This is a genomic window from Gordonia sp. IEGM753, from assembly GCF_050321825.1.
In the GTDB taxonomy this organism is placed as follows: Bacteria; Pseudomonadota; Gammaproteobacteria; order Pseudomonadales; family Pseudomonadaceae; genus Aquipseudomonas.
Genome location: NZ_JBNQGB010000006.1, coordinates 115,344 through 230,686 on the forward strand (window position 1 = coordinate 115,344; position 115,343 = coordinate 230,686).

The following is a 115,343-nucleotide window of genomic DNA, read 5'->3' on the forward strand; positions in this document are numbered from 1 at the left end:
TTCGGTCAAAGGCGCAACTTGGTTCAGGTAAGCGTAGGGCGTCTGCAGGGTGAAATCCTGCTTGAGGTATTCGGGAGCTACCAGCGCATTGACGAAGCGGTCTTCGATTTGCACGGGAATATCGTTTTCGAAATGCACGATCAGCGAATGAAAAACCTTCTGCCCTTCGCGCATGTCCAGCGCCAAGGCGCGCTCAGACCCGGCGGCCTCCTCCTCAAGCGTGATGACCTTGCACGTATGGCGGTGGCCACGAGAGGCGATTTCGTCGGCGATGTTGTGCACTTCAAACAGCGCGGACTGGCTTTTCGGTTCGGCGACGAACGTTCCGACACCCTGCATGCGCACCAACAAACCGTCCGCAGTCATCTCGCGCAGGGCACGGTTGATGGTCATGCGGCTGAAACCCAGTTGCGTGACCAACTCGCTTTCCGACGGAACGCGGTAGTGCGGCGGCCAGTTTCCACTGTCGATTTGCTGGGTGATCATCTGTTTGACGCGGGCGTACAAGGGCGCCGGACTGTCGCCCATGTGTGCGGCCAACGGAGAGACTGCAGGCGGAGTCGGCACGGTTAATCCTTGTTCTGCTGGAGAAGGTTGCTAGCTTGCCGGAGTTTACCGAGCAGGCAAACGTCTGTATATGTATATACAAATAACACACGGTGGGGTTTTGAACCATGTCTGCCTTCTTTGCCGAGCGCGCGCTGCTGCCTGATGGATGGGCTAACAATGTACGTCTTGAGGTCAGCGCCGACGGCGTATTGACCCGTATCCAGGCCGATTCCAATGCAGATAACGCCGAACGGCTCAGCGGTCCGCTGCTGCCAGGCATGCCCAATTTGCACTCCCACGCGTTCCAGCGAGCGATGGCCGGGCTGGCGGAAGTGGCGGGTAATCCGAACGACAGTTTCTGGACTTGGCGCGACTTGATGTATCGCCTCGTCGGAAAAATCAGCCCCGAGCAACTCGGCGTCATCGCCCGACAGCTGTACATCGAAATGCTCAAGGCCGGTTACACCTCGGTCGCAGAATTTCACTATGTACACCACGATACCGATGGCCAGCCTTACGCCGATCCAGCCGAGCTGGCATTGCGCATCAGCCAGGCCGCGAGTTCCGCCGGTATCGGTTTAACCCTGCTGCCTGTGCTTTACAGCCATTCCGGTTTTGGTGGCCAGACCCCGAACGACGGCCAGCGCCGGTTTATCAACAGCACCGACAATTACCTCAAGCTGCAGTCGCGCCTGCAGCCGATGCTGGCGCAGCAACCGGCGCAATCGCTGGGCCTGTGCTTTCACTCGTTGCGTGCAGTCACCCCACAGCAAATCAGTGAAGTGCTGGCCGCCAGCGACAAGCAATGCCCGGTGCACATTCACATCGCCGAGCAGCAAAAAGAAGTCGACGACTGCCTGAGTTGGAGTGGTCGACGCCCGTTGCAATGGCTGTATGAGAACACCGAAGTCGATCAGCGTTGGTGCCTGGTTCACGCCACCCATGCCAACCCGGAAGAAGTCACGTTGATGGCCAAGAGCCGCGCCATCGCCGGGTTATGCCTGACCACCGAGGCCAACCTTGGTGACGGAATTTTCCCGGCGGTGGACTTTCTCACTCAGGGCGGCCGCATGGGCATTGGCTCCGACAGCCATGTGTCGTTGAGCGTGGTCGAGGAATTGCGCTGGCTGGAGTACGGCCAGCGTCTGCGCGATCAACGTCGCAACCGCTTGTACGGCGCGAATCAGCCGATGGTGGGTCGCACGTTGTACGACGCGGCGCTGGACGGTGGCGCCCAGGCACTCGGCCAGCCAATCGGCGCACTGCAGGTCGGCAAGCGTGCGGACTGGTTGGTGCTGGACGGCAGCGATCCCTACCTGGCGACGGCCAGTGGCGACGGCATTTTGAATCGATGGTTATTTGCCGGCGGCGATCGCCAGGTGCGCGATGTGCTGGTCAACGGCCAGTGGGTGGTGCGCGACGGGCATCATGCGGGTGAAGAAGAAAGCAACCGGGCATTCACCCAGGTCCTGCGCGAACTCTTGGGCTAAAACCGGAACGCTCGCGAAGGCGGTTTAACAGTCAACGAAGAGGCTGAATGTTATGCCTTCTTCGCGAGCAGGCTCGCTCCCACAAAAATCTGCAGTGAACGCCAGCGATGTGTTCGACACCGATCCCACAAAAATCTGCACTGAACGCCAGCGATGTGTTCGACACCGCTCCCACAAAAATCTGCAGTGAACGTCAGCGATGTGTTCGACACCGATCCCATAAAAATCTGCAGTGAACGCCGGCGATGTGTTCGACACCGATCCACTGTGGGAGCGAGCCTGCTCGCGATGACAATGTGCCTGCCAACACTGATGTTGAATGTGCTGGCCACATTGCAAGCAAGCCCGCAGTTTTGAGTCTTCGTAACCGTCAGTTCGAGGTCTTGGCCATTTGTGTGTCCGACGCACGCCAGATCAGCCGCGTGGTGTCGTAACCCTGCTGACGCGCCTTGCTCAGCAGTTCTTCACGCACGACTCCGTTAACCGTTGGCGTACGGGACAGCAGCCACAGGTACTTGCGGCTCGGGTCGCCGACGATGGCGGTCTTGTAGTCGTCGCTGACGTACAACACCCAGTACTGCCCCTTCGCCACGCCCGGTATCAACCTCGAAAACCAGTTATCGAACTCGACCCACAGTTTGTCGGTTTTGCCCGACACCTGCGGATAAGCCGTGCCCTTGGCTTCCTCCCATTGCCAGTCCGGCGTCAGGCAGCGATTCAGCACCGCGACGTTGCCATCAGGCTTGAGCGTGTAGTGCGCTTCGGATTGTGCGCAGTTGCGCTGGAAATACATCGGCAGACGAGCCAATTCGTACCAGGTCCCTTGGTACTTCTTGAGATTGGCGCTGCTGACGGTTTTCGGCGCCAACGGATCTACGCCAGAAGAGGCGCAGCCAGCCAATACCAGGCCGGCAAAAAGCACTATCAATAACCGCATCATTATTCTTCTCCCGTGGGCTTTCTGCCCCGGTTTATTTCAGGCCTTGGCCAGAAAACATCAGCACTTTGTCACCGGCGTACTGCACGCTGATAAAGCTGTTCTTGTCGCCCCAGGTACAACTGGACATGCCGAGCGCGCCCGAGCAGTCGGCTGGTTTACCGAGCAAGGTTTCAACCTCGGCCTTGGGCATGCCCGCCGATAACTTGGAATAGTTTTCCTGATTGACCTTGCTGCATGCGGCCAACAGCACGCAGAACGAAAGCAGGGCGATAGATCGCAGCGACATGGGTGTAACTCCTGGTGCAAAGGGGGATTGGCATGTCTGCCAAGCAGAACCTTAGAAGAGAAAACCCCTATCTGGTTCCCTGGCAGACCCGCTATTTATAGGGCCACTCGTCTACCTTTTGCCGATAAATCAGCCACTTTCAAGTGCTAAAGGGCATTTCGTCGGTTTTCATGAAAATCGCCTAATCTTTGGCGCCTGCAAGTCGACATTGTAAGATCGAGCTTGCTCGCGAAAGTCTTCACCGACTTCCCCTTCGTGAGCACGCTCAGTCCTACACCAGCCCTCCCGCGGTAGCTCATTTAATGACCAGAAACATGAAATTCAGCCACAAGATCTTGTTGGCTGCCGCCCTCGTGGTGGCCGTTGCATTCGCTTGTTTCATCCTGTTCAACGACTATCGCCAGCGTCAAACCTTGCGCAGCAGCACCGAATCCTCGATGCAGGAGCTCGGCAGCCTGACTACCAGCAACATTCAAACGTGGCTGGAAAGTCGCATTCAGCTGTTGCAATCGCTGTCTCAGCAGATTGCCGTCGACGGCAGCACCCAGGCCAACCTCAAACGCGCCATCGACCTGCCGGCCTATACCAACAACTTTCAACTCAGTTACTTCGGCGGTATCGACGGCGTGATGTTCTCGGTGCCAGCGGGAAATCGCGCGGCCGATTACGACCCACGCACGCGTGGCTGGTACAAGGCGGCCGACAGTGCGCGGCAAACCGTCGTTACCGAACCTTACATCGCGGCATCGTCCGGCAAATTGGTGATCACCGTTGCAACACCCGTGCAGCATCAGAACCAGATGATCGGCGTTGCCGGCGCCGACATCGACCTGTCCAGCGTCAGTGCGATCATCAACTCATTGAGCTTCGGCGGTCATGGCCATGCGTTTATCGTCAGCGCTGACGGCAAGATCCTGATCCACCCAGACAGCAAACTGGTGCTCAAGAACCTGACTGATGCCTACCCAAACGATGCGCCGAAAATCAGCCCCGGCATGAAAGAAGTCGAGGTCGACGGTAAAAGCCAGTTCATCTCCTTCACCCACGTCAACGGCGTGCCATCGGCGGACTGGTATGTGGCGCTGGTGCTCGATCAGGCCACCGCGTTTTCGATGCTCAGTGAATTTCGCACCTCGGCAATCATCGCCATGGTGATTGCCGTAGTGATCATCATCGCGCTGCTGGGCATGCTGATCAGCTTCCTGATGCAGCCATTGCTGACCATGGGCCGCGCCATGCATGACATCGCAGAAGGCGAAGGCGACTTGACCAAACGCCTGACCATTCACGGCCAAGACGAATTCGGCGCCTTGGGCACTTCGTTCAACCGCTTTGTGGAACGCATTCACACCTCGATTCGTGAAGTGGCCTCGGCCACCGGCCAGGTCAACGAAGTCGCCCTGCGGGTTGTCTCAGCTTCAAACTCATCGATGTTCAATTCAGACCAGCAAGCCTCGCGCACCAGCAGCGTTGCGGCAGCCATCAACGAATTGGGCGCAGCGGCACAGGAAATTGCCCAGAACGCCGCCCTCGCCTCGCAGCATTCAAGTGATGCTCGCAGCCTGGCTGAAGAAGGCCAGCAGGTGGTGGATAAGACCATTGCCGCGATGCAACAGCTCTCGGCGAAGATCAGTGATTCGTGCGGCAATATCGAAACGCTTAACAGCAACACCGTGAACATCGGGCAAATTCTGGAGGTGATCACCAGCATCTCGCAGCAAACCAACCTGCTGGCGCTGAACGCTGCCATCGAAGCTGCACGTGCCGGTGAAGCCGGGCGCGGGTTTGCCGTGGTCGCCGACGAAGTGCGCAACCTCGCGCACCGGACTCAGGATTCGGCGCAGCAAGTGCAGAAGATGATCGAGGAATTGCAGGTCGGTGCCCGCGAAGCCGTCAGCACCATGACCGACAGCCAACGCCAGAGCGAAACCAGTGTCGGCATCGCCAACCAGGCCGGGGAAAGATTGGGCAGCGTGACGCAGCGCATCGGCGAAATCGACGGGATGAACCAATCGGTTGCTACCGCTACCGAGGAGCAGACCGCCGTGGTGGAGTCGATCAACGTCGACATCACCGAGATCAACACGCTGAACCAGGAAGGCGTAGAAAACCTGCAATCGACCCTGCGTGCCTGTGCGGATCTTGAGCAACAAGCGGCGCGATTGAAGCAGTTGGTCGGTAGTTTCAGGATCTAAGCTGCTTTCACCGGCCCCATCGCCAGCAGGCTGGCTCCCACCTGTGGTTTGTATCGTTCACAAACCCCTGTGGGAGCCAGCCTGCTGGCGAAGACGGCATCAGCCGCGATAAAAATCCAGAACCGGACGACAAGAAACGGCAGGCGCCACTACCTGGCTCGAGACTGAATCAGGACCCTGTACAGTATCTATTCCGGAAGAACTCAAGAGGCTCAACCTCAGCCAATTTCGTCAAATACTCTCGGGGGTCAACTGCGTCAGGTATGAAGTCCGAGAGCAAATGGTCTACAGACACATCATTGCTGATACGCGAAAAGTCCTGCGGACGTTGCTGATCAAGCGGCGACTGCAAAGCAATACCTAAGCTTGGGGTGTACTAGAAGCGCGATCGTGGCCCGCTCAAGAATTCGATTTCTTCAGCTGTAGACTCCCGCCCCAACAGCGCATTGCGATGCGGAAACCGTCCAAACCGCGCGATCACTTTCTGATGCCGCTCGGCATAGTCCAGGTTATCGGCAAACACCGCTCGGTCCGTTTCCGGCTGCGCTGCCAGCAAATCCATAAACCGCGAAACCGCCTCGTTCTGCACCGCCAGATTTTCGCAGTGTTCAAATACCAGATAAATAAACGTGCGCTGAATCGGCTGCAGTTGCCGATCAAAATCAGCAGCAATGCCTTGCGCCACCAAAGCCTGAGCCCGCAGATCGCCTGAAAAGGATTGGGGAGTGTTGCGATAGATCATTCGCGGCAGTTGATCGAGCAACAGCACCAGAGCCAGCCAACCTTCAGGACGTTGCGCCCAGTCAGTCAATCCGCCGGCCAGTGCCTGCTCGACCCAGTCCCCGAAACGCTCACGCGCTTCGAGGTCCTGGCTGTCACGCTTGCCGAACCATAACTTGCCCTTGTCAGCCGCTACTTCGTCGGGTGTGTCGGCCTTACCGAACCACCACTCGAGCAACGGCTGCCAAGGCGCGGTCATGTTTATTCCTTGTGGTAAGCCGTAATGCGTTCGACTTCTTCTTTCGAGCCGAGGTACACCGCTACGCGCTGGTGCAGGCCTTCTGGCTGAATGTCGAGGATGCGCTGGTGGCCATCGGTGGATGCGCCGCCGGCCTGCTCAACCAGGAACGACATCGGATTGGCTTCGTACATCAAACGCAGTTTGCCCGGCTTGGACGGCTCGCGGCTGTCGCGCGGGTACATGAACAAGCCACCACGGGTCAGGATACGGTGCACATCGGCAACCATCGCAGCAACCCAACGCATGTTGTAGTTCTTTTTCAGCGGGCCTTCTTCGCCTGCCAACAATTCGTCAACGTAGCGCTGTACCGGCGCTTCCCAGTGACGCTGGTTGGAGGCGTTGATCGCGAATTCCTGGGTAGCCTCAGGAATCTGGATATCTTCATGGGTCAGCACGAAGCTGCCCATTTCACGGTCCAGGGTAAAACCTTTGACGCCATTGCCGAGGGTCAGCACCAGCATGGTCTGTGGACCGTAGATAGCGTAACCCGCAGCAACCTGCTGAGTGCCCGGCTGCAGGAAGGCCTTTTCGTTCAAAGGCTCGTTCTGGGTCAGGTATTCGTTCGGGCAACGCAGCACCGAGAAGATGGTACCGACCGGGGCGTTGATGTCGATGTTCGATGAGCCGTCCAGTGGGTCGAATACCAGCAGGTACGCGCCTTTCGGGTATTTGCCCGGGATCTGGTAGGCATTGTCCATTTCTTCGGACGCCATGCCGGCCAGGTGACCGCCCCATTCGTTGGCTTCGAGCAAGATGTCGTTGGACATTACGTCGAGTTTTTTCTGCACTTCGCCTTGGACGTTTTCGGTGCCCATGCTGCCCAGAACACCACCCAAGGCGCCTTTGGAAACGGCGTGGCTGATTTCTTTACAGGCGCGCGCCACCACTTCGATCAGGAAACGCAGATCGGCAGGTGTGTTGTTGCTACGGGTCTGCTCAATCAAATAGCGACTCAGGGTAACGCGGGACATGGAAGGCTCCGGTGGAATGGGGGACTAAAAACCCGCGCAGTTTAGCGCGAGTCGGGGCGCATTTCCTCCTATCAGACGTGATAGGCCTAATAGAGTTCATGCCCGGGGTTTAGCGTAGTTCGAAACAGTTGAGATATGGTCCAGGAATTAAAGACAGTTTGAAGGATTCCTTCGCCTGGCAGTTCGTAATCGCGAGCAAGCCCGCGCCCACATTCGACCGGGTTATTTCAGAAGAATCAGATCAACTGTGGAACCAGGCCCGCCTCCACATCAGACCGGTTCTTTCAGAAGAATCAGATCAACTGTGAGACCAGCCCCGTCTCCACATCAGACCGGTTCTTTCAGAAGAATCAGGTCAACTCTGGAACCAGGCCCGCCTCCACATCAGACCGGTTCTTTCAGGAGAATCAGATCAACTGTGGGAGCGAGCCTGCTCGCGATTGGGTGCGCAGCACCCACCGTCAGGATTTGACCGGCGGTTTGCGCAGCAAGCTGAACGCCATCACGGCCAGAAACAGCACACTCAGCAACAGCACCGCCCACAACCCGAACTTCTTCCAGTCAGTTTCCACTTTGGCCGCCGTGGTCACGGTCGGCGACGACGCGACCGCGGCGCCACTTTCAACCGTGGCCTTGCCCAGCGCCGCCAGTTTGGCCGCGCTGTAATCGGGAATCAGCGTCGACAACGGCAGGTTCGCCGCTTTCACCGTCGCACTCCCGAGCGCCAGCGTATAAGGCCCGGCACCGCGCGCGAGAAACACCAACTGCGTGGAACGCACCGCAAACCGGATCGTCGGCGCGGCAACACCCAAACCACCGCCGCGTTCATCCACTGTCAGTTTCAACTGCTGCACAGTGTGTCCCGGTAACGGCAGTTCATTTTGCACCACGTCTTGGCCGTTCTGCGTCAGGCGATACAGCAAACCGCTGGCCAGCGGTTGCCATGGCACGTTGCTTTCGCGGCGACCGGACAGTGTCACCGGCGCCAAGCTGTTGGGCTGACTCAACTCGACCTGCAAACGCTCAACGTTAAGGCCCATGGGCAATTGCCAAGTGTATTCACCCGCCTTGACACTACTGCCGGCCAACGGCCTGGACCAGACGAGTGGCAATGGCAGGCTTTGGCTGCTGACGCTTTCGAGTTGCGCCGACGTCAGGATCGGTGCCGATTGCGGCGTGTTCCACAACAACCGCAAATAACGCGCTGTCTGGCCTGGCAAGCCGACTTCATGTTGCTCAACGCGCTCATCGGCAAACGTCAGCCGTGCCACCTGGCCTTCCCCCCACGACTGCCAATGCTGCAAATCGTCGCTGGCCTCAATGCTGAAACGCTGAAAACCATCGCGCTCGCTGGTCCAGTCGATGATCAATTGCTGCAACGGCGCCTTGATACTACTGGCATCCAGCAACCAGCCGCGCAGCACTTCCTCGCCCACCTCCAACTGACTGGATGGCTGAACTTCGACCAACGTGCCATTGGCACTTGATTGCACGCGCACACTCGGCGCCCGCTCGGTGGCGTCAGCCGAGGCGTACAGCGGGAACCACTTCACGTCGGTCAGGCGCAGGTTTTCTGCCGTTTGCGCAGGTTCACGGGCGATGGCATAAGCCTGGGGTTCTCCCGCCGCGTTGAAAATGCGCACATCGCTCAAATCGGTTTGCCGCGCATTCAATTGCACGTCCAGGGGCAATTCGAGGCGATACCACGGGCCGTCACCGCTGACGGCCAGCGGCACTTGCGTGGCGAAGTCCGCCGGTTTTTCTTGCGCATGAGCGGACATCGCCACCACCAGCGCGGCCACGCCCAACCAACCCGGATTCCACTTCAGACTCAAGACGACACTCCTTCGGTTTGCGGCGCCGGTTTTTCAGGATCGACATCGCCTTGGCGCATACCCTCGGCACGTTTGGGCGGCAGCGGGGCAAAATAGCCCACCACCAGCAACAACACACCCACGCCGATAAACGACACGATCCGCGCGAGCCCGCCGCGGTTACTCAATTCTACAAAGAACAGTTTCGCCACCACCACGCCGATCAGCGCTGCGCCGATCAACCACACTTCGCGTCGATGACGCAGGTGCCCGCCGATCATCAGGCTCAGCGCCATCAAGGTCCACACGATAGACAAACCAGCCTGGACCAACATCGACTCCAGCAGCGCATCCCACTCATACGGCACGCCGCCCCAATGGTGGGCCGTGCGCATCACCAGTGCGGTAAAGAACACAAACAACGAAACGCCCGCGATCAGTTGCGTCGCGTGAGCGGTGTTATTCGTGCGGATCGACAACTGCGTCACCGCGCTACGGGACCAGACGTAAACGCCGAATAAGGCAAACAGCAGGCCCAACTCCAACGGGTTGATCAGCGGCACGTAAGGCAACGGTTCGGCAGTACCGTCGCTGACGATGTTCGCCAGCCAAAACCAGCCCAGCATCAGCAACGCCAAGGGCGCCGCGGCGTACAGGCGGTACTCACGCGCATAGGCCGACACCGGCCACGGCCAGGCGCGAGGTGCAGCCGTCAACACCAGATAGAGGCTCGGCAGAATTGCCCAGCCTAACCAGCGCCACGCGTTGTACTGCTCGGACAACAGCAGCAAGCCGTAACGCAACTCCAGCGCCAGCACGCCGATCAACAACCAACACCCAAGCACATGCGCAGCGCTCAGGGCACGCGTCGGCAACACGGGTGCCAGACGCTTCAGCGAGACGAAATGCACGGCAAATATCGCCACCCACGCCAGCCAGCCAACGTTGGCTGCCGGGTGATAACGCGCGTACATCGCATCAAGCAACACCAAACCGGCCGCGGGTATCAACGAGAGACAGAGCAAACCCAACGCCGGCCATTTCAGGCGTTGTGCGAGCAACGCCCACAAGGCAACAGTCACCGCCGTGGCGGCCAGCAACAACGTGGCGTGCAGCGCCACCGGTGCAAAACGCAGGACTTCGAGGCCCCACGCCAGCGCCCACCAACCGGCACCCCACACCAGCAACACTTGAGATAAGCGCTGCAAGCTCAGCGCATCAAACGCTGTGGCATGGTTGCCGAGTTGCAAGCGCCATGCGCCGACCAACGCGGTCAGGCTCAGCACCAACGGCGTCCAGAAACCACTGTGCGCCAGAGGTCGTAAACCTTCGCTGGCCAGCGATCCGAACAGCGCCGGACCGGACAACACAAACGCAGCGCCGCCAATCACCTGCAATACCAGACCGAAAATAAAACTCACGCGCTGCGTCAGGTACAGGCTCAACCAGATAATCAACAGACCACTGGCCGCCCACACCGCGCTCGCGGTTTGCCAGGGCAGTACGAACAGCACCGCGAGGTTGATCAGCACCAGTCCGGCCAGCAGCACCACCGACAAACCGCGCAATAACCGCACGTCGCTGCGCACCATGTCATCGCGGGCGGCCAGCAACATACCGGCGATCAACGCCAGCCCCATCAACGAAGCACTGAGCAAACCGCTCCAGCCTGCGCTGAATACCGCCGACGAATCAGCGCTCGAACCTTGCAGCTTCAGCAGGAACAACCCGCCACCAAGCAGTTGCACGGCAAACGCGGTGAACAGGAACGTTCGCGATTGCAGGCGTAACCCGACAAACAACGTGGCCAAACCAGCGAGTGCCCAACTGATCGCCGTGCCGTTAATAAAGAAGAACAGTGGCGCCAACAGATACAAAAAGGTCAGGCCGAGGGAGGCCAGCACGGGCAGCCCTTTACGCTCCCATGCCGATGCCTGCTCGGGTAATGCTTTGCGCAACTGATAGAAACTGAACAACAATGCTGCGCCGAGCATCAATGCGCCCAGCGGCGCACCGTCCAACAGGCTGCTTTCGCCAACACGCAGTCCACTGACAAACGCCAGCGCCGAGCCCAACTGCAACAGCAAGGCAAACGCACGAGCCAACGGTCGTTGCTGGCGCAGGCCGAGCCAGAAAATCCCCGCGCCCTCAACCGCCCAGGCCGCACTGGTCCAGCGAGCATCAAGGCCGAACGGAATCGCCAGACTGGCAAAGATCACGCCCAGTGCCAGGCAGGTTTCCGCCAACAGCAACGCGCGGCCGCCCATCAGCACGCGAGCCAGACCCATATAGATCATGCCCAGCGCCAAAGCGCTGAACGCGGCAGCGAACTCCAGGTGCTGGACCAGCGCAAACTGCAGACCGAAACCCACCAGCGGTGGCCCGAACAACATCGTGCCGTCGACGTAATCGCCCTTGCGCGCCGACCAGCGCAACAGAGCCTGGCGGCTGTCGTCCTCGGGCGCGTCGCTCATCTCCAACAACTTGCGCCGGGCGAACAGTAGACCGATGGCCAGGTACATCAGGAAAAACAGGATCAGAAACGGCTCGGTGCTCCACAGCAATTCAGGTGCATAGGAACGCAACCCCCAGGCGAAGCCGATACCGAAGGTGCCCACAAATCCAATGAGGTTGAGCAAACGCCAGGCCTTGAACCAGGCGATGGCCAGGATGCCGGCATTGAGCAAGGCAAAATAGCTGAACAACGCCACGTGATTGCTGGCGCCGGTGGACGTCAGGATCGGCGCCGCGAAACCGCCCAACGCGGCCACACACGCCAGCGCCAGCGAATCTTGCGTGATCGCCAGAATGGCCGAGAACACCGTCACCGCCACCAGCAACCCCAGCGCAGCAGTCGGATCAAGCAGCGGATGCAAACGCATCGCCGCGAACACCGTCAGGTACAACACGGCAATGCCGGTGCCCTGCAACATCAACGCATAGCTATTGTTGCGATGCCGCAGCCACCAGCCCAAACCGAGCAACCCCAGGGCTGCCGCAGCGACCCCGGCATAGCGTAATTCGATGGGCACGACCATGCCTTCGGTGGCGTAACGCAGCAGAAATGCCAGGCCGAGGAATAGCAACACCACGCCCACACGCAGTACGGTATTGCCGCCGAACAACCAGGCGCGGGCACCGCTGATGGCGCGCTCGATGAAGTGGGGGCCACGTGGCGCAACGGGTGGTTGCGGCTCGCGAGCGACTGGCTCGGGTTTCCAGGCATCGACAGGCAGCGGTCGACTGGTTTCAGTCGCAGCAGCAGTGATCGGTTCCAGTTCGGGAGGCAGTTCCCAGATCAGCTCGGGGCTGTCGATCGGGATTTCGTCGAGTGTGAACTCAGGCGTCGGGGCGGGCTCACTGGCAAGCGGCTCAGGGGTGTCCGGTACTTGCACGCCGGGCACCTCCAGTAAAGCCAGGCGTTGCTGGACCGAATTCAACGCTACCTGGGTTTGCTCCAGCAGGTGACGCTGCTCGGTGGCTTGCGAAGCCAAACGGGCAATACGAAAGGCTTGGCCTATACCCAGCCCGAGCAACGCGCCCAGTAGCGCGTCGCTGATGGACTCGTCGAGTACCCAGCCCAGCACCAAGCCAATCAGCATGAAAATCCATTGCATGGTCGATATCCCTAAGCAGCCCCGCGCTGGGGCGAATCCGGGCGATACAGCGTCTGGCCGAGTTTAGTGTGAATCCACACAAACCTGTGGGAGCGAGGCTGCTCGCGAAGAGGACCAACGTTCAACATTGAGGTTGAATGTCAAACCGCTTTCGCGAGCAGGCTCGCTCCCACAATGAATTGCCATGCTTACCGCTCGGTGTAACCGGTGCTTAGTATATCGATCCGGCCCAACAGGCGTTGGGCCTTGCTCGCAATTATTGCTAAAAGTTACTCCAGGGCCTTCCAGATCTCCGTCGCGTACTCACGAATGGTCCGGTCGGACGAGAACCAACCCATGCGCGCCGTGTTCAGCACCGCAGAGCGCCACCATTCCTGAGAATCGTGCCAATGCGCTTCAACACGCATTTGCGCATCCCAATAAGAATCGAAGTCGGCACACACCAGAAAGCGGTCGTAGTCCACCAACGAGTCGATCAAACCGGCGTAGCGAGATGGATCATCGGGTGAGAACACTCCGCCGCGTATCGCTTGCAGCACATCATTCAAACGATGCGAGGCAGCGATGTCCGGCGCGGCACTGAACTCATGGTTCTGCTTGCGCGCTTCAACCTGCTGCGCGCTGAGACCAAAGATAAACATGTGCTCGGCACCAATGCGCTCGCACATTTCCACGTTGGCGCCATCAAGGGTACCGATGGTCAGCGCGCCGTTGAGGCCGAACTTCATGTTGCTGGTACCGGAAGCCTCGAAGCCTGCGGTGGAAATCTGCTCGGACAAATCCGCCGCCGGAATAATGCTCTCCGCCAGGCTGACGTTGTAGTTGGGCAGGAACACCACTTTCAGCAACCCGCGCACTGTCGGGTCGTTATTGACCACCCGAGCGATATCGTTGGTCAACTTGATGATCAGTTTGGCCTGGTGATAACTCGCCGCAGCCTTGCCGGCGAAGATTTTCACTCGCGGTACCCAGTCAACTTCCGGCTCGGCCCGGATCGCCTGGTACAGCGCCACGGTGTGCATCAGGTTAAGCAACTGACGCTTGTATTCGTGGATCCGTTTGACTTGTACGTCGAACATCGCCGCCGGGTTGACCGCCACCCCAAGCCGCTCGTGAATGATGTACGCCAAGGCCTTTTTACTGTGCAGACGCTGTTCGGCAAACTGCTTGCGGAAGGATTGCTTCTCGGCAAACGGTTCCAGTTCCAGCAGACGCTGCTCGGCGTTATCCAGCAGATCGGGCCCGAGGGCATCGACCATCATTGATGTCAGTTCGGGGTTGGCCTGATACAGCCAGCGGCGGAACGTAATGCCGTTGGTTTTGTTGTTGATCCGCTCCGGGTACAACTTGTGCAACTCGGAGAACACCGTTTTGCGCATCAGTTGCGTGTGCAGCCCGGACACGCCGTTGACACTGTGCGAGCCCAGGAATGCCAGGTTGCCCATGCGTACGCGACGGCCGTTGTCTTCCTCGATCAGCGACACCGCGCGCAGGACGTCGAAGTCATGCACACCTTTGGCGCGCAGCGAATCGATGTGCTGGGCGTTGATCAGGTAAATAATCTGCATGTGTCGCGGCAGCATCCGCTCCATCAAACCGACCGGCCAGGTTTCCAGCGCTTCGGGCAACAGTGTGTGGTTGGTGTATGACAGCGTATCGACCGTCACCTGCCATGCCGCATCCCACGCCACGTCATAGATGTCGACCAACTGGCGCATCAGTTCGGCCACGGCAATGGATGGGTGTGTGTCATTCAGCTGGATCGCCGCGTGATCGCCCAGTGTCAGCACCGAGGTGTGCATGTTGCGATGCCGACGCAGCAAATCCTGCAGCGAGGCCGCAACAAAGAAGTATTCCTGACGCAGGCGCAATTCCTGGCCGGCCTCGGTGCTATCAGCCGGGTACAGCACGCGCGAAATGCTTTCAGCCCGGGCGACTTCGGCAACGGCGCCCAAGTGGTCACCGGCATTGAAGCGCTCCAGGTGCAGATCTTCCATGGCACGGGCGCGCCACAGCCTTAACGTGTTGACGCTAGCACCGCGCCAGCCAACCACCGGTGTGTCGTAGGCAATCGCGCGAACGGTTTCTACCGGCGTCCAGACCTGTTTGGTCTTGCCGGTTTCGTCGGTCACCGTTTCTACACTGCCGCCGAAGCCGATCGGGTAAACGACCTCCGGCCGCTCGAACTCCCACGGGTTACCGAAATCCAGCCAGTGTTCGGTTTGCTCCTGTTGCCAGCCATCGACAATCGCCTGACGGAACAACCCGTGCTCGTAACGAATCCCATAGCCATGGCCGGCAATGCCGAGCGTCGACATGCTTTCCATGAAGCACGCCGCCAGGCGACCAAGGCCACCATTGCCCAGCGCCGCATCGGGCTCCAGCAGGCGGATACGCTCCAGGTCTACACCCAGTTCTGTCAGGGCTTCACGGGCGACATCGAGTAAGCCGAGGTTGCTAAGGCTGTCATACAGCAGCCGGCCGATCAGAAATTCGAGAGACAGGTAGTAAACCCGTTTTTGACCTTTGCGGTAGATCTGCCGCGTGTGATCCATCCAGTGTTCAACCATGTGATCGCGCGCTGCCAAGGCAATGGCTTCGAACCAGTCGTGGTCGAAGGCGTGATCCGGGTCTTTACCCACCGCGTAAGTGAGTTTGGTCAAGACGGCGTCGCGGAATGCGGCCACCTCTGCTTCGCGAACAAGTGGTTCTTGAGTCATCGATAGGACCTCGAGCGAGCTTTGAGTTGTCTGAGCCTAGTCGGTCTGACAGGTGGTAGAGGCTCTGGTTCGGCAGTTTTTCGTGTTAATCCGAGTTAGCCCGGCATTGCATTGTCATGTGCCTGAATGAATGCAGGGGCCGTGCCGGATTTCATGACTTATCCGGTCCCTTACAAAAAAATCTGGCGAAAGGTTGTTCAAAAATCCACCAGTCCCGGTATGATCGCGCGCCCTGATGCACACGCTGGTAACAACCGATGATGAAACCCAACCTGATCGCTGCTGCAGAGATAGATCGCCTCGATACTTGGGCCAAGTACTCTGCGCCTATGTGCGGCTCGTGCGTGTCCAGCTGTTGCACCCTACCGGTCGAGGTCAAGATCAAGGATCTGATCCGGATCGGCATCGTCGACGAATTCGAACGCGGTGAGCCGCCGAAGAACATCGCCAAGCGTCTGCAGAAGGAAGGCATCGTCGAGCGCTACAGCCAGAAGACCGAAATATTCACCCTTCAGCGCATGAGCAACAACGATTGCCTGTACCTGGATCGTAAGAGCCGTTTGTGCACTATTTATGATAAGCGCCCAGATACTTGCCGCAACCACCCAAAAATCGGGCCACGCCCAGGGTATTGCGCTTACAAGCCAAAAGAAGTGGCGCGCGAGACCAGCGAAAGCCGTCGCACGCTCGAGAAATTCTGATCCGAAATCTAGCTGCCTGACAGGCACTCATCGCGAGCAGGCTCGCTCCCACCTTTGATTTGTGTAACGTACAAATCCCTGTGGGAGGCTGCTCGCGATGAGGCCGGCACAAACACCGCACAAACCCCAGACAAACAAAAACGCCCCCGACCTTGCGGTCGGGGGCGTTTTTTTGCCAGCTAACTAAATATCTTAGTTACCGGACTTCTTGGCAGCGCGGGTACGCTCGCTTTCGCCCAGGATCTTCTTGCGAAGACGGATGGACTTAGGAGTGACTTCGCACAATTCGTCTTCTTGAACGAATTCCAGAGCCTGCTCCAGGGTGAAACGGATAGGCGGAACCAAAGCGATGGTTTCGTCTTTACCCGAGGCACGCATGTTGTCGAGCTTCTTGCCCTTGGTTGGGTTAACGCCCAGGTCGTTGTCGCGGCTGTTGATGCCGACGATTTGACCTTCGTACACGTCTTCACCGTGACCCAGGAACAGTTTGCCGCGAGCTTGCAGGGTTTCCAGCGAGTAAGTCAGCGCCTTACCGGTAGCAACCGAAACCAGCACGCCGTTCTGACGGCCGGACATGTCGCCGGACTTCATCACGTCGTAACGGTCGAAGATCGAGGTCAGGATGCCTGCACCGGAGGTCAGGGTCAGGAACTCGTTACGGAAACCGATCAGGCCACGTGCCGGGATGTTGTACTCAAGGCGCACACGGCCCTTGCCATCCGGAACCATGTTGGTCAGGTCGCCTTTACGGATACCGATCTGTTCCATGATCGAACCTTGCGATTCTTCTGGCAGGTCGATGGTCACGTTTTCGTACGGTTCGTGCTTCACGCCGTCAACCATGCGGATGATCACTTCCGGACGACCAACACCCATTTCGAAGCCTTCGCGACGCATGGTTTCGATCAGTACCGAGAGGTGCAGCTCACCTCGGCCGGAGACTTTGAACTTGTCGGCGGTGTCGCCTTCTTCAACGCGCAGGGCAACGTTGTAGAGCAGTTCCTTGTCCAGACGCTCTTTGATGTTACGGCTGGTGACGAACTTGCCTTCACGGCCGCAGAACGGCGAGTCGTTAACCTGGAAGGTCATCGAAACGGTTGGTTCGTCAACGGTCAGCGGCTTCATCGCTTCAACATTCAGTGGGTCGCACAGAGTGTCGGAGATGAACAGCGAATCGAAGCCGCTGATGCAGACGATGTCGCCGGCAGCTGCTTCTTCAACGTCGATGCGGTGCAGACCGTGGTGACCCATCAGCTTCAGGATACGGCCATTGCGGCGCTTGCCGTCGGCATCGATTGCCACAACCTGGGTGTTCGGCTTGACGCGACCACGAGCGATACGGCCAACGCCGATAATGCCCAGGAAGCTGTTGTAGTCCAGTGCCGAGATTTGCATCTGGAACGGGCCGTCACGGTCAACTTTAGGTGCTGGTACGTTGTCGACGATCGACTGGTACAGCGGGGTCATGTCTTCAGCCATGTCGGTGTGTTCCAGACCGGCAATGCCGTTCAGGGCCGAGGCGTAGACGACTTTGAAGTCCAGCTGTTCTTCGGTAGCGCCCAGGTTGTCGAACAGGTCGAAGATCTGGTCCAGAACCCAATCCGGACGTGCGCCCGGACGGTCAACCTTGTTGATCACCACGATTGGACGCAGGCCGGCTTCGAAAGCCTTCTTGGTCACGAAACGGGTTTGCGGCATAGGGCCGTCTTGAGCGTCAACCAGCAGCAGAACGGAGTCAACCATCGACATTACGCGTTCAACTTCGCCGCCGAAGTCGGCGTGGCCCGGGGTGTCCACGATGTTGATGTGGTAGCCGTTCCAGTTGATGGCGGTGTTTTTCGCCAGAATGGTAATACCGCGTTCTTTCTCCTGGTCGTTGGAGTCCATCACGCGCTCGTCGTTGAGCTCGTTGCGCTCCAGGGTGCCGGATTGACGCAAGAGCTTGTCTACCAGGGTGGTCTTACCATGGTCAACGTGAGCAATGATGGCGATGTTGCGTAGATTTTCGATCACTTGTGTATCTCGATCAGAGGATTCGGTGTGCTGACAAGTCCTGGCAGCGATTAACGTGTCGTCCGGCAAAGCCGTTACAGCTTGACGGCGGCGTCGGGGGGCCGGTGACGCAGGCCACAGGCAAACAGCCCCGGGCACTTAGCTCGGTCGATAAACGCGCACATTGGCATGCCCCTCACTGAGCAAATGGTGGGCATGCAGGCGACTCATCACGCCTTTGTCGCAATACAGCAGGTACTGGCGAGTAGGGTCCAGTTCCTTGAAACGAGCGTTCAATGCATAGAAAGGCATCGCGTGTACCTCGATACCAGCCAGGGCCAGCGGATCATCTTCAGCGGCATCCGGATGACGGATGTCGATGACGATTTGCCCCGCCAGCGCTTCGCTGACTTCTTCAATCTGCAAATCCTGGCCCAATTCGTCGATTACGCGATCGATTGGCACCAGTTTGGCGTTCTCGAGCGCACGCTCAAGCACCGCCATGTCGAATTCTTTCTCTTCATGCTCCACGCGAGGACGCTTGGCGTGGGTCTTTGGGTTCACCGAGATGACCCCGCAGTATTCCGGCATGTGCTTGGCGAAATCGGCAGTACCGATTTCGTTGGCCAGATCGATGATGTCCTGCTTGTGACTGGCGATCAGCGGGCGCAATACCAACTTGTCGGTCACGCAGTCGATCACGGACAGGTTCGGCAGTGTCTGGCTCGAAACCTGAGAAATCGCCTCGCCGGTTACCAGCGCGTCGATTTCCAGCCGATCGGCAATACGGGAAGCAGCGCGCAACATCATACGCTTCAAAACTACACCCATATGACTGTTATCGACTTTCCCGAGAATTTCTCCCAATACTTCTTCGAACGGCACACTGACAAATAACACGCGTTGGGAGCTGCCGTACTTCTTCCAGATGAAGTGCGCGACTTCCATAACGCCCAGTTCATGGGCCCGTCCGCCCAGATTGAAGAAGCAGAAGTGGCTCATCAGGCCGCGACGCATGATCTGGTAGGCAGCCACCGTGGAATCGAAGCCGCCAGACATCAATACAAGCGTCTGCTCCAACGCGCCCAGCGGATAACCGCCGATGCTGTTGTGCTGGCTGTGAATCACAAACAACCGTTTGTCGCGAATTTCGATTCGAACTTCGATTTGCGGGTCTTTCAGCGAAATACCCGCGGCACCGCACTGACGACGCAGTTGGCTGCCGACGTATTTTTCAACGTCCATCGAGCTGAATTCATGCTTGCCGGCACGCTTGCAACGCACCGAAAAAATCTTCCCGGCCAGTGCTTCACCGAAGTGCTGCTTGCACTTGGCAACGATGTCGTCAAAGTCGCCCAGCGGGTATTCATCGACCTGCAGAAAATGCGCGATGCCCGGCATGCAACTCAGGCGATCGGTCATCTCCTTCAGTACTTTGGGCTCGCCCACGCGGGTTTCAAGCTCGAGATTGTCCCACACACCGTTCACCACCACGGCCGGGTCCAGATCGCGGAGCACGGTGCGGATGTTTTTAGCCAACTGACGGATGAAACGCATCCGTACCGGGCGGCTTTTAATGGTGATCTCGGGGAAGACTTTTACGATTAGTTTCATGAAAACAGCGCGCGCTGGGCCAGCCGAAAAAGGGGGGCGCGGATTATAGCGGAAATTGTTCAAGGTTTAACCAGTTAATGTGCAGAAGGTTTTGCTCGCACCAAAACAGGTCATTTTAAGAATCCAACGCCACATTAGAGGGCGTAATTTTCCACTTAAAGGCGCTTTGTACGTTTATGAGCGTGAATTTGGGGCAAAAAACCCATGGTGGGGCACTGGCATGCAATTTGCTCCCTTGTGAGGCAGGTTGCCATGGCAGAGTATTCGCGCCGGCATCACCCACATTCTAAGGGCATCCACTACTTAAGCCCGAAGCCACCCGGAGGACACTATGTCGAAGTCGGTTCAACTCATCAAAGATCATGACGTCAAGTGGATTGATCTGCGCTTCACGGACACCAAAGGCACTCAGCACCACGTGACCATGCCGGCTCGCGACGCGCTGGATGACGCTTTCTTTGAAGAAGGCAAAATGTTCGACGGTTCCTCCATTGCTGGCTGGAAAGGCATCGAAGCCTCCGACATGATCCTGATGCCGGACGACAGCACTGCCGTTCTTGACCCGTTCACCGAAGAGCCAACCCTGATCCTGGTTTGCGACGTGATCGAGCCTTCGACCATGCAAGGCTACGACCGCGACCCACGCGCCATCGCCAAACGTGCCGAGGAATACCTGAAGTCGACCGGTATCGGCGACACCGTATTCGTAGGTCCAGAGCCTGAATTCTTCATCTTCGACGAAGTGAAATTCAAGTCCGACATCTCCGGTTCCATGTTCAAGATCTACTCCGAACAAGGTTCGTGGATGTCCGACCAGGACGTTGAAGGCGGTAACCGTGGCCACCGTCCAGGTGTCAAGGGCGGCTACTTCCCGGTTCCTCCGTTCGACCACGACCACGAAATCCGTACCTCCATGTGCAACGCCATGGAAGAAATGGGCCTGGTCATCGAAGTTCACCACCACGAAGTGGCAACGGCTGGCCAAAACGAAATCGGCGTGAAGTTCAACACCCTGGTTGCCAAGGCTGATGAAGTTCAAACCCTGAAATACTGCGTACACAACGTAGCTGATGCATACGGCCGCACCGCGACCTTCATGCCTAAGCCTCTGTACGGCGATAACGGTTCGGGTATGCACGTTCACCTGTCCATCGCTAAAGATGGCAAGAACACCTTCGCTGGCGAAGGCTATGCCGGCCTGTCCGATACCGCCCTGTACTTCATTGGCGGCATCATCAAGCACGGTAAGGCTCTGAACGGCTTCACCAACCCGTCGACCAACTCCTACAAGCGTCTGGTCCCAGGTTTTGAAGCACCGGTAATGCTGGCCTACTCGGCTCGCAACCGTTCCGCTTCGATCCGTATTCCTTACGTGTCCAGCCCTCGCGCTCGCCGTATCGAAGCTCGCTTCCCGGATCCAGCAGCTAACCCGTACCTGGCCTTCGCTGCCCTGGTAATGGCTGGCCTGGACGGCATCCAGAACAAGATCCACCCAGGCGACGCTGCTGACAAAAACCTGTATGACCTGCCGCCTGAAGAGGCGAAAGAGATCCCACAAGTTTGCGGCAGCCTGAAAGAAGCCCTGGAAGAGTTGGACAAGGGCCGCGCGTTCCTGACCAAGGGCGGCGTTTTCAGCGACGATTTCATCGACGCTTACATCGCCCTGAAAAGCGAAGAAGAAATCAAGGTTCGCACCTTCGTACACCCACTGGAATACGAGCTGTACTACAGCTGCTGATCCAGTAGCGCCTGCGCAAGCGGCGTGACAGAGGCCTCCTTCGGGAGGCCTTTTTTGTGCCTGCGATTCGTCGGCTACCGATGAATCCATGTGGGTTTTTGTGCTGTCTGATAGAGCGAGGCAAATCATGCCCAAATGTTAACGACTTGGGCCAACCGTCGCCCCTGGCCTATGCTGCAACCCAACGCCTTCGCTTGCGGTCAATTTTATGGGTCGTGGTTTCCTACTGATATTGCTGTTGATCGCCCTGCCCGTAGCAGCGCAGATCTACAAGTACACCGACGCTGCCGGCAACACTGCCTACAGCAACCAGCCGCCTGATGGCGTGCAGGCGCAACCGGTCGAGTTACCACCGCTCAACAGCGTCACGCCTCAGCCACCGGTCGAATCCGCCACGCCCACCCACAACCAAACAGCCCAATCACCCGCCAGCGCCTATGAAGTGCTAGAGCTTAGCGGTTTGCCGAGCGAGGAAGCCTTGCGCGCCAACAACGGCACATTCACAGTCAGCGTGATGATCAAACCGCGCCTGCAAGGCACACATTTATTGAGGTTGCTGCTGGACGATCAACCTTATGGCCAGCCAAGTAACGTGCCGATCCTGCAACTGGTGAACGTCGACCGGGGCGAACACCGTCTCGCGGTACAGGTCATCAGTGGCGAAAACGTTATCCAGCAAAGTCCGACCGTGACGTTGACCGTGCAACGGGTGCACACACCGTGAGGTGGTGGCTGCTGATGACCTGCCTGATGGCTTTGCCGGTGTCGGCCGAGGTTTTTACCTACCTCGACGCCCAAGGCAATCGGGTCTTCACCGACCAACCGGGCTCGGGCAACGCCAAGCGTGTGCCGCTGGCACCCAGCAATCGCATGTCCGCCAACCCGACCGGTGCCACCCCGCTGACATCGACGAAGAAAACCGACCCCAAACCGCTGTTCCACTACGACATGCTCCGGGTGCTGGTTCCCGACCCTGACGCCACCGTGCGCAGCAGTGCCGGCGAACTGATCGTCAGCGTCACCAGCGAGCCCGGCCTGCAGCATGGCCATCGCTATCGTTTGCTGCTTGATGGCAAACCCACCGCAGAACCTGGCCCCAGCCCGGTATTCGCCTTGAACAACATCGACCGCGGCACGCACAACCTGTCAGTGGAAATTCTTGACGAACACGGTCGTACGGTTGAGCGCACGGCCAATCAGCCGTTTCATATGCTGCGCATTTCCCTGGCGCAAAAGCGCCAGGTCAAGCCGTGCACCCTGGACGATTACGGCCAGCGGCCAGAATGCGCGCTCAAAAACAAACCTGCCGAAGAGAAAAACCCGTTCTTGAGGTTCTTCTAATCTCGTTCAGGTATACGCACCATGTTGGTGCGATAGAGTGCACCGTACCCATAGGTCATCCCATTTTGGTTCGAAAATACCCGCGATAACTGGCAGAACGCCACGCAAGCGAGCGTAAAACGCCTGTTTCAGGCCTCAAACGCTTCTTTTCGGAGCCTTGGTTTGTTTTTTGCATTTTCCTCGCATCAGCGCTTTATTCATGCGCGCGCCCTGCTCCAAAAGAGGTCCTAATGACCATCAGTGACGCACTGCATCGCTTGCTACTAGACAACCTGACCACCGCCACCATTCTGCTCGATGCCGAATTGCGCCTGGAGTACATGAACCCGGCGGCAGAGATGCTGCTGGCAATCAGTGGTCAACGCAGTCATGGGCAATTCATCAGCGAGCTGTTCACCGAGTCCACCGAAGCGCTGAATTCCCTGCGCCAAGCGGTCGAGCAGGCGCACCCGTTTACCAAGCGTGAAGCGATGCTGACCGCCCTCACCGGCCAGACACTGACCGTCGATTATGCGGTCACGCCGATTCTGGCCAACGGCGCAACCATGCTGCTGCTGGAAGTCCACCCGCGTGACCGCTTGCTGCGGATCACCAAGGAAGAAGCTCAGTTGTCGAAGCAGGAAACCAGCAAGATGCTGGTGCGCGGCCTCGCTCATGAGATCAAGAACCCACTGGGCGGGATTCGTGGCGCGGCGCAACTGCTGGCGCGTGAACTGCCGGAAGCAAGCCTGCGCGACTACACCAATGTGATCATCGAGGAAGCCGACCGCCTGCGAAATCTGGTGGATCGCATGCTTGGCTCCAACAAGCTGCCGTCGCTGGCGATGTGCAATGTCCATGAAGTGCTGGAGCGCGTTTGTCATCTGGTGGAGGCCGAAAGCCAGGGATGCATCACGTTGGTGCGCGATTACGACCCCAGCATTCCCGACGTATTGATCGACCGCGAACAGATGATTCAGGCCGTACTGAATATCGTGCGTAACGCGATGCAGGCCATCAGCAGCCAAAACGAGCTGCGCCTTGGCCGCATCAGCCTTCGCACCCGCGCCATGCGCCAGTTCACCATCGGCCATGTGCGCCATCGCCTGGTGACCAAAATCGAAATCATCGACAACGGTCCCGGCATCCCTGCGGAACTTCAGGAAACCATCTTCTTTCCCATGGTCAGCGGCCGTCCGGACGGTACCGGGCTGGGCCTGGCCATTACCCAGAACATCATCAGCCAGCACCAGGGCCTGATCGAATGTGAGAGCCATCCAGGCCACACCACTTTCTCGATCTTTCTGCCACTGGAACAAGGAGCCACATCGACATGAGCCGTAGTGAAACCGTGTGGATCGTCGATGACGACCGTTCTATCCGTTGGGTCCTGGAAAAAGCCTTGCAGCAGGAAGGAATGACCACGCAAAGCTTCGACAGCGCCGATGGCGTAATGAGCCGCCTGGCGCGTCAGCAGCCGGACGTGATCATCTCCGACATCCGTATGCCGGGTGCGAGCGGCCTGGACCTTCTGGCGCGGATTCGCGAGCAACACCCACGGTTGCCAGTGATCATCATGACCGCTCACTCGGATCTGGACAGCGCTGTCGCGTCCTATCAGGGTGGCGCTTTTGAATACCTGCCCAAGCCCTTCGACGTGGATGAAGCGGTTTCCCTGGTCAAGCGCGCCAACCAGCACGCCCAGGAACAGCAAGGTTTGGAGGTGCCGGTCGCCTTGACTCGCACGCCAGAAATCATCGGCGAAGCGCCGGCGATGCAGGAAGTGTTTCGCGCCATCGGACGCTTGAGTCACTCCAACATCACCGTGCTGATCAACGGCGAATCGGGTACTGGTAAAGAGCTGGTCGCTCATGCCCTGCATCGCCACAGCCCACGAGCGGCCTCGCCGTTCATTGCGCTGAACATGGCGGCAATCCCGAAAGACTTGATGGAATCCGAGCTGTTCGGCCATGAGAAAGGCGCGTTCACCGGCGCAGCAAATTTGCGTCGCGGACGTTTCGAGCAAGCGGACGGCGGCACGTTGTTCCTCGATGAAATCGGCGACATGCCGGCCGACACGCAGACTCGCTTGCTGCGGGTATTGGCGGACGGCGAGTTCTACCGCGTCGGCGGTCATACGCCGGTGAAAGTTGATGTGCGAATCATCGCCGCCACCCACCAGAATCTCGAAACCCTGGTGCATGCCGGGAAATTCCGCGAAGACTTATTCCACCGCCTCAACGTGATCCGCATTCATATCCCACGGCTGTCGGACCGTCGCGAAGACATCCCGACGCTCGCCAGGCACTTCCTCAGCCGCGCCGCGCAAGAACTGGCGGTCGAGCCCAAGTTGCTGAAAAGCGAAACCGAGGAATACCTGAAGAACCTGCCATGGGGCGGCAACGTCCGCCAGTTGGAGAACACCTGCCGCTGGATCACCGTAATGGCGTCGGGCCGCGAGGTGCACATCAGTGACCTGCCACCAGAACTGCTGAGCCTGCCGCAGGACTCCGCGCCAGTCACCAACTGGGAGCAAGCCCTGCGTCAATGGGCTGACCAGGCACTGGCTCGCGGTCAATCGAGCCTGCTCGACAGCGCTGTGCCGGCGTTCGAACGGATCATGATTGAAACCGCCCTCAAGCACACCGCCGGCCGCCGTCGCGACGCCGCAGTTTTGCTGGGCTGGGGGCGTAATACCCTGACTCGCAAGATCAAGGAATTGGGAATGAAAGTTGATGGCGGGGACGATGATGAGGCGGATGAGGGCTAACAGCCTTTAGCACTTCACTAACCGTTAAATTCAATCGTCGGAACGCCGCCCGCAGGCTCGCTCCCACAGGGTTCTTTGTTGTTCACTCAAGGGTGAAAACACTGAATATCCCCTGTGAGAGCGAGCCTGTTCGCGATGGGGCTTTTACTTTGGACATTGATACTGACTGAGCCACCGCTTTCGCCGGACGCCTCCCAGAGCAAGCCCACAATTCGAGTTCCGTGCACCGACTGAATGCACCGTGAACCGCAATCGCGCACAAACACTGCTCCAAAACCCTTTCTGCTTTCGCAATCGAACCCTGATCGAAAAAACACGAAAGCCCCGTAAAACGGGGCTTTCGGCGCTTTTAAGCCATTTTTTGTATCAACACATGAAAAGCTGGCACGCCCCCTGCAATAGTCCAATCAGTGATTCAGTTCACTACCCAGTTTCGGGGACCTTGGTACAGGCAGGCCGGGGATTCCCCTCTTTACACCGGGCTCACACCGCACAGGCGACGAGCCCACCCAGTTTTGGGGCCCCTGATACAGGCAGGTCAGGGGTTCCTTCTTTACACCGGGCTTGCGACGCAATGCGTAAGCCCTGCCGTTTTGGGAACCTTGGTACAGGCAGGCCGGGGATTCCCTCTTTTATTGCTCCTGGAGATGGACCTCCAATCGCCATCGGTCATCGACCTCGCTACCGGCCCACTGGCCTTGCAGAGGTCGGGCCGCCACCAACGTCAGCAACAATCCCCCATCAGTCAAACGCACCCGCCAGTTCACGCTTTTGTCGTTGAGCTTGAGTTGACCCTGCTGCGCCTTGCCCTCGGCTGCGAACAGCAACGCAATGCTGCCATCCACGATTTCACCGTGAGTCTTGGGTTCATTGTTGAACCACACCACCAAACCATCGCCGGTCAGCTCAACTTGCTGCAGCGCACTGGGCTCAGGCGTGGTCAAGCGACCAATCATCAGCCCCACCATTACCCCGACAATCACCAGAGAACCGATCACTCGTGGGAATAGTTTCGAACGCGGGTCAGCTTGCGGCGTAGAATGCCGGTCATCTTTATCTTCGGAGCCGTGCATGTTTCACGTCATCCTTTTCCAACCAGAAATTCCGCCGAACACCGGCAACGTTATCAGGCTGTGCGCCAACAGTGGCTGCCACCTGCATTTGATCGAACCGCTGGGCTTCGAGATGGACGACAAACGTCTGCGCCGCGCCGGTCTCGATTACCACGAGTACGCCACGCTGCAACGTCATGCTGATCTCGCCACCTGCCTTGAGAGCCTCGGCCATCCTCGCCTGTTCGCCTTCACCACCAAAGGCTCGCGTCCGTTTCACGACGCCAGTTTCGCTGAAGGTGATGCGTTTCTGTTCGGCCCGGAAAGCCGTGGGTTGCCGGCCGAAGTGCTCGATGCACTGCCCGGTGAACAGCGCCTGCGCCTGCCAATGCGCGAAGGTTGCCGCAGCCTGAACCTGTCGAACACCGTGGCCGTGGCCGTTTATGAAGGCTGGCGTCAACTCGGCTTCAAGTAATACCCAATAACAAATGTGGGAGTGAGACTGCTCGCGATAGCGGTATCGCGAGCAGGCTCACTCCCACAGGGATGTCGGTGCGCCGCTTACTGAACGGTCGGAGTCTCGCCTGCTTCCTGCATGCGTTGCAGCTCTTGTGCGTACAGGGCGTCGAAATTCACCGGGGCCAGCATCAGCGCCGGGAACGAACCACGGGTAACCAGGCTGTCCAGGGTTTCACGAGCGTACGGGAACAGGATGTTCGGGCAGAACGCGCCGAGGGTGTGGCTCATCGAAGCGTCGTCCAGGTTCTTGATCAGGAAGATCCCGGCCTGTTGCACTTCAGCGATGAACGCCACTTCTCCGTTTTCACCGTTCTTAACGGTTACCGACAAGGTCAGCACGACTTCGTGGAAGTCACCTTCCAAAGCCTTCTGACGGGTATTCAGATCCAGACCGACGCTCGGCTCCCACTGCTGGCGAAAAATCGCCGGGCTTTTCGGAGCTTCAAAGGACAAGTCACGTACATAGATGCGCTGCAAGGAGAATTGCGGTGCGGTATCTTCTTCGCTAGCTGCAGTGTTCTGTTGGTCAGTCATCTCAGATCCTTTCTGATCTTGGGTCTTATAGGGAAAGTATTCAGGCCTTGAGCAAGGCGTCGAGCTTGCCGGCGCGCTCAAGGGCAAACAAATCGTCACAGCCGCCGACGTGGGTGCTGCCGATCCAGATCTGCGGCACGGACGTACGTCCAGCCTTCTGGGCCATGGCGGCACGCACCTGCGGCTTGCCATCGACCTTGATCTCTTCGAAGGCCACGCCTTTGTTCTCGAGCAGGTACTTGGCTCGCGAGCAATAAGGGCAGTAATCGCTGGAGTAGACGACGACGTGGCTCATATCACTTCACCAGCGGCAGGTTATCGCCTTTCCAGCTGGAGATACCGCCGGACAGCTTGGCAGCGGTGAAGCCGGCCTTCATCAGCTCGCGAGCATGCGTACCGGCAGTCTGGCCCACAGCGTCGACCAGGATAATGGTCTTGGCCTTGTGCTTTTCCAGTTCGCCGATGCGAGCAGTGAGCTTATCGTGAGGAATGTTCAACGCGCCGACGATATGACCGGCAGCAAAATCCTTGGCGGGACGAATGTCGACCACGACGCCTGCATCCTTGTTGACCAGCCCGGTCAGCTCGCCGGTGCTCAGGCTGCGACCGCCGCCCTTCATTTCATGGGCGATCAGCAAGGCCAGCAGAACAACGAAAATACCGGCCAGCAGATAGTGGGTGGTGGCAAATGCAATCAGGTGATCAAGCATTTAAGGTGGTTCCAGGGCGTTAAAAGTGGGCCAGTATACACAGCCCATATGGTGCGCCAAACCCCGTCCGGCGGTGACGCGGTCGGAACTTCGCTTTAAACTGCCACTCCCTTTTCCATTGCCCTCTTTTAACTCAGCCACGAGTGGAATCCATGACTACCACGCCTAAACCTTTGGTCCTGATTATTCTCGACGGCTTCGGTCACAGTGAGAGCCACGAAGCCAACGCCGTGTACTCAGCCAGGAAGCCCGTACTGGACCGTCTGACCGCCACCGTGCCGAACGGTTTGATCTCGGGCAGCGGCATGGACGTTGGCCTGCCGGACGGCCAGATGGGCAACTCGGAAGTCGGTCACATGAACCTCGGCGCCGGGCGCGTGGTTTATCAAGACTTCACGCGCGTCACCAAATCGATCCGTGACGGCGAGTTTTTCGAAAACCCGACTATTTGCGCCGCCGTCGACAAGGCAGTCGCTGCCGGTAAAGCCGTGCACTTCATGGGCCTGTTGTCAGAAGGCGGCGTTCACAGCCACCAGGATCATCTGGTCGCCATGGCCGAACTGGCCTTCAAACGCGGCGCCGAAAAAATCTACCTGCACGCCTTCCTCGATGGCCGCGACACGCCACCGAAAAGTGCGCAGTCGTCCATCGAACTGCTCGACGCAACTTTCCAGGCGCTGGGCAAAGGCCGGATCGCAAGCATCGTTGGCCGATATTTCGCCATGGACCGCGATAACCGTTGGGACCGTGTGGAGCAGGCGTACAACCTGATTGTCGATGGCAAAGGCGAATTCAACGCCGCCACCGCACAAGAAGGTCTGGAAGCTGCCTACGCTCGAGGCGAAAGCGATGAATTCGTCAAAGCCACCTCCATCGGCGAGCCGGTAAAGGTCGAGGATGGCGACGCCGTGGTGTTCATGAACTTCCGTGCCGACCGCGCCCGCGAGCTGACGCGCGTGTTCGTTGAAGACGGTTTCAAGGACTTCGAACGTGCCCGCCAGCCGAAACTGGCCGGTTTCGTGATGCTGACCCAATACGCAGCCAGCATTCCAGCACCCTCGGCTTTTGCCGCTGGCAGCCTGGAAAACGTGCTGGGCGACTATTTGGCGAAAAACGGCAAAACCCAGCTGCGCATCGCCGAAACCGAGAAATACGCCCACGTGACGTTCTTTTTCTCTGGCGGCCGTGAAGAACCGTTTCCGGGCGAAGAACGCATCCTGATCCCGTCGCCGAAAGTGGCCACCTACGACTTGCAGCCCGAGATGAGCGCGCCTGAAGTGACCGATCGCATCGTCGACGCCATCGAACACCAGCGTTTCGATGTGATCGTGGTCAACTACGCCAATGGCGACATGGTGGGCCATAGCGGCAACCTTGAAGCAGCCGTCAAAGCCGTGGAATGCCTGGACCTGTGCGTCGGCCGCATCGTCGATGCGCTGGAAAAGGTTGGCGGTGAAGCGCTGATTACCGCCGATCACGGCAACTGCGAGAAAATGTCCGACGAAGAAACACACCAGGCTCACACCGCTCACACGACCGAGCCGGTGCCGTTCATTTATGTCGGCAAACGCGACTTCAAGGTTCGCCACGGCGGCGTGCTGGCGGATGTAGCGCCAACGATGCTGATGCTGATGGGCCTTGAAAAACCGAAAGAAATGACCGGGACGTCGATTCTGGTGTAACCCAAACTGCCAAACACCACCAAACCCTGTGGGAGCTAGCCTGCTAACGACCGCGCAGTGTCAGCCAACATCAACGTTGCCTGGCCCACTGCTTTCGCTAGCAGCAAGCTCCCACATTGGTTTGAGGTGTTTTTTGGGCCAGTTATCACACAGCCCGAAATGGGCGTTTTTTTTGCGGCGCTTGGCGGGCATACTAGGCCGTCCCTTTCCTTGGTGTCGCCCGCCTCTATGCTTCGCGTCCTGATTGCCCTTGCTCTGACTTGCCTGCTCCAACCGGCCTTTGCTGACGAGCGCGCGCAAACCCAACAACAGTTGGACGCCACGCGTCAGGACATTGCCGAGCTGAAGAAGCTGCTGGGCAAACTGCAGGAAGAAAAATCCGGTGTGCAAAAAGACCTCAAGGGCACCGAAACCGAGATGGGCAAACTCGAGAAGCAGGTCGACGCCCTGCAAAAAGAGTTGAAGAAGAGTGAATCCGAGCTGCAGCGACTTGATGGAGAGAAAAAAAAACTCCAGAGCGCGCGCACTGAACAGCAACGATTGATCGCCATTCAGGCCCGAGCGGCCTATCAGAACGGCCGTCAGGAGTACTTGAAACTGTTGCTGAACCAGCAGAACCCGGAAAAATTCGCCCGAACCCTCACCTATTACGACTATCTGAGCCAGGCGCGCCTGGAGCAGTTGAAGAACTTCAACGAAACCCTGCGCCAGTTGGCCAATGTCGAAAAAGACATCGCTATGCAGCAAGCGCAGCTGCTGGTGCAAAAAAGCAGCCTCGACAGTCAGCGCGACGAACTCGATAAAGTCCGCAAAGAGCGCCAGCAAGTCCTGGCCAAGCTCAACGACGACGTAAAGGCGCGCGATCAGAAGCTTGCAGCCCGCGAGCAGGATCAGGCAGACCTGTCTAAAGTCCTAAAAACCATTGAAGAAACCTTGGCCCGCCAGGCCCGAGAGGCAGAAGAAGCGCGACAAAAAGCGCTGATCGCCCAGCAGGAAGCCGAAAAAAAGCGTTTACGTGAGGCTCAGGCTGAAAACAGCGACGCCCCACGCAAACCCGTCAAATCAACACCCGGCGCTCTGGTTTCAAGTTCAGGCGAGACATTCGGTGGACCTTTTGCTGCTACCCGGGGAAAACTTCCATGGCCTGTTGATGGTCGACTGCTGGCACGCTTTGGTGAAACCCGTGGCGACGATGCCCGTACCAAGTGGGACGGCGTGATGATCAGCGCCTCCGCGGGCAGCCAGGTGCACGCCGTACACGGTGGTCGCGTGGTGTTTGCCGACTGGTTGCGAGGCGCCGGTTTGCTGGTGATTCTCGACCACGGCAACGGTTATTTGAGTCTTTACGGTCACAACCAGACGCTCCTCAAGTCTGCGGGTGACGTGGTAAAAGCCGGTGAGTCCATTTCCACTGTCGGTAACAGTGGCGGCCAAGACACACCCGCGCTGTATTTTGCTATTCGTCAGCAGGGTCACCCGAGTGATCCAGCGCAATGGTGTCACGCGCAAGGATAGGCGTTGAGTCACCTACATTAGGAGTTCGTTCGACATGCTGCATTTGTCCCGTCTTACCTCGCTGGCCCTGACGATCGCACTGGTGATTGGCGCGCCTCTGGCGTTCGCTGCTCAACCTGCTCCGGCAGTCGCACCTGCGGGCACTGCTGCAACAACCAAGGCACCCTTGCCGCTGGATGAGTTGCGCACCTTTGCCGAGGTCATGGACCGGATCAAAGCCGCCTATGTCGAACCTGTGGATGACAAGACCCTGCTGGAAAATGCAATCAAAGGCATGCTCAGCAACCTCGACCCGCACTCTGCCTATCTGGGCCCGGAAGACTTCGCTGAGTTGCAGGAAAGCACCAGCGGCGAATTCGGCGGCCTGGGCATAGAAGTCGGCGCCGAAGACGGTTTTATCAAAGTGGTTTCGCCAATCGATGACACGCCGGCCTCCAAGGCTGGCATTCAGGCTGGCGACTTCATCGTCAAAATCAACGGTCAGCCGACTCGCGGCCAGACCATGACCGAAGCCGTGGACAAGATGCGCGGCAAGATCGGCCAGAAAATCACCCTGACCCTGGTGCGCGATGGCGGGACGCCGTTCGACGTGACCCTGGCGCGCGCCGTCATTCAAGTGAAGAGCGTGAAGGCGCAGTTGCTGGAATCGGGCTACGGCTACATTCGTATTACCCAGTTCCAGGTCAAGACTGGCGAAGAGGTCTCCAAAGCCCTGGCAAAACTGCGCAAGGACAACGGCAAGAAGCTCAACGGTATCGTCCTCGACCTGCGTAACAACCCGGGCGGCGTACTGCAAGCGGCAGTGGAAGTGGTCGACCACTTCATTACCAAAGGCCTGATCGTTTACACCAAGGGCCGTATCGCCAACTCCGAATTGCGCTTCTCGGCGACCGGCAAGGACGAAAGCGAAGCTGTGCCAATGGTCGTGCTGATCAACGGCGGCAGTGCTTCGGCCTCGGAAATCGTTGCCGGCGCCTTGCAAGATCAGAAACGCGCCGTGCTGATGGGCACTACCAGTTTCGGCAAAGGCTCGGTGCAAACCGTTCTGCCATTGAACAACGACCGCGCCCTGAAGATCACCACTGCGCTGTACTACACGCCAAACGGGCGCTCTATCCAGGCTCAAGGCATCGTTCCGGACATCGAAGTACGCAAGGCCAAGATCACCAGCGAGCAGGACGGCGAATACTTCAAGGAAGCCGATTTGCAGGGTCACCTGGGTAATGGCAACGGCGGTGCCGACAAACCGAGCGGCTCCAGCGCCAAAGCCAAGCCGATGCCGCAAGATGATGACTACCAATTGGCCCAGGCGCTGAGCCTGCTCAAAGGGCTGAGCATCACCTCCGGCCGTTGAGGATGAACTTGCGGTTTTTAGTCATCCTGCTGTGCTGTCTGGCGGGTGTTGCCCACGCAACGCCCGCCGCATCAGACTCCCCGCGCAAAGCCTACTTGAGCTTGATCATCGATGACCTGGGCCAGAACCTGCCCCGGGATCGGCGTGTGCTGGCCCTGCCCGGTCCAGTGACGACGGCGATCATGCCCGACACGCCGCACGCCACCGAATTCGCTCGCGAAGCTCATCGTGCCGGCAAAATTGTCATCCTGCACATGCCCATGGACCCTGCTACCGGTCCGTTCGCCTGGCACCCCGACCTGCCCATCGACGAACTTGAAAAACGCCTGATCGCGGCGTTCAAAGTCGTGCCTTATACCGCTGGTATCAATAACCACATGGGCAGCCGCATGACCGCCCAGCCAGCCGCCATGGCGTGGTTGATGGCTGACCTGCAGCGGCGCAACAAATTCTTCGTCGACAGCCGCACCAGCGCGCAAACCGTTGCAGCAGCCGAGGCGCAGAAGATTGGGCTGGCCAGTGTCTCGCGCGATGTTTTCCTGGATGACGAGCGCACTGAAGCCGCTATTTTCAAGCAGCTCCAGAGCGCAATTGATCTGGCCCGCAAACAGGGATCGGCCGTGATGATCGGACACCCTTATCCACAAACGCTCGCGGTGCTTGAGCGCGAACTGCCCAAGCTAAAGGCCCAAGGTATCGAGTGGATTGATATCAGACAGATGATCAGTGTGCGCAGTAATCGCGCCACCGCGGCTCATGGTAAAGACGGCGTTTACCGTTAGTCATCGCTAACAACCGATAGCGATAGATAGTTACCACCATCGTCCTCGCCACACTCCCGATAGTAAGACGTGAAACAGGTCGCAGCTCTGCGATCTGCCATACAACTATCAGGATTTGACTATGAACACCGATGACACTGTCACATTGGCCTCGACGCTAACGGAATCGATAAAATTCGATAACCTGCTGATTAATTTTACGACGGAGTTTCGCCGTATCTGGGACAGCAGCGGCTCAGAATCTAAGCTTGCAGCGTTTTGGCGCCCCTCCCCAGCGGCTGATTTACTACCCGGATTTTTCCCTCTGGGCGACGTTGCTGTAAACGGACACGACAACATCAACGAGAAAAGAGCGGTGATGGTTGTTTGCGAGGGCGAACAACCGGCAGGCGAGGACAGTAAAGGGCCGGCACTCAGGGCGCCCATGGACTTCGAGAATGTCTGGAAAGATACAGGCTCCGGCGCGAAGGCGGACTGCTCGATATGGCAACCGATCCCTCCCGAAGGTTACGTGGCACTGGGGCAGGTGTGCTCCAACGGCCGTGACAAACCTTTGCTCAACTCTATTCGATGCGTGCGAGCAGACCTGGTTGTTTCTTCGCCCATCAGCGACTTGATCTGGAACGACAAGGGCAGCGGAGCCAAACAGAGCTTCAGTGCCTGGGGCATCTATCCGCCAGATGCATCGGCTGGAGAAATCTACTTCGCACCCGGCACTTTCGTCGGCGTCAGCACTTACAACAAACCTGTGACACACAGCACCGCGTATGCGCTACGCATGAACATTCCTCTACACATCAGCCCTGCGCCGCCGGTTCCAGTGCTGTCGAGGAGCATTCAACCCTCACCGTGTGAACCTTCCAAGCTCACTCAAATTGCCAGCCTTCCATGGTTTACCGTGGCAGACCCAGACCTTAAGCCCCTCGAGCAATTACGCACATCGCCTTTCTATCGCCTGGAAAGAACCGACCAATATGTACTTGTCGGATACGCCAACAACGAAAGCGAGGCGAGCCAGACCCACAGATGGTCAGCACGCAGACCACAGAACAATGGGAATCTGGGAATATTTTTGCGCCTAACTTCTATCGCGATCGACGGCCAATGGCCCGTGCGAAATCCCGGCATGTTCTCGGCAAGACTGAACGAAAGTTTTGCTTTTACCGGCCCCTCCGGAGGATGGAGTGGTCCGGTTGCAGTAGAGGTCATTACCGTTGTTGCGAAAAAACGCGCCGTTGCAGCGTATGAGCTGCAGAGTACCTACAGACTGCTGCGAGCAGACAATACTGAGGTGCCAGCCGAAGTCAGCTACATCGATGGCAACAGCCTGTACATGGCTGAGCGTGCGTCTGATCCGCAGATACCGCCGGATGACTCAACCGCCGCTACAGATACCGCCCCATGATTTCGTCGACAACGCCTTCCTTACGCATCTGATCCAGCGCAGCCTGTAGCTTGTCGACAGTTGTTTGCGGCACCTCTTTGTTCAGTGCCAGGTACAACTCGGCGCTGTTGAAACGCAACACTGTCTTGAGCCCGTTTACCCCGTCCTGGCGTGCAAGATAGCGCCCGGCCGGGTCACCGGTGGCCCACAAGTCAATTTGGCCATTGACCAGTTTTTTCGCGTTGTCCTGATCACGCAATACGACAATCGGTTTTAGCCCTTGCTTGGCCAACGTCTCGGCAATCGCATCGCCCTTGTAGGCACCGATCTTGTATTTGCGCGCCTGGTCCAGTGTTTCGATGCTGATCTTGCTGTCAGCCTTCGCCAACATGATCCAGTCATCCGGACCAATAGGGCCAACCCACTTGAAGAGGTTCTCACGGTCCGGCAAGCGGGCCATTACAAATACGCCATAGCCGGGTTTTTCCAGGGCGAGTTTGTAGATTCGCTCCCAAGGGAAACGCAGCGTCAGGCTGTAGGTGACATTGGCGCGCTTGAACATTTCGCGGACGATATCCACGGCGATGCCATTGATGTTCTCGTCTTGAGCGAAGTTTTTGCCATTCCTCGCCATGTTGTATGGCGGGAAGTTTTCCGTCAGTAATACCAGGTCGGTATCAGGATTTTCAGCAGCATGTACCCCATTGAGAAGCAACACTGAGGCGCTGGCAAGGACAAGCAGAAGGCGTTTAAACATGTCTGGCTACCGAGATCCATGGCGTACCCAAGAGTGCCTTGAGCCCGCCATGATGTCCACTGGCCTGTATCGTTTGTTTAACGCATCACGATTCCGCGATGGGCCATGTAAGCCTTGGCTTCCTGCACCGTGTACTCCCCAAAGTGGAAAATACTCGCAGCCAATACCGCACTGGCATGGCCCTCCAGGATACCGTCAGCCAGATGCTGCAGGTTGCCGACGCCACCGGAAGCAATCACCGGAATACCCAGCGCATCGCTGATGGCTCGGGTGACACCCAGGTCGAAGCCGTTTTTCATGCCGTCCTGATCCATGCTGGTCAGCAGAATCTCGCCCGCACCGAGGCCTTCCATTTTCTTTGCCCACTCCACGGCATCGAGCCCCGTTGGTTTGCGGCCACCGTGGGTGAAGATTTCCCAGCGCGGTGTCTCACCCGGCAGTGAAACCTTCTTCGCATCGATGGCAACGACGATGCATTGCGAGCCGAAATGCTGCGCCGCTTCGCCCACAAACTCAGGGTTGAACACCGCTGCCGTGTTGATCGATACCTTGTCCGCACCGGCATTCAGCAAGTTGCGGATGTCTTGCACGGTACGTACGCCACCGCCCACTGTCAGCGGGATGAACACCTGGCTGGCCATGCGCTCAACGGTATGCAACGTGGTGTCTCGGCCATCGACACTGGCGGTGATGTCGAGAAAGGTAATCTCGTCGGCACCTTGCTCATCGTAGCGACGGGCGATTTCCACCGGGTCGCCGGCATCACGAATATTCTCGAACTTGACGCCCTTGACCACGCGGCCGTTATCCACGTCCAGGCAAGGGATGATGCGTTTGGCCAGCGCCATGGTCAGTCCTCAGCCTTTGTACGAATCGCAGAAAGCTTGCGCTTCAGCGACGTCGAGGGTGCCTTCGTAGATCGCCCGGCCGGTGATCGCGCCGATGATGCCCGGCGCCTTCGCGTCGAGCAGCGACTTGATGTCGCCCAGGTTATGAATACCGCCGGAGGCGATGACCGGAATGCGTGTGGCGGCAGCCAGCGCTGCTGTATAGGACACGTTGCAGCCCTGCATCATGCCGTCTTTGGCAATGTCGGTATAAACGATCGCAGACACACCATCGGCTTCAAATTGCTTCGCCAGATCGATCACCTGAATGGTGCTGATTTCAGCCCAGCCGTCGGTGGCGACAAAACCATCCTTGGCATCCAGACCGACAATCACCTTGCCCGGAAAGGCGCGACAGGCTTCAGCCACAAACGCCGGATCTTTCACGGCTTTGGTGCCGATGATCACGTAGCTCACGCCGGCTTTGACGTAGTGCTCAATGGTTTCGAGCGAGCGGATACCGCCGCCGATCTGAATCGGCAGGTTCGGGTAGCGCTTGGCGATGGCGGTGACGACTTCACCATTGACCGGCTGGCCTTCGAAAGCACCGTTCAGGTCGACCAGATGCAGACGGCGGCAGCCGCCGTCCACCCACTTGGCAGCCATGCTCACCGGGTCATCGGAGAACACTGTGGAATCTTCCATGCGGCCCTGGCGCAGACGAACACAGGCACCGTCCTTGAGATCGATAGCGGGAATAATCAGCATCTGGCAAACCTTCAAATTCGAGTATTCAGCTTCGCTCGGAAATCAGTTTTTCTCGAGCGCCCACAAGTCGCTTTCGATGCTTTCGAACCTCTCTTTGAGGTGCGTCTGCACATCGAAAATCGCCCTGTTGTAATAATGCGGGGCAATTTCACGGGTAAACAGCTCAAGAATTTCAGCCGCTTCGAACGAACCCAGTTCCAGTTCGAAGCGATCTTCCATGAAGCGCTTGATCTTGTGATTTGCCTCGTTCTCCTGCTCGGGAGTGAGGGTCAGGATCGGCGGCTTTTTCTTGATAGCCATTTACCAGCGACCGTCCCACGCAGCGAAGTTCTGCAGCAACTGCAGGCCATGGTTATGGCTTTTCTCCGGGTGGAACTGCACGGCGAAACGCGATCCATCGGCCAGCGCCGCGGCGAAATCAACACCGTAATGACCACCACCGACCACTTGCCGCGCGTTGGCGGCAGCGATGTAGTAGCTGTGCACGAAATAGAAACGCGCCAAGTCTGGAATGTTGTGCCACAGCGGATGACTCACCGTCTGCTTCACTTCGTTCCAGCCCATGTGCGGGACTTTCAAGTGCTCACCGTCTTCATGCAGGTCCTTGCCGAAGAATTTCACTTCGCCAGGGAACAGACCGATGCAGTCGACGCCGGCGTTTTCTTCGCTGCTGTCGAGCAGGGCTTGCATGCCCACACAAATGCCGAGGAATGGACGGTCTTGGCTGACTTCACGCACCAGCAAGTCGAAGCCCAGGCGACGGATCTCCGCCATGCAATCGCGAATCGCGCCGACACCGGGGAAAACCACCCGGTCAGCTTCGCGAATCACGTCGGCATCGCTGGTGATCAAGACCTTGCCGGCACCGACGTGCTCTAGCGCCTTGGCCACCGAGTGCAGGTTGCCCATGCCGTAATCGATAACCGCAACCGTCTGCATTACAGAACGCCCTTGGTCGATGGCATCTGCCCGGCCATGCGGTCATCGAGTTCCACCGCCATGCGCAACGCGCGACCGAAAGCCTTGAACACGGTTTCGATCTGGTGGTGAGTGTTGGTGCCACGCAGGTTGTCGATGTGCAGGCTGACGAGCGCGTGGTTGACGAAGCCCTGGAAGAACTCCTGGAACAAGTCCACATCGAAGCCGCCGACGGTGGCACGAGTGTAAGGAACGTGCATCTGCAGGCCAGGACGGCCAGAGAAGTCGATCACTACCCGCGACAGCGCTTCATCGAGCGGCACATAAGCATGGCCGTAACGACGGATGCCCTTTTTGTCGCCGATCGCTTTGGCAAAAGCCTGACCCAAAGTGATACCAACGTCTTCCACTGTGTGGTGGTCGTCGATATGCAGGTCGCCCTTGCTGACAATATCCAGGTCGATCAGCCCGTGACGGGCGATCTGGTCCAGCATGTGCTCAAGAAAAGGAACACCGATATCAAATCGGGCCTTTCCGGTGCCATCCAGGTTGATCGAGGCTTTGATCTGGGTTTCCAGAGTGTCGCGCTCGACTGACGCCTTACGTTCGGCCATCACCAGCTCCGCAAAATCATTGGGCGAAAAAGGCAGCCATTATAGGGGCGCGGGCGGCAAACAGAAACACGAGAGGTGATATGACTGACGGATAGAACTCCCGGCTATCGCGGGTAGACATGTCCGTACAACCAAATTTGATGACGCCTCAAACTAATGTGGGAGCGAGCCTGCTCGCGAAGAGGCCTTCACATTCAACATATCTGTCGACTGTCAGGCCGCATTCGCGAGCAGGCTCGCTCCCACGGGGTGATGCGTTTACTTAACTTAGTGGAACAATACTGCGGTCTTCTGCAGGGTTACCCAAACACCCCACGCCAACGGAATACCAACCGCCAGCCATGCCGCAATCACCAGCGGCTTGCTGCCGGGTGTTGCTTTCCACTCCAGCACAGTGCTGCTGTCAGAGCCCTTGTCGTGGCCAAAAGCTTGTTCGACGGCCAGTTCAGCGTCGGTCATGAAGTACTTGTCGGCCACCGGACGAACCATGAGGTTGCACAGGAAACCCAGCACCAGCAGGCCCGCGAGGATGTACAACGTGATGTCGTAAGCGGCGGCGCGTTCGACGCCGATGCTCAATTGATACTCACGCAAGTAGTTCACCAACACCGGACCCAACACGCCCGCAGCAGCCCAAGCCGTCAACAGACGACCATGGATGGCACCGACCATTTGCGTACCGAACAGGTCAGCGAGGTACGCCGGCACGGTCGCAAAACCACCGCCGTACATCGACAGGATGATGCAGAACGCCGCCACGAACAGCGCCACGTTGCCCAAATGACCGAGGTTAGGGATAAGCGCGTACAACGCAAAACCCAAGGCAAAGAACACGAAGTAAGTGTTTTTACGACCCAGGTAATCGGAGAACGATGCCCAGAAGAACCGGCCACCGATGTTGAACAGGCTCAGCAAACCGGTGAAACCAGCCGCAATTGCAGCAATAGACGCCAGTTGCCCGGCGTTCAATTGACCGAAAGGCAGGTCAACACCGATCAATTTGCCACCGAATACTTCCTGCAGCAGCGGCGACGCCATGCCGAGGATGCCGATACCGGCTGATACGTTCAGGCACAACACCAGCCACACCAGACGGAATTGCGGGGTTTTCCACGCCACATTCACGTGCACGTGGCGATGGGTGATCATCGCGTTCGAGGCTTTTTTCGCCGGAGCAGTCCAGCCCTCAGGCTTCCAGCCAGTCGGCGGAACGCGGTACGACAACGCGCCGCCAATCATGAACACAAAATAAATCGCGGCCATGACCAGGAACGCTTGCCAAACACCTACGCCGGTCGACGAGGCAAAGTGGCCCATCAGCGCCGCAGCCAGCGGTGCGCCAACCATCGCGCCACCGCCAAAACCCATGATCGCCATACCGGTAGCCATGCCGCGCTTGTCCGGGAACCACTTGATCAAGGTCGACACTGGCGAGATATAACCCAAGCCCAGGCCGATACCGCCAATGACCCCGGAACCGACCCACATCAGCCAGATCTGGTGGGTATAAATGCCCAGCGCCGAGATCAGCAAACCGCCACACCAGCACAATGCCGATACCACGCCAGCCTTGCGCGGGCCTGCGTGTTCAAGCCAGCCGCCCCAGATAGCTGCCGAACAGCCCAGGAAGATGAAGAACAGGGTGTAGATCCAGCCAAGCATCGAGATCGGCCAATCACATTGCGACGAGAACACTTGTGAGATGAAGCTCATGTCCGGCGCGCAAGCTACCGGAGCAGTTACACCGAGCGCTTTGGACAGTGGCAGCCAAAACACCGAAAAGCCGTAAGCCATGCCGATGCACAGGTGAATGGCCAATGCGGCCGGCGGTACCAGCCAACGGTTGAAACCGGGCTTGGCGATGATGCGCTCCTTGGACAGGAACGCTGGCTGGTCGGCAGTAAAGCCGTCCGCCGTTGTGCTAGTGCTCATTGTGTATCCCCCAATTATTAGTATGGTTCGCCAGCAACTCCCCACCCCAGCCTTTATGCACGCCGGCATGACTGTTTTTTGAGTGAAGCTCATTTTGATGCGACAACAAGTCGCAGAAGGACGGGCGAACTGGCAAAGGTTAACATCTGCAGGTGACAGAAAATCAAAATGACATCACCTTCTGTCCGTCATCTGATCTTGCCCCTTGAAGGAGCCGCCATGCCGATCGTTGTCGAGCCGCTGACCGAAGCCACTTACCAGGATCATCAGGACCTGCAAAAGATTTACCGCGACGCGCCAGACTGGCTGTTTGCACCCTTCGCCGGGGAAGTACAGCTGATTGAAGGCTGCTTGCGGGACGGCTCGCTGATCGCGGGACGCTTCAATGATCGCTTGCTGGGTGCAGCGCGCCTGCAAAGGCAGCCACAGGTGTGGCACCTGTCTCAATTGTGCGTGCGAAAAATCACCCGCCGCCGTGGTGTTGCCGAACGATTGGTGAACGAAGCGCGAAAATTGGCGTCGCAATCGGGTGCGACATTGCATTTGCTGGCACCTGCCGGACACCTTGAAGCACAAGCGTTGGCGGCCAAGCTGAAAGTGCCGCTGGATGTGCTCGCGACATGATCGCTGACCGGTCGTCCGCTTCGGAGCGCTATACTCCCCCGCTAAATTTCGAATTCGACTAACTACAAGGACTCGCCCATGAAAGCGTTCGGCAAAATCCTGGGTCTGGTGCTTCTCGGGCTATTGCTGATCATTGTGGCGCTGGGCTTTGCCCTGACCCACCTCTTTGATCCCAATGACTATAAAGACGAGATTCGCCAGATTGCCCGCGACAAGGCCCACATCGAGCTGACGCTCAATGGCGACATCGGGTGGAGTCTGTTCCCGTGGCTGGGCCTGGAATTGCACGAAGCCAGCGTCGCGACCCTGGTAAAGCCCACAGAGCCGTTCGCAGATTTGCAGATGCTGGGCCTGTCGGTGCGTGTTCTGCCGCTGCTGCGCCGTGAGGTGCAAATGAGCGATGTACGCGTTGAGGGCCTGAACTTGCGCCTTAACCGCGACAAGGACGGCCATGGCAACTGGGAAGACATCGGCAAGGTCCCCGCGCCGGCCATTCCGGCGACGCCAGCCACCACCGGCGAACCGGCGCCCGCCCCTGAAGCTACCGTGAAGGCTGAGAAGCCGCCTCAGCCTATTCGTCTCGATATCGACAGCCTGACCGTCAACAATGCACGGGTTGAATACAACGACGAGAAGACCGGCAAGCAATTCAGCGCCGAGAGCATCCAGCTCAGCACCGGCGCGGTGCATGACTCGACCAATATTCCGGTCAAGCTCACCGCATTTTTGGGCACCAACCAGCCAGTGCTGCGAGTGCGCACCGAACTCAACGGTGAGCTGCGCATCGAACGCGCATTGCAGCGCTACAAGTTCGAAGACATGAAGCTTTCCGGTGAAGTCGCGGGCGACCCGCTGCAGGGCAAAACCGTGACGTTCTCCGCACAAGGCCAATTGCTGCTGGATAAGGCGGCGAACGTCGCCGAATGGACCGGCATCAAGCTTTCTGTCAACCAACTGCGCGCATTGGGCGAACTGAAGGCCAACGACCTCGACAAAACCCCGCAAATCAGTGGTGGACTGTCGATTGCCCAGTTTGATCTGGCGAAGTTCGTCGACAGCATTGGCCAGACGCTTCCGGCCATGGCCGAGGGCAGCCTGAGCAAAGTTGAACTGGTAAGCCGCGTGGCTGCCACGCCGTCCAGCGTTTCGTTCGACAATATCAACCTGAAAGTCGATGACAGCAGCTTCAGCGGCCGCATTGCCGTCGAAGACTTTGCCAAGCAATCGCTGCGGGCAGTGCTCAAGGCTGACACCTTTAACGTTGACCGTTACCTGCCGCCAAAATCCGCCGAGGCCAACAGTGCAACGCAAGTGCGCCAGGCCGAAGTGGCCAGCACCGAAGCCGATGCCATGGCCGGCGCCGGCAGTACACCGCTGCCAGATAAACCGACCAAGGGCGCGTGGAGCACCGAACGTCTGTTGCCGGTTGAGCGCTTGGCCAAACTCGATGTGGACGCCGACCTGACCTTTGGCCAGCTGACCCTCGAGAAACTGCCGATCCAGAACGCTGCGCTCAAGGCCAGCGGCCAGGGAGGATTGCTGAACCTGGAGAATCTGCGTGGCGACCTGTATGGCGGCAACTTCGCAGCCAAAGGCACCCTTGATGTGCGCCAACAGGTGCCAGCTCTGAACATGCAGACCAGCATCAGCAAAGTGCCGGTTGAAAAAATCCTCGAAAGCCAGGGTAAAAATCCACCGGTCAAAGGTCTGGTCACACTCAACAGCAACCTGACCGGCAGCGGCAACAGCCAGAAAGCGCTGATCGACAGCCTTAACGGCAACGCCAGTTTTGTGATCAACAATGGCGTGCTGCTGAATGCCAACCTCGAACAGCAATTGTGCAAAGGCATCGCCACCCTCAACCGCAAAACCCTCAGCGGTGAACCACGCGGCAAAGACACGCCGTTCCAGGAGCTCAAGGGCAACCTGACCTTCCGTAACGGCGTCGCCAGCAACCCGGACCTGAAAGTGCGCATCCCCGGCATGACCGTCAATGGCGATGGCGACGTCGACTTGCGCGTGTTGGGTATGGATTATCGCGTGGGCATCATCGTCGAAGGCGACAAGAGCGACATGCCAGACCCGGCCTGTCAGGTCGGCGAGAAGTTCGTGGGCATTGAGTGGCCGTTGCGCTGCCGTGGTCCGCTGGAGCTCGGCGCCAAGGCCTGCCGTATCGATAACGAACGCTTGGGCCAGGTTGCCACCAAACTGGCAGGCGACAAGCTCAGTGAAAAAATCAATGAGAAACTTGGCGACAAAGTCAGCCCAGAACTGAAAAACGCACTGAAGGGGCTGTTCAAGCGATGAGAGCCGAGCAGTTTTCATCGGCGGTACTGGATTGGTATGACCGCCACGGCCGCCACGATTTGCCCTGGCAGCAGGGCATTACGCCTTATCGGGTGTGGGTCTCGGAAATAATGCTGCAGCAAACCCAGGTCAGCACCGTGCTGAACTACTTCGACCGATTCATGGCGTCGTTGCCGACGGTAGAAGCGCTGGCGGCTGCGCCAGAAGACGAAGTGCTGCACCTGTGGACCGGCCTCGGCTACTACACCCGCGCGCGCAATTTGCAGAAAACCGCGAAAATCATCGTCGCTGAATACGGCGGCGAATTTCCCGCCGACGTTGAAAAACTGGTTGAATTGCCGGGCATCGGCCTATCGACTGCTGGCGCTATCGCCAGCCTGAGCATGGGCCTGCGGGCTCCGATTCTGGATGGCAACGTTAAACGGGTGCTGGCGCGCTTTACGGCGCAAGAGGGTTACCCAGGCGAGCCGAAGGTCGCCAAGCAGCTGTGGGCGAACGCTGAGCGCTTTACCCCGCATGACCGGGTCAACGCCTACACCCAGGCGATGATGGATCTGGGCGCCACGTTGTGTACCCGCAGCAAACCGAGCTGCCTGCTCTGTCCGCTGGAAAAAGGCTGCGAAGCGCACATGCTAGGCCTGGAAACCCGCTACCCGATCCCCAAACCGCGTAAAGCCGTGCCACAGAAGCGCACGCTGATGCCGATGCTGGCCAACAGCGACGGCGCGATTCTGCTCTACCGTCGCCCTTCCACGGGCCTGTGGGGTGGTTTGTGGAGCTTGCCGGAGCTTGATGACCTCGACGACCTGCAACATCTGGCGTCGCAGCACTCTCTGGAGCTGGGAACGCAACAGGCCTTGCCAAGCCTGGTACACACCTTCAGCCACTTTCAGTTATCCATCGAACCCTGGCTGGTTCAGGTCCAGGAGTCCGCCCATCACATGGCCGAGGCCGACTGGCTCTGGTATAACCTCGCCACCCCGCCGCGCCTGGGCCTTGCCGCCCCGGTCAAAACCTTGCTCGAACGCGCGGCCGCCGTATTGAACGCAGGAGAGTTGTCATGACCCGCACCATCATGTGCCGCAAGTACAAAGAACAATTGCCCGCCTTAGAGCGCGCGCCATTCCCGGGCGCAAAAGGCCAGGACATTTTTGACAACGTCTCGGCCAAGGCGTGGGCTGACTGGCAGAAACATCAGACGCTGCTGATCAATGAAAAACGCCTGAACATGATGAACGCCGAAGACCGCAAATATCTTCAGGGCGAGATGGACAAGTACTTCTCCGGCGAGGAATACGCCAAGGCTGACGGCTACGTTCCGCCAGCGGAGTAATCCCGCTTTTTCAGGGGGCGGATCGTAAGCGACGGTAATAATTAAATATTTTTTGAAAACTTGCTTGACGACCCCCTGAAAAACCAGTTTAATGCGCCCCGTTGCCCAGATAGCTCAGTCGGTAGAGCAGGGGATTGAAAATCCCCGTGTCGGCGGTTCGATTCCGTCTCTGGGCACCAAATACCGAAAACCCTGAATCGCAAGATTCAGGGTTTTTTTATGCCTGGGATTTGGCAAATTCAGGCTGCGACGAAATATCCCACGCCTTCCACGTCTTCTTCCTCTCGGTAGCGTCCCGGTCTTCACACGTCACTCTAGGATTCGTCTTATTGAAGCCCGCCTCCTTACAACGTGAAACTTGTGCCGCAGCGATCTGCCTGCATTCAACGCTTCAATGTAAGGATACATTTCTTGAATACGCTTCTGAAAATGCTCACCCTGTCGACCCTCATTGCGACAGCCAGCGGCTGCGTCAGCTACAACCAGAGCCAACCGACGTCGGCGATCGACAGCACCGTAAAAGCAGACCTGAAAGCGGACATCACTGTTGGTGAGGCCATCTCCGGCCAGTCATCCGTCAATATCCTGTTCGGCGTCCTCAAGTTCGGTGGCGATTCTCAATTTGCCGATGGCGTGAGCTATGGCGGTCAGAGCGGTGGCTTGGGCGGTCTGGGCCTGGATCCAGTCACTGCAGTTAAATCGGCTGCCGCTTACAAAGCGGTAAAGTCCTCCGGAGCCGACCTGATCGTCGCCCCGCGCTACGAAGTGAGTGAAGAAAACTACTTCATCTTCAAGAAAGTCTCCGTCACGGTGAAAGGCAACAAAGGCAACATCGTCAGCATCCGCTAACGTCCTACCCCTAGTGATTGTGCAGTAAACCAACCTGTGCGCAGTGGCAAACCCCCGACACCGCGCGCGGCATTGCGCAAACAGCCGATAAAAACGGCTGTTTGCGGTTTTGAGTGTTGGGAGCCATTTCGTGCTTTCAGTCGGCGTCTTTACAATGATCAACGGCGCAACGCCGATCATTTCTGGCTTTAAATTCTCACACTAAAAAACCCGCATAACGCTGTAAATTTTCAACGCACTAAAAGGTCTGCGCTCACATCAGCGGTATTTATTCGTCGGCATTCCAATGAAAAACCAGATTGCGTGCAGTGCTGGTGCCGACATCCGTGGTGTTGTGCTGCACCTTGCCGTTGCGGGTCGCGGCAACCGTATATTTACCGGGCGGTAGTTGCACATAAACCAGCGGGCCGGCCTGATTCAGCTTCAATACGGTTTCACCTTTAGCCTTCTGCACCACCACATCCACATCCGGAACGTATTTACCCTCCGGCCCGATTGAAAACGTCATGTGCAGGTTGTAACCCGTCGCCTGCTGAATGGCTTTGGCCTCATCTTCGCCAATCCCCCCGGACAGGTACGCAATGCCATTTTGATCCTGACGCTGGATCTGCACGCCGGAACTGTCGATCGGCTCGCCAGTGGCGGCGTATGAATGGGCCGGCAGCAGCAAATAGCTGACCGCAACAAGCGGCAGAAAGAATGCAGTCAGGTGTTTCATGAGGGTTGCTCCCGGGCTCTGAATAACTGATTGCTATGCCTTTTTGATTGGCGACCGGGTGCCCAAGTTTTAGATTGATTGGTACTTGCACTCACTGCGAATCGGACTACACGCTGTATTGCTCAAGCGCTGACAGATTGTCCATCCGGTACCTGAAGGCTATTGTTGGCAGCTATCTGCCAAGGTCAAAAATCGATGAATGTGCAGGATACGCCCGAGCGGGCCGCAACGCTGACCGACCCGCCGCCAACCCCACAGCCCGGCGCGCCCTTCAAGGAGCACGCCGCAGACGGTTTCCTGCTGGGCGGCTTCACTTGGCGAAATGCCACTTGCGACAGCGCTCGCCCGGTCGCAATCATCAACGCCGCCACCTCTGTCCGCTGCCGACATTATTCGCGGTTCGCCGATTACCTGTTTGCCAATGGCTATGACGTCATCACGTTCGACTATCGCGGCATCGGCGAATCCCGGCCCGCGTCGCTTAAACACCTCGATGCTTCGTGGTCCGACTGGGGCACGCTGGACTTCGAGGCGATGCTAAAACGCGCTCAGCGTGAATTCCCAGGCCAGCCCATCGATGTCATCGGCCACAGCTTTGGCGGCTGTGCAGCGGGCCTTGGCGCCTCCGGGCATTTGATCAGACGCCTGGTTACCGTCGGCGCGCAATTCGCTTACTGGCGCGACTATGCGCCGGCTCACCGTTGGCGGATGTTCGGCAAATGGCATCTGGTGATGCCGCTGGTCACGCTGTTCTACGGCTACTTTCCGGGAAAACGCCTCGGCTGGCTTGAGGACACTCCCGCCGGCGTGGTTCGCGACTGGTGCACGCCCACTTCAACCTATGAGAAGCGCCCAAGCGGTCGTGCCATTCAGCAAAAGACCGGCGCCCTGCCCTTCGCCAACGTCACGGCGAAAACCCTGGCGATCAGCATCAGCGATGATCCTTACGGCACCATTCCAGCCATCGAACGCCTGCTCGGTTACTTCACGCGCGGCACGAATAGCCACTGGCGCATCACGCCCGAGGACATCGGCGAAAAAGAAGTCGGACATTTCGCCTTTTTTCGCAGCGCATACCAAGCCACACTATGGCCCATTGCATTGGCCTGGCTGCAGACCGGCGAACTGGCCCCCGATACCCCAGGGCGGCCAGTACCACGCAGCTGACCGATGCACTCATTCAACGAAATACGGAACGATGCCCATGGCCTCCGCCAACAAGCAGCAAAAACGCGCCACTCGCGCCAAAGCCAAGGCCAAGCAGAACCGCACCCAGCGAGCCGCCGCGCCGGTGGAGCTGGACCCGAACGATGATCGTATCGACTTCGAGTCGGTGGACTTGACCGAGCTGTTCAAGACCATGATCGATGCCGAAAAAATCAGCCAGCAAGCGATGTGCGCAGCCTTTCTCGAAGACCCATTGCTGACGCTGGTGTATGAGCAGGAAGGCGAAGAAGGCGCGATGGACTTCATCCTCGCGGCGCTGATCGAGTATCGCCAATGGTCGACCGAAGCAGACGAAGCCGGCGCATTGGCGTGGATCGAATCCCCGGCCTTCCAGGCTGACTACGTGGCGGCGTCCGACGCCATCGCGGCCCAAACCCAACAGAAAACCAACTGAGCTCCCATGGCCTCCCTGAACAAGCAACAGAAACGCGCCAAGCGCGCAAAAATCAAAGCCAAGCAGATCAACATCCACGGCAGAAAACCTGCCGATCTGGACGATGACCTGGGTGATATCGGCGAGCCGATTCCGGAGTACACCCTGGCAATGTTCAGCAAAATGCGCGACGCGGAGGTCATCAGCCGCAAAGAAATGTTGCTGGTCTTGTTGATCAACCTCGCCGCCATCATCAAAGACCATCCAGAATTGCTGGACATGGAAAATGCCGACAACGAAGCCATGGCCGCCACTCACCTGGCAGCCGACATGCTGATTGATTACCGCATGTGGGCGGACGGCATGGACCGCGACACCGCTCAAGCCTGGCTGACCGACCCGCAGTTCATTACCGACTTCACCGACACACTGGACGTTTATCGCCAGACGCTCGACGCGCCGGATGAAAAAACCGAGTAACGGCTGCCATTCGCAAATAAAAACGGCCGCTTGTCATCACTGACAGCGGCCGTTTTGCGTTACGCGGCGTGAATCAGTTCAGTGCCACCGCGCCACGTTTTTCCAGTTTGCGACGACGAGCCACGAACAGACCGGCAGCCACCACCAGCACGCTCAGCAAACCGGTCGCGAGGATTTCCACGCGGCGGGCTTCCTGGAACAGCATGATCGTCAGCACGCCGACGATGAACACAATTACCGCATACGTCAGGCCTGGGAACAGCCACATACGGAACTCGATTTTCTCGCCAGCAGCGTTGCGCTTCTGCCGCATGCGCAGTTGTGACACCGCGATGACGAGGTACACCAGCAGCGCGATTGCGCCAGAACTGGCCAGCAGGAATTCGAACACGGCGGCCGGGGCCACGTAGTTGGCGAACACGGCGAGGAAGGCTGCAGCGGTGGACAGAATCACTGCCCAGTAAGGCGTGCCGCTTTTGTTGGTGCGCTGGGACACGGCCGGTGCATCACCGCGTTTGCCCAGGGAAAACATCATCCGCGAGGCGGTGTAGAGCGCCGAGTTCAAGCAACTGGTGACGGCCACCAACACCACGAGGTCGACGATCAGCTTGGCGTTCGGGATGCCCATACGCTCCAGGACGGTTTGATAGGAGCCGACGCTGGTCAGGGCCGGATCGTTCCAGGGCACCAGTGCAACAACGATGAAAATCGACACCAGATAGAACAAACCGATCCGCCAGATCACCGAGTTAGTGGCTTTGGAAATCTGCTGGCCCGGGTTCTTCGATTCAGCGGCAGCAATGGTGACGATTTCGGTGCCCATGAACGAGAACATGGTAGTCAGCATGGCCGCCAACACGGCGCCCATGCCATTTGGCAGGAAACCTTGCGTGTCGAACAGATGCGAAACACCGCTGACCTGACTGGTCGGCAGGAAACCAAAGATTGCCAGAATGCCAAGGCCGACGAAGCCGATGATCGCCACCACTTTAATCAACGCAAACCAGAACTCGAACTCGCCGTAGTTCTTCACACTGAACAGATTGGTGACGGTCAGCAGCAGCGTGATGATGAGCGTGAATGCCCAGATCGCGACGTTCGGGAACCACGCATGCAGGATAGTGGCGGCGGCGTTTGCCTCCAGCGGAATGACCAACACCCAGAACCACCAGTACAACCAGCCGATAGTGAAACCTGCCCAGTGGCCAATCGCGCGGTCGGCGTAGGTCGAAAAAGAGCCAGTGTCCGGCGAAGACACGGCCATTTCACCGAGCATGCGCATGACCAGTACCACCAAGGTGCCAGCAGCGGCGTAAGCCAACAACACGGCGGGCCCTGCGGCAGCGATAGCATGGCCAGAACCCACAAAAAGACCAGCGCCGATAACCCCGGCGATCGACAACATGGTCACATGACGCGGTTTAAGCCCCTGTTCGAGGCCGTTAGAGCTTTGGGTACTGCTCATTGAAACTACCTTTGTAAGGAAAAGCGAATACGTGCATCCCGCTCGGGACTCCTTCTCGTAAAAAGAATCCAACGGGGCGTTCATTATTCTGCACGCAATAATTGCGCCAAAATGTTACAAACTCCCCAGGCACCGGGGCTGTAGCGAAACCGGCCAGTCATCGCAAGTCATTGAGATTAATGGCAATTTGCCAGAGCGTTACCCTGCGACCCACTCTAAGGACGAACCAGCGCACCAGAAACACACTTAAAAAATGCTGAACGCCCGATAAAAGTGCACATGAATGACGTTTGTCCGGTTAGCGCTTCCAACACCCCGCCAAAGCTGGCACCATCGCGCCCTTTTTTACCGGTCTGCCGCGATCAACCCCGAGCAAGTGCCCATTCGGTTGATAGCAGTGCGACAGTCTGCTGCGTCGATGCGACAACCTGCCACACGACAGCCGTTTACCGCCCGAAGCGCAGTTGGCTGCCATTCAGACGCTATGCTAGCTTGGCCGCCACGCCAGGAAGGCCGGCCACAGCAGGAGCAAAACACTATGAGGAACGCACATGGCTCAGGCCGCGCCCGCGCTTGAAATCCGCAACTTGCACAAACGCTACGGTTCGCTTGAGGTGCTTAAAGGCATCTCGCTGACCGCCCGTGACGGCGATGTGATCTCGATCCTGGGTTCCTCCGGTTCCGGCAAGTCCACGTTCCTGCGTTGCATCAACTTGTTGGAAAACCCGCACCAAGGCCAAATCCTGGTGGCCGGCGAGGAGCTCAAACTCAAAGCCGCGAAGAACGGCGAACTGGTTGCAGCCGATGGCAAGCAGATCAATCGCCTGCGCAGCGAGATCGGTTTTGTGTTTCAAAACTTTAATCTCTGGCCACACATGAGCGTGCTCGACAACATCATCGAAGCGCCGCGCCGTGTACTCGGCCAAAGCAAGCGCGAAGCGATCGAAGTCGCCGAAGCCTTGCTGGCCAAGGTCGGTATCGCCGACAAGCGCCATGCTTATCCCTCAGAACTGTCCGGTGGCCAGCAACAACGGGCCGCGATTGCTCGCACCTTGGCGATGCAACCCAAAGTCATCCTGTTCGATGAGCCGACTTCGGCCCTTGACCCCGAAATGGTCCAGGAAGTACTTAGTGTCATCCGCGCATTGGCCGAAGAAGGTCGCACCATGTTGCTGGTCACTCACGAGATGGGCTTCGCCCGCCAGGTGTCCAGCGAAGTGGTGTTCCTCCATCAGGGCTTGGTAGAAGAGCAAGGATCGCCACAGCAGGTGTTCGAAAACCCGCTTTCGGCGCGCTGCAAACAATTCATGTCCAGCAACCGCTAACGGAGCTACCCGCATGCAGAACTTCAAAAAAATCTTCCTGGCCGCCGCCGTCACCTTGGCGTTCAGCGCCGGTGCCGCCGCCGAGACCTTGAAGATGGGTATCGAAGCGGCTTACCCGCCGTTCAACAACAAAGATGCCAGTGGCCAAGTCGTCGGCTTCGACAAAGAAATCGGCGATGCCCTGTGCGCCAAGATGAAAGTCGAGTGCACCGTGGTCACCTCGGACTGGGACGGCATTATCCCGGCCCTGAACGCCAAGAAATTCGACTTCCTGATTTCGTCGCTGTCGATCACCGAAGAGCGCAAAGGCGCGGTGGACTTCACCGACCCGTACTACTCGAACAAGCTGCAGTTCATTGCACCGAAAAATGTCGACTTCAAAACCGACAAGGATTCGCTCAAAGGCAAAACCATCGGTACGCAGCGTGCGACGCTGGCCGGCACCTGGCTGGAAGACACCTACGGTGATGACATCAAGGTCAGCCTCTATGACACCCAGGAGAACGCCTACCTGGACCTGACCTCCGGTCGTGTCGACGCCATCCTCGCCGACAAATACGCCAACTATGACTGGCTGAAAAGCGACGCTGGCAAAAACTACGAGTTCAAAGGCGACCCTGTCGTGGAAAGCGACAAGATCGGCATCGCCGTGCGCAAGGGCGACCCTCTGCGCGAGAAGCTGAATGCCGCGCTGAAAGAAATCGTCGCTGATGGCACCTACAAAAAGATCAACGACAAGTACTTCCCGTTCAGCATCTATTGATTCTGACTTGCCTGGCTGGCGCCGTTCGCTGACGGCGCCAGCCCTTGGCATTGCCTGCCGCGATTTGAAAAGAAATCCATGACTATCGATCTCTACGGATTTGGCCCGGCGCTCGCCGCCGGCGCGTTGGTGACTGTGAAACTGGCACTCTCGGCCCTGTGCCTGGGGCTGGTGCTCGGGTTACTCGGCGCCTTGGCCAAAACCTCCCCGTACAAGCCGCTGCAATGGCTTGGCGGCACTTATTCAACACTGGTGCGCGGCATCCCGGAATTGCTCTGGGTGCTGTTGATCTACTTCGGTACGGTCAACCTGATGCGCGCACTGGGCGAGTTCTTCGGCAATCCCGACCTGGAACTCAATGCGTTCGCCGCTGGCGTTATTGCCCTGGGGTTGTGTTTTGGCGCCTACGCCACGGAAGTGTTTCGTGGCGCGATTCTCGCCATCCCCAAGGGCCATCGTGAAGCGGGCGTGGCGTTGGGCCTGTCGAAATTTCGCATCTTCACTCGCCTGATCATGCCGCAGATGTGGCGCATCGCCCTGCCCGGCCTGGGCAACCTGTTCATGATCCTGATGAAAGACACCGCGTTGGTATCGGTGATCGGACTGGAAGAAATCATGCGCCACGCGCAAATCGGCGTGACCGTGACCAAACAGCCATTCACCTTCTATATGGTCGCAGCGTTCATGTACCTGGGCCTGACGATTCTGGCCATGACCGGCATGCACTTCATGGAAAAACGCGCCGCGCGCGGCTTCACCAGGAGCACCCAATGAACTGGGAAGTCATCATCAAGTGGCTGCCGAAACTGGCGCAAGGTGCAACGCTGACCCTGGAACTGGTGGCCATCGCCGTGATTGCCGGGTTGCTGCTGGCGATCCCGCTGGGCATCGCTCGCTCGTCGCGACTGTGGTACGTGCGGGCATTTCCCTACGCCTACATCTTCTTTTTCCGTGGCACGCCGTTGCTGGTTCAACTGTTCCTGGTTTATTACGGCCTCGCACAGTTTGACGCCGTGCGTGAAAGCGCCCTGTGGCCGTACTTGCGCGATCCGTTCTGGTGCGCGACCGCGACCATGACCTTGCACACGGCGGCTTACATTGCCGAGATTTTGCGCGGTTCGATCCAGGCCATTCCGAAGGGCGAAATCGAAGCCGCACGGGCGCTGGGGATGTCCCGAGCCAAGGCGATGTTCTACATCATCCTGCCGCGTGCGACGCGCATCGGCCTGCCGGCCTACAGCAACGAAGTGATTCTGATGCTCAAGGCCAGCGCCCTGGCCAGTACCGTGACCCTGCTGGAACTGACCGGCATGGCTCGCACCATCATTGCCCGAACCTATTTGCCGGTCGAAATCTTCTTCGCGGCAGGCATGTTCTATCTGTTGATGGCATTCGTGCTGGTTCGCGGCTTCAAGTTGCTGGAGCGCTGGTTGCGCGTCGATGCCTGCCAGGGCCGTTGATTGCGAGGTGCTGACGGGCGAGAAGCTATCCGCCCGTTTCATGGCGCTTGATGCTTTTTTAATCGAGCATCAGGCGCTGTGGAAACCCCGACCGTTTACTCACCTGAAACTTCCCTGGGAAACGTCCTACCCCGACCTGGCTGCATGGCTACGCGGACGATCACTGGACGATGCGGAAAACAGTCACAACCAACCTCATCTACTCAATGCGCCGCAGCCGTTTGCAGCATTGGCGGCGTCATCGCTTGAACTGAGTGCAGTCGGCGATTTGCCTTCTCACACTTTCGAGGCCGCCGGGCATCGGCTGAACGTCGATGTGCCGGGCCGCAAGTGGCAACAGATAGAAGCGTTCGCCAGTCGACTAACGTTTTCCTCAAAACCCAGCCACTGGCTGGACTGGTGTTCAGGCAAAGGCCATTTGGGGCGACGCCTGTTGCAAACCCGGCAGCAACTGACCTGCCTGGAGTTCGACCCGGCGCTGGTAGCCAGTGGCCAGGCGCTCAGCCAGCGTCACCATTTGCATGCGCTACACCTTGAGCAGGATGTGCTCGCAATTGGCACTGCCTCGTTATTGAATGCCCGGCACACTCCCGTGGCGCTGCATGCGTGCGGTGATCTGCACGTGCGATTGATCCAGCTCGGCAGTGCGGCAGGCTGTAAACAAATGGCCATCGCGCCCTGTTGCTACAACCGGATCAGTCGAGACGCTTACCCGCCACTGTCCGCGCAGGCACAGCTATCTGACCTGCAGCTTTCGCTGGATGATCTTTCGTTGCCGGCAAGTGAAACCGTCACCGCCGGTGCTCGCGTCCGACGCCAACGCGACACGTCCATGGCCCGGCGATTGGCGTTTGACCTGCTGCAAAGGCAAGTACGTGGCGTGGATGAATACCTGCCAACACCTTCACTGCCGGTTGCCTGGCTGGACAAAACCTTCGCCGATTACTGCCAGCATCTTGCCTCGCTGAAAGAGTTATCCACAATTGGCCAGCAAGACTGGGCGGCACTTGAAACGGCGGGTTGGCAGCGACTGGCTGAAGTACGCAATCTGGAGCTGGTGCGCGGTCTTTTCCGACGACCGCTAGAGCTTTGGCTGGTACTCGATCGAGCACTTTTCCTGCACGAGCAAGGCTATACCGTGCGCCTCGGAACCTTTTGCGAAAGCCGCCTGACGCCGCGCAACTTTCTGTTATTGGCAGAGCGTCCTTAAACAGCGCATGCCTGTGGATAACTCTGTTGATGGAATTATCGTGGATCCAATATTCGCAGCTGTTTCAGCATTGAAACGGCACTGTTCATTTTTCGTACACCCGCATAAAAAACCGGAAAAACAGGCATTTGCGATCTAATGAGAACAGTTCCACAAATTTGAATTTTAAGACGTGCGCCAAACAGCGCGTTGTGCATAAGCCTTAAGCCAAAACAACATAAACGACGTTGAAAACCTCAACTATCTTTGCCAAGCGCCAGAATTCTCTGACCAAAACTTCAGCAAGGAGCTAAAGCATCATGAGCACATTGAACAGTGCGCAAGAAGCCGTTGATACCGTCGCCAACCAAGCCATTTACGCAGCCCTGCAGCAAACCTTCGCCGTGGGCGGCGCAATCATCAATAACGCAACAGGCGAAGTGATCGCCGCCCTGCACAACAACGTACTGATGCCGTTCCCCGGGAGTGGCACTGCCTGGTTTTTACCTCACGATCCTACGGCCCATGGCGAACGACAACTGGTGGATTGGTACTACGACAACGCCGTGCCTATGAACTTGCCAGCGCCCAACCAACTAACCGTCGTCACCACACTCGACCCTTGCGCCATGTGCGCGGGCTCGTTGCTGACCGCAGGCTTCAACGTCGCCGTCAGCGCAATCGATGACTACGCGGGCATCAACTACAACAGCCAGTTCAACTTTCCGTCGCTGCCACCACAAATCCGCCAACAAGCGCAGAACACCTGGGCTTACTACGCGATTGCAGCCCCCGTCAGCCGTGCTTATCAAGGCTCGAACAGCCCGGTATTCGGCGGACAGACCATCGATTCGGCGGCGTACTTCCTGACCAGCTCGATTTTCTCGGCCAGCGTCAACACCGTACGTACGGCCAGCAACAACAGCGGCCTGCCACCCGATCAACTGCAAAACCCCGCCACCCTCCCGACCAACAGCAAGGTGCGCCAGGCACTCACCGCCCTCAGCCCGTTTGCGCTGACGGTGCAATCTGCCAACCCGCGCGACCCCGGCGCAGAACTCGCCACGCCGTTGTTGCAAACGGCACAGCAAAGCCCCGAATTCAACGCCGTTGCCCTTATCGATCCGTTTGGCAACTTGCTGGTATGCCTGGGAGGCGAAGAAAACCTGTCGCCCATTCGCACAGCCTTCATGCAAACCACGCGTAACTACGCCGTGCTGCGCTGGACCTTGATGAACGACCCAGACCCGGCCGTTCGCGCCGAAGCCGAGCAGTACCTCACACATCCGAAATACGGCACCTTCGTTTTTCTCTACGCGCCCGACCCCACCACACCGCAAGCCGTGATGACCTTTGGCGCCTACGGCTCAACGATGGAAGGCCCCGTGCCACAAAGTTATCCGTCCAACCTGCAATACGTGCTATTGCCGGGCAACACCACGGCACAAGCCTTATCCACGCTGGCCCAGAACCTGCCGCCGTTCTACACCCAAAGCGTACAAGTAGCGCCCGCCCAAGTACTCAGCCAGGACCTGATAAACGCCGTCAAAAACGGCGTTTAGTGCCCTGAATTCACCGCCTCGGCCGGGCCCGCGAAACGCTTCGCGGGCCCGACATGAAGCTCATGCAAAAATAGTCTGAATTCAGGGGTTTACAGAACCAATCCAATCGCTATAATCGTCGCCCTAACACGCCGGTATAGCTCAGTTGGTAGAGCAACTGACTTGTAATCAGTAGGTCCCGGGTTCGACTCCTGGTGCCGGCACCATACAAGGTTCCATAGAAGGCTTTCAAAATCTCTGGAATCCCCGAAAAACCCGCCTTCTGGCGGGTTTTTTCGTTTTGGCGTTCCATCGGTTTCCGTCAGAAACTGGTGGATTCCAACCGTTTTAAGGGTAGTGTTAGGGGTAAGGTAATTCGATAAAGGGGGAGTACCCTTATGTCGCGCACCACTGCTCCACTCTCCGATTCGGCTTGCCGCTCAGCCAAGCCCACCGACCGCGCTTACAAGCTTTTCGACGGCGACGGCCTCTACCTTCTAGTCCAACCCAATGGCCGTAAAGGCTGGCGTCTCAGGTATGTAAAACCTGATGGCCGCGAAGGACTGACCTCGTTCGGCAGCTATCCCGTGGTCGGCCTCGCTGATGCTCGCAACAAGCGCCTGGAGGTCAAGCGGACGCTGGCGAAAGGCATCGACCCCATAGAGACCAAACACCAAGCCAAGACGCAGGCCGCAATCAAAGGCCGAACCTTTGAAAGCGCCGCACTGGACTGGCACAAAGCGATGTCTGCCAAATGGGCTCCGGGCCATGCTAAGACCGTCCTGAGCCGCCTCAAAACCCATGTCTTCCCGCTGATCGGCGCTCGCTCTATTATCGATCTGGACACCCATGACCTGATGCAACCTCTGGAAGCGATCCAGAAACGCGGCACGATTGACGTCGCTTTAAGGGTACAAAACGACCTACAAAGCATCATGCGCGAGGCGAAACGTGCTCGACAGATCGCGGCCAACCCTGCCTCCGACCTTGAAGGTTTGATCAAAGCCCCGAGGGTGATTCACCGCCCTGCTTTACCCTTATCGCGTCTGCCTGAATTGCAGGAGCGTATCGACACCTACAGAGGCCGCGCACTTACCCGGCTGACGGTCATGCTCTCGCTGCATGTGTTCGTCCGCTCCAGCGAACTGCGCTTCGCCCGCTGGAGCGAGTTCGACCTCAAGCGCGGCACCTGGGAGATACCCGACACTCGACCCGCGCTGGACGGAGTACCCTTTTCTACTAGGGGTACGAAGATGGCAGGGGATATCCATTTAGTCCCCTTATCGCCGCAAGCCGTGGCCCTGCTTGAACAGATCCACGCCCTCACCGGCAAATTCGACCTGGTGTTTGCAGGCGATGCCAAGCCTTGGAAACCCATGTCTGAAAACACGGTGAACAGCGCACTCAGGAAGATGGGGTACGACACCAAAGCCGAAATATGCGGGCATGGCTTTCGCTCAATGGCCTGTAGTGCGCTGATTGAATCTGGACTGTGGTCCGGGACCGCCATTGAAAGACAGATGAGCCACAAGGAGCGCAACAACGTCCGCGCCGCTTACATCCACAAGGCCGAGTTCATCGAGGAGCGCAGGCTGATCATGAACTGGTGGAGCCGGTACCTGGAGGCCAACCGGCAGGAGCATGTCACTCCACACGAATTCGCGAACCAGACAGGAGCGAACGTCACTCGCCTAAAAGCAAAACGTGGCGCAACTGAGTAAGCGCTCGGTCTTCATATCTCAGCGATCCGCTTGTCCACGCGGGTCCATCCAAACAGGGCTGCAAAGCCGCCCTGTTTGGATGGACCTCACTTAAAAAATCTAAAGCCCACGCAACTATCTGTGGAAAACCACTGATTTCCACCGGTGGATAATTTCATCCACAGCCGCAGAACGCCTGAAAACTCGATCCTTGACCCGAATTATCCACAGGCGTAGAAAAGATCGGGCAAAGCGCTGTCGTTGACAGCAACCCAGGTAGCCAGAACCTTTAAGGCTACGCCACACCATGGTGGTTCTCCCAAAGTGCGATTAGCGTCCGGCGGCTCGTACGGTCACAGCGATGTGATGGATGCCTACTTTTACCAGTGTGCCCACTGCGGCAACTAATACCCCTTTATAGCTGCTCTGCAGCAACCTGTCCGCGTGGCCATTTCCTTGCGCCAACCTGCGCCCGTCTCTTTCTTCCGGAAAGAGACGGGCGCTCCTACCGCTGCTGCAGCCCAACTCGTACAAGGCTTTGCGGCATTTCCCCTCGTGACAATCGGCGTGACAAACACCGAAGTCACCAACAACAGCGATGCAGATGATGGTGCCGCAGCCCAGGGAATGGACTGCACCTGACTGACAGTCAGGTATGCCCCAGTCATCACCTCACTGCCTTCACCCGACTCAGGATCTCGCGGCGCTGGTCTCGTCAAACAGTGCAGCCTCCACCCGCCCACTTCTTCGGAAGTGCTCAGGAGGTCAGATCATGAGATGCCCAAGCTCCCGGTCGTAAGGAGCCGCTAGTCCCGCGTTAGTGGACAACCCTCACAGGTCGCAGGGGCCTTGATCCCTGATAACACTAAACATTCGTGGCGGGATGACGTGGGGAAAGACTTTAAGGGTTTGGCTTCGATAGGAGTTTGACCAATGGCATTGGTAGGTAGACGTGACGGACGCAATTTTGGCTACGGCCGGCAACTGAGTTATGCCGGACCACAAGCATTGCGAGATATGTTTGGCGGTGGGCATTACGGGACGGTCAAGGCGCACAGTGATCGCTGGCAGGAGTTTGTGCGCTGGTGTCGGTCTAAGGATGGGCCAGGCTTCAATGATGCGCGGCAGATTGATCGACAGACCTTGTTGGACTACGCCGGACATCTGCGTCAGGAAGTTGAACAAGGTGTTATCGGCATCGCCACCGCGCAGAACCGATTGTCCAGCGTGAACCGGACGATGGCCGCGCTTCGCGGTGATCAGTATGTGAAAGTGCCGAGTCCGAGCAAGGCGATAGGACGGCAGCGTACCAGTATCCGCACCGTGCCACCGCAAGGCCAAGGTCGTGAACACGTGAAGCGGATCGTCGACGCCCTCTGCGAACACCAGCCGCGCGCTGCGGCCATTGCGCAGTTGGCACGAGCCACCGGCATGCGCTTGCGTGAGGCCATTTTGGCCGACCTTCCTCGACTGCAACGTGAAGCCGAGCAAATCGGCAAGATCAACATCCAGGACGGCACTAAAGGTGGCCGCTCGGGAGCCTCGGCCCCTCGCTGGATCACGGTGGATGAGCACATCCGCGACGCACTGGCATTCGCTCTTCAAGTCTCACCTAGCGGTAGTCGCAACCTGTTAGCACCGGACGAAAGCTACCTTGATTTCAAACAGGGCACCGTCCGTCCTGCTCGGGACATTCTTCATAAGCACGGACTTAAAGGCTTTCACGAATTGCGGGCGGCCTATGCATGCGAACGCTATGAGCAAATCACCCATCATCCCCCGCCCATCAACGGTGGCCGTTGCTACCTGCTCGACCGATACCTCGATCAGGAGGCCCGAGTGCAAATCAGCTATGAGCTGGGGCACGGCCGTATCGACGTGGTATCGGCTTACATTGGCGGTCGAACATGAGCAAGCCATTCGATATGGAGCTTTTCCTGGCGGGCATCCTGACCGGAGCGCATGCCACACGCGAGCGTCACCTACGCCAAGCAAAGGCCATTCAAGCGGCGATTTCCAATCGCTGGCACCGCGACAATCCATGGACCTGGCAGCGAAAACATCTCGCCTGGTTTCTAAATCAGCACCTGAACCAGCGCTCCGAGTCGACGCGCTATTACTATCTGCTGACCATGCACTTGCTCGCTCTTCGCTTAAGAAAATCCTGGCAGTTCAACCGCTAGGCGAAGGTAAGCAACCGGTCAGGGGCGACATTCGGATGAGAGCGTATTAGGTGCGTTTGCGCCCTTTTTGACCCCGCATCTATTTGAACCACAAGGTTTCGCTGACACACCTCTTGAAACGGTAATCTAAAACCGCTACCGCGAGTTAACCTGCAGCAAAATTTAATCGGCCGAATTTATAGAGGGTAAGTTGTTTATATGCTCAACCCGACATTAATTAAGATATTTTCTTGTCTTAATATCTTTAGTGCTGTGCAAACTCTATCCTCAATTGCACCTTTACCTTTTATGTAAATTATTTGCGATAATTTATGATTCTGTATATCTGAAAGGTGATCGACATACATTGCATCATAATGCTCGGAGTAGTATCCAACACTCGACCCCAATTCGTTAAGTGCCATGATGGTTGCGAGCTCTTCATCGCTGAGCCGGTCATTCAGAAAGTCCAGATACTGCTTGTTTGCCTCGTTATACTCTAGCTTAAATGAGTCCTGAAAGCTTCCTGAGTGCTCGTTGAGATTAAAGCGGAGTTTGAATAGCTCTCTCAGCTTTTTAGGATCACAATGAGAAATAGTGTTATCTATCCCTATGTATTGCGAGAACTCCCTGTGGCCCTGAATAATATTCAAAGCTTCGCTGTATTGGCGCGTGCCAAGACTATGGCGAGCGATAATTTTTGCCTTTAGGACGTCAAATGATTTGTTGGAAGCTGCCCAAGTGGAGCGCGGAGGTAGTTCTTTAGCTATCTTCTCTAGATCGCTTCTGGAAAGAGCCCTTGTGTATGTGTTAGTGGCATACTCGGAATAGAGCCGATCAGAAAGCATCTCAATACTTTCCATCAAATCAGTGAGACCAGCATATGCGACTGTGAACCGGCGCAACCCGATAATGGACTGATCAGTGAGATGTTTCACACCACTCTGTGAATATGGATACCTAAAAGTTTCCCCATTGGGATCCATTTCAAAGAAATCCATTACAATAGGCCGACAAGAACTTACCAATTCAGCATAGCGACTATCGCACTGTTCAGTTATATTTTCGAGCAATCCCCAGAGAATCGCCAGATCGTGAGTCTTAATGATCTTCTCATCTGAAATAGAAATACCTTTACGGATACGACCTACTTTTCTTAGTTGAGACTTAATGAATAGTTCGATTCTATGGCGGGCGCAAAAAACTATCGGGTAGATTAGCGTATCAGCAGTCCCGCCTGATAGAACTGCTTGACATAGAACCGTGACAGCCTCATCAAATCCATCAGAATATGTTGAGTGATCCACCCATCCATTATTTCCGACGCAGGCATTAAATTGAAAGTCGTCATCGGTATCGAAAGTTGAATTTGCCATAAGTTCGCTCCAGGTTTCCTCGAAGGTTCGACCAGACTGCCACGATTTAGCAGTGTAAGATCTGGTTAAGGCCGCCACTAATGCGCTGCATGATATTATGCATTTCGATCAGCCTTACGCTTCCTTTCGCCGTGCTCAACTACCGCCACCAAGTCCACACTTACAAGAATCACCTTATAAATCCCAAAAAATAGGCACAAAGAAAAAACCAAGGCAAAAAAAGTGATAATACGGCTTAAACTCAAAGCGCCAATCATTTCGACCTTAACATCTAAAAAACTTGAAACAACAAACAAACTTAAAGAAGCTACAAGCACCAAGGCAGATATAACAATAACCACAACAACTGTTTTTAATCTTAACGTTTCCTCTCCATTCACAGAAAAGTCAGCAGGTATGACATTAGAATCTTTCAGAGATGCACTTATATTTGGATAAAGAAATGCAATCCAAATACCCATTATTGTAAATAACGCTCCCGACGTACCAACGAGAACTGCGGCGTAACTTTTTAGATCAGGATAGGAAATTACAAGCTGCACGTTATAGCACGCAATCACCAGGATAAAAAAAATCGCTACGAATACTTTATTCATACAATCTCCCTGAAAGTATCGAGATTCGACATCAGCCGGTTACTGCAAACTGTTCGTCCTGACTATCATTACTTACCACAGCAGTTTCCATGACATCAGGCAGTTTAACTCTCGCTTTTGCCAACATACTAAGTATATGATTTCGCTTTGCAACCAACGTTGACTCTAGTTCTTTTGCAGTGTAAACGTACTCGACCTTATTCATACTGATATGTTCGTTTATACGATAGCTCTTCAACGAAACTTTTTCTTTCTTACTATTCACAAAAATCACGTCCGACCAATCATCTTCTTGGTGATGAGACGTAGAGTTTACTATATCTAGTATCTGCTCATAAGTCGGATTAGCCTCAACAGAAACTTCAAATTTTCTGACATTAGAATCTGAAATCTTTCTAGATGAAAATAATTTTTCGAACAACCGCATAAGCACTACACTCCCTGAGTCTACCTCGCTCTCGGCGTCACTAGGTTTGTCTGCCCCGACTAATGGTAACGAGTTTGTGGAAACACTTTCTCTGAGAATTATTGAAGTTGTATCCTTGCTGATGCTTTTCAATTTCTCCACATCAGTTTTGATCTGTATAGTTTTCGCATCAAATTTGTATGTGAAATGTTTGCTATCTGAACTGGGCAAGGAAAACCTAACAACATACTTATCATCCACATGTTCTTTCGTTTTAAAACCTGGAAATTCCGCTTTATTTCGGATACAGCTCAGCACCCACTTATGTAACAATTGAGTATCACATGTCGAATCGTCAAACTTAATAGAAATTAAAGCATTCACCTCAGGAATCACCCAGTAATAACAAGGATGCCCCCAAATTATATTTTTCTTGTCGGATGAATTATTTTTCAATACACCGCAAGGCGAGCCATTGTCATTAAGCTCAAGCCCCATATATCCGCCAATATCACTAGGATCGTGCTTCCACAAAACTATAACAAAGTCACCATCACAAGTTTTATGTATTTCTTTACAGTAACAGCGAACTGGAGCCGGGGAAAAATTATCTTTGGCATTGGAACTCCAGGGTGACGTATTTTCAAATGTCTGCGTTTTTACCCAAGCTTGAATTCCATCGAAAGCTTGATGAGTTTCAATACCCAACGGCGTTGAGTCGTCTCCAAACCTATAGATACCGCTTGTTAGAATGTCAAAAAAATTAAGATAGCCTGTCTGACGCATATGCACTTCATTCCCTTTAAATTACACATAATGTCATTTTGCTATGCATCAAAGGTAATTTCAAGCTTTATTCTTAGCACCAAATTTTAACTCATGCATCTTCAATCGCAAACCTCTTGTCTACCAGTCACGACTAATTAAACGAATACAAACTAAAAATAATATTTTCAGATACATTAACCAGACAATTCACTACCTACACGCACAAATCACTTTCGCAATCTGCTTTAGAATGATTACTTCTCCAATCCGACAAAAAATAATCACAACAAACCATTACGGAAATTTTTCTTCAAATTTACTTATACACTCCAAACTTTTATTTTTGAAGCGGCGCTGAATTATCAATTGCGCAGTTAGCTCTTAATAATAACGGGGGCTTGGTGCATTATTTTTCATGCGTTCTAGGAGAAACTAACGCAAATACTTAAGCGCCCATGTCCATGGACTATTCCGCCCAGACCGGTCCTGTATGGTCGACTGTATATCTGGGCTTGCTTGATATTTCAGGATGTTCCGAGCGGGGCGAACCATTTGCCGCATGAACTGTACGTAGCTTTCGTTGCGTGCCAGTAGAATGCGGCTGCCGCTAGGAGAGATGGCGCGAGCGATCTGCAGCGCGCTTTTTTCCAGTCCAGTCGTTGAAAACGATGACTATCAATGAAGGCAGACGTTAGATGCCTTGAAGGCCATTGCTCTTGCGAAGCAACCCACCATCAAAATAGACCGATATATCCATCTATGGCATGAGCATGAATAGGTGATCGAACACTTGATCCTTAAACTGAAGCTGTATTACAAACCATAGGTTCGAAGGAACCGCTTGATTTTAATCGGAACGTCCTGAGAGGCATCAAAGCCTTGGCGGATCCGGTCAAAGTCTGGAGATGAAATTGGAAGTCTCGGATGAATCGTACGAGCCAAAATTCCATCTTCAATGCCGCTAACCCTGCTCACAACAGCTTGGCGATAAACGATCCAGCTATCGTTCAAAATAAATGGATGAGACCCCGACGCAAGAATGCAGGTCTGATCAGAGTATTTCTCTGGATAAACAGTTGAGATATTTACGAGCAAAACGACCACATGTCCATGAACTGGACAATGGAGCGGGTCGTTCATGACGATATGGAGATGCTGCGAACCACCGGTCGGGATTAATAGAGTTCCCTTCTGAAAAACATTCCCTTGCATTAATTCAACTCAGAAATAGTTCGTCCTAGCATTGCCCGATCCAACAAATCTCGAGCTTTGCTTTCTGCCAGTTCTTCTCTTTGCCCCAAAGCCATGAAAGTAGTTTTGGGATTAATCGTGAACGAAGATCCACTAGGATCTTCCCATTCTGGCAAGTGCTTATGAGTGTAATCTCGAAGCTGGTACTTCGACATATGGCCAAATTCCTGCCATACCGCGGCAAGCACATTCATTTCCGAATGGCTGAGCTCTTCAAGATCTTCCCAATCGGTAAACGCTTTCACCAAGCGAACCTCATGATTCTCAAGAGGTGAAATCCACTCACTCCAAGGACCAGTCCGATTTTGACTTTTGATCAGGTCAAGAGTCGCAGACAGCACCGGACCATGCGGCATAGCTACTGCACGGTCTTCCGACATCGGAACGTCGAACCGAGCCATTGACTCACGGTCAGCTAAATACAGCAGCTTGATGAGTTTCAAGTGAGGCAACGGAGCTTGCGCCCGCGCCAAAAAGAAAGCTGCCATGTGAGCTACTTTCTGTTCACTGAAGATCACTTTTTACCTCTCTATCCCCATTCCATGGGGCGGCATTGCAAATGGTTGCGGAGTATGAGCTTGATCACTATTTAGTCAATACCCTTCGCCTAACGTTCCGCTAAGCGGTCCTCCACTCTCATCCAGACATTTATCAAGAAACCGATACTGGATATCCATACAGCATAACGTAATCGTGCATTTCTCGTAAATCACTACAGCTTCAGCTATAGCACTAGTGGCACCACTACGCACGAATACTCACGTAAACATGTATGGTATGCCCCACGCTAGGTGCGTCTCTGGGCATCTACAACGAAAAAAATTCATCTAACTATTTGATTTATATGTTAAATATTCATTTCAAATTCCGTGGGTATAGCGACATCAATTAGACGAATAGACTTCGGCAGCCGAGGACCCGGATTCGATTCCACTGGAGTCCATAACTAGCTGATTTATTTATAGTTACTAGTCGGGGTACGCCAAATTTTCCACCGACTTCCAGACCCGCAGAAAACCTAGCCTCGCCGAAAGCTACCGTTCGTCTGGTGCCGCACCATACAAAACAAAGCCCTCGTAGAAACACGAGGGCTTTGTTGTTTCTGCGGTACAGGTTTACATCATCATCCCGCACGAAGCCCATCGTGATGATTCAAACCAACAGCAGCAGCAATCCAGTCTAATCCCCCTGCAGCGTCACGGTTTCTACGGTGATTTGCTTGAGGGCGCGAAACGGGGCCAGCGAGGTTTCATCGGCTGTGGCGCAGGTGATCAGGCGCCATTCGCGCTCGATGGGTGTCCAGTGTTGTTGGCGCGCGCGGCCTAGTTTGTCGGTGTCGGCGAGGACTACAATTTGCGCGGCGCGCTTGATGATGCATTCCTTGAGATACGCCTGCTGGGCGCTGGCTTCGCAGAGGCCGAACTCGGCGACGACGCCGTCGGCGCCGAGGAACGCTTTGTCGACGCTCAACCGGCTTAATGTCAGCTCGGCCAAAGGTCCCAGGGTGCTCATGCTTGATCCGCGCAAATCGCCGCCGATCAATGTCAGGCGAATGCCCGGCGCGTTGGCCAAGGTCATCACTGCCAACAAATTGTTGGTCACCACGTGCACGTCCTGTCGCGAGCACAAGTGGTGGGCGAGCGCGGCGCACGTGGTGCCGCCATCGAGCAACACTGTGTCGCCATCCTGGACGTGAGCGGCGGCGGCCTGCGCGATGGCGTCTTTCTGTTCCCATTGGCTGGTGCGGCGTTCTTCCAGCGAGGCTTCAGGCTCGTGGGTGCCGACCACCGCCGTGGCGCCGCCATACGTGCGCACCAGGTGTCGTTGCTTGGCGAGCATGGTCAGGTCGCGCCGAACCGTTGCCTCCGACACCCCAAGCGCTGCACTCAATTGTTCGACATTGGCATCGCCAATGCGCACGAGATCGAGGATGGCGCGGTGGCGTTCGGATGCTTTCATGGTGGGGCTCGCATTCAGGACAGTGGCCGATCTTACACGACTCGGTCCCTGTGCCTCATCACCGCCGAGTGGCAAGCTCCGCCCCTTGGCGCAATGCTTCGAGCAGGCTGCGCTCATCGGCGATGCCCTTGCCGGCGATATCAAAAGCTGTGCCGTGGTCGACCGAAGTACGGATCACTTCCAGGCCGACCGTCACGTTCACACCGGCCTCCAGGCCAAGGACTTTGACCGGGCCATGCCCTTGGTCGTGATACATCGCCACCACCAGATCGAAGTCGCCACGACCGGCACGGAAAAACAGCGTGTCGGCGGGCAGCGGGCCGGTCACGTCCAGACCACGCTCCTGCAACAGCTTCACTGCAGGGATGATTTTTTCTTCTTCTTCGCCGTAACCGAACAGGCCGTTTTCGCCAGCATGGGGATTGATCCCACACACGCCGATACGCGGTTTGGCGATGCCTGCCTTGATCAGCGTTGCGTTGCCCCGCTCAATCGTGCGCTGAACCAGGCCCGGCTCAATCTTGCGGATCGCATCGATGATGCCGATGTGGGTCGTGACATGGATAACCCGCAGTTGCGGCGCCACTAGCATCATCGACACTTCATCGACGTTGGTCAGGTGGGCAAGCATTTCGGTGTGGCCGGGGTACTTGTGGCCGCCGGCGTGCAGCGCTTCCTTGTTCAGCGGCGCGGTGCAAATCGCGTCGATTTGCTTGGCCTGCGCCAGTACCACGGCACGGGCGATGTATTGATACGCAGCGTCCCCGGCGATAGGCGAGAGCTGGCCGAACGGCAAATCCTGAGGAATCAAATCCAGGTCGATGCAGTCGATGGTGCCGGGCTCGTACAGCGCTTGCGAGGCTTCCTTGATGCGACGCACTTTAGCGCTGCCGCCGACGATGACGTTGGCTTGCTCCAGGCGACGAGCATCGCCGATGACCAGCGGCCGGCATTGTTGATAGACGACGTCGTGAGTCAGGCTCTTGACGATGATTTCGGGACCGACGCCAGTGGCGTCGCCCATGGTGATGCCGATGATCGGGAGGTAGTTGCTCATAATGCTCATTCGAATCCTTGGGTGTGTGCGCGTCTGGACGGGGAGCGATGGCCGCCATCAGCGTCGGCGCTATCGCTCAGGTGTTGCCATGCCGCATACAAGGCGCGGTCGGTGCCGAACGCGCCAGCCTTGGTAATTACTGCCGGACGATGGCCGAGTCGTGAAGCACTCGGTCGACCGTAGGCGACCCCGGCTTCGACTTCCGCCAGCAGTTGCAGGCTGTCGATCCCGACAGTGGTCAATATGGCTCGCGCCGTTTCGCCGCCCGTTGCGATCAGGCCGCCGATCTTGCCGAAGTGCGGTTCTACCAGCACAGCCAGACGGGTCGAGAGCTGCGCGCCCTCAAGCGGATCAAACGCTTCGTCACGGCCGATACGCAACAGCAGGTCACCGGTCGTATTGAGTTGCTCGCCGATACGCGCTTGCCAGTTAACCCAATCGCCATGCGCGATGCCGTGGCGAAGCACGGCTGGCGGTACGGTCAACTCGCTGATCCCGCTGTGCTCTTTCAGCAACACGCATTGCCGCTCGCAAACCCCGGACAGACTGCCCACGAGGATCAGGATAGGCCGTTTAGTACGGTCAACGGCGTCCACCTCGCCTGCCGCGAAACGGTGCGGTTGCGCCTGAAAAAAGTCAGGCAGTTTGGCTATTTCTCGTGCCAAGCCACCTGAGCCGACCCAGAACAACGCCTGGTCCAGGGTTGCGGTGAGCCTTGCGAGTATCAGCAGGTCATCTTCGGTTTGCGCATCGACGATCAACGCTTGCGTGCCACTGCTTGCAAGCTGCGCAAGGTGCAGCGCGAGGGCAGCCGGGTTTATGCGCAACGTCTCGACGTCCAGCTTGGCCGTGCTCAGGCCAGCCGAAATCAGCATTGCCTCGACATCGGCGGGCCGATCGAAATTTTCGAGTTTCCAGGTGTCGGTTGTTTCCAGCGGCAGGCCATTCACAAACACCCGACCGCCGCACAACGTACGTCCTGTGGCGGGGAACGCCGGCGCAACGATGGCCAGGCCCGCCAATGGTTGCAGTGCGGCCACTTCGGCCGCCCAGTTACCGCGCAACGTCGAATCGATTTTCTTGTACAAGCGCTGACCGGGTTTTTGCAGGGCCTTAAATGCCGCCACGGTGCGCTCGGCAGCCTGCGCTGGCGAGAGCCTGCGGGTATCGGTATCCGCAGCAATCACCTGGGCATCAACCTTGTCTGTCAGGGGCTCAAGCGTGACGACCGTATGCAGGCCAGCACTGGCAAAACCGATGGCGCAATCCGCCGCGCCAGACAGATCATCGGCGATGATCAGAATACTCATCGCAAGACCTCCTGCTCCGCAGGTTTAGGCTGTGATGTGGCGGCGAGGCCACGCCTTTGTACGCGTTTGGCGACGGCGGCAGTCAGCAACGGGGCAAGTATCGCCGTCACCACGACACACGCGGCCACCAATATTGTCGCGCTCTTGGCCGCTTCTGCGTACACCGGATTGGCAGCCGCGATCAGCGCAGGCACGGCGGCAGCGTTGCCGGCAGTGGTGGCAGCGGCAACCCCGGCAACGCCTGTACCACCGGTCCAACGGTCAGCGAAATACAGTGGGATACCGGTCAACACGACAACCGCCACGCCCATCCCGATGCCCAGCAAACCGGCTTGCCAAACGTAATGCAAGTCCAGGCTGGCACCGAGTGCGAGGGCGAAAAAAGGAATCATCACCGGCACGGCTTTGGCCAGGAAATCACGCATCTCACGGTCAAGATTACCCAGCAACATGCCCAGGGCAAGCGGCAGGATACTGCCCACCAGTGTCGGCCAAGGGAATGCGGACAAGCCTGCAATGCCCAAGGTGACCATCGTCAGGAAAGGGCCGGACTCCAGTGACATGACCGAGTAAGCACCGACGTCCTCGGAGCGACCGTACTGCCCCATCAACGCCATGTACAAACCGCCGTTGGTGTCGTTCATGGCGGCGACAACCGCCAGCGTCGATATGCCGGCGAAGAGCCCGGAAGAAATCGGCTGCTCACCCAGGAAGTGGCCCAGCACAATCCCCATCAGGACCGCGATGCCGACTTTGGTGGCAAGCAGTGTGCCGCCCTTCTTCAGCAAGTAAGGCGTGGCCTTGATGTTGATGCTTGCGCCCATGCACACGTAAAACACCGCCAGGATCGGTAAAGCCCCGGTGAACAACGCATTGGTGAATGAACCGAAAAACTTGGGCGTATCAGGCAGGAAGGTTGCCACCAGCGAACCGATCAGCAACGGCACGATCATCATGCCGCCGGGAATACGTTCAATGGTGCGCTTGATAGGAATCTGGGCCACGAGGGTCTCCTTTTATAATTGTTTTGGTAAAACGTATACCACCTCGAAACTGACTGAATCGGTCAAACAATGATTGAATCAGTCAAATTATCTTAGGCGATCGTTCTGTTTTGCGCAAACCAATCATTCAGGATGCTTGTTTTGATCATCCAACGCGCAAACTCCTTCGGATCTAGCGTCGCCCCTTTTGGCTGCTAAAGCTTCTAGCCCCCATAAAAAAACCCCGAACCAGTCGGGGTTTTTCGAGTTTTAAGAACTCAGCCGATCATCAGAAAATGTTGATCGGGTAATCGACGAACACCCGCAGCTCGTTGCCGCTGGAGTTGTACTCACTCGATTTCTGCGAGACGCGCAGGATCGAGCTGCGCAGTTTCACGCTCAGGTCTTTGGCCGGGCCGCTTTGGACGACGTACTTGATCTGGTTGAAGATCTCGCGCTCGGTCCCGCCTTCGCTGGTGGACGTGGTGATGTTGTCGCCGCGAACGTAAGCCACGTTGTAGCTCAGGCCTGGTACGCCGAAAGCGCTGAAATCGAGGCCGTAGCCCAGTTGCCAGCTGCGTTCGTCTTCAGCGTTGAAGTCGGACCAGTAGGAATTCGCCAGATAGATGGTGTTGCCACCGTCGCCGACGCGACCTTGGTCTTTCTGGTAGCCGCCGTAGGCGTAGCCCAGGTTGCTGTCGCCGGTGCTGCGTTGATGAGCGATGGTGAACGAGTGTGGACCGGTGGCAAAAGTGGCTGCCAGGCTCCAGATCTTGTTGTCGTCGCCGGTGACATTGTTTTCGCGGACGTAGGAATTATCCAGCTTGGTACGGTAGCCGTTGAAGTCCAGGGTCAGGGACTGATCCTTGTCGATCGGGATCACGTAGTTGGCGTTCACGTATTGCTTCTTCAACACGTCTTCAACGTCGGAGGCGTAAACAGCAGCCTTGAACTGTTCGGTGAACTGATACGCACCGCCCAACACGTTGATCGACTTCAAACCACCGCTGTCACGGCCTTCGGCGCTCTTGCGCGACTCGGCGGTGAAACGGGCGGCGGTCAGTTCCAGGCCCTTGATCTCCTTGGAGGTGATCATGGTGCCGGTGTAGCTTTCCGGCAGCAGGCGGGAGTTGTCGTAGCTCAGCACCGGCAAGGCCGGCATCTGGTCGCCATAGGTCAGGACGGTGTTCGAGACACGGAACTTAACCGCGCCGCCGGCCTTCGCCAAGTCGCCCGCCGGGTTGCCGCTGTCACCTTCCTTGAAGAAGTCGATGCCTTGGCCGCCGCTGTGGCTGCCACGGTCCAGACGCAAGCCATACAGGCCGAACGCGTCAACACCCACGCCGACAGTGCCTTGGGTGAAGCCCGATGTGTAGGTGCCGATGGCAGCCTGACCCCATTCGCGCTGATCGTCATTGCCGTCTTTTTTGTCACGATTGATGTACGCATTGCGCAGCAGCACTTTTAGGCTGCTGTCTTCTACAAAACCCTTGGACTCGGCCTGGTCGTTAGCCATTACCGATGTAGCACTCAACATCCCCAGAGCGATCAGGCTGATTCGCTTGTTCAACATGTGTTTTTTTCCTTATTACCGGTTGAAACGCGCTGTGCCGGACCGCTGAAATGGCGCTATTGCGCTCTTTTTTCACCGCAAAATAAAAAGGCCCGCCCACGAAAAATCGCGGCGGGCCTCTTATTATTTTGTGAGTCGTGGCGGTTAGCCACAGGCGTTGGGCGGGATCGTAGCCGCGCTCATCATATGTGTCAATTTCGTGAATCGTCTGAGATTAGGCGGAAATCGTCTAAGAAACACCGTGCGACATTCTCATGGGTGTCCTGAGTCGCATCATCCAAAAAACTTCGTAACATTCATGGCGCAATGGAAAGCGATGGCGGCCGTGAAACCGTCATCACCGGCGAGCCGGTTTCCTACAGGATCGCTTTGAGGCATCAATCCCGGCATCACCACCGATCCGTAGGAGGCTGGCTTGCCAGCGATGGCGGCCGTGAAATCGCCATCACCGGCAAGCCGGTTTCCTACAGGATCGCGTTTAAGCATTAGTCCCGGCATCACCACCGATCCGTAGGAGGCTGGCTTGCCAGCGATGGCGTCCGTGAAATCGCCATCACCGGCGAGCCGGTTTCCTACAGGATCGCGTTGAGGCATCAATCCCGGCATCACCACCGATCTGTAGGAGGCTGGCTTGCCAGCGATGGCGTCCGTGAAATCGCCATCACCGGCGAGCCGGTTTCCTACAGGATCGGCATCACCGTCGAGCCGGTTTCCTACAGGTTTTGCATCGCCCATAAAAAAGCGCCGCCATCCCGGCAGCGCTTTTTACAATGCGTTTATTCTTCTTATCCAGCCATCACATCCCACAACGCATCCAGTTCCGCCTCGCTGAATAAATCAGCAGGGTAACGCTCGATCATCATCCGGCGCGGATCAGGTTCTCTGATCGAACGCGTTCCATTGGACTTCAACCAGTGCGCAAGAATCTGGAGCGATTCGCTTTCGACTGCCAGGGGATGCAATGCCCGCTCGCTCACCCTGTTCACTTCGGCGTTCATATCAGCGCTCTCTCCCCGGTATGTGAGCGGCTAACTTATCCAAGGTTTATGACAGAACATCACAGTCCTCCCCTCCCTGTTCCACCTCAGGACAGATACAAGAGCTGTGCCAATGTTTCTGGACTATCGATGAGTGGATACAAAAAAGCCCGCAGTCCTGATGGGCTGCGGGCCTCCTGCGTAACGGCCCGGAAAAAACCATGGCCGTACGATTCTGTAATTAACTCAAGCTGTTACAACCCCACTCAATCGTTGTGCGGTGCAGGTTGCTGTTGGGTAAGGCAGTGAATATTGCCGCCACCCAGTAACAGTTCACGCCCTGGCACCATCACCACCTCATGCTGCGGGAACAGTCCCTGCAAAATCTCTTTTGCCGGGCCATCCAGCGGATCATCGAAGCTCGGCGCGATAATCCCGCCGTTAACAATCAGAAAGTTAACGTAGGAACCGGCCAGACGCACTGTCGGATTACGCTCTTGTGTGCCATCAACCGGATCGACACCTGCGCACTCTTCTTCAGTGGCATACAGCGGCCCAGGAATCGGCATTTTGTGCACCGTGAATGGGCGACCCTTGGCGTCGGTGCTGCTTTCCAGCACTTTCATGGCAGCCTGGCAACGCGGGTAGTTCGGGTCTTGCGGGTCATCCGTCCAGGCCAACAGCACTTCACCCGGGCGCACGTAGCAGCAGAAGTTATCCACATGGCCATCGGTTTCGTCGTTGAACAAACCGTCCGGCAGCCAAATGACTTTATCCACAGCCAGATGGGCGCTCAGCACAGCTTCGATCTCTGCGCGATCCAGGTGCGGATTGCGGTTGCGATTGAGCAGGCATTCTTCAGTGGTGATCACGGTGCCTTCGCCGTCGACGTGAATCGAACCGCCCTCAAGCACAAAGCCTTCAGTGCGATAGCGTTGGCTGCGTTCAATCTCCAGAATTTTGCCGCCCACCTGGGAATCACGGTTCCACGGCGAATACAAACCGCCATCAAAACCGCCCCACGAGTTGAAGTCCCAGTTCACGCCGCGCACTTCGCCGCTGTTATTGATGACAAATGTGGGGCCGGTGTCACGTACCCACGCATCGTCGCTGGACATCTCGACCACACGAATATTGGGCACATCAAGACGAGCGCGAGCGTTTTCATACTGGCCGGCGGACACCGCCACAGTGACCGGTTCGAACCGCGCAATAGCCTTGGCCACCGCGACGTGTGCGGCTTGCGCCGGTTTGCCGCCAAGGCGCCAGTTGTCCGGGCGCTCAGGCCAGATCATCCAGGTTTGGGTTTGCGGCGCCCACTCGGCTGGCATGTAAAAGCCGTCGGCGCGAGGCGTGCTGTGCAAAGTGGTCATTTCAGGACTCCAGAGAACCATCGAGTGTTTTGATCGCACCATACAGGTTAGGGCGACGATCTCGAAATGAGCCCCACGCACTGCGGATGTGCTCCAGCGCGTCGAGGTCGAAGCTTTGTACCAATACGCCTTCTTCAGTTTCGTTGAGTTCTTGAACCTTCTCGCCGAACTGATTGGCAATAAACGAAGAGCCGTAAAAAGTGATGTCGTAGCCGTCCTGCTCTTCGTTGCCAATGCGATTGCTGGCAATCAGTGGCATCAAATTAGCGCCGGCGTGCCCTTGTTGCACGCGCTGCCAGTGGTCACGCGACGAAATGGTCTTGTCGTGAGGCTCGCTGCCAATCGCCGTTGGGTAGAACAGAATTTCTGCACCCAGCAACGCCATGCTGCGGGCGCACTCGGGGAACCACTGATCCCAGCAGATACCCACGCCGATTTTCGCATAGCGCGTGTTCCACACTTTGAAACCGGTATCGCCAGGGTTGAAGTAATACTTTTCGTGGTAACCAGGGCCATCCGGAATGTGGCTTTTACGATAAATCCCGAGGTTGGCACCGTCGGCATCGATGATCGCAATACTGTTGAAACGGGCACGACCCGCCAGCTCGTAAAAGCTGATTGGCAGCACCACTTGCAGTTCTTTCGCGACTTTCTGGAAGTGCTTGATGGCGACGTTATCTTCGACTGACGTGGCCAGTTGCAGGTAATCCGGGTTCGGCTTCTGACAGAAGTATGGCGCCTCGAACAGTTCCTGAATCAGGATGATTTGCGCACCCTGGGCTGCAGCTTCACGGACCAGTTTTTCAGCGGTCTCGATATTGGCTTCAAGATCCCAGGAACAGGCCATCTGGGTGGCGGCGACAGTAACCATACGACTCATGAATCATCTCCCGTGTCTTTTTATAGGTAGGCAATGGCGACTTTATAGCCGATAAATATCGGCTTTAGAAGCCACAAAAATACCTTCCATCTAAAATAGACCATAAAATACCGATAAGAATCGAACTAATGGTCGTCCGGCGGTATGCGCTTACAAGCCTTCTGCGAGCACTTTCGACAACATGTCGACGAAGAAATCCACGCTTTGTCGCGAAGTCACCATCGGTGGTTTGATTTTGAGCACGTTCAGATAATCGCCCGTTGGCTGCATGAAAATCCCCAGTTCCCGCAGGCGATCGCACAGCGCCGTGGTTTCTTCGGTGGCAGGCTCCAGCGTTTCCCGATTGCGCACCAGCTCTACACCCAGGTAGAACCCTGAGCCATGCACCGCACCTACGAGCGGATGAATATCGATCAACGCTTCAAGGCGCGTCTTGAAATACCCGCCCACCACTTCGGCGTTTTCCCAGAGCTTTTCCTCCTCCATCACATCCAGCACCGCCATGCCGATCTGGCAACTGACCGGGCTGCCACCGGCCGACGAGAAGAAGTAACCCTCGGCCTCCAGTGCTTCGGCGATTTCACGGCGGGTGATCACGGCGCCCAAGGGCTGACCGTTGCCCATGCCTTTGGCCATGGCAATGATGTCCGGCACCACGCCCTGCTCCTCGAAACCCCAGAAGTACTTGCCCATGCGCCCGTAGCCCACTTGCACTTCATCGGCGATGCACACGCCACCCTGCGCACGCACCAGTGCATACACCTGCTTCAGGTAACCCGGCGGCAGCGAAATTCCGCCCGCATTGCCATAAACAGGCTCGCAGATGAAACCGGCTAACTGACGTTTTTGCTCGGCGATTTTCGCCAGGTTGTGTTCCACGCTGCGCACGTAATCCGGCGCACTGCCCACGCCACGGAATTCGCCGCGGTAGGTATTCGGCGCCGTCACTGGGTGCACCCAGTCCGGTCGACTGCTCAGCGCTTTTGGATTATCGGCAATCGAAGTCGAGACCGCGTCTGCGCCGACTGTCCAGCCGTGATACGCCTCCAGCACGCTGAGCATGTCCCGACCGCCGCTGTAAGCCCAGGCCAGCCGGATAGCCAGATCGTTGGCCTCACTGCCGCTGTTGACCAGGAACACGCGGTCCATGGAATCGGGCGACAACTTCAGCAAACGCTCGGAGAACTCGGCAACCGCCGCGTAGTTGAACCGCGAGTTGGTATTGAGCAGTGACCACTGACGGCTGGCAACCGCGGCCATGCGCGGATGCCCGTGACCGAGCACCGCGACATTGTTGAGCATGTCGAGGTAAGAACGGCCCTGCATGTCGATCAGGTGATTGCGCCAGCCGCGCTCGATGCGCGGCGGGTCCACATAATAGTGTTTTTGAGTCCGCGCAAAACTGGCGTCACGCCGTGCCAGCAACGCCTGCGAATCGAGTTCGGCTTCAGCGTCGCACGCCAGTCCCAGCAATGCCGCCGGCGAGGGACACAACATTTGCCAGGCTGCGGCACGAGAAGGTGTGCAAAACAACGGGGCATTCAACCCGGCGCCTCGGCACAACTGCACTCGCAACGGCCCACTGACCTCGCCCAACACCTGGCCTTTCACCAAGGCGGCTCCCGTGTGCAGCGACGGCGTGACACCCCACAACCGCAGGCTCAATTGCGGACCGTCCAATTGCAATACGCCCGCCTCTGGCTGATGAACCATACCGGCAAACGGCGATTCCACCTCGGTGCCGTGCGGCACTCGCAACTCGACGTGCAGCGGGCAAGTGTCGGGCTCTACGGCGCTGTCTGGCCGGGTGCGAGACAAACGGTATTGGCCATAACGGCTGGCGGCCAACCCATGCGCTTCAGCGGCTTCAGTCAGCAGTCGCTGATCGATGCCTTCCTGCTCCCAGTTACCCGCCTCGAAATGCGCGCTGAGCACGCCGAGGTCGATCAATGCAAACTCTCGCCCAACCAGGCCTGGCAGCAGCGGCGCGAAACCTTCGCTGCCAATCGCCGGCAAGCGTTGGTCGACAGCCGCCAGAATCGCAGCCTCCATCAGTTCCAGCGGCACCGCCGTGGCCACCCGAAAAATTTCCCACTCGTGCGTGAGGTTGTCGCGGCTGTATTGATTGCCGGGATCGATGCTGACCTGTTGTTCCCCGCTCAGCACCAGCACCGCTGCGCGGGCAACGATCAGCGGCCACAGCGCCAGCAACTCGTCATGGGTGAGCGGATTGACGGCGTGATACGCCTGAATGGCCGGCAGGATATAAAACGGATCGCCACTGGCGTGGTGCAACAGCGCGGCGCAGGTCACCGACAGGTCCGTGATGCGCCATGTACGAATCAAGTCGCCGAAGTCGATCACACCCTGCAACTGCCATTGGCGTTGCGAATCACGCTGCCACACCACGTTGTCGTCCGTGATGTCCATGTGAATGGCTTGCACCGGCAGGTTATTCACCCGCGGCAGTAAATGCTGCTCTGCACGTTGCGCCGCTTCGGTAATCTGCTGGCGTTGCTGATCGTCTTTGATCACCGGCAATAAATGCGCGATCAACGCGCTGGCGTGGCGCGCATCCCATTGCAGCGTGCGTTCAAGGCCTGGGTGGTCGAAATCGGCCAGCGCCAGGTCCATCTCACCGCACAGCCGACCGAAACCCGCCACCACCGAGCCCGGCAGATGCTTCAGGTGCGTCAGCGACTGGCCTTCGATGTAGTCCAGCAATCGCACATGCACAGGCTGACGGTCGACTTCCAGGGTCAGCAACTGCGCGCCATTGTTGGCGGGGATCACGCGCGGCACCTTCACCTGCGGGTGCGCCTTAAGGTGTTCAAGGCCAGCGTGCTGCGCGTGCAACTCCAGCGCCGAGTAGTCGCCACGACAGATTTTCAGGACAAAACGCCCTTGGTCACTGTCGACGCGAAAGTTCAGGTCCTGCTGGCTGCCGAGCGCCTGCAATCGTGCGCTCAGCCCGTAATGCTCCTTCAGCAGCTCTAGCGCTTGCTCCGCAGACACCTGCGGGCTGGGCAAACTGGCGCGATGAATCAACGTGGCGAGCGGCATACAACAACCCCTGAAATTTTATTAGGCGCTTATATCGCCACTGCTTTGGACGATACGCAAGCCCCCTTCTGGCATAGACCACTCGCGCCAACCGGCGCTTTGCGCAAGAATGTGCGCCACTAACGCTTATTGCCGGAGATGCGCCATGAATGTAATCACCACCGATCTGCCCGGTGTTCTGATCATCGAACCCAAGGTATTTGGTGATGAGCGTGGGTTCTTTTACGAAAGCTTCAATGCCAAGGCTTTCGCAGACGCCACAGGCCTGAAAACCGAGTTCGTGCAAGACAACCACTCGCGCTCGCAAAAAGGTGTATTGCGTGGCCTGCATTACCAACTCGAAAACACCCAGGGCAAACTGGTTCGGGTGACGGTCGGCGAAGTGCTGGACGTGGCGGTGGATATCCGTCGCAGCTCGCCGCATTTCGGCAAATGGGTTGCCGTGCGTTTGTCGGCTGAAAATCATCGTCAGCTCTGGGTACCGGAAGGTTTTGCCCACGGTTTTGTGGTGCTGAGCGAGTTCGCAGAGTTCCTCTACAAGACCACCGACTATTACACCCCGTCTGCCGAGCGCAGCATTCGTTGGGACGACCCGGACCTGGCCATCGACTGGCAACTGGACGAAGCCCCGCAATTGTCGGGCAAGGATCAGGCGGGTGCGTTCTTCAAGGATGCAGACGTCTTTTCCTGAAGTACTGCAAGGCTAGGCATAATGCGCCTGTACCCACAGGCGCCCGATGCTTATGACTCCGACCCTTCCCCGCAGACCTCGCTGGCGCAGCCTCGCATTGCTCGCGCTGTGCCTGGCGCCGTTGCTGTGGCCGCTGCAGCATCTGGCCGAGCGCTATTACCGCAGCGAACTGGCCGGGCAGAATCGTCAGACGCTCGACCTTTACGTCGCCAACCTGTTGGGCACTCTGCACCGTTATGAAGTGTTGCCACAGATCCTCGGCGACCTGCCAGCGTTACGCGCCGTGCTGGGTGCACCCGACGACGGCGTCACTCAAGGCAACGCCAACCGTTTGCTGAAAAACATCAGCACGCAAACCGGCGCCGAAGTCATGTACCTGATGGACCCCACCGGCAAAACCCTGGCGGCGTCCAACTGGGACAAACACGACAGTTTTGTCGGGCGCAATTTCTCCTTCCGCCCCTATTTCAGCGAAGCCATGGCCGGGCGGCTCGGGCGCTTTTTCGGTTTGGGCACGACGTCTGCCAAGCGCGGCTATTTCTTCGCCGCCGCAGTACGCGATGGCGAAAAAGTGATCGGCGTGCTGGTGGTCAAAGTCGACCTCGACCACACCGAGAGCCTGTGGGGAAAAACCCCGGAGCAACTGCTGCTGACCGACCACAACGGCGTGGTCATTCTGACTTCGCGGCCTGAATGGCGATTCCGCTCCACTCGCGAATTGAGCGACGAAGAACGCAAGGCAATTACCGCGATTCAGCCTTACCCGACCCGCGACCCGAAACCGCTGAAACTCAATCCCAACGCCTGGTTGACCCAGTCCTATCCGATCGCCGAAACCGGTTGGACCGTGAGTATCCTGGCCCCGCGCACCTTGATTGATCGCCCGGTACGCACCGTGGTTGCCATCGGTGGCGCGACGTTGCTGGTATTGATGTTGTTGCTTGGCCTGATGATGCAACGCCGTCGTCATTACCTTGAACGAATAGCCTTCGAAGCCAAGGCTCGGCGCGAACTGGAAGGCAGGGTTGCCGAGCGCACCAGCGATCTGGAAGGCCTCAACCGGCGCCTTAAAGAGGAAGTGCTGGAGCGCGAGCAGGCACAACAGGAATTGGTTCGCGCCCAGGATGACCTGGTGCAGGCTGGCAAATTGTCCGCGCTCGGGACCATGTCGGCCAGCATCAGCCACGAGCTGAATCAACCGCTGGCGGCCATCCGCACCTACGCCGAAAACGCCGAAGTGCTGCTCGACCATCAACGCACCGACGACGCCCGCGGCAACCTCAAACTGATCAGTGAACTGACCGGGCGCATGGCGTCGATCATTGCCCACTTGCGGGCCTTTGCGCGCCGCGATCGCCACGCCCCGGAAAGCGTTGCCCTGCAACCGGCACTGGACGACGCGCTGGCGCTGTTGGCCAAACGTCGACGCAGCATGGAAGTCGAGCTGATCCGCGATCTGCCGGCCGCTACGCTGTGGGTGCAGGCCGGCGAAACTCGTCTGCGCCAGGTGCTGGGCAACTTGCTGGCCAATGCCCTGGACGCACTCACGGAAAAAGGCCCACCGCGCAAGCTCTGGTTGAGTGCCCAAAACACCGCCGACGGCGTCAATCTGTGCATTCGTGACAACGGCCCAGGGTTTTGCATGGAAGCCCTGGGCCGCGCCAGCGAGCCTTTCTACACCACCAAGACCCGCACCCAAGGCTTGGGTTTGGGGCTGGCAATCTGCGAAACACTGATGCGCGCCTTCGGTGGTGAGCTGTTGTTCTCCAACCACAAGGAAGGTGGCGCCCTGATCACCCTGAAACTGCGCGCAGGCGCACCGGGCGTAAGCCTGCAACCGTCCGAGGACCGAAGTGCATGACCATCGACAACCGCATTCAGGTCGTGCTGATCGACGACGATCCCCATTTGCGCCAAGCCTTGAGCCAGACGCTGGACCTTGCCGGCCTGAAAGTCCTGCCGCTCGCGCAAGCACAGGGGCTAGCCGCGCAACTGGAGCGCGACTGGCCGGGCGTGGTCGTCAGCGACATCCGTATGCCGGGCATGGACGGCCTCGAGCTGCTGAGCGAACTGCACACCCAAGACCCGGAACTGCCGGTGCTGCTGATCACGGGTCACGGCGACGTGCCGCTCGCGGTGCAGGCCATGCGCGCCGGGGCTTATGACTTTCTGGAAAAACCATTCGCCAGCGATGCCTTGCTCGACAGCGTGCGCCGCGCGCTGGCCTTGCGCCGCTTGGTGCTGGACAACCGCAGCCTGCGCCTGGCCCTCAGCGACCGCAATGAATTGAGCACCCGACTGGTCGGGCAATCGGCGCCGATGCTGCGCCTGCGCGAGCAAATCGGCGCGTTGGCGGCCACCAAAGCCGATGTGCTGATTCTCGGCGAAACCGGTGCCGGCAAAGAAGTCGTCGCCCGTGCGCTGCACGATTTGTCGAACCGCCGTAACGGCCCATTTGTGGCGATCAATGCCGGAGCGCTGGCCGAATCAGTGGTGGAAAGCGAACTCTTCGGCCATGAACCCGGCGCCTTTACCGGCGCGCAAAAACGCCGTATCGGCAAGTTCGAATTCGCCAACGGTGGCACGTTGTTTCTTGATGAAATCGAAAGCATGAGCCTGGATGTGCAGGTGAAATTGCTGCGTTTGCTGCAGGAACGTGTGGTGGAACGTCTGGGCGGGAATCAGTTGATCGCGCTGGACATCCGCATTATTGCCGCCACCAAGGAAGACCTGCGCCAATCCGCCGATCAAGGTCGCTTCCGCGCGGACCTGTATTACCGCCTCAACGTCGCGCCGTTGCGCATTCCACCGCTGCGCGAGCGCGGCGAGGATGCGCTGGTGCTATTCCAGCATTTCGCCGATGAAGCCAGCACACGTCACGGTTTGCCGCCTCATGAGCTGCAACCGGGCCAGCGCGCGCTGCTGCTGCGTCACACATGGCCGGGCAACGTGCGGGAACTGCAAAACGCCGCCGAACGCTTTGCACTGGGCCTGGAGCTGGCGCTGGATAACAACACGCCTGAAGTCGCTGGCGGCGTAACAATTGAGGTGGTTAACGGCGGACTCAGCGAGCAAGTTGAAAACTTCGAGAAGAACCTGATTGCCGCTGAACTGGCACGCTCGCACAGTTCGATGCGCAGCCTCGCCGAAGCGCTGGGCGTGCCGCGTAAAACACTGCACGACAAACTGCGCAAGCACGGGCTGAACTTCGCCGATGGCGGCGCCAGCAGCCACGCCGATGAACTCGATTGAGCTACCGTCAAACCATCATCATCAGACCTGAGGCCCATGAATGAACCGCGACAGTCGTTACCTGGAATCAATCCTTCATCACGACATTCCGCTCACGCGGGACATGGGCCTCAAAGTACTGGACTGGCATGACCAGCAACTGCGGCTGCACTTGCCGCTGGACGCTAACGTCAACCACAAGAGCACGATGTTCGGCGGCAGCCTTTACTGCGGCGCCGTGCTGGCGGGTTGGGGCTGGCTGCATTTGCGTTTGCGCGAAGAAGGCATTGAAGACGGGCACATCGTGATTCAGGAAGGGCAGATCAACTACCCATTGCCCGTGACATCCGACGCCACCGCGATTTGTGAGGCGCCCACGGCGGCCGTCTGGAAGAAGTTTCTGGCGATGTATCAGCGCTACGGACGAGCGCGGCTGACATTGAGTTCGCGGATTGTGAATACGGGCAGTGAGGAGGATGCGGTGACATTTACCGGGCAGTACGTGCTGCATCGGTAGGCCAAACACGTTTGTAATTTGGGCAACTGCCCGGATTTACTGGCGCTCGGCTTGCCGACGATGGCGTTTTCACCATCGCCATCGCCATCGCTGGCGAACTGCCCGGATTTGCAGGCGCTCGGCTCGCCGACGATGACGTTTTCACAATCCCCATCGCTGGCGAGCTGCCCGGATTTGTAGGAGCTCGGCTTGCCGACGATGGCGTCTTCGCAATCGCCATCGCTGGCGAGCCAGTCTCCTGCAGGAGCGAAGCGAGGCTGCGATATTTTTCAGGCCCGAGCCAGTTCCAACAGCTTCTCCCGCCATGCAGCCTTCGCCGGCAGTGCCAAAAAGAACGCGTTAAGCAGCGATTCTCGCGCCGGGTAACTGAATGGCGCGCCGCTCAGGTCCAGCACCTCGCCGCCCGCACCTTCCAGCACGCCTTGTGCCGCCGCCGTATCCCACTGTGAAGTTGGCGCCAGCCGCGGGTAACAATCTGCCGCCCCTTCGGCCAGCAAACAAAACTTCAGCGAACTGCCGATGTTAGCCAGTTGCAACTCACCCAGACTGTCGCTCAAACCCGCTAGCAAACGCTCCTGCTCCGGGCTTGAGTGCCGACGGCTGGCGACCACGGTAAATGCCTCGCCTGCCCCCGGAGCTTCTCGAACCTGAATCGGCGAAGGCGCTTGACCGGTATCGCCACGCCATGCGCCGAGACCTGCACCACCGACATAAAAACGTCCGTTGGTTGGCATCGATACCACACCGAACACCACGCGGCCCTGTTCGATCAGCGCAATGTTGACGGTGAACTCCTCACTGCCGGAGATGAACTCCTTGGTCCCGTCCAACGGGTCGACCAGCCACCAACGCTGCCATCCGGCGCGCACACTTTGAGCGATATTGGCGTCTTCTTCGGACAGCACCGGGATGCTGGGGTCCAGTGCCGTCAGCCCCGCCAGAATCAAATGATGCGCTGCCAGATCCGCCGCGGTCACCGGCGAATCGTCAGCCTTTGCGGTCACGACGACACCTGATCGCCAGAATGGCAAAATTACTTCGCCCGCCTTCAACGCCAGTTCAACCACTGGCGCCATCAACGGATGTGGAAAATTCATGGCAAAAACACTCCGCGTTGGGTCAGCAGGTCACGAGCCAGATACAGCGCCGCCAAGGCACGGCCCTCGGTGAATCTCGGGTTCTGCGCCAGAGAAGACAATTCACGCAGGTTGATCTTCTCTACACCCATCGGCTCAGGCTCGTCACCTTCAAGGCTTTCTTCGTACAAATCGGTGGCCAGCACCACCTGGATTTTCTGGCTCATGTAACCCGGTGATAACGACAACTCTGTCAAATGCACAAGTTGCCGAGCGCCATAACCTGCCTCTTCCTTGAGTTCACGTTCGGCCGCCGCCAGCACATCTTCGCCCGGCTCGATCAAACCTTTGGGCAAGGACAGTTCGTACTCTTCAGTGCCGCCGCAATATTCTTCGACCAGCACCGCATGCTCTGAATCAAGCATCGCGACAATCATGACCGCACCATAACCGACACCTTTGCCGACCAGTCGCTCGTAAGTGCGCTCTACGCCATTGGAAAAGCGCAGTTGAAGCTCTTCAACGCAAAACAAACGGCTGGTGGCGACGATCTCGCGGGCGAGGACGGTGGGTTTTTGGCGCATGAGCGGCTCCTTGGCGATAGCGGGTTACTATACCCGGCCTATCCTGATTATTTACCCCGGATATCTCTTTTACCGCTGGAGAAGTTTTTATGTCCCTGCTGCCGTGGCATGACATCGATACCGTTTTGCTGGACATGGACGGCACGCTGCTGGACCTGCACTACGACAATCATTTCTGGCTGGAGCACTTGCCGCAGCGATACGCCGAATTACACGGGGTTAGCCGGGCGATGGCCGAAATGGAATTGCAGCCGCTGTTTGAACGCAATGCCGGGCAACTGCAGTGGTATTGCCTGGATTTCTGGAGCAGTGAACTGAAGTTGCCCGTGCGCGAACTGAAACTGGAAACCGCGCACCTGATTGCCTTGCGCCCGGACGCCGATACGTTTCTGGCGGCCATCAAACAGGCTGGCAAACGCGTGGTGATGATCACCAATGCGCACCGTGACTCGCTGTCATTGAAACTGGAACGCATCGAACTGGCGCCCTATTTCGAACGCTTGATCAGCTCGCACGATTACGGTTTCCCCAAAGAAAATCCGCAGTTCTGGGATTCGTTGCAAGCAGATATCGGTTTTGATCCGGCGCGCAGCCTGTTTATCGACGACACCTTGCCGATATTGCGCAGTGCACGGGCATTCGGCGTGGCGCATTTGCTGGCGGTCAGTGAACCCGATAGCCGCAAAGGGCCAAAAGACACGGGTGAGTTCGCGGCGGTTGGGGATTATCGAGAACTCATCGCAGGGCTCTGAGTGCCTGCCGAATCAATCGCTAGCAGGCTAGCTCCCACAGGGTTCGGGGCGATACCCATCCTATGTGGGAACCGTGCTCCCACAGGATGGATGGAATGCAAATCCGGCGCTGAAAACTGTGCTCCCACACCGGGTGGATGAAATGCAAATCCGGTGCAGGAACTGTACTTCCACACCGGGTGGGGTGACTGCAAATCCAGTGCAGGAAACTGTGCTCCCACACCGGATGGGGTGACTGCAAATCCTGTGCAGGAAACTGTGCTCCCACACCGGGTGGATGAAATGCAAATCCAGTGTGGGAGCTAGCCTGCTAGCGATGAGCGCGGCGCGGTCTCAAGCCTACTTCGGAATGCGCAGCGACTGCCCCGGGTAAATCTTGTTCACATCCTTGAGCATTGGCTTGTTCGCCTCGAAAATCTTTTGATACTGATTGGCATTGCCATAAACGCGCAGAGAAATAGCGCTAAGCGTGTCGCCTGCCTTAACCACCACAAATTCAGCGGCCTCCACTACCGGGCCGGTCACGGTGATCTGGTCTTCGACACCGCTGACACCGGCCACATTGCCCAGAGACAGCAGAATTTTTTCTTTTTCTTCCTGGGTCGCGGCTTCACCACTGGCAATAACCTTGTCGCCTTCGACTTTCACCTGAACCTTGGACGTGTCGATTCCCGTCAGGGCATCCTGCACGTGCTTGGTCAACGCCTCGCTGTTGGCTTCGGCCTTGTCCGGGGTCAGCGCATCAAGAATTTTTTCACCGGCATCTTTTAAAAAACTGAAAAGGCTCATCGTGTGCTCTCCATTGGTTTAGGTGTCCAGACCATGGAGCCTAGACCAAGGGTGTCACTTATGGATCCAAACCGACCAATGACGCCGCTTCCCGCCAGACGCTAGAATCCTTGCCTTACCGCACTCAGGAGCGAAGATGGACATCAAGCAGCTCAAATTCCTCATCGCCCTCGACGAAACACGGCACTTCGGCCAAGCCGCCGCGCGCTGCCACATCACCCAACCGACACTGTCGATGCGCTTGCGCAGCCTTGAAGAAGAACTCGATTTGCCGCTGGTCAATCGCGGTCAGCGTTTCGAGGGTTTCACAGCACCAGGGGAACGTGTACTGGCGTGGGCCCGCACGGTGCTGGCGGCTTATGACGGCCTACAAGCCGAGGCCGCAGCCTGTCGCGGCAACCTGGTCGGTACGTTGCGACTGGGTGTGGTGCCGTTGTCGAGTTTCGACCCGTTGCCGCTGATGCAACGCTTGCATGCCGAGCACCCGAACCTGCGCTTTGAATTGTCGGCGTTGAGCTCTGAACAAATCCTCGAACAACTGGCAAATAACCGCCTCGATCTCGGTGTTTCGTATCTTGAACGCCTGGACGGTGAGCGCTTCGACTCCCTGGCCTTCAGCGAAACGCGAATGGGACTGCTGTACGACCAGCGGTTTTTCAATTTTGGCGAAGCGCCGCTGAGCTGGGAGTCGCTGATCGAGCTGCCGCTGGGCATGCTCACCAACGGCATGCACTTTCGCCAGTCCATCGATCATAACTTCCACAGTCGCGGGCTGAGCCCACAACCGTTGTTACAGACCGACGCCGTGCATCAACTGTTACAAGCAGTACATGGCGGTTTGTGCTGCGCCGTGATGCCACTCGATGGAGGCCTCGAAAACCTCACTGATCATCTGCGCCTGCAACCCATCGAAAACGCTCAAACCCTTGCCCGACTGGGGTTGATCATGCGTCGAAGTGCCCCGCGCTCGGCCTTGGCTGAAGCCTGTTTCGCGATTTATCAACAATCACCAATGAAGGCTTGATCGACGCCATCTATCGGTAGATCAGTAATAGCGATTAGACGCGACAAGTTGACGCGCCTAGGCTTAGAGCTGATCAAACCGTCGGTGATGCCCCATGAACGCCAAGCGCCCAACCGGCGCGGCGCCTGCCCTCGAAACGCCCGCGCCTGCCGCCAGTCAGACTTACAGTTTTAGCAATTTTGATAACACCGAATCGGACAGCACCGCGCTGGCTGAGGAAGTTGCGTTGGCGATTGCCTACAACGGCATCAGCCAAGCCGTGATGTTGGTGACGCCGACGGACCTGGAAGACTTTATCGTCGGTTTCAGCCTCGGCAGCGGCATCATCGAAGACGCCAACGACATTTATGACCTGCAACTCAGTGGGTCGGGGTCGGCGCGGTATGCGCAGGTGACCATCGCCAACCGCGCCTTCTGGAACCTCAAGCAGCAACGCCGGCAATTGGCTGGCACCAGTGGCTGCGGGCTCTGCGGCGTAGAGGCGGTGGAGCAGGCTTTGCCGGATCTCAAAGTATTACCCGGTGCTCCGTTGCCGCCGGTCGAGTGGCTTGACGGTTTGCGCCAACGCATCGGTGCCTTTCAGCCATTGGGTCAACATTGCGGCGCGGTTCACGCGGCAGTGTTCATGAACGGTCAGGGCGAGTTGCTGCTGGGCCGTGAAGACATCGGCCGGCACAACGCGCTCGACAAGCTGATTGGCGGATTGATTCGCCAGCACATACCGACCTCTGGCGGCGTGGCGATTGTCACCAGCCGCTGCAGTCTTGAACTGATCCAGAAAGTGCTGCGCGCAGGCATCCAGACCCTCGTCAGCCTGTCGTCGCCCACCGTCCTTGCCGTGCAATGGGCCCGTCGGCACAACCTCAATCTCATCCATTTGCCCCAGAAGAATGCGCCGCGGGTCTACAGCCCAGCGTTGGAGAATCAAGCGTGAGTCAACACCGCCAAGCCGACCAGAAACCCGTTCCCCGATATAAGCCTTACAAAGGCCCTGCCGGTGGCTGGGGCGCCTTGATCAGCGTTGCCCAAGCCTGGTTGACCAGCGATAACGCGCTGAAAAACCTGCGCATCATGCTCAAGACCAACCAGAACGGCGGCTTCGATTGCCCGGGTTGCGCATGGGGTGACTCGCCGGAAAAGGGCATGGTGATGTTCTGCGAGAACGGCGCCAAGGCAGTGAACTGGGAAGCCACCAAACGCCGTGTAGACGGTGCGTTCTTCGCCAAACACAGCGTCAGCTCGTTACTGGAACAAAGTGATTACTGGCTCGAATATCAGGGCCGTCTGACCGAGCCGCTGAGCTACAACGCCGAAACCGATCGCTACCAACCTATCAGTTGGGAAGCGGCATTCGCATTGATCGGTAAGCACCTGCAAGGTTTGTCGAGCCCTGATCAAGCCGAGTTCTACACCTCTGGCCGCGCCAGCAACGAAGCGGCGTACCTGTATCAATTGTTCGTGCGCGCCTATGGCACCAACAACTTTCCCGACTGCTCGAACATGTGCCACGAGGCCAGCGGTGTAGCGTTATCGCAAAGTGTCGGCATCGGTAAAGGCACCGTGACTTTCGACGATTTTGAACACGCGGATGCGATTTTTGTCTGGGGCCAGAACCCCGGCACCAACCATCCACGGATGCTTGAACCGCTGCGCGAAGCGGTGAAACGTGGCGCGCAAGTGGTGTGCATCAACCCGCTGAAAGAGCGCGGCCTGGAGCGCTTCCAACATCCGCAACACCCGATCGAAATGCTCACCAACGGTGACAAGCCGACCAACACTGCCTACTTCCGTCCGGCATTGGGCGGCGACATGGCGATCATGCGCGGTATGGCAAAATTTCTGCTGCAGTGGGAACGCGATGCGCAGAAGGCCGGTGAGCCCGCTGTTTTCGACCATGACTTTCTCAACGAACACAGCGTCAACGTGCTGGAATACCTGGGCGTTGTCGACGACACTTCGTGGGAACAAATCGTCGAACAATCCGGCCTGACGCTGGTAGATGTCGAGCGGGCCGCGCGCATGTACCTCAAAGGCAAAAACGTGATCATGTGCTGGGCGATGGGTATCACCCAGCATCGCCATTCGGTGGCGACCATCCAGGAAATCGCCAACCTGATGCTGCTGCGCGGCAATATTGGCCGTCCGGGCGCAGGTCTGTGCCCGGTGCGCGGTCACAGTAATGTGCAGGGCGACCGCACAATGGGCATCAACGAGCGCCCACCCGCAGCGTTCCTCGATTCACTGGAGCGTCGCTTTCAGTTCAAGGCACCGCGTGAGAACGGGCACAACGTGGTCGAGGCGATTCACGCCATGGCCGAAGGCCGGGCCAAAGTTTTCATCGGGCTGGGCGGCAACTTCGCCCAGGCAACGCCAGACAGCCCGCGCACGTTCCAGGCCTTGAGCAACTGCGACCTGACCGTGCAGATCAGCACCAAACTCAATCGCAGCCACTTGGCGCATGGCAAAGACGCGCTGATCTTGCCGTGCCTGGGCCGGACCGACATTGATATCCAGGCTGAAGGGCCGCAAGCGGTGACGGTTGAAGACTCGTTCAGCATGGTCCACGCCTCCAATGGACAATTGCAGGCGCTGTCGAACCAGATGCGTTCAGAGCCTGCGATCATCGCCGGCATAGCCGCCGCTACCTTGGGCAGCAAACCGGTGGACTGGAATTGGCTGGTGGCCGACTACGATCGCATCCGCGACCTGATCGCCGACACCATCCCGGGCTTTCGCGATTTCAACGAGAAGGTCAAAAACCCGGGCGGTTTCTATCTGGGTAACAGCGCCGGCGCTCGCAAGTGGAACACCGCGTCGGGCCGGGCCAATTTCCGTCCGAACGTCCTGCCCAAGGACTTGGTGCACGAACGCACTCGCGCCACTGGCGTGTTGCCTGATTTGATCATGCAGTCGTTGCGCTCGCACGATCAGTACAACACCACGATTTATGGTCTGGATGATCGTTATCGCGGGGTGAAAGGTCAGCGGGATGTGTTGTTTGTGAACGAAGCCGACATTATTCGCCTGGGTTTCAAACCGGGCCAAAAAGCCGACATCGTTTCGATCTGGGACGATGGCCGTGAACGTCGGGTGAAGGGCTTTACCTTGCTGGCATTTGATATTCCTGCCGGGCAAGCGGCTGCTTACTATCCCGAGGTGAACCCGCTGGTGCCACTGGAGAGCACTGGGGATGGCAGCCATACGCCAACCTCGAAATTTGTCGCGATCCGCTTGGAAACGGCGAGCGCTACCGGACTGATCATGGCTAAGTCGGCTTAATACATCACCTGAACTGACGCCATCGCGAGCAGGCTCGCTCCCACAGTGAATCGGTGTCGAACACAGGGTTGGCGTTCACTACAGAACCCTGTGGGAGCGAGCCTGCTCGCGATAGCGGTAGATCATTCAACAAATCTTGCGCATCAAACACGTTTCAAACGCCCACAAAAAAGGCCGTTTCTGTGTAGAAACGGCCTGTGCGAAGTAATAAAAGACCGGCAAAAAACACTTAAGTTCCCCAGCCAAAACAGTAACTTATAGAATTGTGCACAAGTCGTGTTACTCGTCGGAATTCGATTGTAACCACTACGACACAGCCTCAGGATCGCGCCGTCATCCCCTTGAGGTTCCTCTATGAAGTTTTCCTCGATTCTCTTGTTGTCCCTTGGCCTGTTCAGTGGTTTCGCTTCTGCTGGCGGTACTACCGAAGCGGGCGTGGGCGGCGCATTGGGCGGGGTTTTGGGCTCGGTCGTCGGTCAGTCGTTAGGCGGCAACACAGGTTCCACCATCGGCGCGGCCCTGGGCGGCGCGGGTGGTAGCGCAGTCGGCGCAGACAAACGCAGCCGTGGCGAAGCAGCCATTGGCGGCGCGTTGGGCGCTGCGGGCGGTAACGTGGTCGGGCGCAGCCTTGGCGGCAGCACCGGTAGCCTGATCGGCTCTGCAGCCGGCGGCGGCGCTGGCGGTGCATTGGGTAACTACATGGGCAATAAAAGCGATGACGAAGACAACCGTCGCTCTTACCGTGGCCGAGATGATCGTCGTTACTACCGTGATGAGCACCGTGGTCGCGGCCATGCCTACGGTCATCGCAAACACCACAACAACTACCGTCATCGCTAAAACCGCAGCGACCGCACTGGCAAGTTGTTCAAAAATCGCAGCCCCAAGGGCTGCGATTTTTTTTGCCGGTTAAATCACCAATGCCTGCAATGCTTCGCGCAAGCCTTCAGGAATCGCCACTGGCAAATTGGACGTGCGGTCCACAAACACGTGCACAAAACGCCCCGCCGCGCAGGCCTCATCCTCACCAGCCTTGAACACTGCCAGTTCGTATTGCACCGAACTATTACCCAACTTGCCCACCCGCAAACCGATTTCGATTCGGTCCGGAAACGCAATGGAAGCAAAGTAATCGCAGGCAGAACTCACGACGAAACCCACCACTTCACCGTCATGAATGTCCAGGCCGCCGACCTCGATCAGGTAGGTATTCACCGCCGTATCAAAAAAGCTGTAGTAGGTAACGTTGTTGACGTGACCATAGGCATCATTGTCGTGCCAACGGGTGGTGATCGGCTGAAAGTGTCGGTAATCAGTGCGTTGGTTCATGCGCAGCTCTCGTCTGGAAATCGTTCCTGCGGAGTCTACCGATCGGCAAACCCTTTACCCACCGCGGCCAGCTCACTGATCAATCGTGCCGGCTGCCAGTGATCACCCTGCCTTGTTTCCAGCGCCAACAAGCGCTGATGAATATCGGCCAGGCCTTGCTGATCCGCCCAGGTCATCGGGCCGCCCTTGTCTGCCGGAAAACCGTAACCGTTGAGGTAAACCAGATCGATATCGTGTGCAGACCCGGCGATGCCCTCCTGGAGGATCTTCGCGCCTTCATTGACCAATGCCAGCAAGCAGCGCTCCAGAATCTCCTCAGGACCTATCTGACGGCGCTGAAAGCCCAGCCCTTCGCTGACTTGAAGCACCAGTGCGTCAACCTCCACATCATGCTCAGCCTGACGACTGCCCGGCTCATAGTGGTAGTAGCCATTGCCACTTTTCTGGCCCAAGCGCCCTAGCTCGCACAAACGGTTGTCCACCTGCACCTCGCGCGCATCCTGCCCGATACCGGACAGCTGCCGGGCGCGCCATTGCAGGTCGATGCCGACCACGTCGAACATGCGGAACGGCCCCATGGCAAAACCAAACGCTTGCAGCGCCGCATCCACCTGATAAGGAAAAGCGCCCTCAAGCAGCATTTTGCGTGCTTCCAGCACATAGGTATTGAGCATCCGATTGCCGATAAAACCGTCGCAGTTGCCTGACACCACGCTGACCTTGCCCATGCGTTTGCCCAACGCCAACGCGGCATCGAGCACCGCCGGTGCCGTCTCGGCACCCCGTACCACTTCCAGTAGTTTCATGATGTGTGCCGGGCTGAAGAAATGCAGGCCCAGCACCTGCTGCGCACGCTGGGTGACGGCAGCGATGGCATCAATGTCCAGCGCTGATGTGTTGCTGGCCAGGATGGCCTGCGGCTTCAGCAAACCATCCAGTTCGCGGAAAATTTGCTGCTTGAGCTCGAGGTTCTCGTAAACCGCTTCAATCACCAGATCAACAGTACTGATCGCCGAGTAATCGGCCGCCGATGCGATCCGGGCAATTCGCGCATCAGCCTCGCCCTGATCAATACGGCCCTGGCGTACGTTGTGCGCATAGGTATCAGCCACGGCCGCGATGGCCTGCTCCAGCATCTGCGGATTGTTATCGACCCATTGCACCGCAATGCCCGCGTTAGCCAGGCACATGACGATGCCTCGGCCCATGGTGCCGGCACCAATCACGGCGGCGCGCTGAATATCAAACGATGTCTGGCTCATGGTTATTCTCTTGTTGGCGATCCAAGGACAGCCCTCACCATAGTCAGCCATCGAGCATTTTTGAAATTTATTCCTGTGATGAGCAACATTCAGCAGATGGATGCAGCATCAGACGCGGCCAAGCCACGCCCGAACTTCTGCGTATGGATAATCCTCCAGCGCCGCAAAGCCTGAAATCGACCGGGCCTTGAGTTTGGTAAACAACGGTACGCTGATCCCGCACAAGAACCGCGTTGTGCGTTCTGCCGAAGGAACCTGGCCGGTGTACTGCTCGTGCCTATGAATGAACTCAGCGCATAACGCCTGAAAATCTCTGTCCGCAAGCGCCGGTAATTCCGGGGGCGCGGGTAGCCTTGCTACTTCCCCATGACACACCGAACAATGCCCGCATTGCTGCGGCGCGTTTTGATCGCCGAAGTACTCCGCCAGTCGATACCCCAGGCAATGCTCGGTGGCGAACAGGTCGAGCATGGCGTGTATCCGCGCGACCTCGGTGCGTTCGTGCTGGGTGAAATTGGCGTGCAACTCGACACTCAATGCCTGGCTGTCGAACCCGGTTTGCAGCAGGCTATAGACTTCGGTCATTTGCTTGCTTTCCAGCTCGACCCAGCCTTTCTCCTGGAAATAATCCAGTGCCTTGACCACTCGATTACGCTCGGCCTGATGCTGCTGGTATAGCGCGTCGAAATTCACCGTTGCCCAGGTCCGGGCACGCGGGGATGTCTGGATGATCGCCGCGACAAAGTCTTTTCGCTCGCCTTCGAAACGCGCCAGCAATGCCTCTGGCTCCTGCAAATACTTAAAACGATACTCAGCGTAATACGCATAACGCGGCGCGATAATTGCGCGCAGCTCCAGTTGCACCAGCAATGTCTTCAACGGTAATTGGCGAATGTTGCTCTGGTCCGCCAGCGGGCCAAGTAAAAATTCCCACTGCCCTTCAGGCGCGGCGGCTTGTAATTCATCGAGCACATAACGAATGCCATCAAGCTCCGGCGTATCGCCGTAGACGAAGTTTTCCAGCACGTTGAGGCTGTCGCGATTGGCCAGTACCAGGCAATCGGATGGCTGCCCGTCACGTCCGGCGCGGCCTATTTCCTGACTGTAGTTTTCGATGGATTTTGGCAGATCAAAATGCACCACATTGCGAATGTCACTCTTGTCTATGCCCATGCCGAACGCGATGGTGGCGACGATGCAATTGGATTGCCCAGCCATGAAACGCTTCTGGATCGCCTCGCGTTTTTCGTGCGGCAAACCGGCGTGATACGCCTGCGCCTGAATACCGTTGCGCGACAGGTGTTCGGCGATGTGCTCAGCGGTTTTTTGCAGGGTGACATAGACGATACTCGGCTGGTCGGGACGCTGGCTCATCCATTCGACCAGACGACGGCGCTTGTCCTGCCTTGGCACCGGTTCTACCAGCAAATTCAGGTTGGGCCGATAGAAACCTGTGGTCACGACATCGTCGGGTGCGATGGCAAATTTTGCCTGCATGTCGGCGATGACGTTGGGCGTCGCCGTGGCAGTCAGCAGCAGCGCCTGAGGAATGTTGAACTGGCGTTGATAGTCGGGAAGCTTGAGGTAGTCGGGACGGAAATTATGGCCCCACTCGGAAATACAGTGCGCCTCGTCCACCACCAGCAGCGAGATCGGCACTTGCTGCAAGAAATTACGGAAGCGCTCGTTCTTCAAACGCTCTACAGAAATCATCAAAATCTTCAACTCGCCGGATTTGGCGCGGGCCATGACATCGCTGGCATCATCGCGGCTCTGCGCCGAATCAATACTGCCCGCCGCGATGCCGTGACGTTGCAAAAATGCCAGTTGATCCTGCATCAACGCCAGCAGCGGCGACACCACCAGCGTCAGGTGCGGCAACAACACGGCCGGTAGCTGATAGCAAAGAGACTTGCCCGAACCGGTGGGGAAAATCGCCGCCGCCGAACGCCCGGCCATTACGGCACTGACCGCCGCTTCCTGGCCCGGACGAAACTGTGGATAACCGAAAACCTGTTCCAGGGTGTTGTGCATAAGCTGTCACTCCGTTGACCGCTGCGAAGCCCAAAGCCTAGCGGCTGATCGCGGCGAGTCGAGAATAGGTCGGGGGTAAAATGATGCGTGATGATACAGCGGACCGCGCAGTGAGAACGATCAGGTCCCGTCGGGACTGGCGCCGCTTCTGACAACCTCGTGGGAAGTTTCCCAACCTGAGGCTTGTTCGTTTAAAACTACGTGAAATATGTAAGAACCCTCCGAAAACACAGCAAATCCCTACGCACGCTGTCCACTCCCGCCGTATTGCCCCGCAACGCTGCACACCTCATGGTTTTCGCTGCGGCTCAAACCGTGTGTCGGCCTGCAGGAGCGACTTCCGACTTCATACAGGACAGGCTTCAATGGAACGGCTATATCCGCTTACACACCGCTACCGCTTCCTCAACTGGAAAGCCCCGACCTGATAGTGCCCACCACGAAATTCTTTTCGCTACACGTCCTGCAAAACCCGGCGCAAGCTGTCTTATCAGCAAGCCTTTACGGACTCACACACATGAACCTCGCCCCCAACTTCCCTGACGACCACAGCATGCACCTGCTGATGCAGCTGCTACACGAAGAGCTGGGCCTGCCCGAACGCAAAACCATCAGCCTCACCACCGCCATCAACTTTGATTTGGGCTGCGACGGCGCTGATGCGCGGCACCTGATGGAAGCACTGGAAGAACAGTTCGGCATTGATTTCGGGGACTATGACGCCTATCGCTACTTCCAGCCTGAAGGGTTTGACGTGTTCCTCAAACGTAAAGCCAAGGGCCGTGGCGATAAAGTTGCGCTGACCATTGGCATGCTCTACCAAGCCGTCAAGGCACAACGCTTTGATACCCGGACGCTGGAAGGCGTCCAAGCATGACTATAAGGACATAGCGGGATGCGGGCCGCCCACCAAAGACTTCCCGGTGGGCCTGATCGTGCGGGCAGTGATGGCGCTGGTCGCGGCGTTTGTTTTGCACTTGAAAACCTGAACCTTGCGCCCACAAAAAAGCCGCCCTTGAGGGCGGCTTTTTCATTTCGCTAAACCAATCTTACAACGTTGGACCGGCAGCTTTGATCGCGACGCTCACGTCGAACTTCTTGAAGTTCTCAACGAACAGACCGGCCAATGCTTTGGCAGCTTCATCGTAAGCAGCCTTGTCAGCCCAAGTGTTGCGTGGGTTCAGCAGGCCGGTATCAACACCCGGTACGGCCAATGGCACGTCGAGGTTGATGGTGTCGAGGTGTTCGGTTTCAGCACCGATCAACGCACCGCTCTGGATCGCAGCGATCACGCCGCGAGTGGTCGGGATGTTGAAGCGTTTGCCAACGCCGTAGCCACCGCCAGTCCAACCGGTGTTAACCAGGTAAACCTTGGAACCAAAGCCACGGATGCGCTTGATCAGCAATTCAGCGTATTCACCCGCCGGACGCGGGAAGAACGGTGCGCCGAAGCAAGTGGAGAAAGTCGACTTGATACCGCTGCCGGAACCCATTTCAGTCGAGCCCACCAACGCGGTGTAGCCGGACAGGAAGTGGTAGGCCGCTTGCTCTTCGCTGAGGATCGACACTGGCGGCAGTACGCCGGTCAGGTCGCAGGTCAGGAAGATCACAGCGTTTGGCTCGCCACCGAGGTTTTTCGGCGCGCGTTTCTCGATCAGTTCACGCGGGTAAGCAGCGCGGCTGTTCTGGGTCAGGCTGTCATCGGCGTAGTCGGCCTTTTTCTCGGCATCGAGTACGACGTTTTCCAGCACGGCGCCGTGCTGGATGGCTTTCCAGATAACCGGTTCGTTCTTCTCGGAGAGGTCGATGCACTTGGCATAGCAACCGCCTTCGATGTTGAACACCACGCCCACGCCCCAGCCGTGTTCGTCGTCACCGATCAGGTAACGGCTTTCGTCGGCGGACAGGGTGGTTTTACCGGTGCCCGACAGGCCGAAGAACAGGGTCACGTCGCCCTCTTCGCCCATGTTGGCCGCGCAGTGCATTGGCAGAACGTCGGCGGCCGGCAGCAGGAAGTTCTGAACCGAGAACAGGGCTTTTTTCATTTCACCGGCGTAACGCATGCCCGCGATCAGCACTTTCTTGGCTGCAAAGTTGATGATCACGGTGCCGTCGGAATTGGTGCCGTCACGCTCAGGTACGCATTCGAACTCTGGAACGTTGAGGATCTGCCACTCATCCTTGCCGCCGGCGTTGTATTCGCCAGCTTCAGGGTTGATGAACAGGCAGCGGCCGAACAGGTTGTGCCAGGCAGTACCGGTGGTCATTTTGACCGGCAGGTAGTGCGCAGGATCGGAACCTACATGCACGTGGGATACAAAACGCTCGCGCTCGCCGATGAAGGCTTCAACGCGGTTCCACAGGGCGTCGAACTTGTCGGCCGGGAACTTGCGGTTGATCGGACCCCAGGCAATGGCTGCTTGAGTGGAAGGCTCTTCAACGATGAAACGGTCAACTGGCGAGCGGCCGGTGCGGTGACCGGTGCGAACAACCAGCGCGCCGGTATCGGCAAGCTCGCCTTCACCGCGATTCAGGGCTTCTTTAACCAGATCATCAACACTGAGATCGGTGTACACGGCGTTATTGGCTTGCGTCATGAGGTTCCCCGTCGGCCAGTGGCCGAGTGCTCCAAACGTTTTGTAGTAGAAAGTCGTGCACTACTACCGCGAAAAAAGTGGGCCGGATTATGCCAGAAACGCCCAAAAAAAGTAGGGCCCTCCGGTCGTAACGGCGTTATTCCGGCACTTACCAGTGAATTTACCTGCGCTGAACCGTTTTAGTGACGGGTATCTGACGGCGTATCAACGCCCGCTCCGGCGAATAATTGAGTGATGTCGGCGGCGTCGAACAGGTAACGCTGGTTGCAGAACTGGCAGTCGATCTCGATGTTGCCACCGTGCTCGATCACCAGATCCTGCGCATCTTCAAGACCCAAACTGACCAGTGCATTGGCAGAACGTTCGCGCGAGCAACTGCAACGGAAGCGCAGATTCTGTACATCAAACAGCCGAACCTGCTCTTCGTGGTAGAGGCGATGCAGCACGGTTTCGTTGTCCAGGCTCAGCAATTCGTCGGCCGTCAGCGTGCTGCCCAGCGCGGTGATGTGCTGCCAGCTCGCGGCCCGTTCTTCTTCGTCTTTCAGACGGTCGGCAGGCAATTGCTGCAGCAGCAGGCCGCGAGCACGGCGCCCATCGGCGTACAGCCAGAAACGTGTGCCGACCTGCTGCGACATCACAAAATAGTTGGTGAAGCACTCGGACAGGGTTTCGCCGTCGAGGTCGACGATGCCCTGGTAGCGCTGGCCTTGAGTCGGGTCGACCGTGAGCGCCAACACGCCATTGGGCATCAAGTCGGCAAGGGTCGCGTCCGGGGCGATCTGATCGGCCTCGTAACGCGCCAAACCGCGAATTTCACGCTCGCTGGAGCATTCGATCATCAGCAGCGGGATCGGACCTTCGGAGCGTGCTTGAAGAATCAGCAAGCCATCGAACTTCAGGGTGCCCACCAGCAGCGATGCCGCCGCCATCAGTTCGCCAAGCAACTGTGCAACCGGCTCGGGATAGGGGTGCTTGGCGAGGACTTCGGAGTAGCTACGTTCCAACGCCACCAGCTCGCCGCGGGTGTCGCTGTCATCGAAGATGAAGCGTTGGGTGTAGTCGTTATCCGTTAGATCGGTCATAGGTCTGGGTATCTGAATTGATGACAAATTGATTACAAAAGTTGAAAATTGCGCCTTTAAGCACTGCTTTGGTGCAGAAAGTTCAGCCATTGGAGGCATTTTATGAACAATCCGGGTTTGTTCCAAGCAAGGTGGAACGTCCGCCGGTTGGCGTTATGCAATTTTGTGCCTCTGGCGCTGCTGGCCTTCTGGTTATGGCCTACCGGTCAGATGCTGTGTGTGATTTTCGACGAGTGGCTTTTTTACCAACTCAATTCGCCACTGGCGACTAACCCGATATGGCTGCACGTGTGGGCAATTGCAAGTCTGCGTCCATTCGATGCGGTGGTGGGTGTGATTTTACTGACCCTGCTGATCAAGGGAAACTGGGTGTTCAGGGCCTCAGAAGTGCGTCAGGCATTTTTCGGCTTTCTTTCGGTTTTGCTGCTGATGCTGTTCATCCGGATGCTGTTTTCGAAGTTCGCCGACTATATGGATTGGCAACACAGCAGCCCGTCGATGATGATCGATACCGCCGTTCGTATGAGCGACTACTTCCCGCACCTTGAAAAGGTATGGGAATTGAAGGACCGGTCGACTCAGAGCTTCCCGGGCGACCACGCCTCAGTTCTGTTGATCTGGGCGCTGTTCATGACCGTGTTCAGTCGCTCGACCTGGCAAACGCTGGTGATCTGGGGTTTGGCAGTGTTGTTCATGATGCCGCGTCTGGTGGCCGGTGCGCATTGGGGTCAGGACGACTACATCGGCGGCGTATTGCTGGCCGTGTGGGGATTGGGCTGGGGCTACTACACGCCATTCGCCTATCACGTTTCGAGGTTTTTCCTGAAAATGACGGCGCCGGTATTTGGTTTGCTGGGGAAACTGCCGGTGGTTTCGCGGATGAGCGTGGTGCGCAGCGCTTGAAACCCCGGCGCCTGGCCGAGTGCTGCGCACTCTATCGCGGGCAAGTCACGCGCCTACAGGGGATCTCGGTCCAATGTGGGAGCAGGCTTGCTCGCGAAAGCGTCGGCCCACACTATACCGAAGCCACTGACTCACTCGTCGTTGCTGCTACCGCGAAACTTGAAAAGGTCTCGACGCTGCTTCTTGCTTGGCTTGCCGTCAGTGCTCACACCTAATGAGCCTGCCTTGCGCATCGCCGCAGCAGCTTCACGCTTGGCTACGCTGGCTTCGGTTTCGACGTACAACGTTTGAGCCTCCGGCGCGCCACGACGCACAATAGAGAGCGCCTGAACCACCACCGTCCTTTCTTCAAAGCCTGTGCGAATCTGAAACTCGTCGCCAACTCTAGGCTCCTTGCCCGGTTTGCAACGCTCGCCCCGGCAATGCACCTTGCCACTTTCAATCGCCGTCTTGGCCAAGGCACGTGTTTTATAGAAGCGCGCCGCCCACAACCATTTATCGAGACGGACCTTGTCGTCCTCTTGCTGTTTTTGCGCCATTTGAATTCCTCTTTCAGCCAATAGTCGGAAATGTACTACCGTTTCTGTCGGGCGCAACAACTCGATGCTCCAGATAGAATGTCGGCTTAACCGATTCATCGGTAAAGGGAGCTTCGAGTGACTATATTTCCATCTTCATTAACTGCGCCCAGCGGCGGATGTCGGGGCTGCCAGCAGTCTGAGCCGCTAAACTTCGATTTTGCTTTTGCTTACCAACCCATCGTGGACCTGCGAGACCAGACGATTTTCGCCCATGAAGCGCTGGTACGCGGCCCGACCGGTGAAGGCGCGCTGTCCGTGCTCAATCAGGTTACCGAGGAAAACCGTTACCGATTCGACCAGCTCTGCCGGACCCGAGCCATTGAAGGCGCGGCTCATCTAAATATTCAGACACACTTGTCGATCAACTTCATGCCCAGCGCCGTGTACCGCCCGGAGCTGTGTATTCGCAGTACGCTGGAAGCCGCAAAAAAACACAATTTCCCCCTCGACCGGCTGATTTTCGAAACACTGGAAAGCGACCACGTAGATAACTATCGCCATTTGACCAATATTCTGCGTGAATACCGCGAGTTCGGCTTCAAGACTGCTATCGACGATTTCGGTGCAGGTTACTCGGGGCTCAATCTGCTTGCTGATTTCCAACCAGACCTGATCAAACTCGACATGGCACTTATCCGCGATATCGACCGCGATCGCGTTCGTCAGGTTATCGTTCGAGCGATTGTCACAATGTGTGCGGAGTTGGACGTTACAGTCATTGCCGAAGGGATCGAAAGCGCTGGTGAACGGGACTTCCTGGCGGACTGTGGCATTTTTCTGATGCAGGGTTACTGGTTCGCCAAACCTGCATTCAAAGCGTTGGCTCAGGTAGCACCTGGGGCCTGGACGCGATAATCGCCGGTTTTTCCTATTGAAGACATTTGACCATTTGACCGTTGTCGGTCTGCGCGAGTGGGTGGCGCTCCCGGATTTGGGAGTCGCGGGCCTTCGAGCGAAAATCGACACCGGCGCCAGCACCTCCAGCTTGCACGCCACCGACATCGAGCCATTTGAGCGCGACGGGGAAACCTGGGTGCGCTTCACCGCGCACTTGGGCACGGTGGTGCAATTACGTCACCGGCGTTGCGAAGCGCCGCTGGTAACGATGAAAACCATTAAAAGCTCCAACGGTCACGCACAGGTTCGCTACGTGATCAGCACTACCCTGGCCCTGGGTGATCGGGTGTGGCGGGTCGAGTTCACCCTCGCCTGCCGCAAATCCATGCGTTATCGCCTGCTCCTTGGCTCCAAGGCCTTGATCGACGGCCAACTGGTGGTCAATCCCGGCATCAAGTATGTACAAGACAAGCCGGTGTTCCCGGTATCTACCTCCTCCACAGGTGTTGCATGAAGATCGCTGTGCTGTCGCGTAACCCGCGTCTGTATTCCACTCGTCGTCTGGTCGAAGCCGGAACCGAGCGTGGCCATGAAATGGTGGTGGTCGACACCCTGCGCGCCTACATGAACATTGCCAGCCACAAGCCGCAGATTCATTACCGTGGCAAACCGCTAGAAGGTTTCGATGCAGTGATCCCCCGTATTGGCGCATCGGTGACGTTTTACGGCTGCGCGGTGTTGCGTCAGTTCGAAATGATGGGGGTTTTTCCGCTTAACGAATCGGTAGCCATTGCACGCTCACGAGACAAATTGCGCTCGCTGCAATTACTGTCACGAAGAGGCATAGGTTTGCCGGTCACCGGGTTTGCGCACTCACCGGACGATATTCCCGACCTGATCGAAATGGTCAATGGCGCGCCGTTGGTGATCAAGGTGCTGGAAGGCACCCAGGGCATTGGCGTGGTGCTGTGTGAAACAGCAACGGCAGCGGAATCGGTGATCGAGGCTTTCATGGGCCTCAAGCAGAACATCATGGTTCAGGAGTACATCAAAGAGGCCGGCGGTGCGGACATTCGTTGCTTTGTGGTCGGTGACAAAGTGATCGCAGCGATGAAGCGCCAGGCCAAGCCAGGTGAATTCCGCTCCAACCTGCATCGAGGTGGCAGCGCCAGCCTGATAAAAATCACCCCGGAAGAACGCATGACCGCGCTGCGAGCAGCAAAAGTCATGGGCTTAGCGGTGGCGGGCGTGGATATCCTGCGCTCCAATCACGGGCCGTTGGTGATGGAAGTGAACTCTTCGCCAGGCCTGGAAGGTATTGAAACCACCACCGGCAAGAACGTGGCGGGGATTATCATCGAGCATCTTGAGAAAAATGGTGGGCCGAACATGACGCGCACCAAGGGCAAAGGGTAGAAGCAGTTTTAAGTGGCTAGCTTCACGCTGCAAGTGAATAGCAAAAACAGCCCCGCGCAGGAGCTGCTTTCGCCAACAGCTTGTAGCTTGTAGCTGTCGTTAGACAGCATCCCTCGGCAGCATCAAACCAAGCGGCAAGCGCACTCGGGCTTCCAGGCCACCACCGGACCGGTTGCGCAACTCGACATTGCCGCCATGCATCGAAGCAATGCGTTTGACGATTGCCAGCCCCAGACCGGTACCCTTTCCGCCTCGCGCGCGATCGCCGCGAGTGAACGGGTTGAAAATCCCTTCGAGTTCAGACGGATCAATGCCCGTCCCACGGTCCATGACACTCAGCACCACGTACGGTGCACTGACATCCCCGGACACGTAGGCTGCCACCTCAACGCCGTTGCCTGCGTGATGCAGGGCGTTGCCGATCAAGTTGTTCAACAGCCGCTTCATCGAGACCCGACGCAGCGGGAAGGGCTGGATAGGCTCCAGGCGCAAGCGCACTTTTTCTTCGTTCTGGTTGTAAGGTGCTGCGACTTCACGCACCAGATCACTCAGGTCGACCTCTTCTACCGACTCGTCACGGCCATCACGGATGAACGCCAGGAACTGATCAAGAATCGCGTCCATGTCCTCAATGTCACGCACCATGTCGTCCGTCAGGTCGCTGTGGTCGCCCATCAGCTCCAGTGACAGCCGTAGACGGGTCAGTGGCGTGCGCAGATCGTGGGATACCCCAGCCAACATCAACTCACGCTCACGGCCAGCCTGCTCAACATCTTCGGCCATCTGGTTGAACGCACGGTAAACCTCGGCCATTTCGCTCGGCGTATCGCTGATCGGCAGACGCACACTGCGTCCCTGACCGAGTTGCCGTGCGGCATACACCAGGCGCTTCAAAGGTTGATTGAGCTGGCTGACGAAGATCCACGCCGAAGCAGTGGACAACAAGCCGATGGCGAGGAACCAGCCAAGCACGTTCCAGATTTTCTGGCCACGCAAGGGATGCGGGTAGAGCGGCACTTTCAGCCAGCCATCGCCCAGGCTTGGCGCCCGAACCCACAATGCCGGCGGGGAATGCATGCGTAAGCGTACTTCAGTGTCGGCACCCAGCTCGGTTTGCATCTGGCGCTGGTAGATCTCGCTGTAAGGCCAATGCTGCTCACCTTCCGGAACGCCTGCGCCCACGACACGGATAAGCGGCACGGCTTCAGCTATCTTCTCGCGATTTTTTTCATCAGCAGCCCAATAGGCGCGCAATGTCAGCGCTACGCCATGGCTGTATTGGCGATCCACCAACACGTCTTCGTTCATCAACAGATAAACCAGCGTTAGCGCCTTGGAGAAAAGGACGACGATCAGCACCAGCCACAGGGTGCGGGAGAAGAAACTCTGGGGGAACCAAACGGGGGTTTTCATGAATAACCGTTAAACACTTGCAGGAGCGAGCGATGCTCGCATATTGCGGATCGCGAGTCTGCGGGCAAAGTCATTTGACCCGCTGCCCGTTAGACCCGCTCCTACAAATTGCCGATCACTTGGTGGCGGCGCCATCCGGAACGAACACGTAACCCACACCCCAAACCGTCTGGATGTAGCGCGGCTTGGAAGGATCGGGCTCGATCATCCGGCGCAGACGGGAAATCTGCACGTCGATGGAGCGCTCCAGAGCATCCCATTCACGACCACGGGCCAGGTTCATCAGCTTGTCGCGAGTCAATGGCTGACGCGCGTTCATCACCAAGGCCTTGAGCACCGCAAACTCACCGGTGGTGAGCATGTGCACTTCGTCGCCACGCTTGAGTTCACGGGTGGCCAGTGACAGCTCGTAATCACCGAAGGTAACGCTCTCGTCTTCGCTGCCCGGTGCACCCGGCACTGGCGTCGACTGGCGGCGCAGGACCGCTTTAACGCGAGCCATCAGCTCGTCGGGGTTGAAAGGCTTGGCCAGATAATCGTCGGCGCCCAGTTCCAGGCCCTTGATACGGCTCAGCTCGTCGCCCTTGGCGGTGAGCATGATGATCGGGATCTGATTGTTGGCGGTGCGCAGGCGGCGGCAAGCGGTCAAGCCGTCTTCGCCCGGCAGCATCAGGTCGAGGACGACCAGGTTGAACACCTCACGCGCCAGCAGGCGGTCCATTTGTTCAGTGTTCGGTACCGCGCGAGCACGGTAGCCCTTGCTGACGAAAAAGCGTTCCAGCAGGCTGCTGAGCCCTGGATCGTCGTCAACGATAAGAATTTTTTCGCCTTCAGCAATGTTTGCAGTGCTGCTCATTAGATGCTCCTTTGATCTCGGCGCGCATTATGGCGTAGCTGCCGTTATACGCACCGTGTGCATTGTTAGCAGATTTTTCCTTCACCGCCAGTAAACCTGCACGCTGACAACTGCCTCCGATGCCCCTCAATCACCGAACGCTGGTTATAATGCGCGGCCTTTTGTGTCAGGCAACGTCTGATCGTTTACTGCAGCGCGCACTTTTTATTTCACGGGCGCTGGCAGTAATTGTTCGATTTCACGGGTCAACGGGATGCCTGTTGATTCAGGTAGCGGCGCAGGCCAGGCCGCTCAACCAGACTCGCCGGGCCTTCATTTCTGCGCCTGCGAGCCTGCTTTCACAATTTGTCAGGTGGTTTTATGGACAGCATCAACAGCCGCATCGCCGAGGAACTCGGCGTACGCCCACAACAGGTCGAAGCGGCCGTCGCGCTACTCGATGAAGGCTCTACCGTTCCCTTCATCGCCCGCTACCGGAAAGAAGTGACCGGCAGCCTCGATGACATCCAGTTACGTCATCTGGAAGAGCGTCTGCGCTACCTGCGAGAACTCGACGAACGGCGCATCAGCATCCTCGCCAGCATCCAGGAACAGGGCAAGCTGACCCCGCAACTCGAGCGGGACATCAAACTGGCCGACACCAAGACCCGCCTCGAAGATTTGTACCTGCCGTACAAGCAGAAGCGCCGCACCAAGGGTCAGATTGCCCTGGAAGCGGGCCTCGGCGAATTGGCCGACGGCCTGTTCAACGACCCAACCCTGACGCCAGACGCCGAAGCCGCGCGCTTCATTGACGCTGAAAAAGGTGTGGCCGATGTGAAGGCCGCCCTTGAAGGCGCCAAGTACATCCTGATGGAACGCTTCGCCGAAGACGCCGGTTTGCTCGACAAACTGCGCAGCTACCTCAAGCAGGAAGCCACTCTGAGCGCCCGCGTAATTGCCGGCAAGGAAGAGGAAGGCGCCAAGTTCCGCGATTATTTCGAACACGACGAACCGCTGAAAAGCATGCCGTCGCACCGTGCGCTGGCGATTTTCCGTGGCCGCAACGAAGGCATTCTCAGCTCTGCGCTGAAAGTCGGCGACGAATTGCCGGGCACCATGCATCCATGTGAAGGCATGATCGGTCAGCAATTTGGCATCCAGAACCAGAATCGCGCTGCCGACAAATGGCTGGGCGAAGTCGTGCGCTGGACGTGGAAGGTCAAGCTCTACACGCACCTTGAAACCGATTTGCTCGGCGAACTGCGCGATGGCGCGGAAACCGAAGCAATCAACGTGTTCGCCCACAACCTGCATGACTTGCTGCTGTCGGCACCGGCCGGCCCGCGTGCCACGTTGGGCCTCGACCCGGGCCTGCGCACCGGTTGCAAGGTGGCTGTGGTCGATTCCACCGGCAAGCTGCTGGACCACGCCACGGTTTACCCGCACGTGCCGCACAACAAGTGGGACCAGACTCTGGCCGTGCTGGCCGCGCTGTGCGCCAAACACGCAGTGGACCTGATCGCCATCGGCAATGGCACCGCCAGTCGTGAGACCGACAAACTGGCCGCCGAACTGATCAAAAAATACCCAGCGATGAAGATGACCAAGGTCATGGTCTCGGAAGCAGGCGCGTCGGTTTACTCGGCATCGGAACTGGCCTCCAAGGAATTCCCGGACCTGGACGTGTCGATCCGTGGCGCCGTGTCCATCGCTCGCCGTCTGCAAGACCCGTTGGCCGAGCTGGTAAAAATCGATCCGAAATCCATCGGCGTCGGTCAATACCAACATGACGTGTCGCAGCTGAAATTGGCGCGTGGCCTGGACGCTGTGGTCGAAGACTGCGTGAACGCCGTTGGCGTAGATGTGAACACCGCATCCGTTGCGTTGTTGGCCCGCATCTCGGGCCTTAACGCGACCCTGGCGCAAAACATCGTCAGCCACCGTGATGAGCACGGCGCGTTCAAGACTCGCGCGGCACTGAAAAAAGTCGCGCGCCTGGGCGAAAAAACGTTTGAACAGGCTGCCGGTTTCTTGCGCGTGATGAATGGCGACAACCCACTGGATTCGTCAGCGGTTCACCCGGAAGCGTATCCACTGGTGCAGCGCATTGCCGCTGAGACTGATCGCGACATTCGCTCGCTGATCGGCGATGCCAGTTTCCTCAAGCGACTCGATCCGAAGAAGTACACCGACGAAACATTCGGTCTGCCAACGGTCACCGACATCCTGCAAGAACTTGAGAAACCTGGCCGCGATCCGCGCCCGGAGTTCAAGACCGCCGAGTTCCAGGAGGGCGTCGAAGACCTCAAGGACCTGCAACTGGGCATGATCCTCGAAGGTGTGGTGACCAACGTGACCAACTTCGGCGCTTTCGTCGATATCGGCGTTCATCAGGACGGTTTGGTGCATATCTCTGCGCTTTCGGAGAAGTTCATCAAAGATCCACGCGAAGCTGTGAAGGCCGGTGATGTGGTCAAGGTGAAGGTCATGGAAATCGATATCCCGCGTAAACGCGTGGGCCTGTCGATGCGCATGAGCGATACGCCGGGCGAGAAAATTGATGGCGCCCGTGGTGCGCGTCCGGGGTCGGCACCGCGCCAATCCCAGAACACCGCACCGCGCAAGGAAACCACGACGGCGGCACCGGCCAATAACGCCATGGCTTCGCTGTTCGCCAACGCCAAGCAGTTGAAGAAACGCTGATGGAGATGCCTGCCGGCGTGACCGAAAGCGCTTTTTTCAAGCTGCTGGGGTGTCGCTTGCACAGCCTGGAAACCGGGGTGGCGCAAGTCGCCCTGGCGCTGGAGCCAGAACTGCGCAATCGCGGCGGCAAGCTGCACGGCGGGGCTTTGTTCAGCCTGGTGGACATTGCCATGGGGCTGGCCTGTTCCAGCGCCCACGGGTTTGAACAGCAGAGCGTGACCATCGAATGCAAGATCAACTACATTCGCGCCGTTTCAGACGGTGAAGTCATGTGCACGGCACGGGTGATACACCCGGGCCGCCGCACGTTGGTGGTCGAAGCGGATGTGATGCAAGGCGAAAAACTGGTCGCAAAAGCACAAGGCACGTTCGCTGTCCTATAGATGAAAGCCATCATTTTGAGTTAATTTCAGCGCTGTGACCGCAGCGCCGAAATTCCCTGTGGGAGCGGGCTTGCTCGCGAAGGCGGTGTATCAGGCAATTTATGTATTGACTGATACTCCCTCTTCGCGAGCAAGCCCGCTCCCACATTGATTGCGGCTCGTTCCAAAACCAGGCGATAACGCCAGTTTTAACTTCACCCTTGTAGACCGTCTTGCCCACCCCCATATTGGGGCGACTGACGCGTGAAGGAATCCAACTTGAGCGAACTTCTCAACCGCCGCCTGGCTCTGCTTGGCGAGCGCGCTAACCTCTCTCTGCTCGAACAGTGCCTTCACGGCATCGAACGTGAATGCCTGCGCGTGACCGGCGAAGGTCGCCTGGCGCAAACGCCGCACCCGGAAGAATTGGGTTCCGCGCTGACCAATGAACAAATCACCACCGACTACTCCGAGTCGTTGCTGGAGTTCATTACCCCGGCTCTGCCAGACCCGGCTGACACGTTGGCGAGCCTGGACAAGATTCATCGCTTTGCCTACAGCAAGCTCGGCAACGAGTACCTGTGGAGCCCTTCGATGCCGTGCCCGTTACCGGCCGAGGAAGATATTCCGATCGCCTATTACGGCACCTCCAACATCGGCCAGCTCAAGTACGTCTACCGCAAGGGCTTGGCCCTGCGATACGGCAAGACGATGCAGTGCATCGCCGGGATTCACTACAATTTTTCGCTGCCGGAAAAACTATGGCCACTGCTGAAAGAGGCTGAAGGTTTTGTCGGCACCGACCGCGACTATCAGTCGACGGCGTACATCGCCCTGATCCGTAACTTCCGGCGCTACAGCTGGCTGCTGATGTACCTGTTCGGTGCCTCGCCAGCGCTGGACGCAGGCTTCTTGCGTGGACGTTCGCACCAGTTGGAACAACTGGACCCCGACACCTTGTACCTGCCGTACGCCACCAGCCTGCGCATGAGCGACCTGGGTTACCAGAGCAACGCGCAAGCCGGTTTGACGCCGTGCTACAACGATCTGCCGAGCTACACCGACAGCTTGCGTAAAGCGGTCGCCACGCCCTATGCGCCGTATGTCGAAATCGGTACGCACAAGGACGGTGAGTGGGTTCAGCTCAACACCAACATCCTGCAGATCGAAAACGAGTACTACTCCAACATCCGTCCGAAGCGTGTGACCTACACTGGCGAACGCCCGATTCAGGCATTGGTTGCCCGTGGCATTCAATACGTCGAAGTGCGTTGCCTGGACATCAACCCGTTCTTGCCGATGGGCATCGACCTGCCGGAGTCGCGTTTCCTCGACGCGTTCCTGCTGTACTGCGCGCTGAACGACAGCCCGCTGCTGACTAACAGTAGCTGCAGCAATGCAACCTCCAACTTCCTCAGCGTGGTCAAGGAAGGTCGTCGTCCGGGGCTGCAACTGCAACGTGACGACCAACCGGTGGATTTGAAGGAATGGGCCGCCGAACTGCTCGAGAAAATAGCGCCATTGGCAGCTTTGCTCGACCAGAGCCATGGCGGCGATGCGCACAGCAAAGCGCTGGACGCGCAACTGGCCAAGGTCAAGGACCCATCGCTGACCCCGTCGGCGCAAGTGCTGGCGGCAATGGCTGAGCACAAGGAAAGCTTCAGCCAGTTCTCGTTACGCCAGAGCCAGGCGCACGCGGAGTATTTCCGTAGCGAACCACTTTCCGGTGAAGACCAGGCGATATTTGAAGAACGGGCGCGCTCGTCGCTGGCTGAGCAAGTGGAGTTGGAGCGCAACGAGGTGGGCGATTTCGATGTGTTTGTCGGGTCGTATCAAGCGAGCATTCTGGCGATCAGTAACTGATCGCCAGCGATCCTGCGGCCCTTGATCGCAAGCAAACAGCGCCTATGGATCGGGCAAGTAATTTACTGTGGTGAGGGGATAAATCCCCTCCCCACTTTGAAGCCTCTCACCACTGTAAATCCCCTAGTCCCCTCCCCGCATGAGCTCCCGCACAGCTCTTCCACACATAAGCTAATTCGAAAAAGTTATTTATTTTCGAGTTCTTATATCATTTAGTCTCCTTTGCACGCCGATCCTCGGTCGCCTGACAAGGAGCTTTTCCAATGAAACTGCACGTCCCTCTTCGCCTCCTGGCGGCCGCATCGCTGGCTGCGGTGAGCTTCTTTGCGCAGGCGGCCGACTTTACTGTCGCCTACCAGACTACCGTCGACCCGGCCAAAGTTGCCCAGGCCGATGGCGCTTACGAAAAAGCCACTAACGCCAAGATCGACTGGCGCAAATTTGATAACGGTGCCGACATCATCGCGGCCATCGCATCCGGCGACGTGCAGATCGGCTACCTCGGTTCCAGCCCTCTGACCGCTGCCATCACGCGCAAAGTCCCGGTAGAAACATTTCTGATTGCCACTCAAATCGGCGCCGCCGAAGCGTTGGTCGCCCGCGATGGTTCCGGGATCAAGACGCCACAAGACCTGGTCGGCAAGAAAATCGCCGTGCCGTTTGTTTCCACCGGCCACTACAGCCTGTTGGCCGCGCTCAAGCATTGGAACATCGACCCGTCGAAAGTCACCATTCTCAACCTCGCCCCGCCGGCGATCATTGCGGCCTGGAAGCGCGGTGATATCGACGCCACTTACGTGTGGGATCCAGCCCTGGGTGTGGCCAAGGAAAACGGCAAAGTACTGATCACCTCTGGCGAACTGGCCAAGTTCGGCGCACCGACCTTCGATGCCTGGATCGTGCGTAAAGACTTCGCCCAGAAGCACCCGGAAATCGTCACCGCGTTCGCCAAAGTGACCCTGGATGCCTACGCCGATTACCGCAAAGACCCGCAAGCCTGGCTCGCCAACCAAAGCAACGTCGACAAACTGGTGAAACTCTCCGGCGCCAAGGCCAGCGACATTCCATTGCTGCTGCAAGGCAACGTCTACCCGCTGGCGGCTGATCAAGTTGTCACCCTTGGCGCGCCGACCACTAAAGCCATCACCGACACCGCAGCCTTCCTGAAAGAGCAAGGCAAGGTCGATGCTGTGCTGCCGGATTACGCACCGTACGTCAGCGCCAAATTCATCACCCACTGATCGGGAGTCAACTGCGATGGCTTTGCTACAACTGGAGCGTATCAGCGCACAGTACCCAGGCAGCCCGGAACCGGTGCTTGCGGATATTTCCTTGAGCCTTGGGCCCCAGCAATTGCTGGTTGCCCTCGGCCCGTCCGGCAGTGGCAAGACTTCGCTGTTGAACCTGATTGCCGGTTTCGTCGAACCCAGTGCCGGGCGCATCACCCTGGACGGTGTGCCGGTCAAAGGCCCGGGCGCAGAACGCGGCGTGGTGTTTCAGGATGACGCCTTGCTGCCGTGGCAAGACGTGTTGGCCAACGTCGGTTTCGGCCTGGAACTGGCCGGCGTTGCCCGAGACAAACGTGAAGTCCGCGCCAAAGAAATGCTTGCGCTGGTAGACCTTGCAGGTTTTGAAAAGCGCCGTATCTGGCAGTTGTCCGGTGGCCAGAAACAACGCGTCGGTTTGGCGCGCGCATTGGCCGCCGACCCTCGCGTTCTGCTGATGGACGAACCTTTCGGCGCCCTCGACGCTTTCACCCGCGAACAAATGCAGGAACTGTTGCTGCAAGTCTGGCGGCGCACCGCCAAGCCAGTGTTCCTGATTACTCACGACATCGAAGAAGCTGTATTCCTGGCCACCGACCTGATTCTGCTGGCACCGAACCCCGGGCAAATCGTTGAGCGCCTGAGCCTGGATTTCGGTCAACGTTACGCGGCCGGTGAGTCGGCACGGGCGATCAAGTCCGACCCACGCTTTATTGAAACCCGCGAACACGTGCTCGCCAAAGTGTTCTCCCAACGCAGCGCCACCCAGCAACAGGAGCGCGCATGAGCAGCTATGAAATTCCGGCCGTCGCGGTAAAACCCGGGACCAAGGTGATACCCGTTCGGCGCAGCCTGAGCACTCGATGGATCAGCGTACTTACCCTGGTCACGCTGGTTGCCATTTGGTGGGCCGTGACGGCCACCGGCATGATCGAGCCGCTGTTCTTGCCGTCGCCCTCCGCCGTTTTGCAAAAGGGCTGGCTGCTGGTGACGACCGGCTATATGGACTCGACGCTGTGGCAGCACTTGGGTGCAAGTCTCAGCCGCATCGGATTGGGCCTGGGTTTTGCGGTACTGACCGCCGTGCCGGTCGGCATCGCTATCGGCCATAACCGCATTGCGCGCGGAATTCTCGATCCGTTGATCGAGTTCTACCGCCCTATCCCGCCACTGGCTTACCTGCCTTTGATCGTGATCTGGTGCGGCATTGGCGAGCTGTCGAAAGTGTTGCTGATTTACCTCGCGATTTTCGCCCCGATTGCGATCGCCACCGCGACCGGCGTGCGTACTGTCGACCCCGCAAAGTTGCGCGCCGCGCAGTCTTTGGGGGCAACCCGGGCTCAGCTGATTCGCCACGTGATTCTGCCCAGTGCGTTACCGGACATCTTGACCGGAGTGCGCATTGGCCTGGGTGTCGGCTGGTCGACCCTGGTCGCCGCCGAACTGATCGCCGCCACCAGCGGTTTGGGGTTCATGGTGCAGTCGGCCGCGCAGTTCCTGGTGACCGACGTGGTGGTCCTGGGAATTCTGGTGATCGCACTGATCGCCTTCGCCATGGAAATGGGCCTGCGCGCATTGCAACGCAAACTGGTGCCGTGGCACGGCCAGGCACATTGAAGATCCGGATTTGAAGAGAACCACTATGAGCCACCTGACCATCGTCCCTTTAAGCTACGCCCTCGGCGCCCAGGTCAGCGGCGTCGACATCAGCCAGCCGCTAAGCGTGGAACTGCGCGACGCCATCGAGCAGGCGCTGCTCAAGCATCAAGTGCTGTTCTTCCGCGACCAGCCGATCAATCCACAGCAGCAAGCGCTGTTTGCCGCCAATTTTGGCGACCTGCACATTCATCCGATCTACCCCAACGTGCCGGAACAACCACACGTTCTGGTGCTGGACACTGCCGTCACTGACGTGCGTGACAACGCGGTTTGGCACACCGATGTCACCTTCCTGCCGACGCCGGCGCTGGGGGCGATTCTCAGTGCCAAGCTGTTGCCGGCATTTGGTGGTGACACGCTGTGGGCCAGCGGTATCGCGGCGTATGAAGCGCTGTCGGCACCGCTACAAAACCTGCTGCAAGGTTTGACCGCGACGCATGACTTTACCAAGTCGTTCCCGCTGGAACGCTTTGGCAATACGCCTGAAGAACTGGCGCAATGGGAAGAAACCCGCAGGAAAAACCCGCCGCTGTCACACCCGGTGATTCGTACGCACCCGGTCAGTGGGCGCAAGTCGTTGTTCGTCAATGAAGGGTTCACAACGAAAATCAATGAATTATCGGAATCGGAAAGTGAAGCGATTTTGAAGCTGCTGTTCGCGCACGCGACCCGGCCGGAATTCACCCTCCGCTGGCGCTGGCAGCAGAACGACGTCGCGTTCTGGGACAACCGCGTAACCCAGCATTTTGCGGTCGATGATTACCGGCCGGCACGGCGGGTGATGCATCGGGCGACAATCTTGGGGGATGTGCCGTTTTTTAAGTGAAACCTGAGTTCTTTACTCACATTGAAGACCCCCATCGCGAGCAAGCCCGCCCCCACCGTTGAAATGCGCTTCAACGTGGGGGCGGGCTTGCTCCGGTGATCCGACGATAGCAATGTCACAGACGCCGGAAGTCCCGGCGCCTGACACTTACTCAGCCGTCGAAGGCTTCTCCCACAAATTGATCCCGCCCTCTTGGGCAAACCGGTCAATCTCTGCCAGCTCTTCAGCGCTGAAGCTGAGGTTCTGCAACGCCGCGACGTTCTCGATGATCTGCTCTGGGCGGCTCGCGCCGATCAACGCCGAGGTGACGCGAGGATCGCGCAGCGTCCAGGCCAATGCCAACTGCGCCAGGCTCTGGCCGCGACGCTTGGCGATTTCGTTCAACGCCCGCACGTGAGCAATGTTGTCTTCGGACAGGTGCGAGGCCTGCAACGAACCGCCGCCCGGACGATTGACTCGCGCGTCCTTCGGAATGCCGTTCAGGTATTTATCGGTCAGCAAACCTTGCGCCAGCGGAGTGAAGGCAATCACACCGGTGCCGAGTTCATCGGTGACATCCAGCAAGTCCTTTTCCACCCAACGATTAAGCAGGTTGTACGCGGGCTGATGAATCAGCAACGGCACTTTCCACTCTTTCAGCAGGGCCGCCATTTCACGGGTTTTCACGCCTGAGTAAGACGAGATGCCGATGTACAACGCCTTGCCCTGCTGCACGGCAGTGGCGAGTGCGCTGGCGGTTTCTTCCAGTGGCGTATCCGGGTCGAAGCGGTGCGAATAAAAGATGTCGACGTAATCCAGACCAAGACGTTGCAGGCTCTGATCGAGGCTGGCCAGCACGTATTTGCGCGAGCCGCCGCCCTGCCCGTAAGGCCCAGGCCACATGTCCCATCCAGCCTTGCTCGAGATGATCAGTTCATCGCGGTATTGCTTGAAGTCTTCGCGCAGCAAGCGGCCAAAGTTGATCTCGGCGCTGCCATATGGCGGGCCATAGTTGTTGGCCAGGTCGAAGTGGTTGATGCCGAGGTCGAACGCGGTGCGCAGCAGTGAGCGCTGGGTGTCGATCGGCGTGCTGTCACCAAAGTTGTGCCACAGGCCCAACGAGAGGGCTGGCAGCACCAGACCGCTGCGGCCCACGCGGCGATAAGGGATGGCGTCGTAACGGTTTTCGGCAGCGGTGTAAGTCATCGAATCCTCTCTCGTTTGAGTGATGGAAATTTGAGGTGACGCTGCATCCTGTGGCGGGGGGTAAGTTTTTTCGACACAGGATTCATCAGCACAAAATCCCTATGAACATTCATCTACACAAATCGGTTGCCTGGCCTCTCCAGCCCCAGGTTTTGGCGCAAGGTTCGGCCTTCGTACTCTGTTCTGAACAACCCGCGGCGTTGCAGTTCAGGAACCACCCCGTTGGCGAAATCTTCCAGACCGCCGGGCAAGTGCGGCACCAGCACATTGAAGCCATCCGCTGCATCCGCCTCAAACCATTGCTGCAACTGGTCGGCAATCTGCACCGGCGTACCGATCAGGCTAAAATGCCCGCGTCCACCCGCAATCTTTCGTCCAAGGTCGGCCAGGCTAAGGTGCTCCCGACCCGCCAGTTCGGTCAGTAATTTTTGCCGACTTTGCTGGCCGGATTCAGTCAGTGGCAGTTCTGGCAGCGGACCGTCCAGTGGGTACTTCGACAAGTCGAAGTTGCCCAGCATACGCCCAAGTAATGCAACACCCACCTGCGGTTCGACTAATTGCTGAAACGTTTCATATTTTTCCAAGGCTTCGCTTTCGGTTTGCCCCACCACCACGAAAACCCCCGGCATGATTTTCAGCGAATCGGTGCTGCGTCCAAAACGCGGCAGGCGTCCCTTGAGGTCGGCATAAAAAGCTTGTGCATTGGCCAATGAGGTTTGCGCGGTGAACACCACTTCCGCCGTCTGCGCTGCCAGCTCGCGACCCACCTGTGAAGAGCCGGCCTGCACAATCACCGGTTGCCCTTGTGGCGAACGCGCGACGTTCAGCGGACCTTTGACTCGAAAGTGTTCACCGACGTGATCCAGCACGTGCAGCTTCGCCGGGTCGTAATAGGCGCCGCTGGCCTTGTCGCGGATAAACGCATCGTCTTCCCAGCTGTCCCACAGCCCCGTCACGACCTGATGAAACTCCCTGGCGCGGCTATAACGTTCGCCATGGCCTATGTGTTCATCACGGCCGAAATTAAGCGCCTCGGCGGCGTTATCGGACGTCACCAGGTTCCACCCCGCC

103 protein-coding genes and 2 tRNA genes (2 of these 105 cut by a window edge) are annotated in these 115,343 nt (G+C 57.6%); 54 read left to right on the forward strand and 51 right to left on the reverse strand.

Translation table 11 applies throughout. The annotated features are described in order from the left end of the window. Positions 1–528, reverse strand: the 5' portion of a protein-coding gene (gene hutC / locus ACQR3R_RS24505) for a histidine utilization transcriptional repressor HutC (protein WP_428276655.1). Its footprint begins 183 nt before the window's first position; 528 of the gene's 711 nt are visible here — the first part of the coding sequence; its start codon is at positions 526–528; the stop codon falls past the left edge of the window. 146 nt (positions 529–674) lie between these two features. Between hutC and ACQR3R_RS24510 the strand changes: the two genes are divergently transcribed. Then, a complete protein-coding gene (locus ACQR3R_RS24510; RefSeq protein ID WP_428276253.1) occupies positions 675–2,039 on the forward strand; it encodes a formimidoylglutamate deiminase in 1,365 nt (454 codons plus the stop codon). Between the two features lie 370 nt (positions 2,040–2,409). Here the strand turns inward: ACQR3R_RS24510 and ACQR3R_RS24515 are convergent, their stop codons facing one another. Together ACQR3R_RS24515 and ACQR3R_RS24520 are read right to left on the reverse strand one after the other, a co-directional pair. Beyond that, on the reverse strand, positions 2,410–2,979 hold the full coding sequence (locus ACQR3R_RS24515) for a lipocalin family protein (RefSeq protein WP_428276255.1): 570 nt from the start codon (positions 2,977–2,979) through the stop codon (positions 2,410–2,412). A 31-nt stretch (positions 2,980–3,010) separates the two neighbouring features. Then, positions 3,011–3,265 carry a hypothetical protein gene (locus ACQR3R_RS24520; RefSeq protein ID WP_128872236.1) on the reverse strand — a complete coding sequence of 85 codons (255 nt, stop codon included), beginning with the start codon at positions 3,263–3,265 and terminating at the stop codon, positions 3,011–3,013. A 314-nt stretch (positions 3,266–3,579) separates the two neighbouring features. On the opposite strand from ACQR3R_RS24520, the gene ACQR3R_RS24525 reads away from it, so the two are divergent. Next, positions 3,580–5,460 carry a methyl-accepting chemotaxis protein gene (locus ACQR3R_RS24525; protein WP_428276257.1) on the forward strand — a complete coding sequence of 627 codons (1,881 nt, stop codon included), beginning with the start codon at positions 3,580–3,582 and terminating at the stop codon, positions 5,458–5,460. Positions 5,461–5,836: 376 nt separating this feature from the next. On the opposite strand, the gene ACQR3R_RS24530 is transcribed toward ACQR3R_RS24525, so the two are convergent. The 5 genes from ACQR3R_RS24530 to ACQR3R_RS24550 form a co-directional block, all read right to left on the reverse strand. Continuing rightward, positions 5,837–6,439, reverse strand: a complete 603-nt coding sequence (locus tag ACQR3R_RS24530; RefSeq protein WP_428276259.1) for a DUF924 family protein — start codon at positions 6,437–6,439, stop codon at positions 5,837–5,839. A 2-nt stretch (positions 6,440–6,441) separates the two neighbouring features. Continuing rightward, a complete protein-coding gene (locus ACQR3R_RS24535; RefSeq protein WP_428276261.1) occupies positions 6,442–7,452 on the reverse strand; it encodes a class 1 fructose-bisphosphatase in 1,011 nt (336 codons plus the stop codon). Positions 7,453–7,913: 461 nt separating this feature from the next. After that, the gene (locus tag ACQR3R_RS24540) at positions 7,914–9,287 is read right to left on the reverse strand and encodes a DUF3999 family protein (RefSeq protein ID WP_428276263.1); all 1,374 of its coding nucleotides are present in this window, start codon (positions 9,285–9,287) and stop codon (positions 7,914–7,916) included. Further along, positions 9,284–12,883 carry a DUF2339 domain-containing protein gene (locus ACQR3R_RS24545; RefSeq protein WP_428276265.1) on the reverse strand — a complete coding sequence of 1,200 codons (3,600 nt, stop codon included), beginning with the start codon at positions 12,881–12,883 and terminating at the stop codon, positions 9,284–9,286. Before ACQR3R_RS24545 ends, ACQR3R_RS24540 begins: the two co-directional genes overlap by 4 nt. Before the next feature lie 269 nt (positions 12,884–13,152). Further along, positions 13,153–15,603, reverse strand: a complete 2,451-nt coding sequence (locus tag ACQR3R_RS24550) for a glycogen/starch/alpha-glucan family phosphorylase (RefSeq protein ID WP_428276267.1) — start codon at positions 15,601–15,603, stop codon at positions 13,153–13,155. Positions 15,604–15,860: 257 nt separating this feature from the next. Here ACQR3R_RS24550 and ACQR3R_RS24555 point away from each other — a divergent pair, with 257 nt between their 5' ends. Beyond that, positions 15,861–16,304 carry a YkgJ family cysteine cluster protein gene (locus ACQR3R_RS24555; RefSeq protein WP_428276269.1) on the forward strand — a complete coding sequence of 148 codons (444 nt, stop codon included), beginning with the start codon at positions 15,861–15,863 and terminating at the stop codon, positions 16,302–16,304. A gap of 192 nt (positions 16,305–16,496) precedes the next feature. On the opposite strand, the gene typA is transcribed toward ACQR3R_RS24555, so the two are convergent. Further along, the gene (typA, locus tag ACQR3R_RS24560) at positions 16,497–18,317 is read right to left on the reverse strand and encodes a translational GTPase TypA (protein ID WP_201115329.1); all 1,821 of its coding nucleotides are present in this window, start codon (positions 18,315–18,317) and stop codon (positions 16,497–16,499) included. Positions 18,318–18,455: 138 nt separating this feature from the next. Then, a complete protein-coding gene (gene thiI, locus ACQR3R_RS24565) occupies positions 18,456–19,910 on the reverse strand; it encodes a tRNA uracil 4-sulfurtransferase ThiI (protein ID WP_428276271.1) in 1,455 nt (484 codons plus the stop codon). A gap of 331 nt (positions 19,911–20,241) precedes the next feature. Between thiI and glnA the strand changes: the two genes are divergently transcribed. From glnA to ntrC, 5 genes are all read left to right on the forward strand, one after another. After that, positions 20,242–21,648, forward strand: a complete 1,407-nt coding sequence (gene glnA, locus ACQR3R_RS24570; protein ID WP_428276273.1) for a glutamate--ammonia ligase — start codon at positions 20,242–20,244, stop codon at positions 21,646–21,648. A 208-nt stretch (positions 21,649–21,856) separates the two neighbouring features. After that, positions 21,857–22,372 carry a DUF4124 domain-containing protein gene (locus tag ACQR3R_RS24575; protein ID WP_428276275.1) on the forward strand — a complete coding sequence of 172 codons (516 nt, stop codon included), beginning with the start codon at positions 21,857–21,859 and terminating at the stop codon, positions 22,370–22,372. A gap of 14 nt (positions 22,373–22,386) precedes the next feature. Further along, complete coding sequence (locus tag ACQR3R_RS24580; RefSeq protein ID WP_428276277.1) at positions 22,387–22,989, forward strand: DUF4124 domain-containing protein; 603 nt, start codon at positions 22,387–22,389, stop codon at positions 22,987–22,989. A 230-nt stretch (positions 22,990–23,219) separates the two neighbouring features. Continuing rightward, a complete protein-coding gene (gene glnL / locus ACQR3R_RS24585; RefSeq protein WP_428276279.1) occupies positions 23,220–24,305 on the forward strand; it encodes a nitrogen regulation protein NR(II) in 1,086 nt (361 codons plus the stop codon). Next, entirely contained in the window at positions 24,302–25,738 is a 1,437-nt protein-coding gene (ntrC, locus tag ACQR3R_RS24590) for a nitrogen regulation protein NR(I) (protein WP_428276281.1), read from the forward strand. The genes glnL and ntrC overlap by 4 nt, the downstream gene beginning before the upstream one ends. Positions 25,739–26,370: 632 nt before the next feature. Here ntrC and ACQR3R_RS24595 read toward each other — a convergent pair. Next, positions 26,371–26,811 carry a hypothetical protein gene (locus ACQR3R_RS24595; protein ID WP_428276283.1) on the reverse strand — a complete coding sequence of 147 codons (441 nt, stop codon included), beginning with the start codon at positions 26,809–26,811 and terminating at the stop codon, positions 26,371–26,373. Here ACQR3R_RS24595 and ACQR3R_RS24600 point away from each other — a divergent pair. After that, complete coding sequence (locus ACQR3R_RS24600; RefSeq protein WP_428276285.1) at positions 26,810–27,265, forward strand: TrmH family RNA methyltransferase; 456 nt, start codon at positions 26,810–26,812, stop codon at positions 27,263–27,265. The two genes, ACQR3R_RS24595 and ACQR3R_RS24600, sit on opposite strands and share 2 nt — an antisense overlap. An 86-nt stretch (positions 27,266–27,351) precedes the next feature. Here ACQR3R_RS24600 and secB read toward each other — a convergent pair whose 3' ends face one another. Genes secB through ACQR3R_RS24615 form a run of 3 tightly spaced genes read right to left on the reverse strand, consistent with a single transcriptional unit; the run spans position 27,352 to position 28,553 of the window. Beyond that, positions 27,352–27,843, reverse strand: a complete 492-nt coding sequence (secB, locus tag ACQR3R_RS24605; protein ID WP_428276287.1) for a protein-export chaperone SecB — start codon at positions 27,841–27,843, stop codon at positions 27,352–27,354. A gap of 40 nt (positions 27,844–27,883) precedes the next feature. Continuing rightward, positions 27,884–28,138 (reverse strand): glutaredoxin 3, encoded by a 255-nt coding sequence (grxC, locus tag ACQR3R_RS24610; RefSeq protein WP_428276289.1) that lies wholly within the window; start codon positions 28,136–28,138, stop codon positions 27,884–27,886. 1 nt (position 28,139) lies between these two features. Next, entirely contained in the window at positions 28,140–28,553 is a 414-nt protein-coding gene (locus tag ACQR3R_RS24615) for a rhodanese-like domain-containing protein (RefSeq protein WP_428276291.1), read from the reverse strand. A 152-nt stretch (positions 28,554–28,705) separates the two neighbouring features. Between ACQR3R_RS24615 and gpmI the strand changes: the two genes are divergently transcribed. The 5 genes from gpmI to ACQR3R_RS24640 all read left to right on the forward strand — a co-directional run bounded on the left by gpmI (position 28,706) and on the right by ACQR3R_RS24640 (position 35,291). Further along, positions 28,706–30,235: a 2,3-bisphosphoglycerate-independent phosphoglycerate mutase gene (gene gpmI / locus ACQR3R_RS24620; protein WP_428276293.1), complete on the forward strand. Its 1,530-nt coding sequence runs from the start codon at positions 28,706–28,708 to the stop codon at positions 30,233–30,235. A 228-nt stretch (positions 30,236–30,463) separates the two neighbouring features. Beyond that, on the forward strand, positions 30,464–31,750 hold the full coding sequence (locus ACQR3R_RS24625) for a peptidoglycan DD-metalloendopeptidase family protein (RefSeq protein WP_428276295.1): 1,287 nt from the start codon (positions 30,464–30,466) through the stop codon (positions 31,748–31,750). A 34-nt stretch (positions 31,751–31,784) separates the two neighbouring features. Next, positions 31,785–33,104, forward strand: a complete 1,320-nt coding sequence (locus ACQR3R_RS24630; RefSeq protein WP_428276297.1) for a S41 family peptidase — start codon at positions 31,785–31,787, stop codon at positions 33,102–33,104. Between the two features lie 8 nt (positions 33,105–33,112). Further along, positions 33,113–33,886 carry a divergent polysaccharide deacetylase family protein gene (locus ACQR3R_RS24635; protein WP_428276299.1) on the forward strand — a complete coding sequence of 258 codons (774 nt, stop codon included), beginning with the start codon at positions 33,113–33,115 and terminating at the stop codon, positions 33,884–33,886. 121 nt (positions 33,887–34,007) lie between these two features. Beyond that, on the forward strand, positions 34,008–35,291 hold the full coding sequence (locus ACQR3R_RS24640) for a Vps62-related protein (RefSeq protein ID WP_428276301.1): 1,284 nt from the start codon (positions 34,008–34,010) through the stop codon (positions 35,289–35,291). Here ACQR3R_RS24640 and ACQR3R_RS24645 read toward each other — a convergent pair. The 7 genes from ACQR3R_RS24645 to ACQR3R_RS24675 form a co-directional block, all read right to left on the reverse strand. Next, positions 35,272–36,027, reverse strand: a complete 756-nt coding sequence (locus ACQR3R_RS24645) for a transporter substrate-binding domain-containing protein (protein ID WP_428276303.1) — start codon at positions 36,025–36,027, stop codon at positions 35,272–35,274. The genes ACQR3R_RS24640 and ACQR3R_RS24645 overlap by 20 nt on opposite strands. Before the next feature lie 77 nt (positions 36,028–36,104). Next, positions 36,105–36,875: an imidazole glycerol phosphate synthase subunit HisF gene (gene hisF, locus ACQR3R_RS24650; RefSeq protein WP_007949037.1), complete on the reverse strand. Its 771-nt coding sequence runs from the start codon at positions 36,873–36,875 to the stop codon at positions 36,105–36,107. 9 nt (positions 36,876–36,884) lie between these two features. Continuing rightward, the gene (gene hisA, locus ACQR3R_RS24655) at positions 36,885–37,622 is read right to left on the reverse strand and encodes a 1-(5-phosphoribosyl)-5-[(5-phosphoribosylamino)methylideneamino]imidazole-4-carboxamide isomerase (protein WP_428276306.1); all 738 of its coding nucleotides are present in this window, start codon (positions 37,620–37,622) and stop codon (positions 36,885–36,887) included. Between the two features lie 42 nt (positions 37,623–37,664). Continuing rightward, the gene (locus tag ACQR3R_RS24660) at positions 37,665–37,922 is read right to left on the reverse strand and encodes a DUF2164 family protein (protein ID WP_428276308.1); all 258 of its coding nucleotides are present in this window, start codon (positions 37,920–37,922) and stop codon (positions 37,665–37,667) included. Then, positions 37,923–38,561 carry an imidazole glycerol phosphate synthase subunit HisH gene (hisH, locus tag ACQR3R_RS24665; protein WP_428276310.1) on the reverse strand — a complete coding sequence of 213 codons (639 nt, stop codon included), beginning with the start codon at positions 38,559–38,561 and terminating at the stop codon, positions 37,923–37,925. After that, a complete protein-coding gene (gene hisB, locus ACQR3R_RS24670) occupies positions 38,561–39,154 on the reverse strand; it encodes an imidazoleglycerol-phosphate dehydratase HisB (protein WP_003218037.1) in 594 nt (197 codons plus the stop codon). The genes hisH and hisB overlap by 1 nt, the downstream gene beginning before the upstream one ends. A gap of 267 nt (positions 39,155–39,421) precedes the next feature. Next, entirely contained in the window at positions 39,422–41,086 is a 1,665-nt protein-coding gene (locus ACQR3R_RS24675; RefSeq protein ID WP_428276313.1) for an MFS transporter, read from the reverse strand. Between the two features lie 219 nt (positions 41,087–41,305). Between ACQR3R_RS24675 and ACQR3R_RS24680 the strand changes: the two genes are divergently transcribed. From ACQR3R_RS24680 to ACQR3R_RS24705, 6 genes are all read left to right on the forward strand, one after another. Next, positions 41,306–41,710: an acetyl-CoA sensor PanZ family protein gene (locus ACQR3R_RS24680; protein WP_428276315.1), complete on the forward strand. Its 405-nt coding sequence runs from the start codon at positions 41,306–41,308 to the stop codon at positions 41,708–41,710. 78 nt (positions 41,711–41,788) lie between these two features. Then, positions 41,789–44,017: an AsmA family protein gene (locus ACQR3R_RS24685; RefSeq protein WP_428276317.1), complete on the forward strand. Its 2,229-nt coding sequence runs from the start codon at positions 41,789–41,791 to the stop codon at positions 44,015–44,017. Beyond that, positions 44,014–45,081: an A/G-specific adenine glycosylase gene (gene mutY, locus ACQR3R_RS24690; RefSeq protein WP_428276319.1), complete on the forward strand. Its 1,068-nt coding sequence runs from the start codon at positions 44,014–44,016 to the stop codon at positions 45,079–45,081. Before ACQR3R_RS24685 ends, mutY begins: the two co-directional genes overlap by 4 nt. Continuing rightward, on the forward strand, positions 45,078–45,350 hold the full coding sequence (locus tag ACQR3R_RS24695; protein WP_428276321.1) for an oxidative damage protection protein: 273 nt from the start codon (positions 45,078–45,080) through the stop codon (positions 45,348–45,350). Before mutY ends, ACQR3R_RS24695 begins: the two co-directional genes overlap by 4 nt. A gap of 103 nt (positions 45,351–45,453) precedes the next feature. Beyond that, positions 45,454–45,529 (forward strand) — tRNA-Phe (locus tag ACQR3R_RS24700). 232 nt (positions 45,530–45,761) lie between these two features. Then, positions 45,762–46,199, forward strand: a complete 438-nt coding sequence (locus tag ACQR3R_RS24705; RefSeq protein WP_428276323.1) for a hypothetical protein — start codon at positions 45,762–45,764, stop codon at positions 46,197–46,199. Positions 46,200–46,467: 268 nt separating this feature from the next. On the opposite strand, the gene ACQR3R_RS24710 is transcribed toward ACQR3R_RS24705, so the two are convergent. Then, positions 46,468–46,917: a hypothetical protein gene (locus ACQR3R_RS24710; RefSeq protein WP_428276325.1), complete on the reverse strand. Its 450-nt coding sequence runs from the start codon at positions 46,915–46,917 to the stop codon at positions 46,468–46,470. 195 nt (positions 46,918–47,112) lie between these two features. Between ACQR3R_RS24710 and ACQR3R_RS24715 the strand changes: the two genes are divergently transcribed. The 3 genes from ACQR3R_RS24715 to ACQR3R_RS24725 are packed head-to-tail and all read left to right on the forward strand — an operon-like array spanning position 47,113 to position 48,997. After that, positions 47,113–48,084 (forward strand): alpha/beta fold hydrolase, encoded by a 972-nt coding sequence (locus ACQR3R_RS24715; RefSeq protein WP_428276326.1) that lies wholly within the window; start codon positions 47,113–47,115, stop codon positions 48,082–48,084. Between the two features lie 37 nt (positions 48,085–48,121). Next, positions 48,122–48,538: a hypothetical protein gene (locus ACQR3R_RS24720; RefSeq protein ID WP_428276328.1), complete on the forward strand. Its 417-nt coding sequence runs from the start codon at positions 48,122–48,124 to the stop codon at positions 48,536–48,538. 6 nt (positions 48,539–48,544) lie between these two features. Then, a complete protein-coding gene (locus ACQR3R_RS24725; protein ID WP_428276330.1) occupies positions 48,545–48,997 on the forward strand; it encodes a hypothetical protein in 453 nt (150 codons plus the stop codon). Positions 48,998–49,070: 73 nt separating this feature from the next. Here the strand turns inward: ACQR3R_RS24725 and gabP are convergent, their stop codons facing one another. Next, positions 49,071–50,462: a GABA permease gene (gene gabP, locus ACQR3R_RS24730; RefSeq protein ID WP_428276332.1), complete on the reverse strand. Its 1,392-nt coding sequence runs from the start codon at positions 50,460–50,462 to the stop codon at positions 49,071–49,073. A gap of 551 nt (positions 50,463–51,013) precedes the next feature. On the opposite strand from gabP, the gene ACQR3R_RS24735 reads away from it, so the two are divergent. The 10 genes from ACQR3R_RS24735 (at position 51,014) to ACQR3R_RS24780 (ending at position 60,623) form a co-directional block, all read left to right on the forward strand. After that, a complete protein-coding gene (locus ACQR3R_RS24735; RefSeq protein WP_428276334.1) occupies positions 51,014–51,787 on the forward strand; it encodes an ATP-binding cassette domain-containing protein in 774 nt (257 codons plus the stop codon). A 13-nt stretch (positions 51,788–51,800) separates the two neighbouring features. Next, entirely contained in the window at positions 51,801–52,550 is a 750-nt protein-coding gene (locus tag ACQR3R_RS24740; protein WP_428276336.1) for a transporter substrate-binding domain-containing protein, read from the forward strand. A gap of 78 nt (positions 52,551–52,628) precedes the next feature. Then, a complete protein-coding gene (locus ACQR3R_RS24745; RefSeq protein WP_428276338.1) occupies positions 52,629–53,324 on the forward strand; it encodes an ABC transporter permease subunit in 696 nt (231 codons plus the stop codon). Continuing rightward, positions 53,321–54,010 carry an ABC transporter permease subunit gene (locus ACQR3R_RS24750; RefSeq protein WP_428276340.1) on the forward strand — a complete coding sequence of 230 codons (690 nt, stop codon included), beginning with the start codon at positions 53,321–53,323 and terminating at the stop codon, positions 54,008–54,010. The genes ACQR3R_RS24745 and ACQR3R_RS24750 overlap by 4 nt, the downstream gene beginning before the upstream one ends. Then, positions 53,991–55,220 carry a methyltransferase gene (locus tag ACQR3R_RS24755; protein ID WP_428276342.1) on the forward strand — a complete coding sequence of 410 codons (1,230 nt, stop codon included), beginning with the start codon at positions 53,991–53,993 and terminating at the stop codon, positions 55,218–55,220. Before ACQR3R_RS24750 ends, ACQR3R_RS24755 begins: the two co-directional genes overlap by 20 nt. Before the next feature lie 299 nt (positions 55,221–55,519). Further along, the gene (locus ACQR3R_RS24760; RefSeq protein ID WP_428276344.1) at positions 55,520–56,761 is read left to right on the forward strand and encodes a hypothetical protein; all 1,242 of its coding nucleotides are present in this window, start codon (positions 55,520–55,522) and stop codon (positions 56,759–56,761) included. Positions 56,762–56,891: 130 nt separating this feature from the next. Further along, positions 56,892–56,967 (forward strand) — tRNA-Thr (locus tag ACQR3R_RS24765). 171 nt (positions 56,968–57,138) lie between these two features. Next, positions 57,139–58,461 carry an integrase arm-type DNA-binding domain-containing protein gene (locus ACQR3R_RS24770; protein WP_428276346.1) on the forward strand — a complete coding sequence of 441 codons (1,323 nt, stop codon included), beginning with the start codon at positions 57,139–57,141 and terminating at the stop codon, positions 58,459–58,461. A 912-nt stretch (positions 58,462–59,373) separates the two neighbouring features. Further along, the gene (locus ACQR3R_RS24775) at positions 59,374–60,351 is read left to right on the forward strand and encodes an integrase domain-containing protein (RefSeq protein ID WP_428276348.1); all 978 of its coding nucleotides are present in this window, start codon (positions 59,374–59,376) and stop codon (positions 60,349–60,351) included. Next, a complete protein-coding gene (locus tag ACQR3R_RS24780; protein WP_428276350.1) occupies positions 60,348–60,623 on the forward strand; it encodes a hypothetical protein in 276 nt (91 codons plus the stop codon). The genes ACQR3R_RS24775 and ACQR3R_RS24780 overlap by 4 nt, the downstream gene beginning before the upstream one ends. Before the next feature lie 194 nt (positions 60,624–60,817). Here ACQR3R_RS24780 and ACQR3R_RS24785 read toward each other — a convergent pair whose 3' ends face one another. The 15 genes from ACQR3R_RS24785 to ACQR3R_RS24855 all read right to left on the reverse strand — a co-directional run bounded on the left by ACQR3R_RS24785 (position 60,818) and on the right by ACQR3R_RS24855 (position 78,174). Beyond that, the gene (locus ACQR3R_RS24785) at positions 60,818–61,978 is read right to left on the reverse strand and encodes a hypothetical protein (RefSeq protein WP_428276352.1); all 1,161 of its coding nucleotides are present in this window, start codon (positions 61,976–61,978) and stop codon (positions 60,818–60,820) included. A gap of 95 nt (positions 61,979–62,073) precedes the next feature. Further along, positions 62,074–62,574, reverse strand: a complete 501-nt coding sequence (locus ACQR3R_RS24790; RefSeq protein ID WP_428276354.1) for a hypothetical protein — start codon at positions 62,572–62,574, stop codon at positions 62,074–62,076. A 31-nt stretch (positions 62,575–62,605) separates the two neighbouring features. After that, positions 62,606–63,766: a hypothetical protein gene (locus ACQR3R_RS24795; protein ID WP_428276356.1), complete on the reverse strand. Its 1,161-nt coding sequence runs from the start codon at positions 63,764–63,766 to the stop codon at positions 62,606–62,608. A 795-nt stretch (positions 63,767–64,561) separates the two neighbouring features. Continuing rightward, positions 64,562–64,960, reverse strand: a complete 399-nt coding sequence (locus ACQR3R_RS24800) for a hypothetical protein (protein ID WP_428276358.1) — start codon at positions 64,958–64,960, stop codon at positions 64,562–64,564. After that, the gene (locus tag ACQR3R_RS24805; RefSeq protein WP_428276360.1) at positions 64,960–65,517 is read right to left on the reverse strand and encodes a type II toxin-antitoxin system antitoxin SocA domain-containing protein; all 558 of its coding nucleotides are present in this window, start codon (positions 65,515–65,517) and stop codon (positions 64,960–64,962) included. Before ACQR3R_RS24805 ends, ACQR3R_RS24800 begins: the two co-directional genes overlap by 1 nt. A gap of 661 nt (positions 65,518–66,178) precedes the next feature. Beyond that, positions 66,179–66,958, reverse strand: a complete 780-nt coding sequence (locus ACQR3R_RS24810) for a DeoR family transcriptional regulator (RefSeq protein ID WP_428276362.1) — start codon at positions 66,956–66,958, stop codon at positions 66,179–66,181. A gap of 58 nt (positions 66,959–67,016) precedes the next feature. Continuing rightward, positions 67,017–68,015 (reverse strand): 4-hydroxythreonine-4-phosphate dehydrogenase PdxA, encoded by a 999-nt coding sequence (gene pdxA / locus ACQR3R_RS24815; RefSeq protein WP_428276364.1) that lies wholly within the window; start codon positions 68,013–68,015, stop codon positions 67,017–67,019. A 5-nt stretch (positions 68,016–68,020) separates the two neighbouring features. Further along, complete coding sequence (locus tag ACQR3R_RS24820; RefSeq protein WP_428276366.1) at positions 68,021–69,325, reverse strand: four-carbon acid sugar kinase family protein; 1,305 nt, start codon at positions 69,323–69,325, stop codon at positions 68,021–68,023. Continuing rightward, the gene (locus ACQR3R_RS24825) at positions 69,322–70,329 is read right to left on the reverse strand and encodes a 2-keto-3-deoxygluconate permease (RefSeq protein ID WP_428276368.1); all 1,008 of its coding nucleotides are present in this window, start codon (positions 70,327–70,329) and stop codon (positions 69,322–69,324) included. The genes ACQR3R_RS24820 and ACQR3R_RS24825 overlap by 4 nt, the downstream gene beginning before the upstream one ends. A 268-nt stretch (positions 70,330–70,597) precedes the next feature. Continuing rightward, a complete protein-coding gene (locus ACQR3R_RS24830) occupies positions 70,598–71,881 on the reverse strand; it encodes an OprD family outer membrane porin (protein WP_428276370.1) in 1,284 nt (427 codons plus the stop codon). 273 nt (positions 71,882–72,154) lie between these two features. After that, a complete protein-coding gene (locus ACQR3R_RS24835) occupies positions 72,155–72,616 on the reverse strand; it encodes a hypothetical protein (protein ID WP_428276372.1) in 462 nt (153 codons plus the stop codon). A gap of 50 nt (positions 72,617–72,666) precedes the next feature. Next, a complete protein-coding gene (locus tag ACQR3R_RS24840) occupies positions 72,667–72,879 on the reverse strand; it encodes a hypothetical protein (RefSeq protein WP_428276374.1) in 213 nt (70 codons plus the stop codon). 245 nt (positions 72,880–73,124) lie between these two features. Further along, positions 73,125–74,231 carry an agmatine deiminase gene (gene aguA / locus ACQR3R_RS24845; protein ID WP_428276376.1) on the reverse strand — a complete coding sequence of 369 codons (1,107 nt, stop codon included), beginning with the start codon at positions 74,229–74,231 and terminating at the stop codon, positions 73,125–73,127. Between the two features lies 1 nt (position 74,232). After that, entirely contained in the window at positions 74,233–75,111 is an 879-nt protein-coding gene (gene aguB / locus ACQR3R_RS24850) for an N-carbamoylputrescine amidase (protein ID WP_428276378.1), read from the reverse strand. A gap of 150 nt (positions 75,112–75,261) precedes the next feature. Then, positions 75,262–78,174, reverse strand: a complete 2,913-nt coding sequence (locus ACQR3R_RS24855; protein WP_428276380.1) for an aminotransferase — start codon at positions 78,172–78,174, stop codon at positions 75,262–75,264. Positions 78,175–78,319: 145 nt separating this feature from the next. Between ACQR3R_RS24855 and rfbC the strand changes: the two genes are divergently transcribed. Genes rfbC through ACQR3R_RS24875 form a run of 4 tightly spaced genes read left to right on the forward strand, consistent with a single transcriptional unit; the run spans position 78,320 to position 82,613 of the window. Then, positions 78,320–78,865, forward strand: coding sequence for a dTDP-4-dehydrorhamnose 3,5-epimerase (rfbC, locus tag ACQR3R_RS24860; RefSeq protein ID WP_428276382.1), 546 nt, complete (start codon positions 78,320–78,322; stop codon positions 78,863–78,865). 52 nt (positions 78,866–78,917) lie between these two features. Further along, on the forward strand, positions 78,918–80,726 hold the full coding sequence (locus ACQR3R_RS24865) for an ATP-binding protein (protein WP_428276384.1): 1,809 nt from the start codon (positions 78,918–78,920) through the stop codon (positions 80,724–80,726). Next, positions 80,723–82,117: a sigma 54-interacting transcriptional regulator gene (locus ACQR3R_RS24870; protein WP_428276386.1), complete on the forward strand. Its 1,395-nt coding sequence runs from the start codon at positions 80,723–80,725 to the stop codon at positions 82,115–82,117. Before ACQR3R_RS24865 ends, ACQR3R_RS24870 begins: the two co-directional genes overlap by 4 nt. Positions 82,118–82,157: 40 nt before the next feature. Then, on the forward strand, positions 82,158–82,613 hold the full coding sequence (locus ACQR3R_RS24875; RefSeq protein ID WP_428276388.1) for a YiiD C-terminal domain-containing protein: 456 nt from the start codon (positions 82,158–82,160) through the stop codon (positions 82,611–82,613). A gap of 269 nt (positions 82,614–82,882) precedes the next feature. Here the strand turns inward: ACQR3R_RS24875 and cysQ are convergent, their stop codons facing one another. Together cysQ and nudE are read right to left on the reverse strand one after the other, a co-directional pair. Beyond that, positions 82,883–83,710, reverse strand: a complete 828-nt coding sequence (gene cysQ / locus ACQR3R_RS24880; protein WP_428276390.1) for a 3'(2'),5'-bisphosphate nucleotidase CysQ — start codon at positions 83,708–83,710, stop codon at positions 82,883–82,885. Then, on the reverse strand, positions 83,707–84,273 hold the full coding sequence (gene nudE, locus ACQR3R_RS24885; RefSeq protein ID WP_428276392.1) for an ADP compounds hydrolase NudE: 567 nt from the start codon (positions 84,271–84,273) through the stop codon (positions 83,707–83,709). The genes cysQ and nudE overlap by 4 nt, the downstream gene beginning before the upstream one ends. Positions 84,274–84,362: 89 nt before the next feature. Between nudE and yrfG the strand changes: the two genes are divergently transcribed. Next, complete coding sequence (gene yrfG, locus ACQR3R_RS24890) at positions 84,363–85,025, forward strand: GMP/IMP nucleotidase (protein WP_428276394.1); 663 nt, start codon at positions 84,363–84,365, stop codon at positions 85,023–85,025. A 339-nt stretch (positions 85,026–85,364) separates the two neighbouring features. On the opposite strand, the gene lysM is transcribed toward yrfG, so the two are convergent. Beyond that, positions 85,365–85,814, reverse strand: coding sequence for a peptidoglycan-binding protein LysM (gene lysM, locus ACQR3R_RS24895; protein ID WP_428276396.1), 450 nt, complete (start codon positions 85,812–85,814; stop codon positions 85,365–85,367). 136 nt (positions 85,815–85,950) lie between these two features. Between lysM and ACQR3R_RS24900 the strand changes: the two genes are divergently transcribed. The 4 genes from ACQR3R_RS24900 (at position 85,951) to ACQR3R_RS24915 (ending at position 90,957) form a co-directional block, all read left to right on the forward strand. Continuing rightward, positions 85,951–86,838 (forward strand): LysR substrate-binding domain-containing protein, encoded by an 888-nt coding sequence (locus tag ACQR3R_RS24900; protein ID WP_428276398.1) that lies wholly within the window; start codon positions 85,951–85,953, stop codon positions 86,836–86,838. A 94-nt stretch (positions 86,839–86,932) separates the two neighbouring features. Then, positions 86,933–87,772, forward strand: a complete 840-nt coding sequence (gene fdhD, locus ACQR3R_RS24905) for a formate dehydrogenase accessory sulfurtransferase FdhD (protein ID WP_428276400.1) — start codon at positions 86,933–86,935, stop codon at positions 87,770–87,772. Continuing rightward, on the forward strand, positions 87,769–90,117 hold the full coding sequence (locus ACQR3R_RS24910) for an FdhF/YdeP family oxidoreductase (protein ID WP_428276402.1): 2,349 nt from the start codon (positions 87,769–87,771) through the stop codon (positions 90,115–90,117). The genes fdhD and ACQR3R_RS24910 overlap by 4 nt, the downstream gene beginning before the upstream one ends. A 354-nt stretch (positions 90,118–90,471) precedes the next feature. Beyond that, positions 90,472–90,957, forward strand: coding sequence for a glycine zipper domain-containing protein (locus ACQR3R_RS24915; RefSeq protein WP_428276404.1), 486 nt, complete (start codon positions 90,472–90,474; stop codon positions 90,955–90,957). Positions 90,958–91,026: 69 nt separating this feature from the next. Here ACQR3R_RS24915 and ACQR3R_RS24920 read toward each other — a convergent pair whose 3' ends face one another. From ACQR3R_RS24920 to ACQR3R_RS24930, 3 genes are all read right to left on the reverse strand, one after another. Next, a complete protein-coding gene (locus ACQR3R_RS24920) occupies positions 91,027–91,446 on the reverse strand; it encodes a thioesterase family protein (protein WP_428276406.1) in 420 nt (139 codons plus the stop codon). Between the two features lie 35 nt (positions 91,447–91,481). Beyond that, positions 91,482–92,708 carry a 3-hydroxyacyl-CoA dehydrogenase NAD-binding domain-containing protein gene (locus tag ACQR3R_RS24925; protein WP_428276408.1) on the reverse strand — a complete coding sequence of 409 codons (1,227 nt, stop codon included), beginning with the start codon at positions 92,706–92,708 and terminating at the stop codon, positions 91,482–91,484. A gap of 108 nt (positions 92,709–92,816) precedes the next feature. Beyond that, positions 92,817–94,742, reverse strand: coding sequence for a RecQ family ATP-dependent DNA helicase (locus tag ACQR3R_RS24930; RefSeq protein ID WP_428276410.1), 1,926 nt, complete (start codon positions 94,740–94,742; stop codon positions 92,817–92,819). Positions 94,743–95,259: 517 nt separating this feature from the next. On the opposite strand from ACQR3R_RS24930, the gene ACQR3R_RS24935 reads away from it, so the two are divergent. After that, positions 95,260–95,619 carry a DUF1493 family protein gene (locus ACQR3R_RS24935; protein WP_428276412.1) on the forward strand — a complete coding sequence of 120 codons (360 nt, stop codon included), beginning with the start codon at positions 95,260–95,262 and terminating at the stop codon, positions 95,617–95,619. A 172-nt stretch (positions 95,620–95,791) separates the two neighbouring features. Here the strand turns inward: ACQR3R_RS24935 and ACQR3R_RS24940 are convergent, their stop codons facing one another. Continuing rightward, positions 95,792–97,339 carry a phosphoenolpyruvate carboxykinase gene (locus ACQR3R_RS24940; RefSeq protein ID WP_428276414.1) on the reverse strand — a complete coding sequence of 516 codons (1,548 nt, stop codon included), beginning with the start codon at positions 97,337–97,339 and terminating at the stop codon, positions 95,792–95,794. Positions 97,340–97,518: 179 nt separating this feature from the next. Next, positions 97,519–98,421, reverse strand: coding sequence for an Hsp33 family molecular chaperone HslO (gene hslO, locus ACQR3R_RS24945; RefSeq protein ID WP_428276416.1), 903 nt, complete (start codon positions 98,419–98,421; stop codon positions 97,519–97,521). Positions 98,422–98,523: 102 nt separating this feature from the next. Here hslO and ACQR3R_RS24950 point away from each other — a divergent pair, with 102 nt between their 5' ends. Further along, positions 98,524–99,324 (forward strand): phosphatase PAP2 family protein, encoded by an 801-nt coding sequence (locus ACQR3R_RS24950; protein WP_428276418.1) that lies wholly within the window; start codon positions 98,524–98,526, stop codon positions 99,322–99,324. 131 nt (positions 99,325–99,455) lie between these two features. On the opposite strand, the gene ACQR3R_RS24955 is transcribed toward ACQR3R_RS24950, so the two are convergent. Continuing rightward, positions 99,456–99,863 carry a S4 domain-containing protein gene (locus tag ACQR3R_RS24955; RefSeq protein WP_428276420.1) on the reverse strand — a complete coding sequence of 136 codons (408 nt, stop codon included), beginning with the start codon at positions 99,861–99,863 and terminating at the stop codon, positions 99,456–99,458. A gap of 117 nt (positions 99,864–99,980) precedes the next feature. Here ACQR3R_RS24955 and ACQR3R_RS24960 point away from each other — a divergent pair, with 117 nt between their 5' ends. From ACQR3R_RS24960 to rimK, 3 genes are read left to right on the forward strand one after another with little or no spacing between them, the layout of a single operon-like run. Next, positions 99,981–100,760 carry a S6 modification regulatory phosphodiesterase RimA gene (locus ACQR3R_RS24960; protein ID WP_428276422.1) on the forward strand — a complete coding sequence of 260 codons (780 nt, stop codon included), beginning with the start codon at positions 99,981–99,983 and terminating at the stop codon, positions 100,758–100,760. A gap of 16 nt (positions 100,761–100,776) precedes the next feature. Then, positions 100,777–101,256, forward strand: coding sequence for a retropepsin-like aspartic endopeptidase RimB (locus ACQR3R_RS24965; RefSeq protein WP_428276424.1), 480 nt, complete (start codon positions 100,777–100,779; stop codon positions 101,254–101,256). Then, positions 101,253–102,158, forward strand: a complete 906-nt coding sequence (rimK, locus tag ACQR3R_RS24970) for a 30S ribosomal protein S6--L-glutamate ligase (RefSeq protein ID WP_007972871.1) — start codon at positions 101,253–101,255, stop codon at positions 102,156–102,158. Before ACQR3R_RS24965 ends, rimK begins: the two co-directional genes overlap by 4 nt. A gap of 99 nt (positions 102,159–102,257) precedes the next feature. Here the strand turns inward: rimK and ACQR3R_RS24975 are convergent, their stop codons facing one another. Both ACQR3R_RS24975 and ompR read right to left on the reverse strand, forming a co-directional pair. Then, positions 102,258–103,571 carry an ATP-binding protein gene (locus tag ACQR3R_RS24975; RefSeq protein ID WP_428276427.1) on the reverse strand — a complete coding sequence of 438 codons (1,314 nt, stop codon included), beginning with the start codon at positions 103,569–103,571 and terminating at the stop codon, positions 102,258–102,260. A gap of 115 nt (positions 103,572–103,686) precedes the next feature. Next, positions 103,687–104,427, reverse strand: a complete 741-nt coding sequence (ompR, locus tag ACQR3R_RS24980; RefSeq protein ID WP_027922237.1) for an osmolarity response regulator transcription factor OmpR — start codon at positions 104,425–104,427, stop codon at positions 103,687–103,689. A gap of 360 nt (positions 104,428–104,787) precedes the next feature. On the opposite strand from ompR, the gene ACQR3R_RS24985 reads away from it, so the two are divergent. The 7 genes from ACQR3R_RS24985 (at position 104,788) to tauD (ending at position 113,087) form a co-directional block, all read left to right on the forward strand. Further along, positions 104,788–107,112 carry a Tex-like N-terminal domain-containing protein gene (locus ACQR3R_RS24985; RefSeq protein WP_428276430.1) on the forward strand — a complete coding sequence of 775 codons (2,325 nt, stop codon included), beginning with the start codon at positions 104,788–104,790 and terminating at the stop codon, positions 107,110–107,112. After that, positions 107,112–107,495, forward strand: a complete 384-nt coding sequence (locus tag ACQR3R_RS24990; protein WP_428276432.1) for a hotdog fold thioesterase — start codon at positions 107,112–107,114, stop codon at positions 107,493–107,495. The genes ACQR3R_RS24985 and ACQR3R_RS24990 overlap by 1 nt, the downstream gene beginning before the upstream one ends. 258 nt (positions 107,496–107,753) lie before the next feature. Then, positions 107,754–109,337, forward strand: coding sequence for a glutamate--cysteine ligase (gene gshA, locus ACQR3R_RS24995; RefSeq protein WP_428276434.1), 1,584 nt, complete (start codon positions 107,754–107,756; stop codon positions 109,335–109,337). Between the two features lie 263 nt (positions 109,338–109,600). Next, the gene (tauA, locus tag ACQR3R_RS25000; RefSeq protein ID WP_428276436.1) at positions 109,601–110,578 is read left to right on the forward strand and encodes a taurine ABC transporter substrate-binding protein; all 978 of its coding nucleotides are present in this window, start codon (positions 109,601–109,603) and stop codon (positions 110,576–110,578) included. 16 nt (positions 110,579–110,594) lie between these two features. After that, positions 110,595–111,389 (forward strand): taurine ABC transporter ATP-binding subunit, encoded by a 795-nt coding sequence (gene tauB, locus ACQR3R_RS25005; RefSeq protein ID WP_428276438.1) that lies wholly within the window; start codon positions 110,595–110,597, stop codon positions 111,387–111,389. Beyond that, entirely contained in the window at positions 111,386–112,219 is an 834-nt protein-coding gene (gene tauC, locus ACQR3R_RS25010) for a taurine ABC transporter permease TauC (protein ID WP_428276440.1), read from the forward strand. Before tauB ends, tauC begins: the two co-directional genes overlap by 4 nt. Positions 112,220–112,244: 25 nt before the next feature. Further along, on the forward strand, positions 112,245–113,087 hold the full coding sequence (tauD, locus tag ACQR3R_RS25015; protein ID WP_428276442.1) for a taurine dioxygenase: 843 nt from the start codon (positions 112,245–112,247) through the stop codon (positions 113,085–113,087). Positions 113,088–113,234: 147 nt separating this feature from the next. On the opposite strand, the gene mgrA is transcribed toward tauD, so the two are convergent. Together mgrA and ACQR3R_RS25025 are read right to left on the reverse strand one after the other, a co-directional pair. Further along, positions 113,235–114,272: an L-glyceraldehyde 3-phosphate reductase gene (gene mgrA, locus ACQR3R_RS25020; protein ID WP_428276444.1), complete on the reverse strand. Its 1,038-nt coding sequence runs from the start codon at positions 114,270–114,272 to the stop codon at positions 113,235–113,237. Between the two features lie 113 nt (positions 114,273–114,385). Beyond that, positions 114,386–115,343: the 3' portion of an NtaA/DmoA family FMN-dependent monooxygenase gene (locus ACQR3R_RS25025; protein WP_428276446.1), read on the reverse strand. Its footprint extends 362 nt past the window's final position; only the last 958 of its 1,320 coding nucleotides appear in the window; its start codon lies beyond the right edge, outside the window; its stop codon occupies positions 114,386–114,388.

Excerpts from the sequence above, each read along its gene's own strand:
- ACQR3R_RS24510 (WP_428276253.1), top strand. The coding sequence starts at position 675 with ATGTCTGCCTTCTTTGCCGAGCGCGCGCTGCTGCCTGATGGATGGGCT.
- ACQR3R_RS24515 (WP_428276255.1), bottom strand. The coding sequence starts at position 2,979 with ATGATGCGGTTATTGATAGTGCTTTTTGCCGGCCTGGTATTGGCTGGC.
- ACQR3R_RS24520 (WP_128872236.1), bottom strand. The coding sequence starts at position 3,265 with ATGTCGCTGCGATCTATCGCCCTGCTTTCGTTCTGCGTGCTGTTGGCC.
- ACQR3R_RS24525 (WP_428276257.1), top strand. The coding sequence starts at position 3,580 with ATGAAATTCAGCCACAAGATCTTGTTGGCTGCCGCCCTCGTGGTGGCC.
- ACQR3R_RS24530 (WP_428276259.1), bottom strand. The coding sequence starts at position 6,439 with ATGACCGCGCCTTGGCAGCCGTTGCTCGAGTGGTGGTTCGGTAAGGCC.
- ACQR3R_RS24535 (WP_428276261.1), bottom strand. The coding sequence starts at position 7,452 with ATGTCCCGCGTTACCCTGAGTCGCTATTTGATTGAGCAGACCCGTAGC.
- ACQR3R_RS24545 (WP_428276265.1), bottom strand. The coding sequence starts at position 12,883 with ATGCAATGGATTTTCATGCTGATTGGCTTGGTGCTGGGCTGGGTACTC.
- ACQR3R_RS24550 (WP_428276267.1), bottom strand. The coding sequence starts at position 15,603 with ATGACTCAAGAACCACTTGTTCGCGAAGCAGAGGTGGCCGCATTCCGC.
- ACQR3R_RS24555 (WP_428276269.1), top strand. The coding sequence starts at position 15,861 with ATGATGAAACCCAACCTGATCGCTGCTGCAGAGATAGATCGCCTCGAT.
- thiI (WP_428276271.1), bottom strand. The coding sequence starts at position 19,910 with ATGAAACTAATCGTAAAAGTCTTCCCCGAGATCACCATTAAAAGCCGC.
- glnA (WP_428276273.1), top strand. The coding sequence starts at position 20,242 with ATGTCGAAGTCGGTTCAACTCATCAAAGATCATGACGTCAAGTGGATT.
- ACQR3R_RS24575 (WP_428276275.1), top strand. The coding sequence starts at position 21,857 with ATGGGTCGTGGTTTCCTACTGATATTGCTGTTGATCGCCCTGCCCGTA.
- ACQR3R_RS24580 (WP_428276277.1), top strand. The coding sequence starts at position 22,387 with ATGACCTGCCTGATGGCTTTGCCGGTGTCGGCCGAGGTTTTTACCTAC.
- glnL (WP_428276279.1), top strand. The coding sequence starts at position 23,220 with ATGACCATCAGTGACGCACTGCATCGCTTGCTACTAGACAACCTGACC.
- ntrC (WP_428276281.1), top strand. The coding sequence starts at position 24,302 with ATGAGCCGTAGTGAAACCGTGTGGATCGTCGATGACGACCGTTCTATC.
- ACQR3R_RS24600 (WP_428276285.1), top strand. The coding sequence starts at position 26,810 with ATGTTTCACGTCATCCTTTTCCAACCAGAAATTCCGCCGAACACCGGC.
- ACQR3R_RS24595 (WP_428276283.1), bottom strand. The coding sequence starts at position 26,811 with ATGCACGGCTCCGAAGATAAAGATGACCGGCATTCTACGCCGCAAGCT.
- secB (WP_428276287.1), bottom strand. The coding sequence starts at position 27,843 with ATGACTGACCAACAGAACACTGCAGCTAGCGAAGAAGATACCGCACCG.
- grxC (WP_428276289.1), bottom strand. The coding sequence starts at position 28,138 with ATGAGCCACGTCGTCGTCTACTCCAGCGATTACTGCCCTTATTGCTCG.
- ACQR3R_RS24615 (WP_428276291.1), bottom strand. The coding sequence starts at position 28,553 with ATGCTTGATCACCTGATTGCATTTGCCACCACCCACTATCTGCTGGCC.
- gpmI (WP_428276293.1), top strand. The coding sequence starts at position 28,706 with ATGACTACCACGCCTAAACCTTTGGTCCTGATTATTCTCGACGGCTTC.
- ACQR3R_RS24625 (WP_428276295.1), top strand. The coding sequence starts at position 30,464 with ATGCTTCGCGTCCTGATTGCCCTTGCTCTGACTTGCCTGCTCCAACCG.
- ACQR3R_RS24630 (WP_428276297.1), top strand. The coding sequence starts at position 31,785 with ATGCTGCATTTGTCCCGTCTTACCTCGCTGGCCCTGACGATCGCACTG.
- ACQR3R_RS24640 (WP_428276301.1), top strand. The coding sequence starts at position 34,008 with ATGAACACCGATGACACTGTCACATTGGCCTCGACGCTAACGGAATCG.
- ACQR3R_RS24645 (WP_428276303.1), bottom strand. The coding sequence starts at position 36,027 with ATGTTTAAACGCCTTCTGCTTGTCCTTGCCAGCGCCTCAGTGTTGCTT.
- hisF (WP_007949037.1), bottom strand. The coding sequence starts at position 36,875 with ATGGCGCTGGCCAAACGCATCATCCCTTGCCTGGACGTGGATAACGGC.
- hisA (WP_428276306.1), bottom strand. The coding sequence starts at position 37,622 with ATGCTGATTATTCCCGCTATCGATCTCAAGGACGGTGCCTGTGTTCGT.
- ACQR3R_RS24660 (WP_428276308.1), bottom strand. The coding sequence starts at position 37,922 with ATGGCTATCAAGAAAAAGCCGCCGATCCTGACCCTCACTCCCGAGCAG.
- hisH (WP_428276310.1), bottom strand. The coding sequence starts at position 38,561 with ATGCAGACGGTTGCGGTTATCGATTACGGCATGGGCAACCTGCACTCG.
- hisB (WP_003218037.1), bottom strand. The coding sequence starts at position 39,154 with ATGGCCGAACGTAAGGCGTCAGTCGAGCGCGACACTCTGGAAACCCAG.
- ACQR3R_RS24675 (WP_428276313.1), bottom strand. The coding sequence starts at position 41,086 with ATGAGCACTAGCACAACGGCGGACGGCTTTACTGCCGACCAGCCAGCG.
- ACQR3R_RS24680 (WP_428276315.1), top strand. The coding sequence starts at position 41,306 with ATGCCGATCGTTGTCGAGCCGCTGACCGAAGCCACTTACCAGGATCAT.
- ACQR3R_RS24685 (WP_428276317.1), top strand. The coding sequence starts at position 41,789 with ATGAAAGCGTTCGGCAAAATCCTGGGTCTGGTGCTTCTCGGGCTATTG.
- mutY (WP_428276319.1), top strand. The coding sequence starts at position 44,014 with ATGAGAGCCGAGCAGTTTTCATCGGCGGTACTGGATTGGTATGACCGC.
- ACQR3R_RS24695 (WP_428276321.1), top strand. The coding sequence starts at position 45,078 with ATGACCCGCACCATCATGTGCCGCAAGTACAAAGAACAATTGCCCGCC.
- ACQR3R_RS24710 (WP_428276325.1), bottom strand. The coding sequence starts at position 46,917 with ATGAAACACCTGACTGCATTCTTTCTGCCGCTTGTTGCGGTCAGCTAT.
- ACQR3R_RS24715 (WP_428276326.1), top strand. The coding sequence starts at position 47,113 with ATGAATGTGCAGGATACGCCCGAGCGGGCCGCAACGCTGACCGACCCG.
- ACQR3R_RS24720 (WP_428276328.1), top strand. The coding sequence starts at position 48,122 with ATGGCCTCCGCCAACAAGCAGCAAAAACGCGCCACTCGCGCCAAAGCC.
- ACQR3R_RS24725 (WP_428276330.1), top strand. The coding sequence starts at position 48,545 with ATGGCCTCCCTGAACAAGCAACAGAAACGCGCCAAGCGCGCAAAAATC.
- gabP (WP_428276332.1), bottom strand. The coding sequence starts at position 50,462 with ATGAGCAGTACCCAAAGCTCTAACGGCCTCGAACAGGGGCTTAAACCG.
- ACQR3R_RS24735 (WP_428276334.1), top strand. The coding sequence starts at position 51,014 with ATGGCTCAGGCCGCGCCCGCGCTTGAAATCCGCAACTTGCACAAACGC.
- ACQR3R_RS24740 (WP_428276336.1), top strand. The coding sequence starts at position 51,801 with ATGCAGAACTTCAAAAAAATCTTCCTGGCCGCCGCCGTCACCTTGGCG.
- ACQR3R_RS24745 (WP_428276338.1), top strand. The coding sequence starts at position 52,629 with ATGACTATCGATCTCTACGGATTTGGCCCGGCGCTCGCCGCCGGCGCG.
- ACQR3R_RS24750 (WP_428276340.1), top strand. The coding sequence starts at position 53,321 with ATGAACTGGGAAGTCATCATCAAGTGGCTGCCGAAACTGGCGCAAGGT.
- ACQR3R_RS24755 (WP_428276342.1), top strand. The coding sequence starts at position 53,991 with ATGCCTGCCAGGGCCGTTGATTGCGAGGTGCTGACGGGCGAGAAGCTA.
- ACQR3R_RS24760 (WP_428276344.1), top strand. The coding sequence starts at position 55,520 with ATGAGCACATTGAACAGTGCGCAAGAAGCCGTTGATACCGTCGCCAAC.
- ACQR3R_RS24770 (WP_428276346.1), top strand. The coding sequence starts at position 57,139 with ATGTCGCGCACCACTGCTCCACTCTCCGATTCGGCTTGCCGCTCAGCC.
- ACQR3R_RS24775 (WP_428276348.1), top strand. The coding sequence starts at position 59,374 with ATGGCATTGGTAGGTAGACGTGACGGACGCAATTTTGGCTACGGCCGG.
- ACQR3R_RS24780 (WP_428276350.1), top strand. The coding sequence starts at position 60,348 with ATGAGCAAGCCATTCGATATGGAGCTTTTCCTGGCGGGCATCCTGACC.
- ACQR3R_RS24785 (WP_428276352.1), bottom strand. The coding sequence starts at position 61,978 with ATGGCAAATTCAACTTTCGATACCGATGACGACTTTCAATTTAATGCC.
- ACQR3R_RS24790 (WP_428276354.1), bottom strand. The coding sequence starts at position 62,574 with ATGAATAAAGTATTCGTAGCGATTTTTTTTATCCTGGTGATTGCGTGC.
- ACQR3R_RS24795 (WP_428276356.1), bottom strand. The coding sequence starts at position 63,766 with ATGCGTCAGACAGGCTATCTTAATTTTTTTGACATTCTAACAAGCGGT.
- ACQR3R_RS24800 (WP_428276358.1), bottom strand. The coding sequence starts at position 64,960 with ATGCAAGGGAATGTTTTTCAGAAGGGAACTCTATTAATCCCGACCGGT.
- ACQR3R_RS24810 (WP_428276362.1), bottom strand. The coding sequence starts at position 66,958 with ATGAAAGCATCCGAACGCCACCGCGCCATCCTCGATCTCGTGCGCATT.
- pdxA (WP_428276364.1), bottom strand. The coding sequence starts at position 68,015 with ATGAGCAACTACCTCCCGATCATCGGCATCACCATGGGCGACGCCACT.
- ACQR3R_RS24820 (WP_428276366.1), bottom strand. The coding sequence starts at position 69,325 with ATGAGTATTCTGATCATCGCCGATGATCTGTCTGGCGCGGCGGATTGC.
- ACQR3R_RS24830 (WP_428276370.1), bottom strand. The coding sequence starts at position 71,881 with ATGTTGAACAAGCGAATCAGCCTGATCGCTCTGGGGATGTTGAGTGCT.
- ACQR3R_RS24835 (WP_428276372.1), bottom strand. The coding sequence starts at position 72,616 with ATGGGCGATGCAAAACCTGTAGGAAACCGGCTCGACGGTGATGCCGAT.
- ACQR3R_RS24840 (WP_428276374.1), bottom strand. The coding sequence starts at position 72,879 with ATGAACGCCGAAGTGAACAGGGTGAGCGAGCGGGCATTGCATCCCCTG.
- aguA (WP_428276376.1), bottom strand. The coding sequence starts at position 74,231 with ATGACCACTTTGCACAGCACGCCTCGCGCCGACGGCTTTTACATGCCA.
- aguB (WP_428276378.1), bottom strand. The coding sequence starts at position 75,111 with ATGAGTCGTATGGTTACTGTCGCCGCCACCCAGATGGCCTGTTCCTGG.
- ACQR3R_RS24855 (WP_428276380.1), bottom strand. The coding sequence starts at position 78,174 with ATGCCGCTCGCCACGTTGATTCATCGCGCCAGTTTGCCCAGCCCGCAG.
- rfbC (WP_428276382.1), top strand. The coding sequence starts at position 78,320 with ATGAATGTAATCACCACCGATCTGCCCGGTGTTCTGATCATCGAACCC.
- ACQR3R_RS24865 (WP_428276384.1), top strand. The coding sequence starts at position 78,918 with ATGACTCCGACCCTTCCCCGCAGACCTCGCTGGCGCAGCCTCGCATTG.
- ACQR3R_RS24870 (WP_428276386.1), top strand. The coding sequence starts at position 80,723 with ATGACCATCGACAACCGCATTCAGGTCGTGCTGATCGACGACGATCCC.
- ACQR3R_RS24875 (WP_428276388.1), top strand. The coding sequence starts at position 82,158 with ATGAACCGCGACAGTCGTTACCTGGAATCAATCCTTCATCACGACATT.
- cysQ (WP_428276390.1), bottom strand. The coding sequence starts at position 83,710 with ATGAATTTTCCACATCCGTTGATGGCGCCAGTGGTTGAACTGGCGTTG.
- nudE (WP_428276392.1), bottom strand. The coding sequence starts at position 84,273 with ATGCGCCAAAAACCCACCGTCCTCGCCCGCGAGATCGTCGCCACCAGC.
- yrfG (WP_428276394.1), top strand. The coding sequence starts at position 84,363 with ATGTCCCTGCTGCCGTGGCATGACATCGATACCGTTTTGCTGGACATG.
- lysM (WP_428276396.1), bottom strand. The coding sequence starts at position 85,814 with ATGAGCCTTTTCAGTTTTTTAAAAGATGCCGGTGAAAAAATTCTTGAT.
- ACQR3R_RS24900 (WP_428276398.1), top strand. The coding sequence starts at position 85,951 with ATGGACATCAAGCAGCTCAAATTCCTCATCGCCCTCGACGAAACACGG.
- fdhD (WP_428276400.1), top strand. The coding sequence starts at position 86,933 with ATGAACGCCAAGCGCCCAACCGGCGCGGCGCCTGCCCTCGAAACGCCC.
- ACQR3R_RS24915 (WP_428276404.1), top strand. The coding sequence starts at position 90,472 with ATGAAGTTTTCCTCGATTCTCTTGTTGTCCCTTGGCCTGTTCAGTGGT.
- ACQR3R_RS24920 (WP_428276406.1), bottom strand. The coding sequence starts at position 91,446 with ATGAACCAACGCACTGATTACCGACACTTTCAGCCGATCACCACCCGT.
- ACQR3R_RS24925 (WP_428276408.1), bottom strand. The coding sequence starts at position 92,708 with ATGAGCCAGACATCGTTTGATATTCAGCGCGCCGCCGTGATTGGTGCC.
- ACQR3R_RS24930 (WP_428276410.1), bottom strand. The coding sequence starts at position 94,742 with ATGCACAACACCCTGGAACAGGTTTTCGGTTATCCACAGTTTCGTCCG.
- ACQR3R_RS24935 (WP_428276412.1), top strand. The coding sequence starts at position 95,260 with ATGAACCTCGCCCCCAACTTCCCTGACGACCACAGCATGCACCTGCTG.
- ACQR3R_RS24940 (WP_428276414.1), bottom strand. The coding sequence starts at position 97,339 with ATGACGCAAGCCAATAACGCCGTGTACACCGATCTCAGTGTTGATGAT.
- hslO (WP_428276416.1), bottom strand. The coding sequence starts at position 98,421 with ATGACCGATCTAACGGATAACGACTACACCCAACGCTTCATCTTCGAT.
- ACQR3R_RS24950 (WP_428276418.1), top strand. The coding sequence starts at position 98,524 with ATGAACAATCCGGGTTTGTTCCAAGCAAGGTGGAACGTCCGCCGGTTG.
- ACQR3R_RS24955 (WP_428276420.1), bottom strand. The coding sequence starts at position 99,863 with ATGGCGCAAAAACAGCAAGAGGACGACAAGGTCCGTCTCGATAAATGG.
- rimK (WP_007972871.1), top strand. The coding sequence starts at position 101,253 with ATGAAGATCGCTGTGCTGTCGCGTAACCCGCGTCTGTATTCCACTCGT.
- ACQR3R_RS24975 (WP_428276427.1), bottom strand. The coding sequence starts at position 103,571 with ATGAAAACCCCCGTTTGGTTCCCCCAGAGTTTCTTCTCCCGCACCCTG.
- ompR (WP_027922237.1), bottom strand. The coding sequence starts at position 104,427 with ATGAGCAGCACTGCAAACATTGCTGAAGGCGAAAAAATTCTTATCGTT.
- ACQR3R_RS24985 (WP_428276430.1), top strand. The coding sequence starts at position 104,788 with ATGGACAGCATCAACAGCCGCATCGCCGAGGAACTCGGCGTACGCCCA.
- ACQR3R_RS24990 (WP_428276432.1), top strand. The coding sequence starts at position 107,112 with ATGGAGATGCCTGCCGGCGTGACCGAAAGCGCTTTTTTCAAGCTGCTG.
- tauA (WP_428276436.1), top strand. The coding sequence starts at position 109,601 with ATGAAACTGCACGTCCCTCTTCGCCTCCTGGCGGCCGCATCGCTGGCT.
- tauB (WP_428276438.1), top strand. The coding sequence starts at position 110,595 with ATGGCTTTGCTACAACTGGAGCGTATCAGCGCACAGTACCCAGGCAGC.
- tauC (WP_428276440.1), top strand. The coding sequence starts at position 111,386 with ATGAGCAGCTATGAAATTCCGGCCGTCGCGGTAAAACCCGGGACCAAG.
- tauD (WP_428276442.1), top strand. The coding sequence starts at position 112,245 with ATGAGCCACCTGACCATCGTCCCTTTAAGCTACGCCCTCGGCGCCCAG.
- mgrA (WP_428276444.1), bottom strand. The coding sequence starts at position 114,272 with ATGACTTACACCGCTGCCGAAAACCGTTACGACGCCATCCCTTATCGC.